At 34.1% G+C, this 115,343-nt stretch carries 96 protein-coding genes and 4 tRNA genes (1 of these 100 running past the window's edge); 59 read left to right on the top strand and 41 right to left on the bottom strand.

What is annotated here, in order from left to right:
- The 7 genes from JOD96_RS10525 to JOD96_RS10495 form a co-directional block, all read right to left on the bottom strand.
- Positions 1–152, bottom strand: partial view of a TonB-dependent receptor gene (locus JOD96_RS10525; protein ID WP_209564227.1) — the 5' end (the start) only. The gene continues 2,395 nt to the left of window position 1, outside the view; only the first 152 of its 2,547 coding nucleotides appear in the window; its start codon is at positions 150–152; its stop codon lies beyond the left edge, outside the window.
- Positions 153–405: 253 nt separating this feature from the next.
- Positions 406–819, bottom strand: coding sequence for an RrF2 family transcriptional regulator (locus JOD96_RS10520; protein ID WP_209564226.1), 414 nt, complete (start codon positions 817–819; stop codon positions 406–408).
- A gap of 70 nt (positions 820–889) precedes the next feature.
- A complete protein-coding gene (locus JOD96_RS10515) occupies positions 890–1,732 on the bottom strand; it encodes a TPM domain-containing protein (RefSeq protein WP_209564225.1) in 843 nt (280 codons plus the stop codon).
- Between the two features lie 3 nt (positions 1,733–1,735).
- A complete protein-coding gene (locus JOD96_RS10510; protein WP_209564224.1) occupies positions 1,736–2,173 on the bottom strand; it encodes a TPM domain-containing protein in 438 nt (145 codons plus the stop codon).
- A gap of 61 nt (positions 2,174–2,234) precedes the next feature.
- Positions 2,235–2,825, bottom strand: a complete 591-nt coding sequence (locus JOD96_RS10505) for a LemA family protein (protein WP_209564223.1) — start codon at positions 2,823–2,825, stop codon at positions 2,235–2,237.
- Positions 2,826–2,868: 43 nt separating this feature from the next.
- Positions 2,869–3,201, bottom strand: a complete 333-nt coding sequence (locus JOD96_RS10500) for a MerR family transcriptional regulator (RefSeq protein ID WP_209564222.1) — start codon at positions 3,199–3,201, stop codon at positions 2,869–2,871.
- Positions 3,202–3,249: 48 nt separating this feature from the next.
- Positions 3,250–4,227, bottom strand: a complete 978-nt coding sequence (locus tag JOD96_RS10495; RefSeq protein ID WP_209564221.1) for a M23 family metallopeptidase — start codon at positions 4,225–4,227, stop codon at positions 3,250–3,252.
- A 249-nt stretch (positions 4,228–4,476) separates the two neighbouring features.
- Here JOD96_RS10495 and alaS point away from each other — a divergent pair, with 249 nt between their 5' ends.
- Positions 4,477–7,113, top strand: coding sequence for an alanine--tRNA ligase (gene alaS, locus JOD96_RS10490; protein WP_209564220.1), 2,637 nt, complete (start codon positions 4,477–4,479; stop codon positions 7,111–7,113).
- A gap of 167 nt (positions 7,114–7,280) precedes the next feature.
- On the top strand, positions 7,281–8,003 hold the full coding sequence (locus JOD96_RS10485; RefSeq protein WP_209564219.1) for a hypothetical protein: 723 nt from the start codon (positions 7,281–7,283) through the stop codon (positions 8,001–8,003).
- Between the two features lie 118 nt (positions 8,004–8,121).
- Here the strand turns inward: JOD96_RS10485 and JOD96_RS10480 are convergent, their stop codons facing one another.
- Positions 8,122–9,867 (bottom strand): ABC transporter ATP-binding protein, encoded by a 1,746-nt coding sequence (locus JOD96_RS10480; RefSeq protein ID WP_209564218.1) that lies wholly within the window; start codon positions 9,865–9,867, stop codon positions 8,122–8,124.
- Positions 9,868–10,242: 375 nt separating this feature from the next.
- Between JOD96_RS10480 and JOD96_RS10475 the strand changes: the two genes are divergently transcribed.
- The 6 genes from JOD96_RS10475 to JOD96_RS10450 all read left to right on the top strand — a co-directional run bounded on the left by JOD96_RS10475 (position 10,243) and on the right by JOD96_RS10450 (position 21,372).
- A complete protein-coding gene (locus JOD96_RS10475) occupies positions 10,243–10,989 on the top strand; it encodes a hypothetical protein (RefSeq protein WP_209564217.1) in 747 nt (248 codons plus the stop codon).
- Between the two features lie 174 nt (positions 10,990–11,163).
- On the top strand, positions 11,164–11,973 hold the full coding sequence (locus JOD96_RS10470) for a hypothetical protein (RefSeq protein ID WP_209564216.1): 810 nt from the start codon (positions 11,164–11,166) through the stop codon (positions 11,971–11,973).
- Positions 11,974–12,065: 92 nt separating this feature from the next.
- Positions 12,066–13,022, top strand: a complete 957-nt coding sequence (locus JOD96_RS10465) for a GSCFA domain-containing protein (RefSeq protein WP_209564215.1) — start codon at positions 12,066–12,068, stop codon at positions 13,020–13,022.
- 167 nt (positions 13,023–13,189) lie between these two features.
- A complete protein-coding gene (locus tag JOD96_RS10460; protein WP_209564214.1) occupies positions 13,190–18,313 on the top strand; it encodes a translocation/assembly module TamB in 5,124 nt (1,707 codons plus the stop codon).
- Positions 18,297–20,612 carry a BamA/TamA family outer membrane protein gene (locus JOD96_RS10455; RefSeq protein WP_209564370.1) on the top strand — a complete coding sequence of 772 codons (2,316 nt, stop codon included), beginning with the start codon at positions 18,297–18,299 and terminating at the stop codon, positions 20,610–20,612. Before JOD96_RS10460 ends, JOD96_RS10455 begins: the two co-directional genes overlap by 17 nt.
- A gap of 133 nt (positions 20,613–20,745) precedes the next feature.
- Positions 20,746–21,372, top strand: coding sequence for a DUF4230 domain-containing protein (locus tag JOD96_RS10450; RefSeq protein ID WP_209564213.1), 627 nt, complete (start codon positions 20,746–20,748; stop codon positions 21,370–21,372).
- A gap of 167 nt (positions 21,373–21,539) precedes the next feature.
- Here JOD96_RS10450 and JOD96_RS10445 read toward each other — a convergent pair whose 3' ends face one another.
- From JOD96_RS10445 to JOD96_RS10435, 3 genes are all read right to left on the bottom strand, one after another.
- On the bottom strand, positions 21,540–23,306 hold the full coding sequence (locus JOD96_RS10445; RefSeq protein WP_209564212.1) for an aromatic amino acid hydroxylase: 1,767 nt from the start codon (positions 23,304–23,306) through the stop codon (positions 21,540–21,542).
- Positions 23,307–23,432: 126 nt separating this feature from the next.
- On the bottom strand, positions 23,433–23,879 hold the full coding sequence (locus tag JOD96_RS10440; RefSeq protein WP_209564211.1) for a hypothetical protein: 447 nt from the start codon (positions 23,877–23,879) through the stop codon (positions 23,433–23,435).
- Positions 23,880–23,967: 88 nt separating this feature from the next.
- On the bottom strand, positions 23,968–24,381 hold the full coding sequence (locus tag JOD96_RS10435; protein ID WP_209564210.1) for a group III truncated hemoglobin: 414 nt from the start codon (positions 24,379–24,381) through the stop codon (positions 23,968–23,970).
- Positions 24,382–24,764: 383 nt separating this feature from the next.
- Between JOD96_RS10435 and JOD96_RS10430 the strand changes: the two genes are divergently transcribed.
- Positions 24,765–26,918, top strand: a complete 2,154-nt coding sequence (locus JOD96_RS10430) for an RICIN domain-containing protein (protein WP_209564209.1) — start codon at positions 24,765–24,767, stop codon at positions 26,916–26,918.
- Positions 26,919–26,999: 81 nt separating this feature from the next.
- Here the strand turns inward: JOD96_RS10430 and ilvA are convergent, their stop codons facing one another.
- The 4 genes from ilvA to JOD96_RS10410 all read right to left on the bottom strand — a co-directional run bounded on the left by ilvA (position 27,000) and on the right by JOD96_RS10410 (position 31,784).
- The gene (gene ilvA, locus JOD96_RS10425) at positions 27,000–28,244 is read right to left on the bottom strand and encodes a threonine ammonia-lyase IlvA (protein ID WP_209564208.1); all 1,245 of its coding nucleotides are present in this window, start codon (positions 28,242–28,244) and stop codon (positions 27,000–27,002) included.
- A gap of 241 nt (positions 28,245–28,485) precedes the next feature.
- A complete protein-coding gene (locus tag JOD96_RS10420) occupies positions 28,486–29,022 on the bottom strand; it encodes a DUF4136 domain-containing protein (RefSeq protein WP_209564207.1) in 537 nt (178 codons plus the stop codon).
- 142 nt (positions 29,023–29,164) lie between these two features.
- Positions 29,165–31,141 carry a urocanate hydratase gene (locus JOD96_RS10415; RefSeq protein WP_209564206.1) on the bottom strand — a complete coding sequence of 659 codons (1,977 nt, stop codon included), beginning with the start codon at positions 31,139–31,141 and terminating at the stop codon, positions 29,165–29,167.
- A 460-nt stretch (positions 31,142–31,601) separates the two neighbouring features.
- Positions 31,602–31,784 (bottom strand): DUF5522 domain-containing protein, encoded by a 183-nt coding sequence (locus JOD96_RS10410; protein ID WP_209564205.1) that lies wholly within the window; start codon positions 31,782–31,784, stop codon positions 31,602–31,604.
- A 113-nt stretch (positions 31,785–31,897) separates the two neighbouring features.
- Here JOD96_RS10410 and JOD96_RS10405 point away from each other — a divergent pair, with 113 nt between their 5' ends.
- Genes JOD96_RS10405 through hemL form a run of 5 tightly spaced genes read left to right on the top strand, consistent with a single transcriptional unit; the run spans position 31,898 to position 35,621 of the window.
- Positions 31,898–32,233, top strand: a complete 336-nt coding sequence (locus JOD96_RS10405) for a hypothetical protein (RefSeq protein WP_209564204.1) — start codon at positions 31,898–31,900, stop codon at positions 32,231–32,233.
- An 8-nt stretch (positions 32,234–32,241) separates the two neighbouring features.
- Complete coding sequence (locus JOD96_RS10400; RefSeq protein ID WP_245188389.1) at positions 32,242–33,135, top strand: 1-aminocyclopropane-1-carboxylate deaminase/D-cysteine desulfhydrase; 894 nt, start codon at positions 32,242–32,244, stop codon at positions 33,133–33,135.
- Positions 33,132–34,025 (top strand): glucosaminidase domain-containing protein, encoded by an 894-nt coding sequence (locus JOD96_RS10395; RefSeq protein ID WP_209564203.1) that lies wholly within the window; start codon positions 33,132–33,134, stop codon positions 34,023–34,025. Before JOD96_RS10400 ends, JOD96_RS10395 begins: the two co-directional genes overlap by 4 nt.
- 19 nt (positions 34,026–34,044) lie before the next feature.
- Entirely contained in the window at positions 34,045–34,296 is a 252-nt protein-coding gene (locus JOD96_RS10390) for a hypothetical protein (RefSeq protein WP_209564202.1), read from the top strand.
- A gap of 38 nt (positions 34,297–34,334) precedes the next feature.
- Positions 34,335–35,621: a glutamate-1-semialdehyde 2,1-aminomutase gene (gene hemL, locus JOD96_RS10385; protein ID WP_209564201.1), complete on the top strand. Its 1,287-nt coding sequence runs from the start codon at positions 34,335–34,337 to the stop codon at positions 35,619–35,621.
- 43 nt (positions 35,622–35,664) lie between these two features.
- On the opposite strand, the gene JOD96_RS22440 is transcribed toward hemL, so the two are convergent.
- Positions 35,665–36,402 carry a hypothetical protein gene (locus JOD96_RS22440; RefSeq protein ID WP_245188388.1) on the bottom strand — a complete coding sequence of 246 codons (738 nt, stop codon included), beginning with the start codon at positions 36,400–36,402 and terminating at the stop codon, positions 35,665–35,667.
- Positions 36,403–36,558: 156 nt separating this feature from the next.
- The gene (locus tag JOD96_RS10375) at positions 36,559–37,002 is read right to left on the bottom strand and encodes a hypothetical protein (protein ID WP_209564200.1); all 444 of its coding nucleotides are present in this window, start codon (positions 37,000–37,002) and stop codon (positions 36,559–36,561) included.
- A 335-nt stretch (positions 37,003–37,337) separates the two neighbouring features.
- Here JOD96_RS10375 and JOD96_RS10370 point away from each other — a divergent pair, with 335 nt between their 5' ends.
- The 3 genes from JOD96_RS10370 (at position 37,338) to JOD96_RS10360 (ending at position 40,535) form a co-directional block, all read left to right on the top strand.
- Complete coding sequence (locus JOD96_RS10370; protein WP_209564199.1) at positions 37,338–38,807, top strand: MFS transporter; 1,470 nt, start codon at positions 37,338–37,340, stop codon at positions 38,805–38,807.
- Between the two features lie 36 nt (positions 38,808–38,843).
- The gene (locus JOD96_RS10365) at positions 38,844–39,860 is read left to right on the top strand and encodes a 2-hydroxyacid dehydrogenase (protein ID WP_209564198.1); all 1,017 of its coding nucleotides are present in this window, start codon (positions 38,844–38,846) and stop codon (positions 39,858–39,860) included.
- A gap of 63 nt (positions 39,861–39,923) precedes the next feature.
- Positions 39,924–40,535 carry a hypothetical protein gene (locus tag JOD96_RS10360; protein WP_209564197.1) on the top strand — a complete coding sequence of 204 codons (612 nt, stop codon included), beginning with the start codon at positions 39,924–39,926 and terminating at the stop codon, positions 40,533–40,535.
- Between the two features lie 46 nt (positions 40,536–40,581).
- On the opposite strand, the gene JOD96_RS10355 is transcribed toward JOD96_RS10360, so the two are convergent.
- From JOD96_RS10355 to lysS, 3 genes are all read right to left on the bottom strand, one after another.
- Complete coding sequence (locus tag JOD96_RS10355) at positions 40,582–40,887, bottom strand: type II toxin-antitoxin system RelE/ParE family toxin (RefSeq protein WP_209564196.1); 306 nt, start codon at positions 40,885–40,887, stop codon at positions 40,582–40,584.
- On the bottom strand, positions 40,872–41,105 hold the full coding sequence (locus JOD96_RS10350) for a hypothetical protein (protein ID WP_209564195.1): 234 nt from the start codon (positions 41,103–41,105) through the stop codon (positions 40,872–40,874). Before JOD96_RS10350 ends, JOD96_RS10355 begins: the two co-directional genes overlap by 16 nt.
- Positions 41,106–41,198: 93 nt before the next feature.
- The gene (gene lysS, locus JOD96_RS10345) at positions 41,199–42,902 is read right to left on the bottom strand and encodes a lysine--tRNA ligase (RefSeq protein WP_209564194.1); all 1,704 of its coding nucleotides are present in this window, start codon (positions 42,900–42,902) and stop codon (positions 41,199–41,201) included.
- 406 nt (positions 42,903–43,308) lie between these two features.
- On the opposite strand from lysS, the gene JOD96_RS10340 reads away from it, so the two are divergent.
- From JOD96_RS10340 to JOD96_RS10295, 10 genes are all read left to right on the top strand, one after another.
- Complete coding sequence (locus tag JOD96_RS10340) at positions 43,309–44,034, top strand: hypothetical protein (protein ID WP_209564193.1); 726 nt, start codon at positions 43,309–43,311, stop codon at positions 44,032–44,034.
- Between the two features lie 105 nt (positions 44,035–44,139).
- Entirely contained in the window at positions 44,140–44,895 is a 756-nt protein-coding gene (locus tag JOD96_RS10335) for a hypothetical protein (RefSeq protein ID WP_245188387.1), read from the top strand.
- A 5-nt stretch (positions 44,896–44,900) separates the two neighbouring features.
- Positions 44,901–45,605, top strand: coding sequence for a lipoyl(octanoyl) transferase LipB (gene lipB / locus JOD96_RS10330; RefSeq protein WP_209564192.1), 705 nt, complete (start codon positions 44,901–44,903; stop codon positions 45,603–45,605).
- A 21-nt stretch (positions 45,606–45,626) separates the two neighbouring features.
- Positions 45,627–46,442 carry an AraC family transcriptional regulator gene (locus JOD96_RS10325; protein ID WP_209564191.1) on the top strand — a complete coding sequence of 272 codons (816 nt, stop codon included), beginning with the start codon at positions 45,627–45,629 and terminating at the stop codon, positions 46,440–46,442.
- A 33-nt stretch (positions 46,443–46,475) separates the two neighbouring features.
- Positions 46,476–47,375 carry a helix-turn-helix domain-containing protein gene (locus tag JOD96_RS10320; RefSeq protein ID WP_209564190.1) on the top strand — a complete coding sequence of 300 codons (900 nt, stop codon included), beginning with the start codon at positions 46,476–46,478 and terminating at the stop codon, positions 47,373–47,375.
- 86 nt (positions 47,376–47,461) lie between these two features.
- Positions 47,462–48,301 carry an SDR family NAD(P)-dependent oxidoreductase gene (locus tag JOD96_RS10315; protein WP_209564189.1) on the top strand — a complete coding sequence of 280 codons (840 nt, stop codon included), beginning with the start codon at positions 47,462–47,464 and terminating at the stop codon, positions 48,299–48,301.
- Between the two features lie 139 nt (positions 48,302–48,440).
- Complete coding sequence (locus tag JOD96_RS10310) at positions 48,441–49,028, top strand: NAD(P)H-dependent oxidoreductase (RefSeq protein WP_209564188.1); 588 nt, start codon at positions 48,441–48,443, stop codon at positions 49,026–49,028.
- 85 nt (positions 49,029–49,113) lie between these two features.
- Positions 49,114–49,689 carry a Crp/Fnr family transcriptional regulator gene (locus JOD96_RS10305; protein WP_209564187.1) on the top strand — a complete coding sequence of 192 codons (576 nt, stop codon included), beginning with the start codon at positions 49,114–49,116 and terminating at the stop codon, positions 49,687–49,689.
- 64 nt (positions 49,690–49,753) lie between these two features.
- Positions 49,754–50,494, top strand: a complete 741-nt coding sequence (locus JOD96_RS10300; protein ID WP_209564186.1) for an SDR family oxidoreductase — start codon at positions 49,754–49,756, stop codon at positions 50,492–50,494.
- A 165-nt stretch (positions 50,495–50,659) separates the two neighbouring features.
- The gene (locus JOD96_RS10295) at positions 50,660–51,511 is read left to right on the top strand and encodes a nuclear transport factor 2 family protein (RefSeq protein ID WP_209564185.1); all 852 of its coding nucleotides are present in this window, start codon (positions 50,660–50,662) and stop codon (positions 51,509–51,511) included.
- A 93-nt stretch (positions 51,512–51,604) separates the two neighbouring features.
- Here the strand turns inward: JOD96_RS10295 and JOD96_RS10290 are convergent, their stop codons facing one another.
- Entirely contained in the window at positions 51,605–52,270 is a 666-nt protein-coding gene (locus JOD96_RS10290; protein ID WP_209564184.1) for a ribonuclease HII, read from the bottom strand.
- A gap of 170 nt (positions 52,271–52,440) precedes the next feature.
- Between JOD96_RS10290 and JOD96_RS10285 the strand changes: the two genes are divergently transcribed.
- From JOD96_RS10285 to JOD96_RS10265, 5 genes are all read left to right on the top strand, one after another.
- On the top strand, positions 52,441–54,408 hold the full coding sequence (locus JOD96_RS10285) for a putative porin (protein ID WP_209564183.1): 1,968 nt from the start codon (positions 52,441–52,443) through the stop codon (positions 54,406–54,408).
- Positions 54,409–54,456: 48 nt separating this feature from the next.
- Positions 54,457–55,818 (top strand): pyridoxal-phosphate dependent enzyme, encoded by a 1,362-nt coding sequence (locus tag JOD96_RS10280; protein ID WP_209564182.1) that lies wholly within the window; start codon positions 54,457–54,459, stop codon positions 55,816–55,818.
- An 80-nt stretch (positions 55,819–55,898) separates the two neighbouring features.
- Positions 55,899–56,381 carry a 3'-5' exonuclease gene (locus JOD96_RS10275; RefSeq protein ID WP_209564181.1) on the top strand — a complete coding sequence of 161 codons (483 nt, stop codon included), beginning with the start codon at positions 55,899–55,901 and terminating at the stop codon, positions 56,379–56,381.
- Positions 56,382–56,459: 78 nt separating this feature from the next.
- On the top strand, positions 56,460–57,746 hold the full coding sequence (locus JOD96_RS10270; protein ID WP_209564180.1) for a DUF2851 family protein: 1,287 nt from the start codon (positions 56,460–56,462) through the stop codon (positions 57,744–57,746).
- Positions 57,747–57,834: 88 nt separating this feature from the next.
- Positions 57,835–58,062: a PspC family transcriptional regulator gene (locus tag JOD96_RS10265; RefSeq protein WP_035659873.1), complete on the top strand. Its 228-nt coding sequence runs from the start codon at positions 57,835–57,837 to the stop codon at positions 58,060–58,062.
- A gap of 50 nt (positions 58,063–58,112) precedes the next feature.
- On the opposite strand, the gene JOD96_RS10260 is transcribed toward JOD96_RS10265, so the two are convergent.
- Positions 58,113–59,573, bottom strand: coding sequence for an APC family permease (locus JOD96_RS10260; protein ID WP_209564179.1), 1,461 nt, complete (start codon positions 59,571–59,573; stop codon positions 58,113–58,115).
- A 256-nt stretch (positions 59,574–59,829) separates the two neighbouring features.
- Here JOD96_RS10260 and JOD96_RS10255 point away from each other — a divergent pair, with 256 nt between their 5' ends.
- The 19 genes from JOD96_RS10255 to JOD96_RS10165 all read left to right on the top strand — a co-directional run bounded on the left by JOD96_RS10255 (position 59,830) and on the right by JOD96_RS10165 (position 77,421).
- Positions 59,830–60,732 carry a ComEA family DNA-binding protein gene (locus tag JOD96_RS10255; protein ID WP_209564178.1) on the top strand — a complete coding sequence of 301 codons (903 nt, stop codon included), beginning with the start codon at positions 59,830–59,832 and terminating at the stop codon, positions 60,730–60,732.
- Positions 60,733–60,747: 15 nt separating this feature from the next.
- Positions 60,748–61,890 (top strand): acyl-CoA dehydrogenase family protein, encoded by a 1,143-nt coding sequence (locus JOD96_RS10250; protein ID WP_209564177.1) that lies wholly within the window; start codon positions 60,748–60,750, stop codon positions 61,888–61,890.
- A gap of 167 nt (positions 61,891–62,057) precedes the next feature.
- Positions 62,058–62,252: a 30S ribosomal protein S21 gene (gene rpsU / locus JOD96_RS10245; protein WP_110348657.1), complete on the top strand. Its 195-nt coding sequence runs from the start codon at positions 62,058–62,060 to the stop codon at positions 62,250–62,252.
- 157 nt (positions 62,253–62,409) lie between these two features.
- Positions 62,410–63,303 (top strand): tyrosine-type recombinase/integrase, encoded by an 894-nt coding sequence (locus JOD96_RS10240; protein ID WP_209564176.1) that lies wholly within the window; start codon positions 62,410–62,412, stop codon positions 63,301–63,303.
- A gap of 34 nt (positions 63,304–63,337) precedes the next feature.
- Positions 63,338–63,640 carry a ribosome hibernation-promoting factor, HPF/YfiA family gene (gene hpf, locus JOD96_RS10235; RefSeq protein ID WP_042564006.1) on the top strand — a complete coding sequence of 101 codons (303 nt, stop codon included), beginning with the start codon at positions 63,338–63,340 and terminating at the stop codon, positions 63,638–63,640.
- A 91-nt stretch (positions 63,641–63,731) separates the two neighbouring features.
- Positions 63,732–63,805 (top strand) — tRNA-Thr (locus JOD96_RS10230).
- 53 nt (positions 63,806–63,858) lie between these two features.
- A tRNA-Tyr gene (locus JOD96_RS10225) sits at positions 63,859–63,939 on the top strand.
- 90 nt (positions 63,940–64,029) lie between these two features.
- Positions 64,030–64,101: transfer RNA gene (locus JOD96_RS10220), tRNA-Thr, on the top strand.
- A gap of 55 nt (positions 64,102–64,156) precedes the next feature.
- Positions 64,157–65,344, top strand: coding sequence for an elongation factor Tu (gene tuf, locus JOD96_RS10215; protein WP_209564175.1), 1,188 nt, complete (start codon positions 64,157–64,159; stop codon positions 65,342–65,344).
- 61 nt (positions 65,345–65,405) lie between these two features.
- A tRNA-Trp gene (locus JOD96_RS10210) sits at positions 65,406–65,476 on the top strand.
- Between the two features lie 18 nt (positions 65,477–65,494).
- Entirely contained in the window at positions 65,495–65,692 is a 198-nt protein-coding gene (gene secE, locus JOD96_RS10205; protein WP_041517377.1) for a preprotein translocase subunit SecE, read from the top strand.
- Positions 65,693–65,702: 10 nt separating this feature from the next.
- A complete protein-coding gene (gene nusG / locus JOD96_RS10200) occupies positions 65,703–66,254 on the top strand; it encodes a transcription termination/antitermination protein NusG (RefSeq protein ID WP_209564174.1) in 552 nt (183 codons plus the stop codon).
- A gap of 67 nt (positions 66,255–66,321) precedes the next feature.
- On the top strand, positions 66,322–66,759 hold the full coding sequence (gene rplK / locus JOD96_RS10195; RefSeq protein WP_026713295.1) for a 50S ribosomal protein L11: 438 nt from the start codon (positions 66,322–66,324) through the stop codon (positions 66,757–66,759).
- Between the two features lie 13 nt (positions 66,760–66,772).
- Complete coding sequence (gene rplA / locus JOD96_RS10190; protein WP_035619180.1) at positions 66,773–67,462, top strand: 50S ribosomal protein L1; 690 nt, start codon at positions 66,773–66,775, stop codon at positions 67,460–67,462.
- Positions 67,463–67,484: 22 nt separating this feature from the next.
- Positions 67,485–67,985, top strand: coding sequence for a 50S ribosomal protein L10 (gene rplJ, locus JOD96_RS10185; RefSeq protein WP_209564173.1), 501 nt, complete (start codon positions 67,485–67,487; stop codon positions 67,983–67,985).
- An 87-nt stretch (positions 67,986–68,072) separates the two neighbouring features.
- Complete coding sequence (gene rplL / locus JOD96_RS10180) at positions 68,073–68,444, top strand: 50S ribosomal protein L7/L12 (protein WP_007807437.1); 372 nt, start codon at positions 68,073–68,075, stop codon at positions 68,442–68,444.
- Positions 68,445–68,709: 265 nt separating this feature from the next.
- The gene (gene rpoB / locus JOD96_RS10175; RefSeq protein WP_209564172.1) at positions 68,710–72,522 is read left to right on the top strand and encodes a DNA-directed RNA polymerase subunit beta; all 3,813 of its coding nucleotides are present in this window, start codon (positions 68,710–68,712) and stop codon (positions 72,520–72,522) included.
- A 269-nt stretch (positions 72,523–72,791) separates the two neighbouring features.
- Positions 72,792–77,099 (top strand): DNA-directed RNA polymerase subunit beta', encoded by a 4,308-nt coding sequence (gene rpoC, locus JOD96_RS10170; protein ID WP_209564171.1) that lies wholly within the window; start codon positions 72,792–72,794, stop codon positions 77,097–77,099.
- Positions 77,100–77,109: 10 nt separating this feature from the next.
- Positions 77,110–77,421 (top strand): DUF3467 domain-containing protein, encoded by a 312-nt coding sequence (locus tag JOD96_RS10165; protein WP_155102783.1) that lies wholly within the window; start codon positions 77,110–77,112, stop codon positions 77,419–77,421.
- A 244-nt stretch (positions 77,422–77,665) separates the two neighbouring features.
- On the opposite strand, the gene JOD96_RS10160 is transcribed toward JOD96_RS10165, so the two are convergent.
- Both JOD96_RS10160 and JOD96_RS10155 read right to left on the bottom strand, forming a co-directional pair.
- Positions 77,666–79,258: a peptide chain release factor 3 gene (locus JOD96_RS10160; RefSeq protein WP_116751454.1), complete on the bottom strand. Its 1,593-nt coding sequence runs from the start codon at positions 79,256–79,258 to the stop codon at positions 77,666–77,668.
- Positions 79,259–79,405: 147 nt separating this feature from the next.
- Entirely contained in the window at positions 79,406–80,845 is a 1,440-nt protein-coding gene (locus JOD96_RS10155; RefSeq protein WP_209564170.1) for an alpha-amylase, read from the bottom strand.
- 522 nt (positions 80,846–81,367) lie between these two features.
- Between JOD96_RS10155 and JOD96_RS10150 the strand changes: the two genes are divergently transcribed.
- Positions 81,368–82,798 (top strand): peptidylprolyl isomerase, encoded by a 1,431-nt coding sequence (locus JOD96_RS10150; RefSeq protein WP_209564169.1) that lies wholly within the window; start codon positions 81,368–81,370, stop codon positions 82,796–82,798.
- Between the two features lie 77 nt (positions 82,799–82,875).
- The gene (locus tag JOD96_RS10145) at positions 82,876–83,829 is read left to right on the top strand and encodes an AAA family ATPase (protein ID WP_209564168.1); all 954 of its coding nucleotides are present in this window, start codon (positions 82,876–82,878) and stop codon (positions 83,827–83,829) included.
- A 57-nt stretch (positions 83,830–83,886) separates the two neighbouring features.
- Here JOD96_RS10145 and xrtN read toward each other — a convergent pair whose 3' ends face one another.
- Entirely contained in the window at positions 83,887–85,119 is a 1,233-nt protein-coding gene (gene xrtN / locus JOD96_RS10140; protein WP_209564167.1) for an exosortase N, read from the bottom strand.
- Entirely contained in the window at positions 85,116–87,599 is a 2,484-nt protein-coding gene (locus JOD96_RS10135) for an XrtN system VIT domain-containing protein (RefSeq protein ID WP_209564166.1), read from the bottom strand. Before JOD96_RS10135 ends, xrtN begins: the two co-directional genes overlap by 4 nt.
- Before the next feature lie 430 nt (positions 87,600–88,029).
- On the opposite strand from JOD96_RS10135, the gene JOD96_RS10130 reads away from it, so the two are divergent.
- From JOD96_RS10130 to JOD96_RS10120, 3 genes are all read left to right on the top strand, one after another.
- Positions 88,030–90,801, top strand: coding sequence for a bifunctional aconitate hydratase 2/2-methylisocitrate dehydratase (locus JOD96_RS10130; RefSeq protein ID WP_209564165.1), 2,772 nt, complete (start codon positions 88,030–88,032; stop codon positions 90,799–90,801).
- A 122-nt stretch (positions 90,802–90,923) separates the two neighbouring features.
- Positions 90,924–93,188 (top strand): aconitate hydratase, encoded by a 2,265-nt coding sequence (locus tag JOD96_RS10125; protein WP_209564164.1) that lies wholly within the window; start codon positions 90,924–90,926, stop codon positions 93,186–93,188.
- A 356-nt stretch (positions 93,189–93,544) separates the two neighbouring features.
- Positions 93,545–94,987, top strand: coding sequence for a C40 family peptidase (locus tag JOD96_RS10120; RefSeq protein ID WP_209564163.1), 1,443 nt, complete (start codon positions 93,545–93,547; stop codon positions 94,985–94,987).
- A gap of 16 nt (positions 94,988–95,003) precedes the next feature.
- Here the strand turns inward: JOD96_RS10120 and JOD96_RS10115 are convergent, their stop codons facing one another.
- On the bottom strand, positions 95,004–95,231 hold the full coding sequence (locus JOD96_RS10115) for a hypothetical protein (RefSeq protein WP_209564162.1): 228 nt from the start codon (positions 95,229–95,231) through the stop codon (positions 95,004–95,006).
- Between the two features lie 300 nt (positions 95,232–95,531).
- Between JOD96_RS10115 and JOD96_RS10110 the strand changes: the two genes are divergently transcribed.
- The gene (locus JOD96_RS10110; protein ID WP_209564161.1) at positions 95,532–96,950 is read left to right on the top strand and encodes an APC family permease; all 1,419 of its coding nucleotides are present in this window, start codon (positions 95,532–95,534) and stop codon (positions 96,948–96,950) included.
- Positions 96,951–97,058: 108 nt separating this feature from the next.
- Here the strand turns inward: JOD96_RS10110 and JOD96_RS10105 are convergent, their stop codons facing one another.
- From JOD96_RS10105 to JOD96_RS10090, 4 genes are all read right to left on the bottom strand, one after another.
- Positions 97,059–97,520 (bottom strand): DUF1810 domain-containing protein, encoded by a 462-nt coding sequence (locus JOD96_RS10105; RefSeq protein WP_209564160.1) that lies wholly within the window; start codon positions 97,518–97,520, stop codon positions 97,059–97,061.
- A 159-nt stretch (positions 97,521–97,679) separates the two neighbouring features.
- Positions 97,680–98,309, bottom strand: coding sequence for an alpha-ketoglutarate-dependent dioxygenase AlkB family protein (locus JOD96_RS10100; RefSeq protein WP_209564159.1), 630 nt, complete (start codon positions 98,307–98,309; stop codon positions 97,680–97,682).
- Positions 98,310–98,420: 111 nt separating this feature from the next.
- The gene (locus JOD96_RS10095; protein WP_209564158.1) at positions 98,421–99,680 is read right to left on the bottom strand and encodes a Y-family DNA polymerase; all 1,260 of its coding nucleotides are present in this window, start codon (positions 99,678–99,680) and stop codon (positions 98,421–98,423) included.
- Between the two features lie 33 nt (positions 99,681–99,713).
- Entirely contained in the window at positions 99,714–100,163 is a 450-nt protein-coding gene (locus JOD96_RS10090) for a LexA family protein (protein ID WP_209564157.1), read from the bottom strand.
- Positions 100,164–100,258: 95 nt separating this feature from the next.
- Here JOD96_RS10090 and JOD96_RS10085 point away from each other — a divergent pair, with 95 nt between their 5' ends.
- On the top strand, positions 100,259–101,035 hold the full coding sequence (locus JOD96_RS10085; protein ID WP_209564156.1) for an XRE family transcriptional regulator: 777 nt from the start codon (positions 100,259–100,261) through the stop codon (positions 101,033–101,035).
- A 280-nt stretch (positions 101,036–101,315) separates the two neighbouring features.
- Here JOD96_RS10085 and JOD96_RS10080 read toward each other — a convergent pair whose 3' ends face one another.
- The 10 genes from JOD96_RS10080 to JOD96_RS10035 form a co-directional block, all read right to left on the bottom strand.
- On the bottom strand, positions 101,316–101,552 hold the full coding sequence (locus tag JOD96_RS10080; protein ID WP_209564155.1) for a hypothetical protein: 237 nt from the start codon (positions 101,550–101,552) through the stop codon (positions 101,316–101,318).
- Positions 101,553–101,609: 57 nt separating this feature from the next.
- On the bottom strand, positions 101,610–103,328 hold the full coding sequence (locus JOD96_RS10075; RefSeq protein WP_209564154.1) for an ATP-binding protein: 1,719 nt from the start codon (positions 103,326–103,328) through the stop codon (positions 101,610–101,612).
- An 87-nt stretch (positions 103,329–103,415) separates the two neighbouring features.
- Entirely contained in the window at positions 103,416–104,543 is a 1,128-nt protein-coding gene (locus JOD96_RS10070) for a sensor protein KdpD (RefSeq protein ID WP_209564153.1), read from the bottom strand.
- A 216-nt stretch (positions 104,544–104,759) separates the two neighbouring features.
- Positions 104,760–105,836, bottom strand: coding sequence for a porin (locus tag JOD96_RS10065; protein ID WP_209564152.1), 1,077 nt, complete (start codon positions 105,834–105,836; stop codon positions 104,760–104,762).
- A gap of 510 nt (positions 105,837–106,346) precedes the next feature.
- Positions 106,347–106,937, bottom strand: a complete 591-nt coding sequence (locus JOD96_RS10060) for a K(+)-transporting ATPase subunit C (RefSeq protein WP_209564151.1) — start codon at positions 106,935–106,937, stop codon at positions 106,347–106,349.
- A gap of 178 nt (positions 106,938–107,115) precedes the next feature.
- The gene (gene kdpB / locus JOD96_RS10055) at positions 107,116–109,149 is read right to left on the bottom strand and encodes a potassium-transporting ATPase subunit KdpB (RefSeq protein ID WP_209564150.1); all 2,034 of its coding nucleotides are present in this window, start codon (positions 109,147–109,149) and stop codon (positions 107,116–107,118) included.
- 153 nt (positions 109,150–109,302) lie between these two features.
- A complete protein-coding gene (gene kdpA / locus JOD96_RS10050; RefSeq protein ID WP_209564149.1) occupies positions 109,303–111,024 on the bottom strand; it encodes a potassium-transporting ATPase subunit KdpA in 1,722 nt (573 codons plus the stop codon).
- A gap of 31 nt (positions 111,025–111,055) precedes the next feature.
- Complete coding sequence (gene kdpF / locus JOD96_RS10045; RefSeq protein ID WP_073489533.1) at positions 111,056–111,133, bottom strand: K(+)-transporting ATPase subunit F; 78 nt, start codon at positions 111,131–111,133, stop codon at positions 111,056–111,058.
- A gap of 169 nt (positions 111,134–111,302) precedes the next feature.
- On the bottom strand, positions 111,303–111,584 hold the full coding sequence (locus JOD96_RS10040; protein ID WP_209564148.1) for a hypothetical protein: 282 nt from the start codon (positions 111,582–111,584) through the stop codon (positions 111,303–111,305).
- Between the two features lie 397 nt (positions 111,585–111,981).
- The gene (locus JOD96_RS10035) at positions 111,982–113,325 is read right to left on the bottom strand and encodes a sigma-54-dependent transcriptional regulator (RefSeq protein WP_209564147.1); all 1,344 of its coding nucleotides are present in this window, start codon (positions 113,323–113,325) and stop codon (positions 111,982–111,984) included.
- A 266-nt stretch (positions 113,326–113,591) separates the two neighbouring features.
- On the opposite strand from JOD96_RS10035, the gene JOD96_RS10030 reads away from it, so the two are divergent.
- The gene (locus tag JOD96_RS10030; RefSeq protein WP_209564146.1) at positions 113,592–114,596 is read left to right on the top strand and encodes an LLM class flavin-dependent oxidoreductase; all 1,005 of its coding nucleotides are present in this window, start codon (positions 113,592–113,594) and stop codon (positions 114,594–114,596) included.
- The last annotated feature ends 747 nt before the right edge of the window (positions 114,597–115,343 follow it).

Below are 115,343 nucleotides of genomic sequence, written 5' to 3'. Positions count from 1 at the left end.
GTACTGTAAGTAGTACCTTTTATTACAACATTTGCTGCTATCAAAGGTGTATTTTCATTTGTTGTAACTACACCTTCTATGTTTTGTGCAAATGAGATTGAGAAGGTTAAAAAGAATAGTATTGTTAATATATTTTTTATAGATGTTTTCATTTTTATATTAAGTATATGTGATTAGTAGAATTTAAATTAAAAATTTTTTTACCTACACATGCTACACATTATAAATGAAAAATGGTTTGCAGTTTTTAAACCGCTATTTTGATTTCTTTGCAAAAAATTTTCTAATACACCTGATGGATTAAAATGTACTTTCATGGATTAAAAATTTGTAATGGTTTGTTAATTATTTTTTGCAAACATACACAAATTCTATCGATTTACTAGGGATTAAGAAAATATTTTTTTATTTGTTTACCAGTGAAGCAATAGTAATGCCTTCCATGGCATTCAAAGTTTTGTCTCTGATTAACATCAAACCGTGTCGCAGACTGCATTCAGACTCGGTTTTGCAATCAGAACATGGCTCGTAAAAGTTTAACGAAGCACAAGGTAAAAGCGCAATTGCACCGTCAAATAAACGATGAATTTCGGCCAAAGTAATGTCATTTTTAGATTTTATCAGATAGTATCCACCAAATTTCCCCTGCTTACTGCTCACAAAACGGCCACGTTTTAGATCCAATAAAATTTGCTCTAGAAACTTTTTAGGTATATTGGCACCATCAGCAATTTCTATAGTTTTAGAAATGTGATTTTCGTCTTGTTCAGCTAAATAAAGTAAGGCCTTAAGGGCGTATTTTGCTTTATGTGATAACATCTATTTTAATTATGAATTATAAATTATGAATTTTAAAAGTGAGAACAGTCACTGAAAACTGCGACTTGTTTTACCAGCCTCCACTAGAACCTCCTCCAGAGAATCCGCCGCCGCCAAAACCACCGCCGAAGCCTCCGCCTCCGCCTCCAAAACCACCTCCCGATGATCCTCCGCCGAAACCGCCAAATCCACCGCTGCTTCTGCCAAGACTGCTTAGAAGAATTACATCCATCAGGCTTGGACCACCACCGCTATTATTGCCTGAATTTCCTCCACCGCCTCGTTTATTTCGAGATAGTAAAATTAAAACAATTACAACAATTATGATAAAAGGTAATATCGGAAAATTATTTCCTTTAGCTTTATTTTGTTTTCTTTCTCCTTTGAATTTTCCTTTAAAAACATCAATTATGGCATCGGTTCCTTTGTCAAGGCCATTGTAAAAACTTCCTGCTTTGAATTCAGGAATGATAATATTCCTAATTATTGTACCGCCAATTCCGGCTGTTAATCGATCTTCAACACCATATCCGGGATTAATGGCAATTTTCTTTTCGGCTTTAGCCAATAAGATAATAACACCATTATCATCTTGCTTAGTTCCTCCAATTCCCCAGGTTTGTCCCCATTTTGTAGCTAATTGACTAACATCTTCCCCTTTTAAACTTTCAATTGTAATAACTACAATCTGAGTTGTGGTAGAATCTGAGTAACGAATTAGTTTTTCTTCTAATTGTGATTTTTCAGAAGCACTTAAAACATTGGCATAATCATAAACAGAAGTCTGAAAACTTGGTTTCTCGGGAATAGTAAACTGAGCAAAAATACTATTTGTGATAAAAAAGACGATAGACAAAAGTGTAAACTGAAAAATTCTTTTGGAATTTGATATTTTATTTTTGGAATTTTTCATCATTTAACCTTTTGAAATTTCGTTTGTTAATTCGTTTGTATCACCTTCAGACCACGGAAAGTTCTTTTTTAATTGTTCGCCGGCGTTCAAAATACCATCAACAATACCTTGTTTAAAATTTCCGGCCTTAAATTGTTCCACCATTTTATCTTTGGTACAATCCCAAAAATCATCTGCTACAACATCGTTTATGCCTTTGTCGCCACAAATTGCAAAGTTTTTATCTTCTATGGCAAAATAAAATAAAACCCCGTTCTGAAGTTGGGTTTCATCCATCCTTAATTCATGAAAAACTTCTAAAGCCCTGTCAAAAGGGTCTTTAGAAGTTGTTTTTTCTATATGTACTCTAATTTCGCCAGAAGTATTTTCTTCAGCCATACGAATAGCTTCAACAATTTCCTGCTCTTCTTCTTTGGATAAAAAATCTTCTACTTTTGACATTTGAAATTATTTTAGTCCCGATAGCTATCGGGATAGTTGTTATTTTAGATTAAATTCTTTTTTAGAATTTTACTTCAACCGGTTTATCAGCACCTGTAGAAGCTTCAAAATATGGCTTTTCTTTAAGTCCATACATTCCGGCAAGTATATTTCTTGGAAAAGTATTTATGTTATTGTTGTAAGGTTTAACGGCTTCATTAAAACGAGTTCTGGCAGTTAAAATTTGATTTTCAGTGCTGGCCAATTCATCCTGTAATTTCATGAAGCTAGCGTCAGCTTTTAGATTTGGATATTGCTCAACACTTACCAATAATTTAGATAAAGAAGAAGAAACTCCTGATTGTGCTGAATTAAATGCAGCTAATTGTTCTGGAGTAACATTTGTTGGGTCAATCGTTATTCCTGTGGCTTTAGCACGAGCTTCAATTACAGCTGTTAAAGTGCTTTTTTCATGTGCAGCATATCCTTTTACAGTACTAACTAAATTAGGAATAAGATCATTTCTCCTCTGATAAGCAGTGTTGACATTTCCCCAGCTTTCTTTCACATTTTGGTCAAGTGTTACTGCAGTGTTATAAATCCCACTTGCCCAGCTGTATAATCCAATAACAATTACAGCTACAACTCCAAGAATTATTAATCCTTTCTTCATGTTTGTTTTAATTTAAGTTTATTTCTAGTTTTTGATATTATTGTTATAATTCGTTTTTGATTTCGTTTAATTCTGCTTTTATGGATTCTAATTTACGTATTATTTCGAATTTATCTAATGTTTTCTTTTGTCCTTCTTTTAGATGTATTTTTGCTCCTTCAAGTGTAAAACCACGCTCTTTGACCAAATGATAAATTAATTGCAAATTGGTAATATCTTCGGGAGTAAACATTCTGTTGCCTTTCGCATTCTTTTTTGGTTTCAGGATGTCAAATTCGCTGTCCCAAAAACGTATTAAAGATGCATTGACATTAAAAGCTTTGGCAACTTCACCAATGCTGAAATATCTTTTATCTTTAGAAAGCTCAATATGCATGATTTTTATTTTTCTATATTTATTTCAAACTTACTACTTTTTACACGATTAATCTAATGACTGGTTTTCCAGGTTAGCCATTTGTGCAATAGCCACATATTCTACCGCCGAAATATTTCCGTAATAAAAATTCAACGGATTCACTACTTTCCCATCCTTATGTACCTCATAATGACAATGAGGGCCTTCAGATCTTCCTGTGCTGCCAACATATCCAATAACATCACCCCGTTTGACATGTTGTCCGGGTCTGCAGTTGTATTTGCTCAAATGGGCATACAAACTCTCATATCCAAAACCATGCCTGATGACTACATGATTTCCAAAACCTGACGCTGTATTGTCAGCCCTTGCCACAACACCGTCGCCGGTAGCGTATACAGGAGATCCCGTATTAGCTGTAAAATCCATTCCGTTATGCATTTTTCGCACTTTCGTGAAAGGGTCAATACGATATCCAAAACCTGACGCAATACGCTTTAAATTTTCATTTCGCACTGGCTGAATGGCAGGAATTGCTAATAATAAATTTCCTTTTAACTTGGCCAGCTTCAATATTTCATCTAACGATTTTGACTGGATAGCCAATTGTTTAGAAAGTTTATCAATTCGTTTTGTTGTATTCAGTACCAACTGTGTATTATTATAACCTTCCAGATCCTTGTATCTTTTCACGTCCTTAAAACCAGATTTACGTATCGAATCCGGAATTTCCGTTTTATTAAAATATACTCTGTAAATATTATTGTCCCTGTCTTCTATTGCTTCTGCCACATCATTGATCTGGTCCATTTTTTTGTTCAGAATAGCATATTGCAATTTCAGGTTCTCAATTTCCCTGGCTTGTAAACGATCTTTTGGCGTTTTAAAATAGGGTGTATTAATTAAAAGCACAAAAATTAAAAAGCCAAACAGAGCTGAAGCCAGTAAAAACAACATGGCGTAACCAATTTTAATCCTTTTTTTGGTTTTTATTTTCGTATACGCCAGATTTTCTGAGTCGTAATAATATTTTACTTTCGCCATATTTTAAAATACCCTATTTTTGCAGCTTGTAAAACAAGTTAGTCGAACAAATTTAATAAATGTTTCAGTTGTTCAAGGCTTTTTTTCAAGAATAAAACAATTAGATAATTGAGTCAGTTAGATAATTAGATAATGTATTAATTGGGTAGTTTATTGTTTTAAACTATGAATTTTATTTTTAAATTATCAAATTGGCACATTTTCAAATTATCTAATTGACATATTATCAAATTGGAACATTAATAAAATATGAAATCACAAGACGTACGTAAACAATTTCTAGACTTTTTTAAAAGCAATGGACACTTAATTGTTCCTTCTGCTCCAATCGTTCTTAAGGACGATCCAACTCTTATGTTCAACAACTCGGGAATGGCCCAGTTTAAAGAATATTTTTTAGGAAACGGAACACCAAAAAGCCCGAGAATAGCCGATACGCAAAAATGTCTTCGTGTTTCAGGAAAACATAACGATCTTGAAGATGTAGGTTTTGATACTTATCATCATACCATGTTTGAAATGTTAGGAAACTGGTCTTTTGGAGATTATTTCAAAAAAGAAGCAATCAACTGGGCTTGGCAGCTTTTGACAGAAGTCTATAAAATTCCAAAGGAAAATCTGTATGTTTCTGTTTTTGAAGGAAGCAAAGAAGATAACGTCCCTTTTGATCAGGAAGCCTGGGATATCTGGAAAACATTAATCGATGAAGACCGAATTATACTTGGAAATAAAAAAGATAATTTTTGGGAAATGGGAGATCAGGGACCATGCGGACCTTGTTCTGAAATTCACGTTGATTTACGTCCGGAATCTGAAAAAGCACAAGTTTCTGGTAAAAGTTTAGTAAACAATGATCACCCTCAGGTAGTTGAAATCTGGAATAATGTATTCATGGAATTCAACCGTAAAGCTGACGGATCATTAGAAAAACTTCCTGCCCAACACGTAGATACCGGAATGGGATTTGAGCGTTTGTGTATGGCTTTGCAGGGAAAAACATCAAATTATGATACTGATGTTTTTACACCGCTTATCGAAAAAGTAGAGCAAATTACAGGTTTAAAATATACATCTGATGAAGTAAAAAACATCAGTGAAGAGCAAAATAAAACAAACATCGCCATTCGTGTTGTTGTAGATCACGTGCGTGCGGTTGCTTTTGCAATTGCAGACGGACAGTTGCCATCAAACACCGGAGCGGGTTATGTAATTCGTAGAATTTTGCGTCGTGCTATTCGTTACGGATTTACCTTCTTAAATACAAAAGAACCATTTATCAATAAATTGGTAGAAGTTCTGGCAAATCAAATGGGAGAGTTTTTCCCGGAAATCAAATCACAACAACAATTGGTTACCAATGTAATTCGTGAAGAAGAAGCTTCTTTCTTAAGAACTTTAGACCAGGGATTACAATTGCTGGAAAATGTGGTAGCAGAAACTTCAGGAAAAGAAGTATCCGGCGCTAAGGTTTTTGAATTGTACGATACATTTGGTTTCCCGAAAGATTTGACAGCCCTTATTCTAAAAGAAAAAGGTTTTTCATATAAGGAAGAAGAGTTTGAAGTTGAATTACAAAAACAAAAAACACGTTCCCGTGCAGCTTCTGAAGTTTCTACAGAAGACTGGAATGTTTTGATCCCCGGGAATGTAGAAACATTTGTGGGTTACGATCAAACAGAAAACGAAGTAAAAATTACCAGAATTCGTAAAGTTGATTCTAAGAAAGATGGAATTCTATACCAAATTGTTTTAGACAATACACCATTTTATCCGGAAGGAGGAGGACAGGTTGGCGACAAAGGAACGCTTGTTTCTGCAAACGAAACAATTGAAATCATTGATACCAAGAAAGAAAACAACTTAATTTTGCATTTTGCAAAACAACTTCCTGAGAATGTAGAAGCAGGTTTTGTGGCAAAAGTAAATACAGATTTAAGAACATCAACTTCAAAAAATCACTCCGCTACCCACTTAATGCATTTGGCTTTGAGAAGTATTTTAGGAACGCATGTGGAGCAAAAAGGATCATTGGTAAATCCAAATTATCTGCGTTTTGACTTCTCACATTTCAGCAAAGTTTCTGATGAAGAGATTAAACAGGTTGAAGCTTCTGTAAACGCTCAGATTGAAGCGCAATTGCAATTGGTTGAACATAGAAATATTCCGATTCAGGAAGCGTTAGACAAAGGTGCAATGGCTTTATTTGGCGAAAAATACGGTGATAACGTCCGTATGATTGAATTTGGAGAAAGTAAAGAATTATGTGGTGGTATTCACGTAAAGAACACAGCAGATATCTGGCACTTCAAAATTATTTCTGAAGGTGCTGTTGCGGCTGGAATTCGTCGTATTGAAGCGATCACGGGCGATGCAGTGAAAAACTTCTATCTAAACCAGGAAAATACATTGGCAGAGATAAAAGAAACACTTAAAAATCCACAGGATATTTTAAAATCTGTTGCTTCTTTGCAGGATGATAATGCTAAATTGAAGAAACAAATTGAGCAATTGCTAAAAGAAAAAGTAGGGGCTTTAAAATCAGAACTGGAGAAAGATTTTCAGGAAGTAAACGGTGTAAATTTCCTTGCCAAACAAGTAGATTTGAGCATGGCTTCTACAAAAGATTTAGCTTCGGCATTAGGAAGTTCAAAACCAGATTCGTTTGTGTTTTTAGCTTCTGTAGAAGAGGGACAGCCGAATATTCATTGTTATATCGCTAAAGAATTGGTTGCTTCTAAAAGTCTAAATGCAAATGCAGTAATCAAAGAATTAGGAAAATATATTGAAGGAAATGGAGGAGGGCAGCCTTTCTTCGCTTCCGGAAAAGGTAAAAATGCTGATGGGATTAAAGAAGCTTTATCTAAAGCAATTGAGTTTTTGAAGTAATTTTTAAAAAATAATAATACGAAAGCCCGAATAATTTATTTAATAATTATTCGGGCTTTTAATTGTAAAATGAGGATAGGTTTTTAAGTTTGGTTTTCCTTTATTTGTAGGATTGTTAAATAAATTAAATTTATCAAATGAAAAACTTTTTATGCCTTCTAAGTGCTTTGTCGCTTATTTTGACTTCATGTTCGAGTACAGAAATTGATCCTACAGTAGAAGAAAACGTGCTTTTGCCTAAAATAGAAAAATATACATATGCATCCAATCCTTCAGAAAACAGCACTGTTACATATAGTTATGATGGCAATAAAATAACTAGCTTAACTTACGATAGTGGAGAGGAGGTGGTATTTACTTATACTGGTAACTTAATTACAAAAGCAGTTTATGAAGAAACTTATGAAGGTAAAGTACACACAAATACTACAACTTTTACATATGAAAACAATAAATTACAATCTACTCTGAAAGTTGATTCTGAAAACTCTCTTAGCAAAAAAAAGACTTACACTTATAATGCAAATGGGACAATTTCGACAGTTACAACTCTAATTGAACCTGTGACTGAGGAAGAAACACAGGATTCGTCAAGCATTCTTACATTAGATGCTAATGGAAATATAGTTAAAGCAGAATTTGATGATTTAACTGAGATAGTTGAATATGATACTAAAAATAATCCTTTCAAAAGTATAGTAGGATATACATTATTACTTGACTCTGAGATTTTTGATAAAGAGGTAAACTCGTTTAATAATATGACAAAAATAACTGAAAAGACAGGAGATGTCATAGAAGGAACGACAACTTATACAAACACTTACAATAGTGATAACTATTTAATCAAATCGGTAAGTGGAGATGAAACATTCGAGTATACCTATTAAATAGTGAGGTTTAAAAACAAAGTCCCCTTTCAGAAATGAAAAGGGGACTTTGTTTTACAGAATTAAGGTAAAAATCTCAGTACCTTAGAATCTCAGCATCTTAGAACCTTAAATAAAATTACTTACGCTCCCCAATCTGCTGGCGCCACATCGCATAATATAAACCTCTTTCAACAATCAAATCTTCATGTTTTCCCTGCTCAATGATTTTTCCTTGTTCCAGAACAAAAATTCTGTCAGCATGCATAACAGTAGACAATCTGTGAGCGATTAAAACAGTGATTCTGTTTTTGTCTGAAATATTTCTGATCGTAGCATTAATTTCTTCCTCGGTAATAGAATCCAAAGCAGAAGTTGCTTCATCAAAAATCAATAAATTCGGATTTCTTAAAATAGCACGAGCGATTGATAAACGTTGTTTTTCACCACCAGAAACTTTAATTCCGCCTTCACCAATTGTGGTGTTTAAGCCATCTTCAGCACGTATTAAGAGTTTTTCACAACTGGCTCTTTTCAGGGCATCGTACAAATCTTCGTCGGTTGCATTTGGTTTTACAAACAATAAATTTTCACGAATTGTTCCTGAGAACAACTGTGCATCCTGAGTTACAAATCCCAATTGTTTTCTTAAATCGAGTAAGTCAATATCGGTTGAATCAATATCATTATAAAAAACCTGTCCTTCTGCAGGAGTATACAACCCAACTAAAAGTTTTACTAATGTTGTTTTTCCGGAACCTGACGGTCCCACAAAAGCAACGGTTTGACCTTGTTTGATTTCAAAATTAATATTTTCGACAGCCTTATATTTTGCTGTTTTATGCTGAAAACTTACATTCGAAAAAAGCAATGACTGAATTGCTCCAACATGTTTGGGTGTCGTAGGGCGAAATTCTTTTGGAGCGTTTAATAAAACTCTGAAGTTTTCCATTGAAACTTTAGTCTCATTAAGTGCAATAATAAAATTCCCTAATTCCTGCAAAGGTCCAAAAATGAAAAAAGTAAAGAATACCATCGTCAACAAATCACCTACAATGATTTTTCCGCCAAAGAGAAAGTAGTATAAAGTAAAAACCACGCAGGTTCTTAAAAAGTGAACAGTTGTTCCTTGTATAAAACTTAAACTTCTGATAAAACGGATTTTTTCCAGTTCAAGATGAAGAATTCTAAACGTATTAAGATTTAAACGCTTTTCTTCCTGATAGGTTAAACCAAGACTTTTTACAAGTTCGATATTTCTTAAACTTTCTGTTGTAGAACCTGCCAGCGCATTGGTTTGATTTACAATTTTTTTAGAAACAATCTTGATCTTTTTGCCCAAATAGGAACTAACCAAAGCAATAATAGGAGCGGTGATTAAAAATATAATAGAAATACGATAATCAATTCTCGAAACATACAGAATTACAAAAACGAACCCGATAATAGTCTGAAAAATCAAGGAAATCGAAAGCGTAATTAGTTTCTCAGAATCAGAACGCACTTTTGTCAGTTTGCTTAATGTTTCACCGCTTCGCTGATCCTCAAATTCGGCATAAGGTAAATCGAGGGATTTTTTGATTCCGTCTGTATACATTTGTGCCCCCGTTCTTTGTATCACTACATTGGTAAAATAATCCTGAAAGTTTTTAGTAATTCTGGAAATCATGGCAGCACCAAGAGAGAGTCCTAGCCAGAAAGATAAAGATTTGATAAAACCAATTTCATTTCCCTTATACTTCGCAAGTCCAACCCCGCAATCCTGCATTAATTTACCGGTAATAATAGAGTCTGATAAGCTGAAACAGATGTTTATTGTGGCCATAATCAAAGCAAAAAACAACAGCAGTTTATGTTTGATTATATAAGAATATAATAATTTCATAGTATGATTTAAAATTTTAGAGAATGCAAAAGTAATGAATAGATCGATGTACTAAGGTTGATGCAGCATATTAAAAAGCTAAATTTTTGTAAATAATTTTAAAAATAGATTTGGTAACTGTAGAATGTAAATTCAAAAAGAAAGAATAATTCTGTTAATTCAATTATGGTTTTTCAACTTTTAAAAATTGCTTAAGAGTATAAGTGTAAAACTTACAGTCTTGTTTTTAAGATAGTTAAGACAAAATATTGTAATACACAAATACGGAATGTGTTATAGAGGTATTTTAGTGTTAAAAAATGTTAATTTTTATAACATTCCTTTTAACTCAATCTATTATATTTACTGTTAAGAACTAATAAAAACTACCTGTAAATGAAAAAAATTTTATGCCTTTTTGGAGCCTTGTCTCTATTGTTAACATCTTGCTCAAGCAATGATGACTCTGATAATAATACTGATGCAGATACTGTATTATTGAAAAAAACTATTACAACAGACTCTGAAGGTGATGCTGTTACATCAATTTATACCTATGATGGAAATAAGATTGTAAGTATAATAGATGATTCAGGAGATGTAAATGAATATTACACCTATACAGGAAATTTAATCACCAAATTAGAATACAGATTCCCTGATGGATCAATTGACCAGGTTAATACATACACATATAATGCAGAAGGAAAATTAGTAACTTTCGTAAGAGTTAAACCAGAAAGTAATTATGGTCACAAAGAAGAATATATCTATAATGCAGATGGTACAGTTACAGCCAAATCTTATGGTGGAGATAATGAATCTCAAACTGATCCGGGAACTGTCATTACGATTAAATTTGTAAATGGAGAAGTTACCGAAATCATAAGCCCGGACGCTAGTTGGGAAGAACATGTATATACTTATGATACTAAAAATAACCCAATGAAAAATGTAATTGGAATGGATAAAATTGCTTTTATTGATGGAGAAGGTAACGGTGTGAAATTTAATATTTTGACAGACACATCAGAAGGTGATTTGTGGACAAATAGCACTTTTACTTATAATGATAATGGCTATCCTACTAAAGAAGTAGATACAGGAACAGATAGTTTGGGGAATACGGAGTTTTTTTACTAGAAATACTTAGAATATTAAAAAATGCCAGATGCGACAAACATCTGGCATTTTTGTTTAAAGACTATAAACTAATTTGTTAAGCAAAAGATGTCTTATTTTGACAGAAAGAAAACTTATTGTTGTATAATTTTAGATGGGTTAGTTTCGCTACAATTATAAACCTATCAATTTATTATGAAAAAATTTTTATCTCTTTTAGGAGCATTGGCATTACTAGTTTCTTGTTCGACAACCGATAATGATAACGATTCTGATAATGGGAATAAGATAACCCTCCCAAAAAAAGTACAAAACACCAATCCGGATCATCCAGAAGAAAATTCAACTTCTGTTATAACTTATAATGGAAAAAAGATTGTGTCTGTAACTGAGAACGAGGAGGAGAGAACAGACTATATTTATGAAGGAAATCTTGTTGTGAAAACAATCACTTATGATATCACTTACAATAGAAATGATAAAAAAAGTGAGAAATCGTATACCTACACCGACGGAAAACTTTCATCTTCCATTTCTGTAAATAATTTTACTTCCGAATATCCATTTGGAGAACACCAAACCAGATCAGTTTATAGTTATAATGCTGATGGTACAATCAAAAAGGAAACCTACAGTACCAATGCAACGACTGGAGAAGAGCAGAAAAATGACTTATATGAAATTCTAACGTATCAAAATGGAAATTTGATTAAGGTAGTTGAAAAAAGCATTTCTTCTGATCGCGTGCGCACCAGTGATTATGAGTATGATGGAAAAGATAGCCCATATAAATATATTTTAGGTTTGAATTTGCTGCTTGATGAAGAGTTTGATACCAATAATCTTATTAAGCATACTTATTCTGTTTCAGGAACAGATTCTGAAGAAACTGGTCCATTTATTTATAGCATAGAATATGAATACAATGAAAGTGGGTATCCTGTCAAACAAACCTATCATAATCAAGACGGTACAGTTGGAGCGATAAATGAGTATTTCTACTAAAAATATAAATTACTTAAAAAACCCAAATACAAATACGTATTTGGGTTTTTTCGTTTAAGAAAATAAACGAAATTTGTGTAAAACACAAAGCAATGCAATTTAGAACCCAGGTCCCAATTTCAAAAAGTAAAAATCCGATAGATTATAATACTAAAATTGTTTCCTTAGGATCTTGTTTTGCCGAAAATATGGGAGATAAATTTGACTATTTTAAATTCCAAAATAATACAAATCCATTCGGAATAATATTCAATCCAGTTTCGATTGAGAAATTAATTAAAAGAGTTCTGGAGCAGGAACTCTTTACCGAAAAAGATATTTTTTTTCACAACGAACGCTGGCATTGTTTTGATGTGCATTCTGATTGGAGTAATTCGAATAAAGAAGAATTCCTCGAAAATTTAAATCAGATTACTAGAGCGACTTTTGAAAAATTAAAAGAAGCAACACACATCATTATTACCTACGGAACTTCCTGGATATACAGAAGTATAGAAAGAAATGCAATTGTAGCCAATTGCCACAAAATTCCTCAAAAGCAATTTTCAAAAGAATTGTTATCAGTTAATGAAATCCAAAAAAGTATTGAAAATACAATCAATTTGATTCAGGTTTTAAACCCAGCTGTAAATTTTATTTTTACCATTTCGCCTGTGCGTCATACAAAAGATGGTTTTACCGAAAATCAGGTCAGCAAATCGCATTTGTTTTCCGGACTTCATCCAAATCTAAAATCAGAAGCCTACAATCAAAAATTAGAATATTTTCCCTCCTACGAAATCGTCATGGACGAACTTCGTGATTATCGTTTTTACAAAGAAGATATGCTGCATCCTAATCAAATTGCTGTAGATTATATCTGGGAACTATTTAGCGAAAGCAGTATCTCTCAGGATGCCTTTTCAGTTATGAATGAAATTGAGGAAATCCAAAAAGGATTACATCATCGCAGCTTTAATCCGGAATCAGAACAACATCAAAAATTCTTGTCCAGACTACATGAGAAAATCAGATTATTACAAAATAAATATCCTCAGATTCAATTCTAAAAAAGTAATTTTGTATTAAAATAAAGTAAGTAAAAACTTATTATTTATTAAAATTTTAGAATAAATGATTGGAATTATGTAAATAGTTGAAGTATATTTTTTACAATTTTGTAAATTGTATATGCCATATTTTACATTAATAATTTATTAAAACGTTTTGTTAACGTATGAATAAAAAAACCACTCATTTACTTAAAAAAACATTACGTGTACTGCTTTGGTGTGTGGTTTCTGTAGTAGCACTTTTACTTCTTATTACCATTTTAATTCAGGTCCCGGCCATCCAGAATTTTGCTAAGGATAAGGCGATAACGTATCTTCATAATAAGATAAAAACCAAAGTTGCACTAGACAAAATCCTGATTAAATTTCCTAAAGATGTAGTTCTTGAAGGTTTCTATTTTGAAGATCAAAAAAAAGATACTCTGTTGGCAGGTAAACGGTTAGTAGTTGATATAGATTTGTTTAAACTGGTGAGCAGTGAATTAGAAATAAATTCAGTTTCATTAGAAAATACAAAAGCCAATATTTCAAGAAACAAAAAAGGTGATTTTAACTTTGACTACATTATAAAAGCATTCGAATCAAAAGAACCAAAAAAACCGGATCCGGACAGTAAACCTTTCAAAATATCGGTTGTAAAAGTTAATCTTGATAATATCAAATTCAATTTTAAAGATGATTATTCTAAAAATGATATTCGTGTAAACCTTACTCATTTTGATACCAGGTTTAAAGAATTTGATCTGGATAAAATGAATTTTAATATTCCGAATATTGATCTGAGAGGATTGAAACTGGTTTTGAATCAGGATGTTGTCGAAAAAATTGCAGAAGTTTCTGTGAAAACAGTAGATACGATTTCAAAACGCCCGGATTTCAGATTAAAACTCGGTACTATCGCTTTGTCAAAAATTGATATTTCATATGATAATAAAGATTCAAAATTAGACTCAGGAATACGTTTGGGAAATCTTAATCTGGAAGTAAACGAGGTTGATTTGAACAAACAGCTTTTGGATTTTGAAAATTTTGAAGTTAAAAATCTGAGAGGAAACCTGCGTCTGGGTTCTAAAGATAAGCAAATTCAGGCGCCAAGTCTCGACTCAACAGCCATAAAACAGTCAGGCTGGAAAGTAAAACTAAATGACGTCGACCTGCAGGATATCGCATTTAAATTTGATGATATGCAATCTAAGCCTGTACTTAAAGGAATAGATTACAAACATCTTGATTTACATAAATTCAATTTTAAGGCCGAAAAATTATATTATGGAAATGATACGATTTCCGGAAATATAAAAGCCTTAACGGTAAATGATAAAAGCGGTTTACAGATCCAGTCGCTAAAAACAAATTTTTTCTACGGCCCTAAAAATGCATATTTGAATGATTTATATTTAAGAACGCCACAAACCCTGCTTAAGGATCAAATTAAAGCAGGTTATCCTTCGATTGCATCACTCTCAAAAAATATCGGAGAACTTGCCATAGATGCCAATTTAAACCAGTCTAAGGTAGGATTTAAGGATATTATACTATTTGTACCAAACCTGCAAAATCAAAATCCGTTTAAAAGTAATCCAAATGCCATTTTATACCTCAATACGCGACTAAATGGAAAGGTTAAAGATCTGAATATCTCGAAATTTGAAATGAGCGGTATAGGTTCGACAAGAGTTTCCCTTTCGGGGAAAATAAAAGGGCTTCCTGATGCTCAAAAATCGTATTATGATTTAGCCATTAAAAACCTTTCGAGTACATCAAAAGACATAAACTCGTTTATTCCGACCGGAACAATTCCGAAAAATATTCAATTGCCATCGCAAATAAACCTGAAAGGAAAATTTAAAGGCTCAATTAAAAATTTCAAAACCAATTTAGCACTCAACAGCAGTTTTGGAAATGCTACGGTTGACGGAATGTTTGATCAACGCGTTAAAAAAAGGGAAGTATATGACGCAAAAGTTTCTCTTACTGATTTTAATTTAGGAAAATTAATTAAAAATGATTCAATCGGAAAAATTTCGCTTAAAGCAAAAGTAAAAGGAAAAGGATTAGACCCAAAAACAGCAGACGCAGCAGTTGATGGGCTGGTACAAAAAGCCGTTTTTAATAGATACACATATAGGAATTTAGCTCTAAAAGGAAATATAGAAAACGGATCTTTTGCTGTAAAATCGGGAATGAAAGACCCAAATCTTAATTTTGATCTTACAGCAAGCGGCGACACCAAAGAGAAATATCCAACTGTAAAATTAAAACTGAACCTGGATATTGCCGATCTTGAAAAACTGAATCTTCACGCGGGCCCAATGAAATTGCGTGGTAATGTAGATGCAGATATTGCAAATAGTAACCCTGATTTCCTGAATGGAAAAGTCTTTTTGTCAAACATACAGATTTTGCAAAAAGAAGAACCAATTGTTTTAGACTCCATCAGAGTTTTGGCTTTTGCTGATAAAGACAGTAACAATATCAAAATTTCGTCTCAGTTTTTGAAAGCCGAAGTAACAGGAAAATATAAGCTGACGACTTTAACGGCATCAATAAAAAAATCAATCTCTAAGTATATTGATCTTCGTACTCCTAAAGTTAATAATGAGTCAGATGAGCAGCGATTGTCATTTATGCTAAAAGTGGATAATGATCCTGTGCTTTTTAAATTATTGCCAAAATTAACAGGTTTAGAGCCTTTTACGATTACAGGAAAATATAATAACAAAACAGATTCGCTGCAGGTACAAGGGACAATTCCGAGAATCGTGTACGCCAATAATACAATTGCAGACGGGAAAATTAATATTGAAGCAAAAGAAAATGCTTTAGAGTATCGGGTTTCTGTAGCCACTATCGAAAGCGGTTCCCTAAAAATTCCGTTTACGAGTTTGTCTGGGCAGGTGCAAAATAATATATTGACTTATGCACTTGAAGTTCAGGATGCAAAAGAAAAACAACAATATTATGTAGCAGGAAATTTAACGAATGAGAATGCTAAAAATATTTTTAAAATTGACGCAGAAAGTTTCGTTCTTAATTATGAAAAATGGACAATTGATCCTGAAAATGCTGTAGAATTTGGAGATAAAAGATTATATATCAATAAATTTTTTCTTTCTAATGCAGGAAATGAGTTAAAAATTCAATCGAAAGGAAATGAAAATAATGCGCCGCTGCAGGTAGATTTTGTCAATTTTAATATTGAGACCATTTTGAATATTGTCAAAAAAGACAAATTATTAATGCAGGGACTTATAAATGGTTCTGCGTTGGTAGAAAACGTTATGACAAAACCAACTTTTACCTCAGATCTAAAAATCGATGATTTTGCTTTTAAAGGCGAAAAAGTAGGTGATCTGGACATTAAAGTAGATAATAAAACCAATAATACGCTTGCCGCAAATGTACAATTAACCGACGAAGGAAACGACTTAAAACTTACGGGAGATTACAAACTCGATGCGGGAACTTTTGATTTTGATTTAGCTGTAAATAAACTGAATATCAAAAGTATACAAGGGTTTAGCATGGACAATATTACAGAAGGAAGCGGTTATCTGTCTGGAGATTTAAAAGTAACAGGAAATACAACAGCACCACAGATTAATGGCGACCTGAACTTTAATGATGCAGCTTTCAGGGTTACAAAGCTTAATTCTTATTTTAAGATAAAGAAAGAAAAAATCACTTTTAATAATGGCAGCATCTCGTTTGACAAATTTTCTGTGTTAGACGAAAATGATAATGAATTGTTTGTAGACGGAAATATTCAGTCAACTGATTTTACAGATTTTAATTTTGATTTGGTGGTTCAGGCAAATGATTTTAGGGCCATAAATTCTAAAGCAAAAGATAATGATTTGTTTTATGGAGATCTGTTTTTGGATACAAAGTTAAATGTTAAAGGAAATCTGGACAGCCCGGTTGTTGATGGTACAATCAAAATTAATAAAGAGACAAAATTCTCAGTAGTCTTACCACAATCAGATCCTTCAATCGCTGACAGAGAAGGAATTGTTGAATTTGTCAACGAAGACAATATGTACCTGAAGCAAACTGTTGAGATGAAAAACCAATTGAATCAGTCGGAGTTGAAAGGTATGGATGTGAATGTGGGAATCACAATCGATAAAGAGGCAGAACTGAATCTTATTATTGATAAAGGAAATGGGGATTACCTGCAATTGAAAGGTGAAGCAGAACTTGTAGGAGGAATTGACCAGTCTGGAAAAACAACCTTGACAGGGAAATACGAGTTCAACGAAGGGGCTTATCAAATGAACTTTAACGGAATTAAAAGAAAGTTTGAGCTTCAGAAAGGAAGTTTTATTACCTGGAACGGTGAGCCGACAATGGCAAACGTAAACATTACAGCAATTTATAAAGTTGAAGCAGCGCCAATTGACTTATTGGGAACACAGCTTTCTGCAGAAAGTTCGACTATTAGAAATACCTATAAACAAAGACTTCCTTTTGAGACTTTGTTAAAAATGAAAGGAGAATTATTGAAACCGGAAATTTCGTTTGGAATCAATTTGCCAGAAGGAAATTACAACGTGTCATCTAATGTGGTAGAAGTTACTCAGACGAAACTAAAGCAGTTAGAGCAAGATCCGGCAGAACTCAATAAACAGGTTTTTGCACTTTTATTATTAGGAAGATTTGTTGGAGAAAATCCATTCTCAAGCGAGAGTGGCGGTACAACTGCAGAATCTCTTGCCAGACAAAGTGTGAGCAAAATCCTTTCGCAGCAATTGAATAATCTGGCTGGTCAGCTGGTAACCGGTTTTGAATTGAATTTTGATTTGGATTCTACTGAAGACTATACCACAGGTACAATGGAAAACAGAACCGACCTGAATGTTGAAGTTTCTAAAAGATTGCTTGACGACAGACTAAAAGTTACCGTTGGAAGCAGTTTTGGAGTAGAAGGGCAGGAACGTGCCAATGAGGAAAGCACCAACATTGCCGGAGACGTCGCGCTGGATTATCAGCTTACAAAAGATGGACGTTATATGGTCAGAGCTTACAGAAAAAACCAATATCAGGTAGCTGTTGAAGGTCAGGTGGTAGAAACCGGTGTTGCCTTTGTTATCACGATGAGTTATAATAAATTCAGAGAACTTTTTCATCGCACAGAAGAAGAAAGAGAATTGATAAGAGAAGAAAAACTTCGCAAAGAAAAAAGAAAACAAAAAGAAAAAGAGAAAAAAGAAGCTGAGGAAAAAGAAGCTGAAGAAAAAGAAAACCAACCTGAAAATGAAATTCAAGGAAATGAGCAAAAAACATAATCATATAGAAAACCAATATGTAAAGTATTTTGTAATGCTGTCCTTATTTTTTGCTTTTGGATGCAGTAATACTAAATATCTTCCTGAAGGTGATTTACTCTACACAGGAGGTTCTGTAAAGGTAAAGGATTCTGTCATTAAAAAGAAAGACAGAAAAGCACTTGAAGCAGAGATGAAAGACTTGTTAAGACCGAAACCTAATAAACAAATCCTTGGGCTGCGGCCTAAATTATGGATTTATAATATTGCCGGTGAACCCAAAAAAGAAAAAGGTTTTAGGTATTGGCTGCGAAACAAAGTAGGTGAAGAACCTGTACTTTTCAGCAAAGTCGATTTGGATTATAACGCATCTGTATTACGAAATTTTGCAGAAAACCGCGGGTATTTTAAAACTCGTGTGAGTGCAGATTCTACAGTGAGAAACAAGAGAGTTACGGCAGAATATACTGTAACACCAAAAAAACAATACATCATAAAAAGCGTTACTTTTCCTGACGATTCTCTGGCAATATCAAGAATTATAGCAAGGTCACACAGAAGAAGTTTGCTAAAAGTAGGAAAACCATATGATCTTGATATTATAAAAGCCGAAAGAGAAAGAATTGATGCGAGACTAAAAGAGAAAGGATACTTTTATTTTAATCCCGATTATATTCTGGCCAAAGTTGACAGCAGTAAAGGAGACCATGAAGTTAATATCAGACTGGTTATAAAAGACGAAGCACCGGTAAAAGCTCTTACGGCATATAAAATCGATAAAATATTTGTTTACCCAAATTATTCCTTGTCAAATGACAGCGTCGTTTATAGAAAAAAAGACATCAAACAATATCATGATTTTACGATCATAGATACCGCAGATACCTTTAATCCCAGAATTTTTGACCGTACAATTTATTTTAAAAAAGGAGATTTATACAACAGAAAAGACCACAACCTGACATTAAACAGATTTGTAAACCTCGGAACATTTAGTTTTGTAAAGAATGAATTTAGGCCATCAGACAGTATACCAAAAACCTTAGACTCGTATTATTACTTAACTCTTTTGCCAAAAAAGTTTATACGAGTTGAGGTCTTGGGAAAAACCAATTCAGCAAGTTACACAGGTTCTGAAATTAATGTGAACTGGAATAACAGAAACTTTTTCAGAGGCGCAGAATTGTTTACCGTATCTGTTTTTGGCGGAGCCGATTTTCAATTGGGCGGCGCCAATAAAGGAAAAAATATTTATAAACTCGGAGCAGAAACCAGTCTGACGTGGCCGAGATTTATATCGCCATTTGGTATAAAAGGAAGCAGTGAATTTGTGCCCAGAACCAAAGCGACTTTACGTTACGAATACCAAAAAAGAACGCAGTTGTATGCTTTAAATTCTTTTAATGGGTCTTTTGGTTATTTATGGAAAGAAAACATCAGAAAAGAACATCAGTTAAATGTTATTGATATTACCTATGTAAGTCCAAATCATGTGACTCCTGAATATCTGGAGGATATTAAACAAGATCCGGCATTAGAAAAAGTAATCGAAAAACAATTGATATTTGGGCCAACGTACAATTATACGTATACCAATACCATGCAAAAGCGAAGAAAAAACACCATATATTTTAATGGAGAATTAGACCTTGCAGGAAACATAACAGGTTTAGTGACAGGAGCCAATATTAAGAAAAATGATACGATAAAAATATTTGATGTACCATTTAGCCAATATGTCAAGGTCAAAACCGATTTCAGGCATTATTTAAAATTAGGAAAAGAAAGCGAGCTGGCAAGCAGAATAATCGTTGGGGCCGGATTTGCGTATGGAAATTCCAGCACGCTGCCAACCTCCAAACAATTTGTAGTCGGCGGTACCAATAGTATTCGTGCTTTTAGAGCAAGATCTCTAGGGCCTGGAAGTTACGTTCCCGAAATGACCACCACTAATTATATACCAGACCAGTCTGCAGATTTAAAATTGGAATTTAATACCGAATACCGCGCTAAACTTTTTAGTGTTGTACGTGGCGCTGTATTTTTTGATGCAGGAAATATCTGGCTGTTAAACGCAGACCCTAATAAACCGGGAGCAGAAATATCTAAGGACTTTATGAAACAGCTGGCGGTTGGTGCTGGAGTAGGTTTACGTTTTGATTTATCATTTTTGGTCTTAAGAACCGACCTGGCGATTCCGCTTAGAAATCCGGCACTTCCTGATGGGCAAAGATGGGTAATAGACCAAATAGATTTTGGAAGCAGAGCATGGAGAAAGGACAATTTAATTTTGAACATCGCTATCGGATACCCATTCTAGTTTTGTTTTTTTTTACGATTACATGAATTTTTTGATTTGCGAAATTAATCAATAACACAAAGTTGAGATTAACGAAAATTCGTGGCGGAAAAAACTAAAAAAAGAAGTAAATTGGCCTAAATATTTTACAGGAATGCAGAACTTAATCAAAAGAATTATAGGGGTCGGTGTTATTGTTTTACTAATTGTTCTCGCTTTTAAATACTGCGAATTCAAAAAAGATGACGACTCAATTGATTATAATACCAACTTAATTCAACAGCAGATTTTGAACGTTGGAAAATTGGTAGTAACCGAAGGGAATTTCTCTGAAGTGATAACCTATAAGAATCAGCAGAAATATTTAATGGACATGATTTCTTTTGAAAAGAAAGCGCTGATTGTTGTAAATGCAAATGTTACTGTTGCCTACGATCTGCATCAAATGAAATACGATATTGATGAAAAAAATAAAACGATAACGATTTTAAATATTCCAAAAGAAGAAATAAAAATCAATCCTGATATTCAGTTTTATGATGTTGAGCAAAGTAAACTAAATCCGTTTACAGGAGATGATTACAATAAAATCAACAAATCGGTAAAAGCCAATCTGGCAAAAAAAATCGAAAAATCCTCCCTTAAAACAAATGCCCAAAACAGATTAATAAGTGAATTGTCTAAGATTTTGATTCTGACAAATTCAATGGGCTGGAAATTACAATACAAGGGAAAAACAATAGAATCTGATACCGATTTTAATGAAGATTTAAAGTTGTGATTTTTTTGAGGTTCAGAGATTCAAAGGTATTGAGTTCGTTCGTAGTTTTGTCATCCTGAGGAACGAAGGATCACAGAATATCCGTGCAGAAATTCGCTTCTTTGTCGAATTACATGTGTGATCCTTCGTTCCTCAGGATGGCAAAAGCAGTAAAAAAACTTTGTATCTTAGTGCCTTTGTGGCAAAGAGTTATCAAAAATCAAATCTAATCCTCCAGAAATCAGATGTGATACTTCGGGACGTTTTTCTTTCATTTTATCCAAATAAACAAGAACTTCCTGAAGCAACTGTTTTTCATTAGAATCTTTTAAAAGTTCAGCAATTTCAACAGCCAGTAACCAGTCATTAGAATGATTTTTTTGTAGTTTTTCAAATATAGTTGTAAGCTCTGTTTTAGAATCTTTATTATTTCTGATGTCTCTGACTTTTGCATACAAAGATTCCAAATCATCACGTTCCTCAAAATGTTTTGCCTTTATGGTTGTAGTAGTCGGAACAATATTAATCAAATCAAAACTATTCACATCAGCCGGACCCGAAAAAGCAGAAACTACTTTTTTACCAATTGCCATATCGTAATTTCCCCAGTCTGGCTGAAACAAAATTGTTTCGCCATGCGTAACGGTGCAATTTCTAAAACTAATCAGGATAATTTCTCCGTGTAAATTTCTAGAACCTGTAATGATTTCACCTTCAACAATAATGTTACCCTCAAACTCCAGTTTTACAGTTTCATTTTCAACAATGCTGTAAGCCTGCAAATCTTTTGGGCTCATGTCTTCGATCGCTAAATTGAACCCCTTTAGTTTTCCAATCGGGCTTCCAAACCCATGAGGATGTGTCAAAGTTCCGTGACCGACTAATTCTTTTTCGCGGTAAGAAAGAGCCGTTTTTCCGGTTGTCTGAATGTAAACGGGTTTTCCTTCTTCTTCAATAACATTTGTAAATACACCTGAAATTTGTAAACCAGTACTCAATTCAATTGTTCCTAAAGCATTCGATTGAATTAGTTTTTTAATCCCCGAAAGGCCTCCGGTTCTTAAAGCCATTTTATTGGCAAATTCTTCTAAAATCAAACTTAAATACGAAAAAGTTGGCGTAACATACAATTGAGGCTGCAATTGTGTGATGTCAAAATTCTGGTTTGCAGCCGAGATATCATAAGGGATTTTCTTTACATTATCTGTCATGCACCAGGCACTCTCTCCAATAGAAGAAAGCAATCCTGCTCCGTAAATTTTTGGATCTTCAACCGTTCCGATTAAGCCATATTCAACTGTCCACCAATGCAGGTTTCTAATTTGTGCCATTTCAGAAAGTTCACCCATATCATTTTGTAAATCGGCGACCGCTTTTTCGGCTTCATTGATTTTTTCCTGTGGCGTATCTTCAGCTTCCTTTAAAATAGAAAGCAGACGAATCGCCTCGTACATTTGATAATCCTTGTGCGAAGAAATCGCTTTACAGCCAATTTCGCCAAAACGCCTCAAATATTCAGCATATTCCGGGTTTGCAATAATAGGAGCGTGGCCGGCACCTTCGTGAATAATATCTGGCGCAGGCGTATATTCAATATGTTCTAATTGTCTGATGTCTGAGGCAATAACCAAAACATTATAAGCCTGAAACTCCATAAATGCATTTGGCGGAATAAACCCGTCAACGGCAACAGCAGCCCAGCCAATTTCAGTCAGAATTCGGTTCATGCCGTACATACTCGGAATAGAATCAATTTCAATTCCGGTTTTCTTTAATCCATCCAGATAAGAATGATGAGCAACTTTAGATAAATAATCAACATTTTTACGCATCACATATCGCCAAACCGCTTGATTAATAGGTGTGTAATCGCTATAATCCTGAGGTTTAATAAATTGCTTTAAATGTTTTGGCAATCGGTCTAATAACGGATTTGTTTCAATATTTGAATTCATTTCGAAAACGTTGTAGATTAAAATGTAAAATTACGAATTTATGAGCCTGTATTTTATCATTCATCACAATATTTTTATCTGAAAGTATATTTTATTGCGTTTTTATAGATTTTGCTCCAAAGGAAATTAACAATCATTATTATTGTAATTAACCTTATCCATTGTCTCCTCGTATTTTTTAATATCTTTTGCATTCATTGGAACTTCTTTCAATTCTACCTTCAATTGTTTTTTAGTATCAGGGCTGATCCATAAACCGGTAAAAGTATTTCCTGTTTTAGATAACATTAAAACACCGCTAAAACCATGTTCTACTAATATAAACTGGTTTTCTTTTTTGGTGTTTTGAGTAATGTCAAGCTGAATCCAGTTATTCGATTTATTGTATCGATACATTGCTGTGTACATTAAATCGGCTGTACATTGGTTTTCTTCTGTTTTTATATAAACAGTAACGGGTGTTTTTCCGTCAACAGTTCCTTTATATAAATTTGAAATGGGAGCTTGTGATTGGGCATTTAAGTGGTTTAAAAAAGACAGGCAGATTAAGAAAGACAAGATTATTTTCTTCATAATTAATTATTGATCAGTTTATGGTATTTTTTGCTTTTAGCTAATCAAATTTATTTAATTAAACGAGAAAACAGTTGTGCCTGGTCAATTATTTTTTAAGATTACCGATTTGATTTTTTAATTCATTTTCAGCATTTCTGAAATACTCAATTTTATGGCTAAACATAAACGCCATATTGGTTGCCCGCATTTTGGCTTCTTCGGTAACAGGACCTTCAAATTGAGAATCAATAGTAGTATTAAAAATACTGATCCAACGGTCAAAGTGCGTTTTGTCAACTGGCAATTGCTTATGTGGCGGAAAAGGAGTTCCCGAATAGGCACGTACATCAAATAAAATGGTCTGCCAAAAATTGTACATTTTTTGCAAATGTGGTTCCCAGCGATCCTGTAATTTATCATTAAAAATCGGACCAATAAGATCGTCTTTTCTCACGTTTTCATAAAAACTGTTTACCATTTGTTTTATGTCTTCTATAGTAGAAATGTCCCTGATTGCCATTTTTTCAAGTATATAATTGAATTACAAAAATACAATATAACCGAAGTTTTACTTTCTGATATTTATCATTTAACAACAATTTTTAATTTGTAATCTGTCTTAAATACATGACATAAACAATAAGTCTTAATAAAATTCAGGTGTGGAAGTAGTTTTGTGAATTTATTTACTTTTAATTAATAGTGTTTTTATGTTAATGATTTGATTATTAGCTATTTAATTTTTTATACGATAAGTTTTTGTAAGGTTTTATATCTTTTTTGATGTGTTTTTGTAAAGGTATTAAAATATGATATTGATTAAAATTAACATAATTTTGAGTGTAATTAATAAAATTAATCTTAAAAAATGACAAATATTTAATTTTTAAAAACTTGAAAACTATGCACAAAACTACCCAAACAACCACACAAAAAAACAATTTAATTATAATGACACAAGTCTTTATAATGCTGCTTTTTGCTATAACAGTAAAAGCTCAAACCGTAACGCCTTGGATAACAACCGGAGACCAGACCAAATTACTGCAGCAGCAATCTACTGTAAATTTTGGTACAAATTCAGGAACCAATCCTGCAACAGTTACTATTAACCCTTCTACAACATATCAGACAATGGATGGGTTTGGTTATACACTTACTGAAGGAAGCTGTGAAGTAATAAGCGGAATGGCTGCAACGCAGCAAAATCAATTATTGAATGATTTATATAACCCTACTACTGGTTTAAATGCCAGTGTGGTACGTATAAGTATAGGAGCTTCTGATTTAAGCAGTTCTTCTTATAGTTATAACGAGACTTCCGGAGACACCAATATGAATAATTTTAGTCTTAACGGACCTGATTTGACTTATTTAATTCCCATTATCAAAAAGATAAAACTGATTAATCCTAATATCAAAATACTGGCAACACCATGGTCAGCACCACGCTGGATGAAAACCAACAATTCATGGATTGGAGGTTCTCTGCAAACACAATATTATGCGGCTTATGCAAAATACTTTGTAAAATATTTTGATGCCATGCAGGCGCAAGGAATTTCAATTTGGGGAATCACACCGCAAAACGAACCAGAAAATCCGCATAATGAGCCAAGTATGCTCATGAATTCTACAGAGCAAAAAAATTTCATTAATAATCAGCTTGGCCCTCAAATGGCAGCAGCCGGTTATGGCAATATCAAGATCATTGCTTTTGATCATAACTGCGACAATACAGCGTATCCGATTGATGTTTTAAATAACAGCGGTTATGTTGATGGAGCAGCGTTTCATTTGTATTTAGGAAATATTTCAGCTATGTCAACGGTACGCAATGCAACAAATAAAAATGTTTATTTCACAGAGCAATATACAGGCTCTGGCGGAAGTTTTAGCGGAGACTTTGGCTGGCACATGCAAAACGTTGTTATTGGCAGTACAAATAACTGGTCAAAAACAGTCCTGGAATGGAATGCTGCAAATAACTCGAGTTTAGGGCCACGTACTCCTGGCGGGTGCAGTACCTGCTTAGGTGCAATTACAGTTAATAATAGTACTACTTATACTAAAAATGTAGCTTATTATATCATTGGACAAATTTCAAAATTTGTAAAACCCGGAGCCGTACGTATTGCCTCTTCGAGCACAAGTGGAAGTATTTTTTCAGTTGGGTTTAAAAATCCGGATGGTTCAATTGCTCTTGTGGTTTACAATTCTGGCGGTTCATCAAATACAATCAAGGTCGTTTCCGGTTCATCAGCATTCAATTATGCCGTTCCTGCATCATCAGCAGTAACATTCAATTGGGGAGCTGGAACACCACCTGTTACAGGTCTTCCGGGTTATTATAATATAATCTCAAGAAATAGCAATAAAGGATTGGATGTTGCAGATAATTCAACCACAAGCGGAAGCAGAATTCAGCAGTATGATATAACCAATGGAGGAGGAAATAACCAGCGCTGGAAATTTGTTTCTGATGGAAACGGAAATTATTATATCATCGTAAAATCAACAGGAATGTATTTGGCAGTAGAAAATAACGGAACCGGTGATGGATTAAAAGTACAGCAAAAAACTTTTTCAGCTTCAAATGAATTCAAATGGACCGTTACGAGTTTGGGAGGAGGCTATTATAAGATCATTAATGTAAATAGCGGAAAATCATTGGATGTAGAAAATGTTTCAACGGCTAATGGTGCAAATATACAGGTTTGGACTTATACAGGTAATTTAAATCAGCAGTGGCAATTGGTACAGGTAGAATCTACTGCAAAAAATGCTGTATCAAAAACATTAGAAGGCGAGGATCAAAATGGAATGGCAGTTTTTATAAATAAAACAAATGATTATTTAAAAATTGATACTAACCATGAAGGTGATGGAGAAGTTGAGATCTATTCACTAACAGGACAAAGTGTATTAAAACGAACAGTACATTTTACAAAAGGAAACCAGTCTGAAATCGAAATTTCAAGATTGCCAAAAGGACTTTATATAGTGAATATCAAAGATGATAAAGGAACTTATTCTAAAAAAGTGCTCAAACAATAAATCAAATGTATAATTAGTTAGTAATTTATTTGATTTTAAAAGGCTGTCTGGACTATCAGACAGCCTTTTTTGGTGTTGTGTTTACCCAATGAGCTGCGTAAACAAATCCTGATTATCATTTAGGTATTGAAACTCAAAACCATTTTGGGTCATATTCAGTTTGATTGACATAATATCGTCCTTATTTTTCAATTCTAAGCCAACGACCACCGAACCGACCTCGCGATTGTTCTTCTTATGAAACTGAAAATAGGTAATGTCATCATCAGGGCCTAAAATATTGTTTACAAATTCTTTTAATGCACCGGGACGTTGTGGAAACTGAATCATAAAGTAATGCATTAAACCTTCGTAAAGTAACGAACGTTCTTTTATCTCAGCAGTCCTTTCGATATCATTATTACTGCCGCTGACGATGCAAACCACATTCTTGCCTTTTATTTTTTCTTTATAAAAATCTAAGGCTGCAATTGTCAATGCTCCGGCTGGTTCTACAACCATCGCTTCTTCATTATATAAACGTAAAATTGTTGTGCAGACTTTTCCTTCCGGCACCAGAATTATATCTTCAAGGGTTTGTTTGCAGATTTCAAAAGTTATATCGCCGACTTGTTTAACAGCCGCTCCATCAACAAACTTGTTAATGGTTTTTAGTGGAGTATTTTTATTTTCGTCAATTGAAGTTTTCATCGAAGGGGCTCCCTTTGGTTCGACCCCGATTATTTTGGTATTAGGACTAAGTTGCTTAAAAACTTCAGATAATCCGGAGGCCAGACCACCGCCGCCAATCGGAACGAAAACATAATCTATAGGTTCTTTGTAAGTTTCCAAAATTTCTAAACCAACGGTTCCCTGGCCGGCAATAACTTTTATATCATCAAAAGGATGAATAAACGTTTTATGATTTTTAATGGCATCTGCTGTTGCCGAGGCATAAGCATCGTCAAAAGTGTCACCAGTCAAAACAATTTCAACAAAAGATTTTCCAAATAGCTGAACTTGTTTTACCTTTTGTTTCGGAGTGGTTTTAGGCATATAAATTTTACCGTTTATATGCAGTAAATTGCAGGAATAAGCCACTCCCTGAGCGTGATTTCCGGCACTTGCACAAACAATTCCGTTTGCTTTTTCTTTTTCAGTTAAGGAAGAAATTTTGTTATAAGCTCCTCTTATTTTATAGGATCTGACAATTTGCAAGTCTTCTCTTTTCAAAAGAATATTGGCTTGAAATTCATCAGAAAGATTGAGATTTTGAGTAAGCGGAGTAGCGGCAACTACGGTTTCCAGATGTTTTTTTGCGGCGAGTACTTCATTAAATAATTCCATAATAGTTGTTTTTTATTTTTGCCAAAGGAATTTTTAAATCTGTGAAAGTCCTTTAATCTGTGGCAAAACTTAATTTTTAAAATAAAAAAACCTCCCGTTTTGGGAGGTTTCATAATTATATTTCACTTATTTATATAACACCTCGCCATCATTGCTCAATTGCAATAATGCTGATAATAGCGATAATAATGTTATTAAAGTTCGTCATTTTGTTTCATGTTGAAAAACAAATGTAATTAAATTATTTTTTTACAGGCGGATATTGAGCTAAAATTTTAGATACAAACTCGTTAACCTTTTCGTCTTTTTTATCGACATTTTTGGTCAGGTTTCCAATTCCTTCACCTTGCCAGATCATTTCTTTCTTTTTAGCATCGATTAGATCAATATACAAAGTTCCTTCGGTAGAAGTAGAAACAGAAGTCTGATTTCCGTACATCATATAAGGATTCCAACCCCAGCCCCAGCCGTATCCCCAGCCAGCGCTAAATTGGTTTACGTTTACCTGCTCTCTCGATTTGGTAAAAATATTTACCAATAAATCAGGATTTTCACTTTTGGTAAAACCCTTTGCCTGCATTTGTTCATCTATCGCACGCAGAATACGTCTCTTGTCCAAATCAGAAATTTCAACCTTATCAATTCCGGACTTAAAAAAAGCATAAGTCTTATAAGGCGCAAAATCTACATTTTTATCGTAATCAGAATATACACTAACCGTACTGCATGAGGCAAGTATTAAAAGCAAAAAGACAGGAATTAATTTGAATGTTTTCATATTTTTATAATTTAATGTTCTTTTTTTAATTAGTTATCCTAAAAGCAATTTTATTTGTCTGTCAGGCAGAGCGAAGTCGAAGCCTATTCGTTTCTATAAGCCTTTGACTTCGCTCAGGATGACATTTTGTTTTTTAAACCTCTTAAAGAAGACTTTCGTCAACTGTATTGGGTAAAGTTACTTTTAATAACGGCTGAATCTCCATTGCGCGTTTTATAGCAAAAACTGCACCTTCATTTCTAGCCCAGCTTCTTCTTGAAATACCGTTGTTAACATCCCAGAAAAGCATTGATGCTAAACGATTTGAAGCCTCTTTAGAACCATCAAGAACCATACCAAATCCACCGTTTATAACCTCTCCCCAGCCAACTCCGCCGCCATTATGAATTGATACCCAGGTTGCTCCCCTAAAACTATCTCCTATCACGTTCTGGATTGCCATGTCTGCCGTAAAACGAGATCCGTCGTAAATGTTAGAAGTTTCTCTGTAAGGCGAATCTGTTCCTGAAACGTCGTGGTGATCGCGCCCTAAAACAACTGCGCCAATTTCACCTTTGGCAATTGCCTGATTAAAAGCTTCTGCAATTTTAATTCTTCCTTCTGCATCTGCATAAAGAATTCTGGCTTGAGAGCCTACAACCAATTTATTTTCCTGCGCGCCTTTGATCCATTTAATGTTATCCTGCATTTGCTGCTGAATTTCATTTGGAGCCGTTTTAGACATTTCTTCTAAAACCTGACTGGCAATCAAATCTGTTTTTTGCAAATCTTCTGGTTTTCCGGATGTACAAACCCATCTGAAAGGGCCGAAACCGTAATCAAAACACATTGGGCCCATAATATCCTGAACATAACTCGGATATTTAAAATCGATATTATTTTCTGCCATTACATCAGCTCCGGCACGGGAAGCTTCTAATAAAAAGGCATTTCCGTAATCAAAAAAGTAAGTTCCTTTAGCAGTATGTTTATTGATTGCAGCAGCATGTCGGCGCAATGATTCCTGAACTTTTTCTTTGAATAATTCCGGATTATTCGCCATCATTTCATTCGCATCTTCAAAGGAAATTCCAACAGGATAATAACCTCCAGCCCAGGGATTATGAAGAGAAGTCTGGTCTGAACCTAAATCGATTTTAATGTTTTCTTTATCAAAACATTCCCAAACATCAACAACATTTCCTAAATACGCAATCGAGACCACTTCTTTATTGGCTTTCGCCGAATGGACTCTCTTAACCAATTCATCCGTTGAAGTTACGATTTCATTAATCCATCCCTGCTCGTGACGAATTTTGGTAATTTTCGGATTCACTTCGGCGCAGACAGTAATACAGCCTGCAATATTTCCGGCTTTTGGCTGTGCACCAGACATTCCGCCAAGACCTGACGTTACAAAAAGATTTCCTTCAGGATTTAGTTTTATTTTTCTGAAACCATTCAAAACCGTAATCGTAGTTCCATGTACAATTCCCTGAGGGCCAATATACATATAACTTCCTGCTGTCATCTGTCCGTATTGCGAAACACCCAAAGCATTCATTTTTTCCCAATCGTCCGGTTTGGAGTAATTTGGGATCACCATTCCGTTTGTAACCACAACTCTTGGTGCTTCCTTATGCGAAGGAAATAATCCCATAGGATGTCCTGAATACATTGTTAAAGTCTGCTCATCTGTCATTTCAGATAAATACTGCATTGTCAATAAATATTGCGCCCAGTTCTGAAAAACAGCTCCATTTCCGCCATACGTAATTAATTCATGCGGATGCTGCGCCACGGCATAATCAAGATTATTCTGAATCATGTGCATAATCGCTTTTGCCTGCAATGATTTTCCGGGATATTCATCAATTGGACGTGCATACATTCTATAATCCGGACGAAAACGGTACATATATATACGACCGTATTTTTCTAATTCTTCTGAAAATTCAGTGATTAATTCGGCGTGATGTTGAGGTTCAAAATAACGTAATGCATTTTTTAAAGCCAGTTTTTTTTCTTCTGCCGAAAGAATTTCTTTTCGCTTTGGCGCATGGTTGATAGCTAAATCGTATTTTGCCTTTGGAGGTAATATAGATGGAATACCTTGTTGTATTTGTTCTTTAAAAGTCATTTTTTAAGGTGCTAAGGTGCTGAGATCCTAAGTTTCTAAAGTTTTATTTTAAAATGAAAAATCAGCAACCGATTATTTTATGTTTAATTATGACGCTCCGCCGGAGCTAAAATTCTGATCGATAATTTGTTTCTATAAATATATCAATCCAAACGGATTTCTTTTCAAGCCTTGGAAAGACGTTACATTTTATAGAAAATAAATGTATGCGTTGCAAAAGCTCCATCGGAGTGAAATATATATAATATAAGTTCAATCTGAAATAATTATCTAATTACCAAATTGACACATTTTCTAATTTTAAAAAAGCTAAGGATAACGGATATCCGACCTGTGATAGGATTTGTGGATTGTAATCCTAAATTTTCGAAGCAGAATATCCATATATAATTTTAGTTTTTAGACTTAAGATTTTTGAATTATCTAATTGGCACATTTTCAAATTGACACATTAAAAAATCTAATTAGACTTCCTGATTTGTCCTGTTTTTTTATCAAACCCATACGGACAATGACGACAGCCGCTTTTGCAGCAATAACCGCGTTTTAAGTGGTGTTTTTCCGTAAAGCATTTATAACCTTCGGGAGTGTAATAAAAATCTTCCCCTTCGATTAATTTATTTTCATTACTTTGCTCTTTCATAAATCTGCTTCGGTCGTGTTTTTATTTCTTTAAAAATCAAAAATAAATAATTGATTGTGATTTTAATGAAATTCAATAATTTTATATCTACAAATTTATAAATTTTACAGCCAATGTTTCTGATTGTTGCTAAATATTTAATTCCAAAAGGATATCGTGGAATGACTGTTTTTCCGTTTGTAGTCTTAAAATATGATTTTGACAAAGCAAACCAGGTGTTTGTTAATCACGAAAGAATACATTTAAAACAACAAATTGAACTTTTGATAATTCCGTTTTTTGTCTGGTATTTTCTCGAATATTTATTTCGTTTAGCTCAATACAAAAATAAAGATTTGGCATACCGGAATATTAGTTTTGAACGAGAAGCTTATGCAAAAGAAACTGACTTAAATTATTTGAAAAAACGATCATTTTTTCAGTTTATGGATTACATCAAATTAAAATAAACACAATTTTGAACCAACAAATCCCTATCAATTTTCAGCATTCTATTTCGTTGACAATAAAGCGTGAAGATTTAAATCATCCGTTTATTTCAGGTAATAAACTGAGGAAATTAAAATACAATTTACTTCAGGCGAAAGCCGAAAACAAAGAAACGTTACTAACTTTTGGAGGTGCCTTTTCCAATCATATTGCTGCAGTCGCTTATGCGGGAAAAGAGCAGGGTTTTAAGACCGTCGGAATTATAAGAGGCGATGAACTCTTTGATAAAACAGAAGAAAATCCAACTTTAAGATTTGCTCAGGAAAATGGAATGAAATTTGAATTTGTTTCGCGGGAAGATTACCGTTTGAAAAGCGAAAACCAGTTTATAGAAAAATTGAAAAAGAAGTTTGGGGATTTCTATTTAATACCCGAAGGCGGAACAAATGAACTGGCTGTAAAAGGCTGCGAAGAGATTTTGACAGAAGAAGGTTCTGTTTTTGATTACGTTTGCTGTGCAGTAGGAACGGGCGGAACGATTTCGGGATTAATAAATAGTGCATTGCCAAATCAGAAAATTTTAGGGTTTCCGGCGTTAAAAGGTGACTTTTTAACCGATGAAATTCGTATTTTTGCAAAAAAAGATAACTGGAATTTAATTTCTGACTATCATTTTGGAGGCTATGGCAAGGTAAATTTAGAATTAATCGAATTTATCAATACTTTTTTTGAAAAAACAAAAGTTCCTTTAGATCCAATTTATACAGGAAAGATGGTTTTTGGCGTTATAGATTTAATAAACAAAAATTATTTTCCCGCACATTCAAAAATTTTACTCATTCACACCGGCGGATTGCAGGGAATTGATGGAATGAATATAAAATTGAAGCAGAAAAAATTACCAATACTCAAAAAACAATGATTAAAAGAATTGCATTACTTGCCGTAGTATTAGCTTTAGCAAGCTGCTCATCCAGTAAGCCTGCGATCGCGACGACTAAAAAAGCGGCAGCAGTTCAAACCAGAACAGCTTCGACAAAAAGAAATACTCCTGCCAAACCAATTGCTAAAAATTATCCTTCTACAAATAATACAACCGAGGTTATTCAATCAACCTCAAAAACAGTTGTAACCAGTGATTTAATTAATAATTATGTGTTGCAGTATAAAGATATTGCAATGGTAAATATGCAGAAATATGGCATTCCTGCAAGTATTATTCTGGCACAGGGAATTCTGGAATCTGGTGCAGGAAGAGGAGATTTGGCAATTGAAGCCAATAATCATTTTGGTATAAAATGCCATAGGGACTGGCTGGGCGAAAGCGTTCGTCATGATGATGATTCGTCTCAGGAATGTTTTAGAAAATATCCCGAAGCAGCTGAATCGTACAGGGATCACGCGCTGTTTCTGGTTGGTAAAAAAAGATACGCCACATTATTTACTTACGAAAAAGACGATTACAAAGCCTGGTCAAAAGGCTTGCGTGCTGCGGGTTATGCAACAGATCCAAATTATCCGGATAAATTAATCAGTTATATTGAACGTTATAATCTGCACCAATACGATTGTCTGGTAACTGGAAAAAATTATACGCCAATTAATAAATCAAACCCTGTTAGAAGTTCATCTGCTGTTGCAAATACAAAATCAAATTCAGAATCAAATGATCCTAATTTGTATGAAGTTCAAAAAGGAGATACCTTGTATTCTATCTCAAAGAAGTTCAATTTATTGGTTGATGAGTTAAAACAAAAAAATAATCTTTTGGATAATGCAATTTCAATAGGACAAAAACTGCGGGTTAAATAGTTTTCAGTTGGATAATTTTATGAAGAAAAAAGTTTTTATTGTAATTTCTATTTCAGCGATAGTTTTAATTATTAGACTTTTTTGTGGTGTGTATAATCATGATGAGTTTGCAGAAAGATATTTTTTCATAAAACATAGGCCAATTTGGAAATGGGAATTTTATTCGCCAATTGGGATGTCTGATACGAAAATAGAAGAACTTTCAAAAGAAAAACAAATCGAACAAGAATATTTCAATGAGTTTGTTTTAGATCAAGGTTTAAGTCAATAAATTAAATCTAACTCGAAACTCTAAAATCTAAAATTATAATGATCTATAAAAGAAGTAGTCAGCTTTTTGCTGAAGCAGAAAAAGTAATTCCGGGAGGAGTAAATTCACCAGTTAGAGCGTTTAAAGCGGTTGGCGGAACTCCGATTTTTGTAAAAAGTGCTAAAGGCGCTTATTTATATGATGAAGATGGAAATAAATTAATTGATTATATCAACTCATGGGGGCCAATGGTTTTGGGACATGCTTACCAGCCGGTTGTTGATGCTGTCATTGAAAAAGCAAAACTGGGGACTTCATTTGGTATGCCAACAGAATTAGAAACCGAAATTGCAGCTTTGGCTGTTTCTATGGTGCCGAATATTGATAAAATACGATTTGTAAATTCGGGTACAGAAGCTTGTATGAGTGCGGTTCGCCTGGCACGCGGATTTACAAAAAGAGATAAAATAATTAAATTTGCAGGCTGTTATCACGGTCATTCTGATTCATTCCTGATTCAGGCAGGTAGTGGCGCCGTTACTTTTGGTTCTCCAAATAGTCCTGGGGTTACAGAAGGAACAGCAAAAGATACTTTGTTGGCAAAATACAATGATTTAGAGAATGTAAAAACTTTAGTCGAAGCCAATAAAGGTGAAATTGCAGCTATTATTATAGAAGCTGTTGCAGGAAATATGGGCTGTATTCCGCCTCAAAAAGGTTTCTTAGAAGGTTTAAGAGAGTTGTGCACAGCAAACGGAATTTTATTAATTTTTGATGAGGTAATGACCGGTTTCCGTTTGGCCCGCGGAGGGGTTCAGGAATTGTATAATATTAATGCTGATATTGTAACTTTCGGAAAAGTAATTGGAGGAGGACTTCCTGTAGGTGCATTTGCGGCCCGCGAAGAAATCATGAATTACCTTGCACCGCTTGGTCCTGTTTATCAGGCAGGAACATTGTCTGGAAATCCATTAGCAATGGCGGCAGGATTGGCGATGCTGAAAGCTCTTGATAATGACAGCCAAATTTTTACACGTTTAGAAGAAAAAACAGCTTATTTAGAAGCTGGAATTGACAGGGTTTTAAAAGAAAATAACGTAGTTTTTACGATTAATAGAGTAGGATCGATGATTTCTGTTCATTTTGATGCCAATCCCGTTGTTGATTTCCAGACTGCCGCAAAAGGAGATAACGAAACGTTTAAAAAATTCTTTCACGGTTTGTTGCAGGAAGGTATTTACATAGCGCCATCTGCTTATGAAACCTGGTTTATTACAGATGCTTTGACATATGAAGATTTAGATTTTACCATTAATGCGATCGACAAAGTTTCGAAAACATTTTAAATAACAAAAAAGAGGCTTTAAAGCCTCTTTTTTTTGATCTCAATTACATTTTATCTTTTCGGTGATCTTTCATTTTATCTTTGTGCTCTTTTTGAATAGCTGTCCATTTTTTATATTGATCGGCATTCAAAATAGTTTTCATTTTTGCATCTGCAGTTTTATGATTTTCTTTCATCTGTTTTCTCATGGCTTCTCTTTCTGCATCAGTAGGCTTTGCGTCCCCTCTGCTTTTTTTAAGCATTGCCATTTTTGTACTTCTTTCAGATAAAAGATCACCAACTTGCTTTTGCTGATCGGCATTTAAACTTAACTCAGTTGTTAATTTTTGCAAATGCGCCTGATCACGTTCTTGTGGTGTTTTAAAATCACCTTTATGATGATTTTTTCCTTTATGATCTTTATAGTCTTTTTTCAATGCGGTCCATTTTGTGTATTGATCAGCATTTAAAATAGCTTTCATTTTAGCATCGTTAGCTGCTTTTTCAGTTTCCATTTGTTTTTTAAAAGCTTCTCTTTCCGCGTCGGTAGGCTTTGTTTTACTGTCTTTTCGGGCATTTCTGAATTTTTCTGCTTTAGCACTTCTTTCTGCGAAAAGCTGTTTTACCTGTTCCTGCTGCTTAGTATCTAAACTCAAATCAGCAGTTAATTTTTGCAAACGCTTTTCATTACGCTGTTCCGGAGTTAATTTTTCTCTTTGATCACGTTCGGGTTTCTGATTGATGTCTTGTGCAAAACTTACTATTCCAACGAACAATAAAGCCGCGATAAATAATTTTTTCATAATTCGTTTTTTTTAAAGGTTTTATGCTGGTTAGACTTCAAAGAGTTTGCTAAGTTTAATGTGTTTGTCAGGTTTATCTTTTATTTAACAGAAAGTATTAATAAAAAATTAAAAATAAAGAGCAATAAAAAAGAGGCTTAATGGCCTCTCTTATAATTAGTTGTTTTCTTTTTTGTAATCTTTGGCTTTGTCTTTCATTTTTTCTCTTTTCTGTTCCTGCAATGTTTTCCATTTGGTGTATTGGTCGGCTTTTAGAATTGTTTTCATTTTAGCATCATTTGCCGCCACTTCATCTTCCATTTGTTTTTTAAAAGCAGCTTTTTCTTCAACCGTAGGTTTTTCATTATTCTCTTTTTTTGCTTTTCGTGCTTCTTTAAAACTTTCTGCTTTTGCGCTTCTTTCTGCAAGTAATTGTTTTACCTGAGCCTGTTGATTGGCGTCTAAACTTAATTCAGTCGTTAATTTCTGCAATTGTTTTTCGTTACGCTGTTCCGGAGTCAGTCTCTCTTTATGTTCGCGTTCCGGTTTTTGATCCATGTTGTCTTGTGCAAAACTTGTTACTCCTGCGAATAACAGAGCTGCGATAAATAATTTTTTCATGATTTGTTTTTTTTAAGGTTATGACAATTAGACTTTACCAAATTCAATTGGTTTAATCCGGATAAGAAATTTTTGTTATTTAATAAATTGAAAATCAGCTGTTAGTATGACGTTTTTTATTACAACGTCAATTAAAATGAATTTGGTATAAAAGAAGGGGCTAAATGAATGGGTATGTTGAAAATGTAAATCAAATAATTATAAATATTTAATTATGAGTACTTTAGTTGTAATATTTTTTTAACTTTAAATAATAATTGCATTTTTACTTAAAAGCAATTTTATGGTTTCCTGATTAAGTAATAGATTCTAAAAATAATTTAATACTACATTCTATGGCAAATCTTTCGCAATCTCACAGAATTCTTTTTCTAAATACTTTGGCTTTTGCAATTTGTTTTGCATGTTGGACACTGAATGGAGTTTTGGTTACTTTTCTGGTCGATAAGGAAATTTTTAACTGGAGTGTAGTGCAGATTGGGTGGCTTTTGGGAATTCCTGTGCTTACCGGATCAATCATGAGATTACCTATGGGAATCTTAACCGATAAATTCGGAGGAAGAATTGTGCATTCTGCTTTATTGATCCTGGCTTCGATACCTTTGTTTTTATTACCTTTCGCAACTTCCTTTACTGTTTTTGCTATTTTGAGTTTTTTATTCGGAATGGTAGGAACGAGTTTTGCTGTCGGGGTAGCGTCGACATCGGTTTGGTATCCAAAAGAATGGCAGGGCAGGGCTTTAGGAATATTCGGAATGGGAACTGCCGGAGCTTCCATAACACCATTTTTAGCACCATCATTGCTGAGTAAGTTTTCAGAAAGTGATCCGTTGAATGGCTGGAAATGGCTTCCGGTTATTTATGGTGCTGCTTTGCTGTTAATGGGAATTGTATTTCTGATTTTTGCTAAAAACAAAAAAATCGAGGCGCAGTCTAAAACCGTCAAACAATTAATACAACCCTTAAAAAGCATTCGTGTCTGGCGTTTTGGAACCTATTATTTTCTGGTATTCGGATCCTTTGTAACCTTTTCACAATGGCTGTTGCCGAATTTTATGAATGTATATCATACTTCATTAATTCTGGGCGGAATTTTTACTTCATGTTTCAGTCTTCCGGCTGGTGTTGTCCGTGCTTTTGGAGGTTTCTTATCAGATAAATTTGGTGCACGAAAAGTGATGTATTGGGTATTGAGTTCATCAGTCGTGCTGAGTTTTTTATTATTATTTCCAAAAATGGACATTACCACTTCAGGCAGTGGTTTATTGGCAAGTAAAGCCGGAACAGTTACAGCAGTTGCTCCGGATAAAATTACGATTGAAGGAAAAGAATATGCTATAAATCAGGAAGATAAATCTTCTGTACAAAACCCTTTTTTTCCGTCAAAAAAAACCTGGCAGGAAGTTGTTGTGACCCAAAACCAAAAAGTACAGAAAAAAGAACTGCTTGCAGAAGGAATTACTCAGATTCATTTTGAAGCCAATATGTGGGTTTATTTAGTTCTAGTTATTTTAATTGGTATATCATGGGGAATTGGTTCGGCTGCGGTATTCAAGCATATTCCTGATTATTTCCCAAATGAAGTTGGTGTAATTGGCGGAATGGTTGGCCTGCTAGGAGGTTTAGGAGGTTTCTTCGGGCCTATTATTTTCGGATATTTGTTAGCATTTACCGGTTTCTGGACAAGTTCCTGGTTTTTTATTCTCGCATTGTCACTTACTTGTTTAATCTGGATGCATCGTGTTATTGTGAAAATGACAAAAGAAAAATTACCTGAAATATCGAAAGATATGGATCGTAAATAAAATAACAATTCAATATAAAATAAATATTTTCAATCTATGAACTCCATTTCCAATACTGGTAAAATTGCCTTTTTTTCGACACAGCCTTACGATAAAATATTCTTTAATAAATACAATGATTTTGATTTCGAATTGGATTTTTTCGAAACACAGCTTAATCCCCAAACCGTAACCCTGATTCAGGATTGTGCAATTGTTTGTGTATTTGTCAACGACATTATCAATGAAACAGTAATTAAACAACTAGCAGAAAAGAATGTCAGCATTATTGCACTTCGCTGTGCGGGTTTTAACAATGTCGATTTGGAGGCAGCAAAAAAATACAATATAAAAGTCTGTCGTGTTCCGGCTTATTCCCCTCAGGCAGTTGCAGAACATGCCATGGCAATGATTCTTACTTTGAACAGAAAAACGCATAAGGCCTATAACAGGGTTCGGGAACAAAATTTCTCTTTAAACGGATTATTAGGATTTGATTTATTCGGAAAAACAATTGGAATCATCGGAACTGGAAATATTGGAAAAGCTTTTGCTAAAATTGCTTTAGGTTTTGGCTGTAAGGTTTTAGCCTATGATATTGTTACAAATGATGAAATGATAAAAGACGGCGTTTCTTTTGTAACGTTAGAAGAAATCTTTAAGTCTGCAGAAATAATTTCACTTCACTGTCCGTTAAACGATCAGACAAAACATATCATCAACGAAACATCCATTTCCTTTATGAAAGATAATGTTATGATTATCAATACAAGCCGCGGCGGATTAATTGAAACGGCTTGTGTAATTGAAGGTTTAAAACAAGGTAAAATTGGATATTTGGGAATCGATGTTTATGAGCAGGAAGAAAAGCTGTTTTTTAGAGATCTTTCCGAAAATATTATTCAGGACGATAATATCCAGCGCTTAATGAGTTTTCCGAATGTTTTGGTAACAGCGCATCAGGCGTTCTTTACCAACGAAGCCCTGACGCAAATTGCTTTGGTCACTTTTAATAATATAAAATCATTGCTGACAGAAAATGATATAGAAAACAAAGCTGCATTATTGGTTTAGAAAAATCTGGTTTTTGGTTTTTATTATATGTAAATTTAAGTGACAAATTAAAAATTCGAAATCATGAAAAGTAAAATAACAATAGCAATAACCATTCTGATATTATATTCCTGTCAAAATAAAAGTGATCAAAATAAAGGGAAATCAAACAATATCATCAAAACAATTGCTGAGGATACATTATCTAAAACAGTCGCAGGAACAGCAAATTTAAGCAATGCACCTGTTAAGGATCGCAAAGCAGTGAAGTTGATTCAAAAGCAATTAAAGGTTTTACTAAAGAAAGATTTACCGGCAATGAGCAAAGAAGACCGATACTTTTACTATGAAGCTTTTGATTTAAACAACGATAAGAAGAACGAATACTTTGTAGGTTTCTCTAACTCGTATTTCTGCGGAAGCGGTGGATGCTCCGGTTATATTTTAAACAACGACGGAAGTTTAATTAATTCATTTACCGTAACCGATTTTCCTATTCATATAACTACATCAACGACTGAAAATTTTTATGATTTAATAATCAAAAGCGGAGGAAACCTGCATCAAATAAAAATGAAAAACGGAAAATACCCATCAAATCCATCTGTTCAGGAAAAATGGAAAGGTGATGTTCCGAAAGAAAGTACTAAAGTTTTGGATATTCAGGGAAAGAAATTGGAGAAGTATTCGTTTTAAAAGATAAACCTCGACAGGGTTTAAATCTGTCGGAGTTGTTATATCATTACCTCCTTAGTATTTTAGAAAGTATTTCTGGATTTTGCCTATTATCCCAAAATGCTATGACAATTAATTCTTTTGTAGTTATTCTATAAAATATATTATAATGCCCTAATGTGGAGGTTCTAATATCTGGAAAGGCAGTTTTAATATAAATTTCAGGATTGTTCGCTAGAAACTTAACTCTTTGTGTTATTTCCGTAACTAACTTTCTTGAATAAGTTTTTGATTTATTCCTTTTATTCCAATAATTCAGTATTTTTCTTCTTTGATTTACAGCTGTATTAGTCCAAGTTATTCTGACAGCCATTCCAAATCTTCTTTATCTAAATCTTCTTGAGAAATAACTCTTCCATACTTTATATCTTCTTCACTTTCTCTCAGCATATCCAATTCATATTGTTCAAATTGATAAACCTCTGAAGTGTCTGCATTTTTTAGAAGATTTCTAATTTTCTCTAACAGGCTAACATCTTCAACATTTTTTAGTTTATCAAATATTTCTAATTTTATTTCTAAAGTACCCATAATACACAGTTTTCATTAATCAAAGTTATGTAAATAAAACGAAAAACCCGATAAGTTATAAACCTATCGGGTTGTATTTATAATAAAATAAAATTACTGCACCAATTCCACAAATTTGAACTCACCTTCAACAGCCACTTTAGTCAAACCGTGTTTAGATAAATTTTTCATAGACGCATCCCATTTTTTACCGCTTAAATTTGCAGTAATTTTTAATTGCTGAAGATCCATTTTATTCTCATTTCCTTTCAGTAAATCAACGATAAATTTCTCTTCATCAGACAATTCAATCTGAGCTTGTTTTTTCTCCGGGCGCATTTGCGGGAACAATAAAACTTCTTGAATAGAGGCATTGTTTGTCAAGTACATAATCAAACGGTCCATTCCAATTCCCATTCCAGAAGTTGGCGGCATACCATATTCCAAAGCTCTTAAGAAATCTTCATCGATAATTCCGTTTGCTTCATCATCACCTTTTTCAGACAAACGCATTTGGTCTTCAAAACGCTCACGCTGATCAATCGGGTCATTCAGTTCAGAATATGCATTTGCGATTTCCTTACCACAAACCATCAATTCAAAACGCTCTGTAAGTTCAGGATTATCGCGGTGCTCTTTACAAAGAGGCGACATTTCTTTAGGATAATCAGTAATAAAAGTTGGCTGGATATAATTTCCTTCACATTTAGCTCCAAAAATTTCATCGATCAATTTTCCTTTACCCATCGTTTTATCCACCTCAATTCCCATTCCTCTGGCAGCTTCATACAATTCCTCTTCGCTTTTTCCGGAAATATCAAAACCAGTAAAATGTTTGATAGAATCTGTCATCGTAACACGAGCATAAGGCGCTTTAAAATTGATTTTGTGCTCACCAAAAGTAACTTCACTTGTTCCGTTTACGGCAATCGCACAATGCTCAAGCAAACCTTCTGCAAATTCCATCATCCAGTTGTAGTCTTTGTAGGCTACATATATTTCCATAGCGGTAAATTCAGGATTATGCGTTCTGTCCATACCTTCATTTCTAAAGTTTTTAGAGAACTCATAAACACCTTCAAAACCACCAACAATCAATCTTTTCAAATACAATTCGTTTGCAATACGCATGTAAAGCGGAATATCAAGCGAATTATGATGCGTTGTAAAAGGACGCGCCGCAGCACCACCCGGAATAGGCTGTAAAACCGGAGTTTCAACCTCAAGATATCCTGCATCGTTAAAATAACCACGCATAGCGCTAAACAGCTTTGTACGTTTGATAAAGTTTTCTTTAACTTGCGGATTTACCGTTAAATCTACATAACGCATTCTGTAACGCAATTCAGGATCATTAAAAGCATCGTGTACATTTCCTTCTTCATCAACTTTTGGCAATGGCAGCGGGCGCAATGTTTTACTCAAAAAAGTAAAACCACTCACTCGAATACATTTTGCACCAACTTGTGTGGTAAACAATTCTCCCTCAATACCAATAAAATCTCCTAAATCGGTTAATTTTTTAAAAACCTGATTGTATAGCGTTTTATCATCACCTTCACACAAAACATCACGATTAACGTACAATTGTATACGGCCTTCGCTATCCTGCAATTCAGCAAAACAAGCTTTACCCTGATCACGAACGCTCATTAGACGTCCCGCAACGATAACCTTCTTACCTTCTTCAAAAGACTCCTTTATTTGCTTAGAAGTATGATTTACAGGAAAAAGATTAGCAGGATAAGGATTGATTCCTAAGTTGCGTAAGTTTTGAAGTTTTTCTCTTCGAATGATTTCTTGTTCAGATAAGGCCATTATATACTGTTTTTTAAGTGCGCAAAGATAAAGAAAAGAATGTAGATTTCAGAATGCAGATTTTAGATTTTTTCAAGACCATTTGTCACGCTCCCGAAGCTTCGGGACACTATATCTTTTTTGTCTCGTTCTCCAAACGAGACAAAAAAGGATACCTCTTCTATCGGGGCTATGTTAGAGGTTTTAGTTTTTAAAAGAAGTTATAGATGGGGATGTTGACACAATCTTTGTCATCCTGGGGAACGAAGAACACACGCGAAACTCCGCATGCAAAATCGCCAATTTTTGTCGAGCTTCTAAGTGATCCTTCGTTCCCCAGGATGACAAGATTATGTGCAAAAAATATTTCTGTAAGAAAATTAAAGAAAACCTAAGTATCTTAGCAACTCAGAACCCTTCTCAAAAAATGAAATTCATAAAAGCCTTTTTACTTCTGTTTTTAGTTTCAAGCTGTCAGGTAACAGAAACCATTACAATAAACGCAGACGGAAGCGGAACTATTGAAGCTGTTGAACTTCGTGAAGAGAATAGCTACATGCAATTGGCCGGAGATCAGTATTCCAGAGAAGATGTGTTTCAGGATACAACTTATATATTTAAAGATTACATTAAAAAATACAACGAAACATTTTTAAAATACCAATTAGCAGAACAGCAGTTGTTTGAAAAATATCAAAATGTAAAAGTTCAAATCAAAAAGAGTTCTTTTGAAAAGGAATTCAGAACGGTATTTAATCAAAATTTCAATACAGTTTCTGAAATCGCTGATTTGTATAAAACGGAAGATTATGCTGATGATATCAGAAACAATTATGCTTTAACGGCTGAAAATCATTATTATAAAATTGAATACAATTTTAAGGAAAAAGTTTTTAGACGATTAGTTTCAATTACAAATCCGATAGAGTTTCAAAATGCAAAAGACTGGTTTGCAAATATGGATCCTAAATATAAATCTTTAAAATTGACACAAACCTATACATTACGCTATCATTTTCCGGGAAAAATCAAATCCGTTTCAAATGAAAAAGCAATTCTTAGTTCTGATAAAAAATCATTAATCTTAGAATTTCAGCTTTCAGAATGTTTGCAAAATCCTGAAATGACGAGTTTGGAAGTGGTTTTAGAATAAAATCGGAATATAAAAAGAGATCTGTAGTCAATCGACAAACCTGCAATAAAAACTCAAAGTCTTAAAAATAAAATACTCTTCGTATCTTTGATAAAAAATAAAACCATGATAAAATTATATAAATTACTTAGTTTTTCTTTTTTATTGGCAGCGCTTACAAGCTGCACTTTCACAGAAAACATTTATATCAACGATAATGGCACCGGAAAATTTTCTGTAGACATGGATGGTTCTTCTTTAATGGCAATGGCCGGCGACCAGATAGGAGATCAAATGGGAGCTGCTGCCAAAAAGGATATGGATTCGACTTTTACTTTCAAGCAATTATTTGAAGAGAAAAAGGATAGTATTGCAAAGCTTTCTCCTGAATCTCAAAAAGAGCTCAAAAAGATAGAAAACTTCGTAGTTCACACCAAAATGAGTGCTGAAAAAAAAGAGTTTGTAATGAACCTTTCTACAGATTTTAAAAATGTAAACGAATTACAGGATATATTACAAACCCTGAGCACTTTTCAAAAATTAGAAAGTGGCGGTAAAAGTAATCCTTTCGGAAGTAATTTTGGCAACAATAACAGTAAACTGAGTTATACATATAACGGAAAGAAATTTGCACGTACGGCAGTAATCGACCAGCAAAAACTGGCAGAAAAAGCCAAAGACACTGCGCCGGATATGTCTAAAATGATTTTTGCATCGTCAAATTATGTTATAAAATATCATTTTCCAAAAAAAATAAAAAAAGTTTCTAATCCAAATGCTTTATTTAGCGAGGATAGAAAAACAGTTACAATTCAATACCCTTTTACGGATTATATGGAGAATCCTGACAAACTTAACTTTGATGTGGAGTTTGAAAAATAATTAAAATGAATAAAACAATTCAACTTCAAGATTTAGGAAGTAAAGATTATAAATCGACCTGGGAATATCAGGAAGAACTTTTTAAAGACATTGTCGATTTAAAAATAAAAAACAGAAGAGAAGAACTTGATCTGCCAACGCCAAATTACTTGCTTTTTGTAGAACATCCACATGTGTATACTTTGGGAAAAAGCGGTGATTTAGAGAATCTTCTTTTAAACGAAAAACAATTGGAAGCTAAAGGAGCAACCTTTTATAAAATCAATCGTGGCGGAGATATTACGTATCACGGACCCGGTCAGATTGTTGGTTATCCGATTTTGGACTTAGAAAATTTCTTTACCGATATTCATAAATACCTGCGTTTTCTGGAAGAGTCTATTATCCTGACTTTGGCAGAATATGGCTTGAAATGTGGGCGCAGCGAAGGCGAAACAGGCGTTTGGCTGGATGTCGGAACTCCGTTTGCCCGAAAGATTTGTGCACTAGGTGTGCGTGCTTCACGCTGGGTAACCATGCACGGATTTGCGCTAAATGTAAATGTAGATTTAGGCTACTTTGATAATATTATTCCGTGCGGAATTCGTGGAAAAGGAGTTACTTCCTTAAACGTAGAACTTGGTGTAGAAAAAGTAGATGAAGAAGAAGTAAAGTCTAAAATCTTAAAACATCTGACTGAATTGTTTGAAACAGAATTTGTTTCGAAATAATGCATTATAAATAGAAATAGAATGAAAAATTCTGAAGAAAATAACAATTACAGAATTGCTGTTCCTTCAGAATTTGAATCTGTTTTTTCGCATTTCTATTTTGCCGAAAATAAAACAGATCTTGCAATTACAAAAACTTTATTGCCAAGCTTTCAGACGATTTTGATTTTTACTTTTGGAGCAAAAGCCTATTTAAAATCACAAAACAATACTGTTCTTGAAGCAGAAAAATGTCTTGTTTTAGGACCGATAAAACAAGCTTTTGATTATACGTTAGAACCCGGTTCAGAAATTCTTGTGGCAAATTTTAAAGAAGATGCCTTCTATCGCTTTTTTGGGAATGCCCTTTTGATACATTCACTGCCCGTTCATCCTGATGCTTTAATAGCCGAAAATTGTTTTCATGCATTGTGGGAAGAATTAAAAATGATCCCGGATGCCAGACAACGCGTATCTGTTATATTAGACTTTTGCAGGCCCTATTTGAGGGAACAAAATGCAATTACCACACTTTTGGCCGATTTTAAAAATGAGTCTCTGAACCCCATCAAGGCCATTGCCTCACAAACCAACCAGACTGAACGAAATATTCAGCTCAATCAAAAAAAGTTTTTTGGTTACACTATAAAAGAAGTTACCAGATATGAGCGTTTTTTAAAAGTGATTGAACAGATTCAGCAAAATATTCAGAAAAAACAAAAAACAGACTGGCTGCAAATTGTAGAAGAATGTGGGTATTATGACCAGAGTCAGCTTATTCATGATTTTAAATATTATATGAATTTGTCCCCAACCAAATTCCTCAAATTTCAACAAGAAATTTGCAGCGCTAAATAAATAGAGTTTGTTTGAATTTTGTAACTTTGTGACATGGAGAAAACAGAAACTATAGAAGATTTTTACCGTTCCAAGCTCAATTTTATGCCCGATAATCTTAAAAAAGAAATCGGTCATTTTAATATATTTAAGCTGGATGATTTTGTGGGCTGCAATGCAAAACCTATTCCGTACAGCCGTAAAGATTATTTTAAGATCAGTTTGATTATCGGTAAAAACAGAGTACACTACGCTGACAAAATTGTTGAGATCGAAGAGCAGGCTTTACTCTTTGCAAATCCTCAAATTCCGTATAACTGGGAACAGCTGGAAGAACATCAGACCGGTTTTTTCTGTGTGTTTACCGAGGCATTTTTTCATCAGTTTGGGAATTTAAAAGAATACCCGGTTTTTAAGCCAAACGGAAATTTTATCTTTGCTGTAAATAAAGAGCAAACAGAAAAAATAAAGCTGATTTACAAACAGATGATAGAAGAAATTAACTCTGATTATGCCTATAAATATGATGTTTTGCGTAACCTGGTTTTTGAATTAATTCATAGTGCAATGAAAATGCAGCCCGCAAATCTTTCTGTAAATCAGCATTCAAATGCTTCGAGCAGAATTTCCTCCTTGTTCCTGGAATTACTGGAAAGACAATTTCCGATAGAGAATTCAAGACAGCGTTTTACCTTGCGTTCGGCAGCAGATTTTGCCAATCAATTAACCATTCATGTCAATCATTTAAACAGGGCTTTAAAAGAAACTACTCAAAAAACAACTTCAGAAGTAATTGCAGAACGTCTTTTGCAGGAAGCCAAAATACTTCTAAAACATACCGACTGGAATATCTCTGAAATTGCTTATAGTTTGGGATTTGAAGAGCCAACACACTTTAATAATTTTTTCAAAAAAAATATTCAGCTTACTCCGAGACAATTCAGAACTGTTTGAATTTTGTAATTAAACGTTTGAATTTCGTTATCACGGGCCTTTACTTCTGACCTAATTTTGCCTTGTAATTAAAACAATAATAAATTATGGAAACTAAAAAAGTATGGTTTGTAACAGGAGCTTCAAAAGGTCTGGGGTTAATCCTGGTTCAGAAATTATTAGCAAATGGTTACAGAGTTGCGGCAACATCAAGAGACATAAATGCACTGACTAAAGAAGTTGGCGTAACATCAGATCAATTTTTGCCGTTAGAAGTAGATCTTGTAACCGAAAGCAGTGTTAAGGATGCGGTTGCCAAAACAATTAACCATTTTAAAACAATTGACGTTGTAGTAAACAATGCCGGTTATGGACAGGTGGGCACACTTGAAGAACTTTCTGATGAAGAGTCAAGACGCAATTTTGATATAAATGTGTTTGGTTTATTAAATGTCATTCGTAACACAATGCCAGAGTTTAGAGCCAATAAATCAGGTCATTTTTTTAATATTTCTTCTATTGGAGGATATCACGGCGGTTTTCCGGGCTGGGGAATTTATTGTTCAACTAAATTTGCTGTAGCAGGTCTTACAGAAGGTTTAAGGGCAGAAGCAAAAGCATTTGATGTCAATGTAACTTTGGTTTATCCGGGTTATTTCAGAACCAGTTTTTTAACAGGAGATTCTATGGGATTGCCAAAAAATCCGATTGCAGATTATGAAGAAGCGCGTCAGTCAGTAATAGCGCATCAGAATGAAATTAACGGTAATCAGCCCGGAGATCCGGAAAAAGCTGTTGATGCCTTAATTCAAATCAGCAATGAAAAAAATCCACCATTGCATTTATTCTTAGGAGAAGATGCCTATAATATGGCAAATGTAAAAATTAAGGAAGTTGAAGCTGATTTAGAAAAATGGAAATCAGTAACAATAGCAACTGCTTTTTAATTCAAACTAAAATTTTCAAAAAATTCCTGATCATTTGGTCAGGAATTTTTGTTTTAGAGAATCACAGATTTCGTTTTCTTACAATTTTGCCCGAGACTGGCATTTTACATTTGTCATGTTAATCTTTAAAACTTAAAACATGAAAAATTTAATCATTTATGCACATCCAAATTCAGGTAGTTTAAATCATTTTTTCAAACAAACTATTCTGGAAACCCTTCAGGAGTCCGGAGAAGAAATTGAAGTTCGTGATTTGTACGAAATTAATTTTAACCCTGTTCTCTCTTTGAATGATATGAATGGGCAACGAATGGGAAAGGTGGCGCCGGAAATACAGACAGAACAGGATTTTATTACCTGGGCAGACCGAATAATTTTTGTCTATCCGATTTGGTGGACCGGAATGCCTGCCATAATGAAAGGATATATCGACAGGGTTTTTAGCTACGGATTTGCTTACCGTTATGATAGTGGAGTTCAAAAAGGATTGTTGACCGGCAAAAAGACTATAATTGTAAATTCTCACGGAAAATCAAATGCAGAATATGAAGCATCGGGAATGGATAAGGCTTTGGCACTGACTTCTGATACCGGTATTTTTACTTATTGTGGCTTAGACATCCAGGCTCATTATTATTTTGATAAAGCAGATCGTGCTTCTGATGAAAATATAGAAGAATGGAAAAATCAGATTCAGATCGCTTTTGCCGCAGTTTACGAAAGCTGAATCTTTGTTATTGATGTAAAGGTCAAAAAGTGTATTTTTATTCGTAATTAAAAAAGAATATTACTACTTGATATTTATACGATAGATGGAATTTACAGATCGAAAATCAATCTTAAAGTGTTTGGCCCTTCCAGAAAAGGAACTCGAGGAATTGCTTGATATTTCGTCACATAAAAAAATCAACAAAGGAAGCTGTTTTATTACTGCAGGACACATACCCCGAAAGATGGCTTTTGTTGTCAAAGGGTTATTTAGATATGTTTATGTTCATGAAAATGGCAATGAATTTACTAAAAGTATTATTACTGAAAATAATTTTATCAGTTCTTACTCAGCTATGATTCATAATAGTACTTCTTATTTTTCTATTGAAGCTCTGGAAGAAGCTGAAATTTTAGAAATTGATTATCAATGCTGGTTGGAAGTAAAGGAAAAGAATCCTTTTTGGAATATTTTTTTGCTCAAAATCCTTGAAAAAGCTTTTTGCATAAAAGAAAAGAGAGAAAGAGAATTGCTTCTTTTGGATGCTGAAAAAAGATACAATTTATTTATTACCGAATTTCCAAATTTAGAAAATCGAATTTCACAGCAAATCGTGGCTTCATATTTAGGAATTCAGCCAGAGTCGCTTAGCCGGTTGCGAAGAAAATATAAAACTTAACATAGGTCAATGTATGGCCATCGTACAGCTATTATTTTTGAAACATAATTTAAAATTAAAAGTTATGGAAATTTCAAATAGTACTGTTGTTGTTACAGGAGGAAGCTCTGGTATTGGACTGGAAATGTGCAAACAGCTGATCGAAACAAAAAACAAAGTCATAGCCTGTTCGCGTTCTTTAGATAAGCTCGCTTTGGCAAAAAAATTACTGCCGGATTTGATTATTTATCAATGCGATATTTCGCAAGAGCCCGAATGTGTTTCTTTTGTAGAATGGATAAGAAAAAATTATCCAGAAACGAATGTTCTAATCAATAATGCTGCAATTGTAAGCAATACTCATTTTACTGAAGATGAAATGATCCTGGAAAAAATGAATGATGAGATAGAGACAAATTTAATTGCACCAATCCGTTTGATAAAACTATTATATCCGATATTAATTAAAAGCTGTAATTCTAAGATTATAAATATTACGACAGGATTAATTTACGTACCGAGAACAATTTATACATTTTATAATGCAACAAAATCGGGCTTGCACTCCTTTACACAAGTTCTGCGCGATCAGCTTAAAAATGAAGAAATTCAAATAATTGAAGTGATGTTTCCTGCAGTCGATACTCCATGGCATAAAGGCAATCCTCCCAAGATCGCAATAACACCGGAAAGAGCTGTTTCTGAAATGCTAAAAAAAAATGCCGATGGTAAGACAGAGATAAGAATTGCTAAAGTAAAACTGTTGTATCTGATTTCCAGAATAGCCCCTAAGTTTGCTTTGAAAAAAATAAATAATATAAGTTAAGATCTTATTGTTTTTATTCAATCCGGAGATAAAGATGTTTCTTAAAATGCTAAGATTTTCAATTGAACCACAAATTATAAAAAAGCTGTTATTTTCTAATGTTTTTATGGTAAATTTGGTTTTATACTTTAATAAAAATCTTAACTAAATCTAATTTAGCAGCTTATGAAAAAAATCTACTTTATCTGCTTCCTTTTTGTGCTTAATAATCTTGTGGCTCAAAAGAAGGATAAATTATATCCGATTTCGGTTTATGAAAAAGTATGGCAGGAACGTAATAGTGACACAAGATTAAAACTGATAAAAACAATTTGGTTAGAAGACAGTACCTTCGAAGATCCTTCTGCGTCAATAAAAGGATCATCAGCATTTAATAATGTTATAAATGAGTTTTACAAAAAAAATCCGAATGCTGTACTTACTTCAGGTCCAAAAGTCGTTAAAGATAATTATGTAAGCTGGGACTGGAAAATTTTTGATGCAAACAATAAACTGATTATGACAGGCCGCGATTTTGCCAGATTAAATGGTAAAGGGCAGGTGGCAAAAATTATAGGTTTTTGGAATTCTGAAGTTGTACAGCCGGAAGTGGATACTTTGAAAAATCTTGAAGCTGATAATTTTAAAGTAGTTGCACAATATTTTGAATGCCTGTTTAAAACCAGAGATTTTACAAAAATGGCAACTTTGATTGAGGATGGGGCGATTTATAACCAGGCGGAAGGATTGCCTTACGGCGGAACTTATGTGGGGTTTAATGAATGGACAAAAATGTATGCAAAATCGGCGGAGTTTTTTGAACTGCAAATAGAAAAAGAGCCTGTTTATTTTAGCGATGCTACCAAAAATGAAGTAATTATATATTTTACCATAAACTGCAAGGCAAAAAAATCAGGCAAAAACCTTTTGATGCCAATTTCTGAACATTTTGATTTAAAAAACGGAAAGATTACTGCCATTCGTCCATTTTATTTTGATACGAAACAATTTGCAGAATTCTTAAAAAGCAGGAAGTAATAAGTCAAATTGGTTTCTCACCTGATTTTGGATATAAATTCAATTTCGTTCTGTATAAGTACAAAAAAGACTTATCGTTGGATAAGTCTTTTTTTATTGGCAGAAATCAAGTTCCAGTTGCTCAGGCAAGAGCCTAAAACTCATTCGGTGATATTTTGTAGTTCCAAATTCTCTAATCGCTTCGCGGTGTTCCCTCGTTGGATACCCTTTATTTTGTTTCCAGTTATACATCGGGAATTCTTCATGAATACGGTCCATATATTCATCACGATATGTTTTTGCCAGAACAGAAGCTGCGGCAATACTTAAAAATTTCGAATCCCCTTTTATGATACTTTGGTTGGGAATTGATTTTAATAATTCTATTTCAGTTATAGAAAATTGTTTTCCAAAAGAATTTTTCATTCCCAGTTTTGCATTCAGGGCACGATTACCGTCCACGATAATAAATTCGGGTTTGTGATGTAATTTTAAGATGCATTCCTGCATTCCCTTCATAGAAGCGTTGAGAATATTGATTTCGTCAATTTCTTCTGCATGCAAGTGCGTCACAGAAAAACAGACAGCATGCTGTTCTATAATAGGTTTTAGCTCCTCCCTTATTTTTTCAGACAATTGTTTACTGTCATTTAATATTTCATTATTAAAATCAGGAGGCAAAATTACTGCCGCAGCCGTAACAGGACCTGCTAAACAACCACGTCCGGCTTCATCAGTACCCGTTTCTAAATGATATCCGGAAAAATTTAACTGGAGCATTCTTCTTGAATTTAAAAAAGCAAATATTATAAAATTTTCTGTAAAAACCTTCGTTTCATACTATTTACTATTACAATAGTATAAATTGTAGTGTTTTTTTATTTATACGTTTTTATCTTTTACCTTTGCTCAACAAATTTTTGCCGAATAACTATATATAAAGCTATCAAATGAGAATATTCTTTTTTCTATATCTATTAGTCGTACCAACATTATTATTTTCTCAGGAAAAAAATACGTCTAAAAACAATTTGGATATGAATACAAAATATTCAAGTATTACCGATACCTTAAAAAAGAAAAAAGCTAAAATTGCTACTATAGATCAATACCAGATCATTACTCTGGAGCATGACACAACCTATGTTGATACATCTTTGACCATAAAAAGTGCTTACAGACAAAACTACCTGAGAAAAGACAATTTTGGACTTCTGCCTTTCTCTAATATCGGACAAACCTATAATACATTACAATATAGCCTGACTGATTATTCTCCTTATCCTGAAATTGGATTTAAGGGAAAACACTTTAATTTTTTAGAAGCAAACCAGATTCAGTATTATTCAGTAGCAACTCCCTTAACAGAGCTCTTTTTCAATTCAACAATTAACAAAGGGCAGAATGTAGACTCTTTTATTACATTAAATACCTCAAAAAATCTTAATTTTTCTTTGGCATACAGAGGTTTACGATCAGAAGGTGATTATATAAACCAGCTGACCAGTACAGGGAATTTTAGGATGACAACCAGCTATTTTACAACTGACAGAAGATATATTCTAAATGCACATTATACTTATCAGGATATCCTGAATGAAGAAAATGGAGGAATAACAACGCCTGAGGATTTCGAAAGCGGAGACAAGAATTTTGCCAATCGTCAGCGATTGCAAGTATATTTAACTGATGCTGAATCTTTTTTAAAAGGAAGACGTTTGTTTTTTGATCATGGTTTCAGAGTAAATCCAAAAGAAGGAAGCAATAATTTGTACGTAACTCACCAGTTCAACTACGAAAATAAATTTTATGAATACAATCAGCCAACTGTAACTTCTATAGCTGACAATACTACAATTCTGAGATTTGGAGAATCGTATGTTACCAGTGGCATTAAGGATCAGACCCGTTTTGAAAAACTATACAATAAAGCAGGTCTTGCTTACGAAAATATACTTTTAGGTAAATTTAATTTTTTTATTGACGATTACAGATCAAATTATAAATACAACCGTATTATATTGGGTGACGAAGGCGTTAGGATACCTGATAATTTGTTCCTGCAGATTAACAACGTAGGAGGGCAGTACGAGTATCAAAAAAATAAATGGAATGGTCGTTTTTTGTATACCAGATCAATTACAAACCAGTCCCTGTCAGATTTAGACGCAAAATTGAGATATGACTTAAATGATAAAATCAAATTCGACTTTAGATACAGAAACATTAATAAGCTGCCAAATAACAACTATAACCTATATCAAAGCAGCTTCTTAAAATACAACTGGTATAATAATTTTAAGAATGAAAAAATAAACACCCTTAGCGCAAATGTTTTTACGCCATGGTTAAATGCTGAGGTTCAGTACACTGTTTTAAAAGATCATCTTTATTTTGCAGATGTTTCTAATCCGGCAGAAAAAGATACCCTTACTCAGATTATAAATCCTGCACAATACGGGAAAGTGATAAATTATTTATCTGTAAAAGCAAGCCGTGAATTTAGATTCGGACGTTTTGCCTTAGATAACACACTTTTATACCAGAAAGTAGATCAGTCAGATTTAATTTTAAATGTTCCTGATTTCGTTACAAGAAATACCTTTTATTATTCAGGATACTTTTTTAAGAAAGCATTATATATACAGACGGGAATTACTTTTAACTATTTTACAGAATATTATGGTAATGACTATAACCCGGTTATTGGAGAGTTTTTTGTTCAGAATGAGAAGAAAATCGGAAACTATGCCAACTTTGATTTTTTTGTGAATGCAAGAATTCGCCAGACAAGATTTTATTTAAAAGCAGAACATTTTAATGCTGCTTTTTCAGGAAACAACTATTACTCAGCTCCTAATAATCCGTATCGTGATTTTGTTATCCGATTTGGTTTAGTTTGGAATTTCTTCCAATAGTCTAGGTACTGTTTCAGTTTTAAAAACCAAATATTAAATTTAAATACAATGGACTTTTCAAAAAATATTTTAGAAACAATTGGTAATACGCCATTGGTGAAGCTCAATAAAGTTGTTGCTGAAATTGATGCACTGGTATTAGCAAAAGTCGAAACTTTTAATCCGGGAAATTCTGTAAAAGACAGAATGGCCGTAAAGATGATTGATGATGCAGAAGCAGATGGCCGCCTTAAACCCGGAGGAACTATCATTGAAGGTACTTCTGGAAATACAGGAATGGGATTGGCACTTGTTGCAATTGTAAGAGGGTACAAATTAATTTGTGTAATCTCTGATAAACAATCAAAAGAAAAAATGGATATCCTTCGTGCCGTAGGCGCAAAGGTAGTGGTTTGCCCAACAGATGTTGAACCAACAGATCCAAGATCATATTATTCAGTTTCAAAACGTTTGGCCGAAGAAACACCAAATTCATGGTATGTAAACCAATATGATAATATGTCAAATTCTTTGGCACATTATGAGCAGACCGGACCGGAAATCTGGAAACAGACAGATGGAAAAATCACACATTTTGTAGTTGGAGTAGGAACAGGAGGAACAATTTCCGGAGTTGGAAAATACCTGAAGGAGAAAAATCCAAACATCAAAATTTGGGGAATTGATACATACGGTTCAGTTTTTAAAAAATACCATGAAACGGGAATTTTTGATGAAAATGAAATTTACTCTTATATCACAGAAGGAATTGGAGAGGATATTTTGCCTAAAAATGTTGATTTTTCTTTGATTGACGGATTTACAAAAGTAACAGATAAAGATGCAGCTGTTTACACCAGAAAAATTGCATTGGAAGAGGCTATTTTTGTGGGAAATTCTGCCGGGGCCTGTATAAAAGGATTGTTGCAGCTTAAAGAGCACTTTAAACCCGATGATGTGGTTGTTGTACTTTTTCACGATTCAGGAAGCCGTTATGTAGGTAAAATGTTTAATGACGACTGGATGCGTGAACGCGGATTTTTAGAAGAAAACGTCACAAAAGCAGAAGATGTTATAAAAGATCATATTGATAAAGAATTAATTGTTGTTCGTACAGAAGAACTGGTTTCGCACGCAATTGAGCGAATGCGTAAATATAAAATTTCGCAAATCCCTGTGGTAGATATTAATGGATTTGTGGGTTCTGTTGATGAAACAGACTTGTTTAGAAGTTATGTAGCAGATAAAAATGTTGCCGAAAAACCAATTAAGGAAGTAATGGGAAAACCTTTTCCTATTGTTAAAATGGGAACTCCGATAGAAGAAGTTTCAAAATTATTTACAAAAGAAAATGATGCTGTTTTAATTGAGCTCGAAAATGGTAATCACCATATTATCACTAAATATGATATTATTGGATCTATAAAATAAGATTACGTTTAAATAAACCTTTTAATCCATAAATCTAATTAAAAGTTAGGTTTATGGATTTTTTTAGCTTCTCATAAAATATGAATTTTATTGCCATAGATTTCGAAACTGCAACAGCTTATCATCCCTGCTCAGTTGGAATTGTCACTGTAGAAAACGGAATGATAGTAGATGAGTTTGTGAGTTTGATCAAACCGCCCAACAATGAATACAATCCTTTTACAATTCGTGTACACGGAATTTATCCCAGAGATACTGTAAATGCAAAATCTTTTTTGCAGGTCTATCCAGAAATTGAGAAAAGACTAAGAAATAAAGTTATTGTAGCACATAATGAAAGTTTTGACCGCAATGTTCTTATTAAATCAATGGCGTTACATGGCTTGCAATACGAAGATTTAAATATTGCCCCTAAATGGGAATGCACGGTTAAAATTTATAAAGCAAGAGGGCTAAAACCTACTAAATTAAGTGATTGCTGCCGTGAAATGAATATTCAGTTAAACCATCATGAAGCACTTTCTGATGCACGTGCCTGCGCAAAATTATATATGTTGAAATAATTCCAGATATATTTTGTAAGATTAATATTATTTTATTTATTTTTAAGTTTTTATGAATTAATATATAAAGGCCTAAAAATGAAAGAAGATTTTCTTCATTATATCTGGAAGTTCAGGAAGTTTGAAACGTTGAACCTGAAAACTACTCAGGATGAATCGCTCACAATTATTAAAGTCGGTGAATATTTAGAACTTTCGGGTCCTGATTTCTTTAATGCACAAATTATTATAGGAAATCAAAAATGGGCTGGGAATGTCGAAATTCATTTAAAATCATCTGATTGGTATCTGCACGGTCATGAAAAAGATCCTGCCTATGAAAATGTGATTTTGCACGTCGTTTGGGAGCACGATACAGAGATATTTAGAGAAGATAATACTGAAATACCTGTTTTGGTTTTGAAAGATTATATTTCTTCTGAAACAATAAATAGCTATTATTCATTAGTAAGCCCTAAGTCCTGGATTTCATGCGAAAAGGAAATTTCCCGAATAGACAGTTTTGTTTTTGGGAATTGGCAGGAACGTTTGTTTTTTGAACGCTTAGAGCGCAAATCAAAATTTGTATATGATTTGCTCGAAGAAACAAATCAGGATTGGGAAGCAGTTTTATTTTGCTTGCTTGCGAAAAACTTTGGCTTAAATACAAATGGAAATACTTTTCTGCAAATAGCAAGATCAATTCCATTCTCTTTTATAAGAAAGGAAAGTTTTGAAATCGAAAATCTGGAAGCATTACTTTTTGGAACTTCAGGATTATTAGATGCCGATAAACAAGATGTTTATTTTAACGATTTAAAATTCAGGTATTTTTATCTGCTCAATAAATATCAGTTAGAAAAAGTGTATATAAATCCGCTTCAGTTTTTTAAACATCGCCCTGATAATTTTCCCACAATCAGACTCTCACAATTAGCAGCCTTATATAGCAGCCATCAGAATTTATTCTCCAAAATAATTACGTTAAAATCGGTTAAAGAAGTTTATGAATTATTAAACGTGTCTGCAAGTCTGTACTGGAGCAACCATTATCAGTTTGATAAAGAAAGCCCAAAAAAAGCAAAAGCATTATCAAAAGCATTTATAGATTTGATTATTTTAAATACAATTATTCCGATTCAGTTTGCTTACTCAGAAAGAATGGGAGAATCAGTTTTTGAAGATCTGATTGCTTTTATGAAAGAAGTTACTCCTGAGAAAAATTCGATAATAGAAAAATTCGATTCATTTGGAGTTGTATCTAAAAATGCATTTCAAACCCAGTCCTTATTACAGCTTAAAAATGAATTCTGTAATCTGAAAGGATGTTTAAAATGCGCAATAGGAATGGAATTACTCAAAAATGATTACTCATCTATGAATTAGAAATAAAAAAATAGCAGAAGTAGATAATTAGATAATTTGTATTTTTGTCATCTTGAGTAAAATAGGAAATCTAAAATCTAAAATCAACATGTCAGCTATTATAAAACTTAAATTCTTTTTCGAAAAATATGGTTTTCACGTATCTTCCAGATTAGCTGATAAGCTGGGAATGCGGGTAACTAGTGTGAGATTGTTTTTTATCTACATTTCCTTTGTGACTGTAGGTCTGGGGTTTGGTGTCTATTTGACACTGGCATTTTGGATCCGGTTAAAAGATTTAATAAGAGCAAAAAGAACTTCGGTTTTTGATTTATAAAAAAAACTCCAAATTTTCATTTGGAGTTTTTTATGAAATAACACAATTTTTTATTCAATATTGTTAAGCTTTGATCTTTTCTTACTATAGCAAAAATAAACCAAAATACCAATTGCTAACCATCCAAGTGACAGTAATTGAGCATCGTGGCTTAAATTAATCATTAAATAAGTGTTGATAGCAATACCTAAAACTGCAATAACAGGCAATGCTGGAACCTTAAATGTTCTTGTTAAATGAGGCTGTTTTACTCTTAAAATCCAAACCGCAATACAAACCATTGTAAAGGCGAACAAAGTTCCAAAACTGGTCATGTCAGCTAATTTATTGATTGGTGTAAAAGCAGCAACTGTAGCAATAATACCACCCAAAATAATTAAATTCGTTTTTGGAGTTCCCGAAAGAGGATTTACTTTAGAAAATACAGCAGGAATTAATCCATCTTTAGACATCCCAAGGAAAATTCTTGATTGGCCCATAATCATTACCATTAGTACAGAAACTAAACCAACAGTAGCAGCAATAGTAATAATTAATCCTGCCCATCCTTGTCCGGCAATATCAAATGCATAAGCAACAGGAGCCTTAATAGCATCAGGATATTTACCAAGCGGATTAAAATCTTTATAGTTCATCATTCCGGTTAACACTAAAGAAACAAGAATGTATAATGTAGTACAGATTAACAATGAAGCAATAATGGCAAACGGAACATCTTTTTTAGGATTAACAGCTTCTCCGGCTTGAGTAGAAACTGCATCAAAACCAACATAAGCAAAGAAAATAGCGGCAGCACCAGATACGATACCAGCTATACCGTAAGCATTATGAGTAGTTTCTTTTTCAACTATTTTAGTCGCCTCTGGAATAAATGGAGTCCAGTTAGCAGTATCAATAAAGAAAAGACCAGCAATAATTACAAATATTACAGCAGAAACTTTAAGGACTACGATAAAATTGTTTGCTTTTGCTGCACTTTTTGTTCCTTTAATAAGTAAAGAAATAACCAAAAGAACAATTAAAAAAGCAGGTAGGTTCATAGAAAAACCTTCTCCAGAATAACTAGCAGGATCAGTTGTAAGCCAGTCAGGCAAATGTATATGAAACATTTTGAGTAATTTATTAAAATAACCCGACCAGGAAACAGCCACTGTCATGGATCCCATTGCATATTCAAGAATAAGTCCCCAACCAATTATCCAGGCAAAAATTTCTCCAATAGTACCATAAGCATAAGCGTAAGCAGAGCCCTCAACAGGTAAAATAGAAGCAAACTCAGAATAACAGAGAGCTGCAAAAACACAGGCAATACCTGCGATAATAAAGGAAACCGCCAAGGCAGGACCCGCATGGTAATATGCTCCGGTACCGGTAAGAACAAAAATTCCTCCACCTATAATGGCACCAACACCAATTGCAGTAAGGCTCCACTTTCCTAAAACCCTTTTTAAATCACTTTTTTTCATATCAGCTTCAAAAGCCGATATTGGTTTAACTCTCATTATTGACATATATAATATAGGTTTGTTGTTATTAAGCTCCAAATGTATCGTTTTTTATAAAAAATAAAAACAATTATATAATTTTAAGTTATAAAATATTTAATGTTTGTATAATATGTACTAAAAATATTGTTTAATCACGAATTGCGATAATTGATTTCTATTTCTTTTGAAAAAAAACAGGAACAATGTTAAATAAAATTTTATAAATATTTTCCTATAAAATTAATATTATTTTTGACTTTATTAATAGCAATTAAATTAAATGACCTTCAAAACAATAACATCCTATTTTAAGTTTACAAATCATCAGCGTAAGGGAATCATTTTCCTTTTTGGCCTGATTATAATACTCCAAATCCTTTATTACTATGTAAATTTTTCTTCTCCTGACAAATTTTCCCCGGAAAAACAAGAATGGCTTGCCCTGCAAACTGAAATTAATTCTTTAAAAAAAGCAAAATATAAAAACAAACCACAAGTCTATTTATTCAATCCCAATTTTATCACAGATTATAAAGGATATAAATTAGGAATGTCAATAGAGGAAATAGACAGATTAATGGCTTTTAGAAAAGAAAATAAATATGTAAACTCTCCAGAAGAATTCCAGCAGGTTACAAAAATTTCAGATTCATTATTAAAAGTTATTTCCCCTCTTTTTAAATTTCCTGACTGGATTAAGAATAAAAAAGAATTTGCAGATAATAATAGTAGCAGAGAATATAAAAAATACCCTGAAAAGACATTTACCAAAAAAGATAAACCGGTACTGATAGATATAAATCAGGCAACACAGGAAGATCTGGTTAAAATTTATGGTGTTGGTGAAGCTATATCATTGCGCATATTGAGGCAAAAAGAAATTCTGGGAGGTTTTGTGTCAATGGATCAGCTAAATGAAGTTTGGGGACTTTCGCCAGAAGTCTTATTTGAACTGAATAATCATTTTAAGATTTATACGCTGCCAAACTTTAAAAAAATTGCAATAAATGATATCTCACTAAAAGAATTAGCTCAATTTCCTTATTTTAAATACACATTAGCAAAACAAATCATTACTTATCGAAGTATGAATGGAGATTTTAAAAATATTGAGGATTTAGCAAAAATTAAAGGTTTTCCTGTTGAAAAAGCAAAAATAATTAGTTTATATTTGGAGTTCTAAAAATAACCGACTACAATGAATTTTGATTATAACGAAACACAATCGATGATTGCACAATCGATTAAAGAATTTGCAGAAAAAAATATCCGACCAAACATAATGGAGTGGGATGAAGCCCAGACTTTCCCAGTGCCCTTGTTTAAAAAATTAGGGGAAATGGGGTTTATGGGTGTCTTAGTACCGGAAGAATACGGGGGAAGTGGTTTGGGATACCATGAATATATTACTGTTGTAGAAGAAATCTCAAAAGTTGACCCTTCAATTGGACTATCAGTTGCGGCTCATAATTCATTATGTACTAACCATATTTTAACTTTTGGAAATGAAGAGCAAAAAAGAAAATGGCTTCCAAAATTGGCAAGTGCTGAATACATTGGTGCTTGGGGTTTAACGGAGCATAATACGGGTTCTGATGCGGGTGGAATGAATACTACGGCTGTTAAGGATGGTGATTCCTGGGTTGTAAATGGTGCAAAAAACTTTATAACACATGCCATTTCTGGTGATATTGCTGTAGTAATAGTTCGAACCGGAGAAAAAGGAGATTCAAAAGGGATGACCACATTTGTGTTTGAAAAAGGAATGCCGGGATTTACATCAGGAAAAAAAGAAAATAAATTGGGAATGCGCGCCAGCGAAACTGCAGAGTTAGTTTTTGATAATTGTCGCGTTCCTGATGCAAATAGATTAGGAGAAGTTGGACAAGGTTTTGTGCAAGCAATGAAAATACTAGATGGAGGAAGAATTTCTATCGGTGCTTTATCGCTGGGAATTTCAAAAGGAGCTTATGAAGCCGCATTGAAATATTCAAAAGAAAGACATCAATTTGGTCAGCCAATTGGTAGTTTTCAGGCGATATCATTTAAGTTAGCAGATATGGCAACTGAAATAGAAGCTTCAGAATTATTATTGCATAAAGCAGCTTATTTAAAAGAGCAGCATAAGCCAGTTACCACAAGCGGTGCAATGGCAAAAATGTATGCATCTGAGGTTTGTGTTAAAGTAGCCAATGAAGCTGTTCAGATTCATGGAGGTTACGGTTATACAAAAGATTTTCCTGTTGAGAAATTTTACCGTGATTCAAAATTATGTACCATTGGGGAAGGAACAACAGAAATTCAAAAACTAGTTATTTCCAGAAATTTAATGAAAGAATAAAGAATAAGGAATAAAGCTTAATTAAGTGTTATCTAAATGATTAAGTTAAAATCTATTCTCTTTTTCTATATTCTATGGTTCTAAAAAAAAAATAATCCAAAAATTCATCGTCATATTCAAAAATAATATTTACTTTTGCACCCTTAACGAGAGGAGGTGTCTATATTATGTTAATTATACCAATTAAAGACGGAGAAAATATCGATAGAGCATTAAAGCGCTATAAAAGAAAATTTGATAAAACAGGAACTGTTCGTCAACTAAGAGCACGTACTGCTTTTATTAAGCCTTCTGTTGTCAAAAGAGCTCAAATTCAAAAAGCTGCTTACATTCAAAACTTGAGAGATAGTTTAGAAAGTTAGTATTTAGCTTTACTAAATAATTACCGTTAGTCATCAAAAAATTATAACTTTGATGCTAACGGTTTTTTTATGCATAATTCTGAAGTTTTGTATAGATTAAATTATTTTTAGGTACAGGTTAAATAGGAGATGAGATATTGTATAATGTAAACTTAATATGAAGACAAATAAAGAAGCGTTTAGTGATTATCTTTTGTTGGAGAAAAAATATTCTCCACATACCGTCACTGCTTATTTGAATGATATTGTTTTTTTTGAATTATTTAATAAGTCTCGTTTTGAACAGGAAAATATCGAACAGGTAAATTATAGTCAAATTAGAAGTTGGATTGTTTCTTTGGTGGATCAGAATATTTCTAATGTTTCTGTCAATAGAAAAATGGCTTCATTGAAGGCTTATTATAAATTTCTGTTAAAAACAAAACAAATTGAGTTGAATCCAATGCTGAAACATAAGGCTTTAAAAACGCCAAAAATAGTTCAGATTCCATTTTCTGAAAAAGAACTGACGGAATTAATGGAAGAAGTAAGTGATCCGGTTGGTTTTGAGGAAATAAGAGATAAGTTAATTGTTGAAATGTTTTATGCTACCGGGATACGAAGAGCAGAATTGATAAATCTGAAAATTAATAATGTTGATCTGTCTTCAAATGTAATTAAGGTTTTAGGGAAAAGAAATAAAGAACGAATTATTCCTGTTTTGCCGGTACTGCTGAGGCAATTTAATTCTTATTTAAATGAAAGGGCGATTGTTGATAATATAGTTGATGGGGAATATTTTTTTATTTCAAAAAAAGGGTTAAAATTGAGCGAATCTTTTGTGTATCGATTAATTAATTCATACTTTAGTAGGGTCTCTGAAAAGGTAAAAAAAAGTCCTCATGTCCTTCGACATACTTTTGCGACTCACTTATTAAATAACGGAGCAGATTTAAATTCAGTTAAAGAGTTATTAGGACATTCTAGTTTGGCATCTACGCAAGTTTATACTCATAATAGTTTAGCAGAGCTTAAAAAAGTGTATAGTGATGCGCATCCACGGAATAAATAATAGTTCTGAAATGTTAAACCCTAAAATTTATATTATGAAGGTAGATGTTCATGCGGTTAACTTCACTGTTGACAGAAAGTTGGTAGACTTTATTCAGGAAAGAATGGATAAATTAGAAAAGTACTACGATCGTGTTGTATCGGCAGATGTTTTTTTAAAAGTTGAAAGAACAAGTGATAAGGAGAATAAGGCGGTAGAGATTAAGATTAATGTTCCTGGGGATGAATTTTTGGTTAAAAAACAATGCAAAACATTCGAGGAGGCAGTAGAGCTTTCGGCAGAATCTTTAGAACGTTTGCTGGTAAAAAGGAAAGAAAAAATAAGAGCACACATATAATTGAAAATTTTTTTCAAAAAATGTTTTGATACAAAGATAAAATAGCTACATTTGCAGTCCGTTAGAAATAGCGGACTTTTTTATTGATATTGCCAGCGTAGCTCAGTTGGCTAGAGCAGCTGATTTGTAATCAGCAGGTCGTGGGTTCGAGTCCCTCCGCCGGCTCTAAATATTTCAAATACGATTTGAAATTGTTCATGCAATTATTGATAAAAAAAGGGGAGATACTCAAGCGGCCAACGAGGGCAGACTGTAAATCTGCTGTGTGAACTTCGCAGGTTCGAATCCTGCTCTCCCCACAAAAAAAAAAGAAGTTAAGATTTCGGATTGTAGGTTTTGGATTTGTAAAATCTGAATCTAAATTCAAGAATCTAAAATCAGAACTCTCTGCCGACTTAGCTCAGGGGTAGAGTGCTTCCTTGGTAAGGAAGAGGTCACGGGTTCAATTCCCGTAGTTGGCTCAAGTAAGTAGGAAATTGAAAATTAATATATAACTAAGATTAAAAATTAAGTAAAATGGCAAAGGAGAATTTTAATCGTTCCAAACCGCACTTAAACATAGGTACAATTGGACACGTGGATCACGGAAAAACTACATTAACTGCAGCAATTACAAAAGTATTGTCTGATGCTGGTTACTGTCAAGCAAAATCGTTTGATCAAATCGATAACGCTCCAGAGGAGAAAGAAAGAGGTATTACTATTAATACATCACACGTAGAGTATGAAACAGCTAACCGTCACTACGCTCACGTTGACTGTCCAGGTCACGCGGATTACGTAAAGAACATGGTTACTGGTGCTGCTCAAATGGATGGAGCTATCTTAGTAGTTGCTGCTACAGATGGTCCAATGCCACAAACTCGTGAGCACATCCTTTTAGGTCGTCAGGTTGGTATTCCAAGAATCGTTGTTTTTATGAACAAAGTGGATATGGTTGATGATGCTGAATTGTTAGAGCTTGTTGAAATGGAAATTAGAGATTTATTATCTTTCTACGAATATGATGGAGATAATGGTCCGGTTGTTCAAGGTTCTGCTTTAGGAGGATTGAATAATGATCCTGCTTGGGTACCAAAAATCATTGAATTAATGGCAGCTGTTGATGCTTGGATCGAAGAGCCAGTGCGTGACGTAGCTAAACCATTCTTGATGCCGGTTGAAGATGTATTTACAATTACTGGTCGTGGAACTGTTGCTACAGGTCGTATCGAAACAGGTATTGCTAATACAGGAGATCCAGTTGAAATCATTGGTATGGGAGCTGATAAATTAACTTCTACTATTACAGGAGTTGAGATGTTCCGTAAAATCCTTGATAGAGGTGAAGCTGGAGATAACGTAGGTTTATTGTTAAGAGGTATTGATAAAGAATCTATCAAAAGAGGAATGGTTATCATTAAGCCAGGATCAGTAAAACCACACGCTACTTTCAAAGCTGAGGTTTATATCTTGAAAAAAGAAGAAGGTGGACGTCATACTCCATTCCACAATAACTACCGTCCACAGTTCTACGTACGTACAACTGACGTAACAGGAGTTATTACTTTACCAGAAGGAGTAGAGATGGTAATGCCAGGAGATAACTTGACTATCAATGTTGCTTTATTAAGCCCAATCGCAATGAGCGTAGGTTTACGTTTTGCTATCCGTGAAGGTGGTAGAACAGTAGGAGCAGGTCAGGTGACTGAAATCATAGGATAATCCTATAAAAAACTATAAAAAGCCAGTTGATTTTCTTAACTGAAATCACTGGCTTTTAATTACGGGCGTAGTTCAAGGGTAGAATAGCGGTCTCCAAAACCGTTGATGGGGGTTCGAATCCCTCCGCCCGTGCAATAAAAAATTTATCAAATGACAAAAGTTACTAATTATTTATCAGAGGCTTTCGAAGAGTTAAAGTCAAATGTTACTTGGCCAGCTTGGGCTGAAGTTCAGAAATTGACAATTGTTGTGGCTGTATTTTCAGTTCTATTTGCTTTGGCTACATGGGGAGTAGATGAATTTTTTGCAAAAGCTTTAGCTGGATTTTTTAACTGGTTAAAAGGATAATTTTTTTGTGATGGCAGATAATAATGTGAAAAAATGGTATGTAGTTAGAGCTGTAAGCGGACAAGAAAATAAAGTCAAAGCTTACATCGAAACTGAGATTGCCAGATTAGGTATGGGTGATTATGTTTCCCAAGTTCTAGTGCCTACAGAAAAAGTAGTTACTGTAAAAGAAGGGAAAAAAATGTCTAAGGATAAGGTTTATTTCCCTGGATATGTTATGATCGAAGCTAACTTAGTTGGTGAGATACCTCATATTATTAAATCTATTACAAGTGTAATTGGTTTTTTAGGAGAAATCAAAGGAGGAGAACCTGTTCCATTGAGAATTTCTGAGGTAAATCGCATGCTAGGAAAAGTAGATGAACTGGCTGTAAATACTGATACTCGTGCAATTCCGTTTAACCTGGGTGAGACTGTTAAGGTAATTGATGGACCATTTAATGGATTTAATGGTACGGTTGAAAAAATCAATGAAGAAAAGCGTAAACTAGAAGTTATGGTTAAGATTTTCGGAAGAAAAACACCATTGGAATTAAGTTTTATGCAAGTTGAAAAAGTATAATTTTTTGTTACATATATAATATCCATTGTAATCGCTTCCATTGATTGCAGTGTTAAATTTTTTAAAAATGGCTAAAGAAATTAGTAAGGTAGTTAAACTACAAGTTAAGGGAGGTGCTGCGAATCCGTCGCCACCGGTTGGACCTGCTTTAGGAGCTGCTGGGGTTAATATCATGGAGTTCTGTAAGCAATTTAATGCTAGAACTCAGGATAAACCTGGCAAAATTTGTCCAGTGCAAATCACTGTGTACAAAGACAAATCATTTGATTTTGTTGTTAAGACTCCTCCAGCAGCAGTTCAGTTAATGGAAGCTGCAAAGCTAAAATCTGGTTCTGGTGAGCCTAATCGTAAAAAAGTAGCTAGTGTTACTTGGGAACAAATTAGAGCTATTGCTGAAGACAAAATGCCTGACTTAAATGCTTTTACAGTAGAAAAAGCAATGAGTATGGTTGCTGGAACAGCTAGATCTATGGGTATAACTGTATCAGGAGATGCTCCTTTTTAATTAAGAAAAAGACATGGCAAAATTAACAAAAAAGCAAAAAGAGGCTGCTTCAAAAATTGAAAAGAACAAATTATACTCTCTAAAAGATGCTGCGGCATTATTGAAAGTTGTTGCTTCTGCAAAATTTGATGAGTCTGTTGATATCGCAGTTCGTTTGGGTGTAGATCCAAGAAAAGCGAATCAAATGGTTAGAGGTGTGGTTACATTACCTCACGGAACAGGAAAAGACGTTAAAGTATTAGCATTGGTTACTCCAGATAAAGAAGCGGAAGCTAAAGAAGCTGGGGCTGATTATGTTGGTCTTGACGATTACTTACAAAAAATTAAAGATGGTTGGACAGATGTTGATGTTATCATCACTATGCCGGCTGTTATGGGTAAATTAGGTCCATTAGGTCGTATTTTAGGACCTAGAGGTTTAATGCCAAACCCTAAAACAGGTACTGTAACTATGGATGTTGCAAAAGCTGTTCAAGAGGTTAAAGCTGGTAAAATTGACTTTAAAGTTGATAAAACTGGTATCGTTCATGCAGGGATTGGTAAAGTTTCTTTTGGAGCTGAACAAATTGTTGACAACGCACACGAAATTATTCAAACATTAATAAAACTTAAACCAACTGCTGCTAAAGGTACATACATCAAAGGTATTCACCTTACAAGCACTATGAGTCCTGCTATTGCATTAGACCCAAAAGCAGTATAATTGGTAGTTAATAATTTTTAGTATGACTAGAGAAGAAAAATCAATCGCGATTGAAGATTTAACTGCACAGTTAGCTGGTACAAACATTATTTATGTAGCAGATATTTCTGGACTTAATGCAGAAACAACTTCAAGCTTAAGAAGAGCTTGTTTTAAAGCTGGTATCAAATTAGAAGTTGTTAAAAATACTTTGCTTGCAAAAGCAATGGAAGCTTCTGATAATAATTATGGTGAATTACCTTCAGTATTGAAAGGAAATACATCAATCTTTATTTCTGATGTAGCTAATGCTCCTGGAAAAATTATCAAAGATTTCCGTAAGAAATCTGATAAGCCAATTTTAAAAGGTGCTTATATTAATTCTGAGATATATATTGGAGACAATCAATTAGATGCATTAGCAACTATTAAATCTAAAGAAGAACTTCTTGGAGAAATCATTGGATTGTTACAATCACCAGCTCAAAGAATTATTTCTGCTCTTCAAAACAAATTCGCTGGCGAAGAGTCAGAAGAAGCATAATATAAAAGACGAGTGTCTTTTGTGTTATTAAATTCGCACACACAAATAAATTATAATTTTTACAAATCATTTTAAACGATAGAAAAAATGGCAGATTTGAAACAATTCGCAGAACAATTAGTTAACCTAACAGTTAAAGAAGTTAACGAATTAGCAACAATATTAAAAGATGAGTATGGTATCGAGCCTGCTGCTGCAGCTGTAGTAGTTGCTGCTGGTGGTGGAGAAGGTGCTGCTGAAGAAGCACAAACTGAATTTACAGTTGTATTAAAAGAAGCTGGTGCTTCTAAATTAGCAGTTGTAAAATTAGTAAAAGAACTTACAGGTTTAGGTTTGAAAGAAGCTAAAGATGTAGTTGACGGTGCTCCAAGTAACGTTAAAGAAGGTGTTTCTAAAGAAGAGGCTGAAGGTCTTAAAAAATCATTAGAAGAAGCTGGAGCTGTTGTTGAGTTAAAATAACAAAACACAGTTTAGAACTAGGTTTAGACCTTGGATGGGATCATCCAAGGGTCTAAACCATTTTTCGTATAATAAAATATATCAAGTTTTATTATCAAATAGTTTAAAATACGAAAAAGTTTTTGATCAATACGAAGAAAAAAAATAGCACTTACTTTTACAGTTTATTTTTAAAGATGTATTGATTATAATAAGAAAGTATAGATTAAACAATGTGTTTTTACACAAAAAAATTACTTTTTTTTAATCAAAATTTTGTCCATTGATGATAACAAATCAGACTGAAAGATTGAATTTTGCCTCTACAAAAAATATTCCTGACTATCCAGATTTTCTAGACGTTCAGGTTAAATCTTTTAAAGATTTCTTTCAATTAGAAACGAAATCTGACGAAAGAGGCAACGAAGGGTTATACAACACCTTCATGGAAAACTTTCCAATCACAGATACAAGAAACAACTTTGTATTGGAGTTCCTAGATTATTTTGTTGATCCGCCACGTTATACAATTCAAGAATGTATAGAGAGAGGTCTTACTTATAGTGTGCCTTTAAAAGCTAGGTTAAAACTATACTGTACAGATCCAGAACACGAAGATTTTGAAACAATTGTACAAGATGTTTATCTTGGAACAATACCTTATATGACTCCAAGTGGTACTTTTGTTATCAATGGTGCCGAGCGTGTAGTAGTATCACAATTACACCGTTCTCCTGGGGTTTTCTTTGGACAGTCATTCCACGCAAATGGAACTAAACTTTATTCTGCAAGAGTAATTCCTTTTAAAGGATCTTGGATAGAATTTTCTACAGATATCAATAGTGTTATGTACGCTTATATCGATAGAAAGAAAAAATTACCTGTTACAACTTTATTCCGTGCAATTGGTTTTGAAAGAGATAAGGATATCCTTGAAATTTTCGACCTTGCTGAAGAAATTAAAGTTTCTAAAACTGGTATTAAGAAATATATTGGAAGAAGACTTGCTGCTCGTGTATTGAACACTTGGCACGAGGATTTTGTTGATGAAGATACCGGAGAGGTAGTTTCTATCGAACGTAACGAAATCATCCTTGATAGAGATACTATTATCGACAAAGATAATGTTGAAGAAATCATCGATTCTAACGTTAAATCTATTTTGTTGCACAAAGAGGATAATAATCAGGCAGATTATGCTATTATTCACAATACATTACAAAAAGATCCAACAAACTCTGAAAAAGAAGCTGTAGAGCACATTTACCGTCAGTTGCGTAACGCTGAACCGCCTGATGAAGAAACTGCTCGTGGTATTATAGATAAATTGTTCTTCTCAGATCAACGTTATAACTTAGGTGAAGTTGGTCGTTACAGAATGAACAAAAAGCTTAATCTGGATATTCCAATGGAAAAGCAAGTGCTTACCAAAGAGGATATCATTACTATTGTAAAATATTTGATCGAATTGATCAACTCTAAAGCAGAGATTGATGATATTGATCACTTATCAAACCGTCGTGTTAGAACAGTTGGAGAACAATTGTCTCAACAATTCGGTGTAGGTTTAGCACGTATGGCCAGAACTATTCGTGAGAGAATGAACGTTAGAGATAACGAGGTGTTTACACCAATCGATTTGATTAATGCTAAAACATTATCATCGGTTATCAACTCTTTCTTTGGTACGAACCAGTTGTCTCAATTTATGGATCAAACGAATCCGTTAGCTGAGATTACACACAAAAGAAGACTTTCTGCACTTGGACCTGGTGGACTTTCGAGAGAAAGAGCTGGTTTTGAGGTTCGTGACGTTCACTATACACACTATGGTCGTTTATGTCCGATTGAAACTCCTGAGGGACCAAACATTGGTTTGATTTCGTCTCTTGGTGTTTATGCAAAAGTAAACGGAATGGGTTTCATTGAAACTCCATACCGTAAAGTAACTAATGGTGTAGTTGATTTAGAAAGTACTCCAATTTACTTAAGTGCAGAAGAAGAAGAAGGAAAAATGATTGCTCAGGCAAACATTGAAATGGATGCTACAGGTAAAATTACAGCAAGCAATGTAATTGCTCGTGAGGAAGGTGACTTCCCGGTTGTTGAACCATCTGTGGTACATTATACAGACGTTGCTCCTAACCAGATCGCTTCGATTTCGGCTTCATTGATTCCATTCCTGGAACATGATGATGCGAACCGTGCGTTGATGGGATCAAATATGATGCGTCAGGCGGTTCCTTTGATCCGTCCGGAAGCGCCAATTGTTGGTACAGGGCTAGAGCGTCAGGTAGCTTCAGATTCAAGAGTATTAATCAATGCTGAAGGGCATGGTACTGTTGAATACGTTGATGCTAACATCATTACTATTAAATACGACCGTACTGAAGATGAAAGAATGGTTAGTTTTGATGCTGATGAGAAAACGTATAACTTAATTAAATTCAGAAAAACCAATCAAGGTACAAGTATTAACCTGAAGCCAATCGTAAGAAAAGGTGACAGAGTTATTCCTGGGCAAGTATTGTCTGAAGGTTATGCTACTCAAAATGGTGAATTAGCTTTAGGTAGAAACTTAAAAGTTGCGTTCATGCCATGGAAAGGGTACAACTTCGAGGATGCGATTGTAATTTCTGAAAAAGTAGTTCGCGATGATATTTTTACTTCTATCCACGTTGATGATTATTCATTAGAGGTTAGAGATACTAAGTTAGGAAATGAAGAGTTAACAAACGATATTCCTAACGTTTCAGAAGAAGCTACTAAAGATTTAGATGAAAACGGTATGATCAGAATTGGAGCAGAGGTTAAACCTGGCGACATTTTGATCGGAAAAATTACACCAAAAGGAGAATCAGATCCTACTCCTGAAGAGAAATTGCTTCGTGCAATCTTTGGGGATAAAGCAGGAGATGTAAAAGATGCTTCATTAAAAGCTTCTCCATCTTTACATGGTGTAGTTCTTGACAAAAAATTATTTGCAAGAGCCGTAAAAGATAAACGTAAACGTACTCAGGATAAAGATGCTTTAGGCGCTTTGGAAATGGAATTCGAAACTAAATTTGTTGAATTAAAAGACAGATTGGTTGAAAAATTATTCCTGATCGTTAACGGAAAAACATCTCAGGGTGTAATGAATGATTTGGGTGAAGAGGTTTTACCAAAAGGTAAAAAATATACTCAAAAAATGCTTTACGCAGTAGAAGATTTTGCTCACTTAAGCAAAGGTCAATGGGTTGCTGATGATGCTACAAATAAAATGGTTAATGATTTGATTCATAACTATAAAATTAAGCTGAACGACTTACAAGGATCTTTAAGAAGAGAAAAATTTACTATTACAGTTGGAGATGAATTACCATCTGGAATATTGAAATTAGCTAAGATTTATATTGCTAAAAAACGTAAACTGAAAGTAGGGGATAAAATGGCAGGGCGTCACGGTAACAAAGGTATTGTTGCAAGAATCGTTCGTCATGAAGATATGCCTTTCCTTGAAGACGGAACACCAGTAGATATCGTATTGAATCCACTTGGGGTACCTTCACGTATGAACATTGGTCAGATTTATGAAACTGTTCTTGGTTGGGCTGGACAAAATTTAGGTAGAAAATTTGCTACTCCAATTTTTGACGGTGCTTCTTTAGATCAAATTAATGAATTAACTGATGAGGCTGGAGTACCACGTTTTGGACACACTTATCTTTATGATGGTGGAACTGGAGAACGTTTTGCACAAAAAGCGACTGTGGGTGTAATTTACATGCTTAAATTAGGACACATGGTTGATGATAAGATGCACGCACGTTCTATCGGACCATACTCATTGATTACGCAGCAGCCACTTGGAGGTAAAGCTCAATTTGGAGGTCAGCGTTTTGGAGAGATGGAGGTTTGGGCACTTGAGGCTTATGGAGCATCAAGTACTTTACGTGAAATCTTGACTGTTAAGTCTGATGACGTTATTGGTAGAGCGAAAACTTACGAAGCTATCGTTAAGGGAGAAACTATGCCAGAACCAGGTTTACCAGAATCATTCAATGTATTAATGCACGAATTGAAAGGTCTAGGTTTAGATCTTCGTTTGGAAGAATAAATAAAATTTTCAGTAACAGTCTCAGTATTCAGTTAACACTGAAAGCTGAGGCTGAAGCTGTTTATTGAAGTAAAGTTTTTAGGATTTATACCCGTAACCCGTTCCGATTTTTTATTTAAACCAAAAAAGTTTTATAATTAGCACTTCAAAAATAAGTTTTGAAGTTTAGAGAAGTAATCCGTGGTAGCGACTTAGTGATTTGACCTTTTAAAGGGAAATTATAAGTTAAAATCAATTTTTTAATTGCAGATAAATCAATAGTAAAAACTATGATGAATAATAGAAATAATAAAGATAAGAATCCGGTAAAAAGATTTAACAAAATCTCTATTGGATTAGCTTCACCAGAATCTATCTTGAAAGAATCAAGAGGAGAGGTGTTGAAACCTGAAACAATTAACTACAGAACTCACAAACCAGAGCGTGACGGACTTTTCTGCGAAAGAATCTTCGGACCTGTTAAGGATTTTGAATGTGCTTGTGGTAAATATAAAAGAATTCGTTACAAAGGTATCATCTGTGACCGTTGTGGTGTTGAAGTTACAGAGAAAAAAGTACGTCGTGACAGAGTAGGACACATCAACCTTGTTGTGCCTATTGCTCACATCTGGTATTTCCGTTCTCTTCCAAACAAAATTGGTTATATCCTTGGTCTTCCATCTAAGAAATTAGATATGATCATTTATTACGAAAGATACGTAGTAATTCAGGCTGGTATTGCTAAAAATGCAGATGGAGAATCATTACAAAGATTAGATTTCTTAACAGAAGAAGAATATTTGAATATTTTAGATACTCTTCCGCAAGAAAACCAATATTTAGATGATATGGATCCTAATAAATTTGTTGCCAAAATGGGAGCAGAGTGTATTATGGATTTATTGGCTCGTATTGATTTAGATGCTTTATCTTATGAATTAAGACACAGCGCTAACAACGAAACATCTAAACAACGTAAAACTGAAGCTTTAAAAAGATTACAAGTTGTTGAGTCTTTCCGTGAGTCTAACTTAAACCGCGAAAATCGTCCTGAGTGGATGATTATGAAAGTGGTTCCTGTTATTCCACCAGAATTACGTCCGCTTGTGCCACTTGATGGAGGTCGTTTTGCAACTTCAGATTTAAATGACCTATACCGTCGTGTAATCATCCGTAACAACCGTTTAAAAAGATTAATGGAGATTAAAGCTCCTGAAGTTATCTTGAGAAACGAAAAACGTATGTTGCAGGAATCTGTAGATTCATTATTTGATAACACTCGTAAAGCTTCTGCTGTTAAAACAGAATCTAACAGACCATTAAAATCATTATCTGATTCCTTAAAAGGTAAGCAAGGACGTTTCCGTCAAAACTTACTTGGTAAACGTGTGGATTATTCTGCTCGTTCGGTAATTGTTGTTGGTCCTGAATTGAAATTATTCGAATGCGGATTGCCAAAAGATATGGCATCTGAATTATACAAACCTTTCGTAATCCGTAAATTGATTGAAAGAGGTATTGTTAAAACAGTAAAATCTGCTAAGAAAATCATAGACAAAAAAGAGCCAGTAGTTTGGGATATCCTTGAAAATGTAATTAAAGGTCACCCGGTATTACTTAACCGTGCTCCTACATTACACAGACTTGGTATTCAGGCTTTCCAGCCAAAATTAATTGAAGGAAAAGCAATCCAGTTGCACCCATTAGTATGTACGGCTTTCAACGCCGATTTTGATGGGGATCAGATGGCAGTTCACTTACCATTAGGACCAGAGGCTATTTTAGAGGCACAATTATTAATGTTGGCTTCTCACAATATTCTTAACCCTGCAAATGGTGCTCCAATTACTGTACCTTCTCAGGATATGGTCTTGGGTCTATATTATATGACCAAAGAGCGTATCTCTACACCAGAACATGTAATTTTAGGTCAGGACTTAACTTTCTATTCTGCTGAAGAAGTAAACATTGCATTAAACGAAGGAAGATTAGAATTGAATGCTCGTGTGAAAATTAGAGCAAAAGATTTTAATGAAGCTGGAGAATTAGTGTATAAAATTATCCAAACAACTGCAGGACGTGTGTTATTTAACGAAGTAGTACCAGAAGCAGCCGGATATATCAATGATGTATTGACTAAGAAAAACCTTAGAGATATTATCGGACACATTTTAAGTGTGACTGATGTACCTACAACGGCAGCTTTCTTGGATAATATGAAAGATATGGGTTATAAATTCGCATTTAGAGGAGGTTTATCTTTCTCTCTTGGTGATATTAGAATTCCAGAACAAAAAACAAAATTAATTGCAGATGCCAGAGAGCAAGTTGAAGGTATTTCTGTGAATTATAACATGGGTCTTATTACCAATAACGAGCGTTACAACCAGGTTATTGACGTATGGACTTCAGCAAATGCACAGTTAACAGAATTAGCAATGAAAAATATTAGAGAAGACCAACAAGGTTTCAACTCTGTATATATGATGCTTGATTCTGGGGCGAGGGGTTCTAAGGAACAGATTCGTCAGTTAACAGGTATGCGTGGTTTGATGGCTAAGCCTAAAAAATCTACTGCTGGTGGTGGAGAAATTATTGAAAACCCGATTCTTTCTAACTTTAAGGAAGGTCTTTCGATCCTTGAGTACTTCATTTCTACTCACGGTGCTCGTAAAGGTCTTGCGGATACGGCTCTTAAAACGGCCGATGCCGGATACTTAACAAGAAGGCTTCATGACGTTTCGCAAGATGTTATTGTTAACATCGAAGATTGTGGAACTTTAAGAGGTGTTGAAGTTTCTGCTTTGAAGAAAAATGAGGAAATCGTTGAATCATTAGGAGAAAGAATTTTAGGACGTGTTGCATTGCAAGATGTTATAAATCCACTTACTAATGAAGTAATGGTTCAATCTGGTCAACAAATTACTGAAGCAATCATGAGAACTATCGAAGCTTCTCCGATTGAGAGAGTAGAGGTTAGATCTCCATTAACTTGTGAAGCTTTAAAAGGTATTTGTGCTAAATGTTACGGTAGAAACTTAGCTACCGGAAAAATGACACAAAGAGGTGAAGCTGTCGGAGTTATTGCAGCTCAGTCTATTGGAGAGCCAGGTACACAGTTGACACTTCGTACGTTCCACGTTGGAGGGGTTGCAGGAGGTATTTCTGAAGAATCTAGTATTGTTACAAGATTCAACGGTAGACTTGAGATTGAAGATTTAAAAACTGTTAAAGGTGAGGACAGCGAAGGTAATGCGGTTGATATCGTAGTATCACGTTCAACTGAATTAAAATTAGTTGACGAGAAAACTGGAATCGTTTTAAACACACACAATATTCCTTACGGATCTAGTATTTTCGTTAAGGATGGTGAGTCAGTTACTAAAGGGTCTGTGATCTGTAAGTGGGATCCATATAATGGTGTAATTGTTTCTGAATTTACTGGTAAAATTGCTTACGAGGATTTAGAACAAGGACAATCATTCATGGTTGAAATTGATGAGCAAACAGGTTTCCAGGAAAAAGTAATTTCTGAGGCTAGAAACAAAAAATTAATTCCAACTTTATTGGTTTACGGTAAAGAAGGTGAATTGATTCGTTCGTATAACTTACCAGTAGGAGCCCACCTTATGGTTGAGAACGGTGAGAAAATTAAAGCAGGTAAAGTATTAGTAAAAATTCCACGTCGTTCTTCTAAAGCAGGCGATATCACGGGAGGTTTACCAAGAATTACTGAGTTGCTTGAGGCTCGTAACCCTTCAAACCCAGCAGTTGTTTCTGAAATTGATGGTGTTGTTTCTTTTGGAAAAATCAAAAGAGGTAACCGTGAGATTGTTATCGAATCTAAATTTGGTGAGATTAAAAAGTATTTAGTTAAACTTTCTAGTCAAATCTTAGTTCAGGAAAATGACTTCGTAAGAGCAGGAGTACCATTGTCTGACGGTGCAATTACACCAGATGATATCTTGAGAATTCAAGGACCGGCTGCTGTTCAACAGTATTTGGTAAATGAAATTCAGGAGGTATACCGTCTACAAGGGGTAAAAATTAACGATAAGCACTTTGAGGTAGTTATTCGTCAAATGATGCGTAAAGTTAGAGTTCAGGATCCGGGAGATACATTGTTCTTAGAAGATCAATTAATTCACACTAAAGATTTCATCGTTCAGAACGATAAATTATATGGTATGAAAGTAGTTGAAGATGCTGGAGATTCAGCTGTATTAAAACCAGGTCAGATCATTACACCTCGTGATTTACGTGATGAAAATTCATTATTGAAACGAAATGATAAAAATCTTGTTGTTGCAAGAGACGTAATTACTGCAACTGCAACGCCAGTTCTACAAGGTATTACAAGAGCTTCGCTACAAACTAAATCATTCATCTCTGCGGCTTCCTTCCAGGAAACAACAAAAGTACTTAACGAAGCTGCTGTAGCTGGTAAAGTAGATGATTTAGAAGGATTGAAAGAAAATGTAATTGTTGGACACAGAATTCCTGCGGGAACTGGTATGAGAGAGTACGATAATACAATCGTAGGTTCTAAAGACGATTACAATGAAATGATGGCTAATAAAGAAGAATACATTTATTAATTAGGAAATTATGAGTAATCCGAAACAACAACAAGAGCAAATTAATATTGAGTTAGACGAAACTGTCGCAGAAGGAATTTATTCTAATCTTGCGATCATTAATCACTCTTCATCAGAGTTTGTTTTAGATTTTGTAAGCATTATGCCGGGTATTCCTAAAGCCAAGGTAAAGTCAAGAATTGTCTTGACACCACAACATGCTAAAAGATTATTGAAGGCGATAGGTGAAAATATTCATCGATTTGAAGCAGCCCACGGCGAAATCAAAGAAACTGAACAAGCACCAATACCACTTAATTTTGGTCCTGCGGGACAAGCATAATTACTAAAGCCCCTTTTTTAAGGGGCTTTTTTTGTAAATATATAAGATGCCGTTTGTCTGATTTTATTTCAGTTCGTCGACTATTTTTTATTAATGAATTCTATTAGTCTAATTTAGCAGCGCAATATCAAAAGAATTAATTTTAGAATATAATGACTTAGTAAGGTTGATTAATTCACATTAAAAATAAAAAAGCGCTAATGAAAATTAGCGCTTTTTTTATGAAATATTTTATGTATAGATATTAATCAAATTCTGAAGTAAAATATAATTTCACACTCGGATATTTACTCTGAGTCATTTGAATTGTAAAGTCAGAATCTGCTAAAAATACTAATTGACCATATTTGTCATGTGCCAGGAATTTTTGTTTGATTCGTTTAAATTCTTTAAACTCTTCATTTTTTGCATCATCCGGTTTTACCCAGCAAGCTTTATGAACAGGGAAGTTTTCGTAAGTACATTTTGCGCCATACTCATGTTCTAAACGATATTGTATGACCTCATATTGAAGTGCTCCAACAGTTCCGATAACTTTACGATTATTCAACTCTAGAGTAAACAATTGCGCTACACCTTCATCCATCAACTGATCTACTCCTTTTTCTAATTGCTTAGCTTTCATTGGATCAGCATTGTTGATGTATCTAAAATGTTCTGGCGAGAAGCTCGGAATTCCTTTAAAACTCATTACTTCGCCCTCAGTCAAAGTATCTCCAATTTTAAAGTTTCCAGTATCATGAAGACCAACAATATCTCCAGGATAAGAAATGTCAACAATTTCTTTCTTCTCTGCGAAAAACGCATTCGGACTTGAGAATTTTAAATTTTTCTTCTGACGAACGTGATAATAAGGTTTGTTTCTTTCAAAAGTTCCAGAAACAATTTTTATAAAAGCTAAACGATCACGATGTTTTGGATCCATATTAGCGTGGATTTTAAAAACAAAACCGGACATTTTTTCTTCAGCAGGGTCAACTAAACGAGTTTCGGAATCTTTTGGTCTTGGCGAAGGTGCAATTGCAACAAAGCAATCTAACAACTCACGAACTCCAAAATTATTCAAAGCCGAACCAAAAAATACGGGCTGAATTTTTCCATCTAAATAATCCTGACGCTCAAATTTTGGATAGACTTCATCAATTAATTCTAATTCTTCACGAAGTTTTTCAGCAGCTTTTTGACCAACAATTTTATCCAGTTCAGGATTGTTTTGAACATCAGAAAAAGCGATAGTTTCTTCAATGTTTTTACGGCTGTCTCCGCTAAACAGGTTAATGTTTTCTTCCCATAAATTATAAATTCCCTGAAAATCGTAACCCATTCCAATTGGGAAACTTAGTGGAGTAACTTTTAGACCCAGTTTTTGCTCTACTTCGTCCATAAGGTCAAAAGCATCCTTTCCTTCACGGTCTAATTTGTTGATGAAAACAATCATAGGAATGTTTCGCATTCTACAAACGGCAACCAGTTTTTCAGTCTGTTCCTCAACCCCTTTTGCAACGTCAATAACAACAATTACACTATCAACGGCAGTTAAAGTTCTGAATGTATCTTCGGCAAAATCCTTGTGTCCAGGTGTATCAAGAATATTGATTTTTTTGTCTTTATAATTAAAAGCAAGTACAGAAGTCGAAACCGAAATACCTCTTTGGCGTTCAATTTCCATAAAGTCACTCGTCGCTCCTTTTTTAATCTTATTATTCTTTACAGCTCCGGCTTCCTGAATAGCACCTCCAAATAATAGCAATTTTTCAGTTAAAGTTGTTTTACCGGCATCGGGATGCGATATAATTCCAAATGTTCTTCTGCGTTGTATTTCTTTTAAAAAGCTCATATTTTTGTATAAATAGGTTTGCAAAAGTACTATTAATTAATGCTTAATAAAAATATTAACTTCTTAAATTAAAGACTCCCATTTATAATAGTAATATCAAATAAAAAAGGCCGCCCTTTTTAAGGCAGCCTTAGCCATTTTTTTAAATTACTGATTAATTGACCAAACTGAATATCCTTTTGGAGGGCATTGTATTTTTACCCATTTATCTGCCTGAGTAGTAGGATACCAGGTTGAATTTCCTGTAAAGTCCTTAATTTGAGTGCTAGCCCAATTTGTCTGAACCCATCTTTCCTGCCAAACATCAGAGTTATTAATGTAAACTACTAATCCTGGATTTCCATTATACCCGTTTCTTCTTGCTACATATTCATCGTTATCAGAATATAAAATAGAAGTTGTTCCGGTGGCTTTATTATTATGAATCCAGATTAGGTTATTTAATTTGTTTTTATCTAACCATTCTTCATAATCCCTGTAGAAAATTGTTGGATAACCTTCGTGGGTTAATATATAGGAATAGGCAAGCATTTTGCTCCAAATTTCATCTGTATCATGATTAGTTACAAAAGTTACAGCTTTGTACGGATTTCTTTTCCACATCATATCATCATTCAAAAGCGCAAGATTATTTCCATCAAAAGCGTCATTCATTTTGTAGTAACAAGCAAAATCAAAAACAGAACTGTTTGCATTGTTTGCCCACCATTCTAATGTGTTTACATTTGAGTCCCAATATTCTCCAATAGAGAATCCGCCAACATTAGCGTTCCATGCATTGACAACCCATGGCCCAAAACCTTTAACGTAATCAAATCTCCAGCCATCAAATTTCATGGTGTTTTTATAATATTTACCAACACCATCGGTTCTTAGCCAGAGCCAGTCCTGCACGTTTGGCGCAGCGTGACATAAATCAGGAAATCCTCCAAAGGCTCCTTCATCATTATTGCCGTAACTGTTTTTGTAAAAATCATTATAAGTACGCTTAAATTTTCCTGAAGCAATCCCTGTAAAATTCGTCCATGTGTTAGTACCTGTAAATGGATTCGCTTCTGATTGGCCTCCGCTGTTATGATTGATTACAATATCAGCATATACTTTCATATTTTGAGCATGTGTATTTGTAATCAGAGTTACCAATTCGGTTTTTGAACCAAATCTTGTTTCAATACTTCCATTTTGGTTGTAATCTCCAAAATCGAAATAATCTGTCGGATCATAACCCATCGAAAATGCTCCGTTTTGTGCTTTTGATGCAGGAGGGAGCCAAATAGAGCCAATTCCCGCATTACCCCATGCAGTCACTTTACTGCTTACAGTATTCCACCATGTCCCGCCGGCCGGTACGTCCCAATAAAAAGCCTGCATCATAACGCCGCCTCCGGGATTATCAACATATTTTCCAGTAGCAGATGATTTTGTATCCCCGGTACTAAATGGCTTCCCATCATGGTGCGTAACATTTATGATTTTAAATTGTTGACTTTCAGCTTTTGTGTCATTTTTTGTTATTTCATCCTGTGCACAGGAAAAAAATGCTGTAATGGCTAAAATGGAAAAAAAATTTGCAATTGGTTTTTTCATAATAAAGACTTGGTTAAGGTTAGATAAGTAAAGTTGTAATAATCAATAAATCGATATTAGAACAGATATATTCTTAATTTTAATATCTTAAAAAATAAAAATTACTCAACTAAAGTATATAAATTTTAAACATATCTTATTTATAAGAAAATATTTATCTAACGAAAACGTTGTAGTGTTGAAAAGTTTTTTTTATTTATATGATTGATAGAGTTTTAGATTCTTTTTAGTAAGAAGTTGAATGATACATTTTATGATATTCTTTTAGAGGTTCTGAATGTTTTTTTAAACTGGAACAAAACTTTACTTTGTTGTATTTAAAAACTATCATATAATTTTTTGTTAATAGTATAGTCGATAGTTGTATTATGTAATTGAATTGTTATTTTTGTGAGTTATAAGTAAAAAGAAACCAAGTGTTATTTTTAGGATTCATAAAAAATGAATACAGAGATTAGAGTAGTGTTTGGTTTTTAAAGAATTCTAAAGCAAGATTTTTACATTCAAATTAAATTTAAAATAATGTTATTAAAAAAATTACAGCTAAAAACAATTGATTACAGATTAGGGTTAACAATGTGTTTTTTACTTTTTTTCAACTCTCTTATTTCTGCCCAAGAAATAATTCCGGATGTTGTAGCTGAAAAACCAGTTGAAGCACCATCAGGGCAAAGGCAAAAAATTGATGGTATTATTGCTACAGTTGGAGATTATATTGTTTTAGATTCAGACATTGATAAAGGATTTTTAGAAATAACTGCACAAGGTGGTTCTGTAAAAGATATTTCAAGATGCCAAATGCTGGGTAAGCTTTTAGAAGATAAATTGTATGCACACCAGGCGATTCAGGATAGTATCATTGTAAGTGACGCCGAAGTTAGAAGCATGATGGAAGAGCGTTTGAATTATATGACGCAACAGGTTGGAGACATTAATAAAGTAGTAGCATATTATAAGAAAAACTCTGTAGAAGAGTTTAAAACTTATTTCGCAGATATCTTAAAAGAGCAAAAATTAGCATCAGAAATGCAAAAGAAAATTGTGGATGCTGTAGAAATTACACCAGAAGAGGTTCGTAATTTCTTCAAAAAAATACCAAAAGAAGAATTGCCGACTTTTGGAGCCGAAATGGAAGTTGCACAAATTGTTGTTGAGCCAAAAGTTTCTGCAGAAGATAAACAAAAAGTAAAAGATAGATTAAGTGCTATAAGAAAAGATGTTCTTGAAGGTTCAAGTTTTGCAACAAAAGCAGTATTGTATTCTCAGGACCCGGGATCTTCTCCAAATGGAGGTTATTATAAAATGACCAGAAAAACGCCTTTTGTAAAAGAATTCAAAGATGTAGCGTTTAGTTTGCAGGAAGGTGAAATTTCTGAGCCGTTTGAAACTAATTTTGGTTTCCATATTATTATGGTGGATAAGATAAAAGGACAGGAAGTAGAATTAAGACACATTTTAATTGCTCCTGTAGTATCTGAAACCGCTTTGAAAGATGCTAAAGAAAGAATTACGAATATCAGAAATAAGATAATAAACAAAGAAATCACATTTGCAGAGGCTGCAAGAACAGAATCTGATGAAAAAGAAACGAGAACAAACGGAGGAACTTTAGTAAATCCAAATACTCAGGATACTCGTTTTGAATTAACAAAAATGGATCCTACCTTATATAGTCAGGTTTCAAATTTAAAAGATAATGAAATTTCTCAACCACTTTTGAATACAGACGAAAAAGGTAAGAAGACATATAAATTAATTACTGTAACCAACAGAATTGAATCTCATACAGCTGATTATGGTAAGGATTATACTAAAATTAAGGAATTAGCATTAAAAGAAAAACAAATCAACGCTATAGCAAAATGGTTTGATACGAAAATTAAAGACACTTATATTAAAGTTATAGGAGAATATAGAGATTGTGCCTTTACTAATAACTGGTTGAAAAAATAATTTTTATTAAATAAATAAAAAGAGTTAGTTTTATGATTTCATAGACCTAACTCTTTTTAATTTTAAAATATATTTAAATGTCTGACGTAACGGCAATTCATAATTTAGTTCAAAAAAGAAATGAATTAAAAATCGAAATAGCAAAAATTATTGTAGGTCAGGATGAAGTTGTTGATCAAATCCTGATCTGTATTTTCTCTGGCGGACATGCACTATTAATAGGTGTGCCAGGATTAGCAAAAACTTTATTGATTAATACCTTGTCGCAGGCACTGGGGCTGGATTTTAAAAGAATTCAGTTTACCCCTGATTTAATGCCTTCTGATATTTTAGGAAGTGAAATATTAGATGAAAACAGAAAATTTAAGTTTATAAAAGGACCTGTTTTTTCTAATATAATTTTGGCAGATGAGATTAACAGAACGCCACCAAAAACTCAGGCCGCTTTGCTTGAAGCTATGCAGGAACGCTCTGTGACCATTGCAGGTGAAAACCATAAATTAGATTTACCTTATTTTGTTCTGGCAACCCAAAATCCAATCGAACAAGAAGGAACTTATCCATTGCCGGAGGCGCAACTAGACCGTTTTATGTTTGCCATAAAATTAGAGTACCCTAGTTTTGAAGAAGAAGTGCAAGTTGTAAAACGTACCACATCTGATGTTAAGACAAATATTAATCCGTTATTTTCTGCACAGGAAATTATTGATTTTCAACATTTAATCCGTAGAATTCCTGTAGCTGACAACGTTATTGAATATGCTGTAACACTAGTTAGTAAAACAAGGCCGGATAATGCCTTGACAAATGATTTTGTGAAAAATTATTTAGATTGGGGAGCAGGACCAAGAGCTTCACAGAATTTAATTTTGGCAGCAAAAGCGCATGCAGCTTTTAACGGTAAATTTTCTCCGGATATAGAAGATGTAAAGGCTGTCGCAACCGGAATTTTGAGACACAGAATTATCAAGAATTACAAAGCTGATGCTGATGGAATTACTGAAGAAAAAATTATTCAGAAGCTGATGTAAAATATATTAAGTTGTAAAGCCGGAAAGATTTTTAAAATCTTTCCGGCTTTTTTATTTCTATATCCTGATCGTTTCATTAATTAAACGAACCGATTTGTTATAAAACAATTTTATTAACAACACATCTGTCAGAGAAGTGTATTTTTTGTTATCGCATTCGTACCACCAAAAAGAAAGATAATGAATGTTGTTTTTCTCCATTTTAACCTGCCATATTTTTTCGTTATTTGTTTTTATTTGTTTTGATTCGGTTATAGTGTAGCCGTCTCCAGTCCAGCAAATTAGGGGCTTGTGGATAGGCGTTTTAATATAAATAAGTTTTTTAGGAGTGGAGATTTTAAAAACTTCTTCGTCAACCCAGTTTCCTTGCTCAATAGGATATTTAGGATTCAAATTTTTTAAGATATCATAGTTTTGATCTGTTTTGATTTTTAAACTAGTTACAAATAATAATCCTACAGCTATTAAAGCTGGAAATAGTGAGGCATAACTGTTTTTGTAAACAAGTTCTTTTTTTTCAGGCTTAAAAAAGCGAATTAAAAGCAACATCGGAATAATCTGGTAAAAAACAAAACAAAGGATTCCGATACTGTGATGCAATATGTTTTCTTCTGTACAGTTGAATAATATTAAAGTTATGATTCTGAAAAAATTAGAGACAATATTGAGCACAATTATAATAAAACAAAAAAGAATAATTTGCTTAATGTTAAAATAAGCCTGCTGTCTTCTTTCTTCTAAAGTCAATAAAAATGCACCGCTGAGTAATCCTGTTTTAAACAGCGAAAGTCCCATACATGCTGTATCTACCGTGATTTTTGAATTATTGATGTAGAAATTTACGCCTTCGATTTTATCTATCGTAATAAAAAATTTTAAAGCTAAATAACTGGTATAACACAATGTTTGTTTTATCTCAGTAGTTAAATAATTAAAAAAGGTATTAAAAAGTGATGAAAAAAGTATGATGCAAAAAAAAGCAATAAATGAAAATTTTCCGATAAAATTATAGTATACCAAACACGTAAATACAGCCAAAGCCAAGAAATGCAGTGATTTTGTATGCAGGCGAAAACTTATAAACTCTAGTATGAAAATTAGTCCAAATAGTGGATAGTTTAAATTAAAATTAGTTTTTCTGCCTCCAATAGTAAATAATGCGATTGAGAATAAAATCCCAAAAAAATTAGTGTCAAAGCCATTTATAAGAATGCTGTAATTGAACAATAATAATAAGATAGTGATTGCGATAAATAGATTTTTCTTATGCTGTACTATAAAACGTTTCATTGACTTATCTGTTTTTTACTTTTTCTGTAATAAAAGAATATAGTGTATGCAATAAAAATTAATGCCCATTCATGCGGTTCAGGAACAGCACCATCATTATTTATAGAGGCATTTGCTAAAGTGTCTACATTTTTTTCAATTCCATTTTTTTTGTAATCCTCGTCAGTTTCAAGAACAATTAAAGAGGAAATAGGCGTAACGATATTGGCATCTTTGGCAAGCGTTACATATTTGTTAGCGGCTAAAGTATCTTCTTGAATTTTAACCTGTTCTTCAAGTACTTTTCCAAAAGCATACATTCTGTAAATATGATTTGAGCCAGTACTTTTAGAAATATTGTCTTTCGAATTTTCCTGAATAGAAATTTGTGCCGATTCGATATTGACTAGATTTTCGGCTGTTTTAAAAGTTATAAAATGATTTTCTTTTACCATTTTTAAACTATTGCTTAAAGTTGTCTGGTAATACTCCACATATTTTTGTTCTTTTACAGTTTGCCAGAAAGGATTAATTTCTGCGGAGATATTTATAACTTTTAAATTTTGCGTCTTAGTTTTGGCTCGTATTTTCTTTAGGTAATCAGATTCTTCAAGTTCTTCAAAATTGGCGGAGAATGTTCCGCATTTAGTAATGATTAAACTGTTTTTTGTAATTTTATAAAGTGGCAATAAGGAATAGTGTAAATTTTTAAATTCATATTGAAGATCTTTGTAATTTTCTTTATTGATTTCCTTTTTTTCTTTGTCCCTATAAACATAAAATTGTTTTCCTCTTAAGTCTAAAAAAGATTTAATTTCTGAAATTGTCCAGTTACTGTTAAGGTCTAAAATAATTTCAGAAGCTTTAAACGGTACATTTGTTTTTTGAATGTCTTTTACCTCATATATTTTATCCTTCCAGACAAAAGAATTCTCATGCAGTGTTTTATTTAAAGCTATAACTGCCTCCCAGCTGTCAAGTCCAGTTGATTCGTTAATGTAAGCGTTATTTTTTAAATCAAAATCTTTACTGGTTTGGACTTTGGCATTGCCTGTTAACTGAATCCTTGAAACAGTTGCAGCATTTGAAATATTAGGGCCTTTTATAGAAATGCTTTGATATTTCATTTCATTGTCTTCAACTTTTAGCGGTGTTGTGAAACCACATTTAAAGGTGCGTGGTGTTTCATAATTGACAGGAAAAACCCTTACGACAACTTTATTTCCTTCTTTCCATTGCAGTAATGAAGGGTCACGGTTTTCAACTCCAACAATTTGTTTGTAAGCAAATTGTGCTTTTTCTTTTGTTGTTAAAACTCCTTTTCGCTCAATGCCATTTACCCATAATGAAAGTGATGTAGCGACAGATCCTTCTGGTAACTGAAAAGAATAAATAGCTTCCCTGTCTTGCCAGGTGTCTTTTTCGCAGGCAATATTCATGGTAATTTCTGTATAAGCTAATCTTGATTCAGGATATAATTTTACATCTTCCTTAATGTTTTTGGTAAACAAATCTTCACCACTCCATAATTGTTCTTCGGTTTCCAGACGTGTGTTAAAATTTGATTTCAAAATATTTATTCGATCATCGTTAGTTAAATTAAGATCTTTACAAAATAAGTAAGCTATCGTTATAAACGGGTTGTGGATTTTTGTTTGATTAAATTGTTCGCTACCAAATGAATTTAAATCTCTAAAACTGAAAAAATTTTCAGGGCCTTTATAAACAATATCTTTTTTTAATAAAATTTCATTAAAAAAATTAGGCTCCAGATTTTGAGAAATTTTTATATAATTAGGTAAGTCATCATTATAGTCGAAAGAAGTAATTATTTCGCTTTTAATTATTTTTTCACTCTCAATATTCAGTCGTATTATAAAAGCGGCTAAACTAATGATAACTATTAGAAATCCGAAAGCAAATGAATTGAAATACTTTTTGTTTTCCCGAAAAGATTTAGTGATGCTTAGTAAATGAATAATTGAAATAACTAGTGGTACTAATCCGTAGAATCCTATCCCTAGAAGTATAATTGCGAGAATTGAAAATGGAATAATGGGTAAAAGATATATGGTGTAATATAATATAACCGTATAAGAAACTCCATTTACAAAAAATAACGCAAGGGTAATATAGTTTTCTTTTAATTCTTTATAGATAAAAAAATTTGTGATGCAAAAAAGCAAGGTTGCCATATAAATCCAAACAGGTAAATCTTCAAAAATAGAAATAGAAGTATTAAGACAGAAACAGCCTATCAGCCAGTTTAGTAAAAGGAAAGGAAGCAGATGAATGTATTTTTGTCTTTTTCTGAGGATAAGAAAAGATAATACAGTACCAAATATGAATTCAATTATTAAAGATAATGTTGCTAATGGAGCAGCAGCTTCATTTGCTAATACAATGACAAGAATAAGCATAGTAATAATACTAACTATTGTACTGATAACAACTCCTGTTTGTTCAAAATAAGTATTTGCATTTTGTAATTTGTAATTCATAGTATTGTGTTTTTAAAAGAACTTTGAAATACAAAGTTAAAATAAAAATTGAATTACCAATTTTTTAAGGTATTTTTTTAGTCAATATTTTAAAATAAAAAAGGAATTATTAAAAACAGGATTTTATGTCAACAAACTTCAACTATAACGTTGTAAATCTTAATTTAGAACTATTCTTCGTTAAAACATAGGTAAAATCCTGCTTAGTTTGCAACATTTAATTCCGACTTTGTTAAAGAAAAGATTTTAAAATACCAATAATTCATTTATTTAATTTAAAATTGATATTTTGGCAAAAAAATACATTCAAAATCGTTTTTTAATAATAATAATTTTTGAAAAGACGGCATCCATTATATTTTTTTTAGTTCTCGGCATTAATTATTAAATTTGCGAACAAAAAAATAAAATACCTAGAAATACCTCTACTATGAACATTTATAAGGATTACATCCAAGAAATTGAAGAAAGAAAAGGTCAAGGGCTTCACCCGAAACCAATTGATGGTGCTGAATTATTAAGCGATATCATTGAACAAATTAAAGATTTGAATAATGAATACAGAGAAGATTCTCTTAAGTTCTTTATTTATAATGTTGTACCGGGAACGACGAGCGCAGCTGGTCTGAAAGCTAAATTTCTAAAAGAAATCATTCTTGGTGAATCCGTAGTAAAAGAAATAACACCTGCTTTTGCTTTTGAGTTACTATCACACATGAAAGGTGGGCCTTCGATTGAGGTGTTACTTGATCTGGCGCTTGGTAATGATGCTGCTATTGCAAAAGAAGCTGCAAATGTTCTAAAAACACAAGTTTACCTTTATGAGGCAGATACGGATCGTTTAAAAGAAGCATTTAAAAATGAAAACCCAATTGCCAGAGAAATTCTTGAAAGTTATGCAAAGGCAGAGTTTTTTACTTCATTGCCAGAAGTAGCAGAAGAAATTAAAGTAGTGACTTATATCGCTGGTGAAGGAGATATTTCTACAGATTTATTATCTCCGGGTAACCAGGCTCACTCTCGTTCTGATCGTGAACTTCATGGGAAATGTATGATAACTCCGCAGGCACAAGACGAAATCAAGATGCTGCAGGCTCAGTATCCTGATGCAAGTGTGATGTTGATTGCAGAGAAAGGTACAATGGGTGTAGGTTCGTCAAGAATGTCAGGTGTAAATAACGTGGCACTTTGGACAGGTAAACAAGCAAGTCCGTATGTTCCATTTATTAATATTGCTCCAATTGTTGCAGGAACAAATGGTATTTCTCCAATTTTCCTAACAACTGTTGATGTTACTGGTGGAATTGGTTTAGATCTTAAAAACTGGGTAAAAAAGCTTGATGCAGATGGAAATGTTATTCGTAATGAGAATAATGAACCTATTTTGGAAGAAGCATATTCTGTTGCTACCGGAACTGTATTAACAATAAATACAAAAACGAAGAAGCTTTATAATGGAGATAAAGAGTTAATAGATATTTCAAAGGCATTCACACCTCAAAAAATGGAATTCATTAAAGCCGGAGGGTCATATGCAATTGTATTTGGTAAAAAACTTCAAACATTAGCAGCGAAAGTTCTTGATATTGAAGCTCCTCTTGTATTTGCTCCGTCAAAAGAGATTTCTATCGAAGGACAAGGTCTTACAGCAGTAGAAAAAATCTTTAACAGAAATGCTGTTGGTATCACTCAGGGTAAAGTACTACATGCTGGCTCAGATGTTCGTGTAGAAGTTAACATCGTAGGTTCACAAGATACTACCGGTCTTATGACTGCTCAGGAATTAGAATCTATGGCTGCTACAGTAATTTCGCCAATTGTGGATGGTGCTTATCAATCTGGTTGCCATACAGCTTCGGTTTGGGATAAAAAAGCGCAGGCAAATATTCCAAAATTGATGAAATTTATGAATGATTTCGGTTTAATCACAGCTCGTGACCCGAAAGGCGTTTATCATTCAATGACTGACGTAATTCATAAAGTGCTTAACGATATTACAATCGATGAGTGGGCGATCATCATTGGTGGTGACTCTCATACAAGAATGTCAAAAGGTGTTGCTTTTGGTGCTGACTCAGGAACAGTTGCTCTTGCACTTGCTACTGGTGAAGCTTCAATGCCAATTCCGGAATCTGTAAAGGTGACGTTTATTGGAGAGATGAAAGATTATATGGACTTCCGTGATGTAGTTCATTCTACACAATCTCAAATGCTTAAGAAATTTGGTGGTGAAAACGTATTCCAGGGTAGAATTATTGAAGTTCATCTTGGGACTCTTACCGCAGACCAGGCATTTACATTTACAGACTGGACTGCAGAAATGAAAGCAAAAGCTTCTATCTGTATTTCTGAAGATGATACTTTGATTGAATCACTGGAGATTGCAAAAGGCAGAATTCAGATTATGATCGACAAAGGAATGGACAATCATAAACAAGTTCTTCAGGGATTGATTAATAAAGCAGACAAGAGAATTTCGGAAATTAAATCAGCTGAAAAACCAGCTTTAACTCCAGATGCAAATGCTAAATATTATGCTGAAGTAGTTGTTGATCTTGATCAGATTATAGAGCCAATGATTGCAGATCCAGATGTGAATAACGCTGATGTTTCTAAAAGATATACGCATGATACTATACGACCTTTGTCTTTTTATGGAGGAGAGAAAAAAGTAGATCTTGGATTTATCGGTTCTTGTATGGTTCACAAAGGAGATATGAAAATCCTTGCTCAAATGCTTAAAAATATAGAAAATTTGCATGGTAAAGTTGAGTTCAAGGCACCGCTTGTGGTAGCACCTCCAACTTATAACATTGTAGATGAGCTTAAAGCAGAAGGTGACTGGGAAGTTTTACAAAAATATTCTGGTTTTGAATTTGACGACAATGCGCCTAAAGGTGCTGCACGTACTGAATACGAAAAAATGTTGTATCTAGAGCGTCCGGGATGTAATCTTTGTATGGGTAACCAGGAAAAAGCGGCAAAAGGAGATACTGTAATGGCGACTTCTACACGTCTTTTCCAGGGAAGAGTAGTAGAAGATACTGAAGGTAAAAAAGGAGAATCATTGCTTTCTTCTACGCCAGTAGTAGTTTTGTCTACAATTTTGGGTAGAACTCCTACGTTAGATGAATATACAGCTGCGGTAGAGGGTATTAGTTTAACCAGATTTGCACCTTCTCATAAATTGTTAGTAATGTAATTACATGATTATTCAAATATTAGAAAAGCCCGAGTATAAACTCGGGCTTTTTCTTTTCTGGCTACTCTATTTTTTGTACCTTGTCGTGTTAAAAATAAAAACAAAACAAACAATTATAACTTATGGCTTTTGATATTGAAATGATAAAAAAAGTGTATGAGAACATGCCTGGTCGTGTTGATAAAGCACGCGAGATTGTTGGTCGTCCACTTACTTTAACGGAGAAAATTTTATACAATCACCTTTGGGATGGAAATCCAACAAAGGCGTTTGGAAGAGGAGTTGATTATGTAGATTTTGCACCAGACCGTGTTGCTTGTCAAGATGCAACAGCTCAAATGGCATTATTGCAATTTATGCATGCCGGAAAGAAAACAGTTGCTGTTCCTACAACAGTTCACTGTGATCACTTAATTCAGGCAAAAGTAGATGCAGTAACCGATTTGGCAAGGGCAAAAACACAAAGTAACGAAGTTTTCGATTTCTTATCGTCAGTTTCTAATAAATATGGAATAGGTTTCTGGAAACCAGGAGCCGGAATTATTCACCAGGTAGTACTTGAAAATTATGCTTTCCCGGGCGGAATGATGATTGGTACCGATTCTCACACTGTAAATGCAGGTGGTTTAGGTATGGTCGCTATTGGGGTTGGTGGAGCAGATGCTGTAGACGTTATGTCTGGTATGGCATGGGAACTAAAGTTTCCGAAATTAATCGGAGTAAAATTAACTGGTAAATTATCAGGATGGACTGCTCCTAAAGATGTTATCCTGAAAGTTGCCGGTATTCTTACTGTAAAAGGTGGTACTGGAGCTATTGTAGAATATTTTGGCGAAGGTGCAACTGCTATGTCATGTACAGGTAAAGGTACTATTTGTAACATGGGAGCAGAAATCGGAGCAACAACTTCGACTTTTGGTTATGATGATTCTATGAGTCGTTACCTGCGTTCTACAAACAGAGCTGATGTTGCTGATGCAGCAGATAAAGTAGCTTCATACTTAACCGGAGACCCGGAAGTTTATGCTAATCCGGAACAATATTTTGATCAGGTTATCGAAATCAATTTAACTGAGTTAGAGCCACATTTAAATGGTCCTTTTACTCCCGATTTAGCTACTCCAATTTCTAAAATGAAAGAAGCTGCAATCAAAAACAACTGGCCATTACAAATTCAGGTTGGTTTAATTGGTTCTTGTACGAACTCTTCTTACGAAGATATTTCGCGTGCCGCTTCTTTAGCAAAACAAGTTGCAGATAAAAATTTAAAAACTAAATCACAGTTTACAATTACGCCTGGTTCAGAAGTAGTTCGTTCTACAATTGAAAGAGATGGTTTTATCGAAACTTTCCATAAAATTGGTGCAACGGTATTTGCTAATGCCTGCGGACCTTGTATTGGTATGTGGGACAGAGAAGGAGCAGAGAAAGAAGAAAGAAATACGATTGTTCACTCTTTTAACCGTAACTTCTCAAAACGTGCCGATGGGAATCCAAACACTTTGGCTTTTGTAGGCTCTCCGGAATTGGTAACGGCCTTGGCTATTGCTGGTGATTTAGGTTTTAATCCATTAACAGATAAATTAATCAACGAAGATGGAGAAGAAGTAATGCTTGATGCCCCAACAGGAGATGAGCTTCCGTCTAAAGGTTTCTATGCCGAAGACCCTGGATTTCAGGCTCCGGCTGCAGACGGCTCCGAAGTTCAGGTTGTTGTTAATCCAGCTTCAGAACGTTTACAATTGTTAGCTCCGTTTGATGCATGGGATGGTAAAAATATAACTGGTGCAAAATTGCTGATCAAAGCTTTTGGAAAATGTACAACAGACCATATTTCTATGGCAGGACCATGGTTGCGTTTCCGCGGACATTTAGATAATATTTCTAACAACATGTTGATTGGTGCAGTAAATGCATTCAATCAAAAAACAAATTCAGTCAAAAATCAATTAACCGGAGATTATGATGCAGTTCCTGCAGTAGCCCGTGCTTACAAAGCAGCCGGAGTTCCTTCTGTTGTTATAGGAGATCACAACTATGGAGAAGGCTCATCTCGTGAACATGCTGCTATGGAACCACGTTTCTTAGGGGTTAAAGCAGTGTTGGTAAAATCTTTCGCTCGTATTCATGAAACAAACCTTAAAAAACAAGGTCTCCTTGGTTTAACTTTTGCTAATGAAGCAGATTATGATAAAATTCAGGAAGACGATACTATTAACTTTATTGACTTAACAGAGTTCGCTCCTGGAAAACCATTAACGTTAGAGTTCGTTCATGCAGATGGTACAAAAGATATTATTTTTGCTAACCATACTTACAACGCAGGACAAATAGGCTGGTTCGTTGCAGGTTCAGCATTAAACCTGATTGCTGCCGGAAAAGCTTAATCTTTAGCACTCCCTTATATTTTAAACGCTCTGTGAAAACAGGGCGTTTTTTTATTACAAAGGGAAAGAAAAGACAGACATAAAGCAATCTTTTCACAATATTTACACATTATAATTCGTTTTATTCAAAAATATAATTCCTCGGATAAAAAGCATGTTTTCAAAGTATTGAGGCAACTTCGATGTATTAGGCTGTTAATTCGAACTAAATTAGATGTTAAAAAACGTGCAAATTCTACTTTAAAAATTTAAATTCGCTTTTTACATAATATATTTTGACTTCTCTAAGTTATATAATTTAGGTTTAAAGTTATATTATTTAAACTTAAAGAAGTATTCATTAAACTTTAATAGGTATGATTTTTAGATTAATTATAGTAGTGTTTTTATTTAGTGTAAGTGTTTTTTCTCAGGAGAAATTCATCAAACATAAAATTTCAAAGGGAGAAAACCTTACTGTAATTGCTAAAAAATATGGTATAAAAGCGAAAGATATCAAAGATGCTAATCCGGATGCTCCAAAAGTCTTAAAACTGAATTCAATTTTATTAATTCCGGGTACAAATAAAAAAGCTACTACAACAAAAACAGAAACAGCTGCAAATATAACCTCGCCAGCAAATTCAAATTCAGGTTTGCACGAAGTAATTGAAAAAGAAACACTGTGGGCGATCTCAAAAAAATATAATGTTTCAGTTGAAGACTTAAAGAAAGCCAACCCTCTTTTAGAGACAGAAGACTTGAAAATAGGACAGAAAATTACTATTCCTTCTTTTAATAATACTCTAGCCTCTGCAGATAAAGCATTAGATGACCTTAAAATCGTAGACGTAGTTGATTATGTAGTTGAGGTAAAACCAAAGGAAACAAAGTACTTAATTGCAAAAAAATACGGGATAACAGTTGCAGAATTAGAGCGCCAAAATCCGTTTATTAAAAGAAAATTACCAGTAGGATATGTTTTAAACATTAAAACTTCTAAAGGTAGGGTAAGCCCGGAAATAAAACAGATGGATGTTACAAAAACTCCCATTGTAGAAAAAGCAGTTGTTACTTCAGATAATTCTATTAAAACTACTGAAATAAAACCAGAAACCGAATTGGCAAAAACTACTGAAATTGTTGTTGAGGTACAGCCAAAAGAAACAAAATATGCTATTGCAAAAAGATACGGAATTACAGTAGCAGAACTGGAAAGACAAAATCCTTTTATAAAGGGGAAATTGCCGGTAGGTTATGTTTTGAAAATTAATACATCAGGCGAAAGAGGAGTTTCTGCAGACGGACAAACAACGGCTCCTGAATTGGAAAACAGCACATCAGCTTCAACTCAGGTTGCTTATAACTCAGGAATTAAAAAAGATTCATCCAGTATACATTCTCCATTTAGAGTTAGCAATCATTCAGAGCTAGTCGAACAATTGATCGTAAACGCAACCGAAAATATTGGAACCCGTTACAGATCTGGCGGAACCACAAAAGCAGGTTTTGATTGTTCTGGCCTAATGATTTGTACCTTTAATAATTTTGATATTAAATTGCCAAGAAGTTCTATCGAGCAATCAAGGGTAGGTACTAAAGTAGATTCTAATGAAGCTCAGAAAGGTGATTTAATTTTCTTTAAAACAAACGGTAGACGCCAAATCAATCATGTTGGAATGGTGGTAGATGTAGCCGACGGAGAAATTAAATTTGTACATTCTTCGACGCACGGCGGTGTTATGATTTCTTCAACCAAAGAACCTTATTATCAAAGAGCCTTTTCTCAGGTCAATCGTGTTTTAGATCAGATTAATTAAGATTTGATCATTTGTACTAATTTATTTTCTCAGCGTATTTCTTTTTAATATTTGTACTGATATATGTACTAAGCCCTTTTCCTTTTAGCGCTAGTTTTTTCATACGTTCTACATGTGAATTGCCCGGAATTTCATAATTGTACAAATAACTTCCATCGTTTTTAAATTGAACAATGATAAAATCTGAACCAATTTCATAGGATTCAACACCTGAATCTCCTTTTAGATTTCTATATTTTTCCATTTTAAGTCAATAGTTGGATAATTATTTAATTATCAGATGTAACTTACTGAAATATAATAATTTTATCGAAAACAATTATAAATTGTTATATAAAATACTGTTCTCATGAAAACGAAAATTGCATGAGGGATAGAGGCGGTATCCTTTTGCCAGCGGAGCAAGGTAAAAGATATAGCCGAAAGCCCGACCCGAAGGGACATGCCCAAAATAATGTGGAAATCTAAAATCCCGAATGTAAAATCTAAAATTTCAGAAAAAAGTATATCTTTAACCAACCCTAAAACCAAAAAAAACAAAATAATGCAAGACGACAACCAAGAACAAGAACATTTTAAAAGAGAACTCGGATTACTAGACGGAACCATGCTTGTTGTAGGTTCTATGATTGGCTCGGGAATATTTATCGTAAGTGCCGATATTGCCAGACAGGTAGGATCTGCCGGATGGCTCACGCTAATATGGCTTATATCAGGTTTGATTACAATTATTGCTGCTGTTAGTTACGGAGAATTAAGTGCAATGTTTCCAAAAGCAGGGGGACAGTATGTGTATCTAAAAGAAGCTTACAATAAACTGATTGCCTTTTTGTATGGCTGGAGTTTTTTTGCTGTAATACAAACCGGAACAATTGCCGCTGTCGGTGTGGCTTTTTCTAAGTTTGCAGCTTATCTTTATGAACCTTTCAGTGATGAGAATATATTGTTTGAAACGGGGTTCTTTAAACTCAATGCAGCTCAGATTGTTTCAATTTTTACAATTATTTTGCTAACATACATTAATAGCCGTGGAGTAAAAAACGGAAAAATTCTACAGACTATTCTAACGATTATTAAGATATTATCATTGCTTGGCTTAATTGTTTTTGGCTTAACGCTTGCTGCAAAAGCATCAATCTGGGATGCTAACTGGGCAGATGCATGGACACCGCGTGCATATAATCCTCAGGAGGGATCATGGCTGCCTATTGGTGGAACAGCATTAATTACTGGTATTTCTGCTGCGATGGTAGGATCTTTATTTTCTAGTGATGCCTGGAATGGGGTAACATTTATAGCTGGCGAAATTAAAAATCCAAAACGTAATGTTGGTTTCAGTTTGTTTTTGGGAACTTTTATTGTTACAATTATTTATGTATTAACAAATTTAATGTACCTGGCAGTTATTCCTTTTGACGAAATAGCAACTGCAAAATCAGATCGTGTAGCTGTTGTGGCTTCACAATATATTTTTGGCAATAGCGGTGCATTGATTATTGCAATCATGATTATGATTTCGACTTTTGCGTGTAATAATGGATTAATTATGGCTGGAGCCAGAGTATACTATACAATGGCAAATGATGGTTTATTTTTTAAAAAAGCTGCGGTATTAAACAAGTTTAGTGTTCCTGAATGGGCACTTTGGGCACAGTGTTTTTGGGCTTCTGCCTTATGTTTGACAGGCAAATATGGAGATTTGTTAGACTTTGTCATCATCATCGTTTTGATTTTTTACATTCTTACCATTTATGGAATTTTTATTTTAAGAAAAAAGATGCCTGATGTAGAAAGACCGTACAAAGCTTTTGGATATCCATTTTTACCAATGCTCTACATTATAGTAGCAACCGCAATTTGTATTTCATTGCTATTTACAAAATTTTCGACCTGTGGTTGGGGGGTTTTGATTATGTTAGCCGGAATACCGGTTTATTATCTAACAAAACCTAAAGAATCTTAAAAAGTCATTAAGACTTATAATGAAATCCTTATAAAGAAAAAACGTCTTGCTATGCAAGACGTTTTTTTTTGAAAAATTATTATTTTACTGTAAAAAGCTTAATGCAAATTAGATCTCCGTTTGCTGCAACGCCGGATGTATCATTTCGTTTATTATTGACAAAGTAAGCGTATCAAATTTTCCGGAGAAAAAAGTATCCAATACCTCCTGAAAAACTGGATCTGTATTATTTGTTAAGCTAAAAAGTGTCATGCATGACTGTAATTTAAGTGCATCCAGATCACCAAATATCGCTTCAGCCGATTTCATTTTAAAATCTAAAAGAACTTTGGAAACTTCTATGAGATGTTTTCCAAGAACCGGGTGCGCAAGAAATTCTTCGCTTTGCTGAAGATTTTCTATGGCATACAATTTAGACATTTCACTTTTACCTAATCCTTTTATCTGAGGAAAAATAAACCACATCCAATGGGTTTCTTTTTTACCCTTTTTTAGTTCAGTAAGAGCTGTAAGATAGAGTTTGTTTTGTGCCTCTAAAAAACGGGTTAAATCATTGTTTAATTTTGCCATTGGGTAAAATATTATTGGAAAAAAGTTGAAAAATACTAAAAAAGATAAGTGTTGCCTAATATAAATTGATAAGAAGCGATTATTTTATTTTGTACGCTTGATTTTGAGGTTTTTTCTGACGTGAAACCCATCTCTCATTGTGTTTAAATATATTTTACATTATTCTGTTTTCCTGTCTGTTCTTCTAAAAGTTAAATTTATTCTTGGTAATACATCTCGCGCAGTTTTTGGAACCTGATGCTGCCAAAAGCTATTTGTTGTTCCGGCCATTAACAAAAAAGATCCATGATGCAGCGGAATTTCAACCTGTGCTACATCTTTTCTAAATTTATGGCGAAGTCTGAATATTCTTGTATCTCCAAAAGTTACTGACGCAATTATAGGATCTTTACCTGTATTGTTTTCTTTGTCGCTATGCCATCCCACACCATCTTTTCCGTTTCGGTACAAATTCAGCAGCAGACTATTAAAATCCAGCTGCGTTTCTTTTTCTACACGGCTCCTGATAGTGAGAAGATCATAAGTCCAGTCCGGACCATTTGGATCTGCACCGACATTATTTTTATCTTCATACCAGGCAATCATTCTGGGAGCAGTAACAGTCTTGTCAAAAATTTCCATTTGATATCCCCTCCATTTAGTCTGATGAAGTAGTTTTTCATAAAAATGATCAGATTCTTCTTTAGTAAAGAAATTATCTATCAAAATAAGTTCTGTATCAGGCAGGTCAAATATTTTTTTTCCTCCTGAACCTGTGGTAAATAATTCAGTGTCGTTAAATAGTGTCATAACTTTGTTTTTTAGGTTTGTTATAGCGGTATATTTGGATAATCTGATTTAATAGTTTGATTTAATGATGTACAGGAATTTTAATTTTATAATTTTTAATGAAATGAGTGATCAGACCTTAACAATGATCACATCTTTCAGGCAAGTAGAAAATTTTGGCGATAGCCTGTCCTGTCGCATTTTCCATTGTCGGCCTAAAGACTGTACTCCGAATTTAATTTTATTCTCACCATAACATTGATTCATTTTGTCAATAACACTCATTAAAGGCTGATGTTTTGGATTTGAGGTTTTGAACAAATTGAGTTGTGTTTCATTATTTGATGTTAAACCCATTACAATTACTCCTGCTTTTTTATAACGATATCCTGCTTTGAAAATGGTGTTAAAACCTTTTTGTGCCGCCTTGTTAAGTTCAATGGTCGAATTGGTCGGAAAATCAGTTGTAATTGTAATACTTCTCGAATATTGAGAGTTCTCACCACCCAAAAAATCAGTCTGAATAAAAACCGTAATCATGTTACAATGACAGTTCTGACTGCGCAATTTCTCTGCACAAGAAGCTGTGAATGTGCTGATACGTTCTGAAATTTGTTCAAATGAAGTATACCTTCTTTCAAATGATCTCGTAGTAGCAATCATTTTTCGGCCTTTTGCTTCTTCTAAATCTAATGTTGGTTTTCCTTCCAGATCATGTTTTAACCTAAGTCCGACAACGGCCATCTCTTTTCGCACCCAGGCATCCGGAAGTTGTGTGAATTGATAAGCAGTGGTAACGTTTTTTGACTTGAGTCGTTTAGCATGTTTTCTCCCGATTCCCCATACATCCTCTATTTTTGTCCATTTTAAAGCTTTAATTCTTTTTTCTTCTGAGTCAATTAAATAAACATTTTGCGTACGATCGGCAAATTTTCGCGCAATTTTATTGGCCATTTTTGCCAAAGCTTTGGTAGGTGCAATACCAATACTTACAGGAATTCCGGTTCCCTGTGTTATTTCTTTTCGCATTTTTAGCCCAAGTGCGTTTAGATCAAATAACTCATAACCCGAAAATTTCAGGAAAGCTTCATCAATGCTGTAAATTTCAATTTCTGTTGTATACGCCCGAAGCATGTTCATTACCCGATTGCTCATATCGCCATACAGCGGATAATTAGAAGAATAAACAAAAATGTTTTTCTCTTTAAAAACAGCTTCATACTTAAAAGCAGGAATAGCCATTGGTATGCCCAAAGCTTTCGCCTCATCAGAACGCGAAATAACACAACCATCATTATTAGAGAGGATAACTATAGGTTTCCCTCTTAATTTTGGCTCAAATACCCTTTGGCATGAAGCATAAAAATTGTTACAATCGACTAAAGCAAACATTTCTAAACTATTATTTATCCTAATTTTTTTATTTTAAAAAGACTTTATACTGTGAATCACAATTCCCCAAATCATGAAATTATTTTCGGAAGTTACTTTTATAGGTTCATAATCTTCATTTTCGGCTATAAGCCAAACAATATCTTTTTCTATTTTAATTCGTTTTACAGTAAATTCGCCATCAATCTGGCAGACAGCAATTTTATTGTTTTGGGGCTCGAGACTTTTATCAATGATAAGTAAATCACCATCAGTAATACCTACATTTTTCATAGAATGACCTTTAACCCTGGCAAAATAAGTTGTGTCTTTGTGTTTAATAAATTCTCTGTTGAGGTCAATTGTCAACTCGATAAAATCATCTGCTGGCGAAGGAAAACCTGCACTTATGCCTACATCAAAGAAAGGCAGCTCAATTTTGGAACTATTATCCGGAATATAAAATTCCAGTGTTTTTACTCTATTTAGATTTATCAATTTCATAATCACTCAGATGGCATTTTTAAACAAGACAAAATTAGCACAGACAATAACATTTTTTTGTATATTTGCTGTTCCAAATTATAACAAATTAATCTATGTCTTTATTTTCAGATAATATTAGAGCACTAAGGGTTAAGCATAAAATATCACAAGAGAAATTAGCTGGAAACCTTAAAATTACCCGAGGAAGGTACGTTAAGTACGAAGACGGAACTTCAGAAGCACCGTATGATATTTTAAAGCAGATTGCTTTATATTTTCATATGAGTATCGACTTATTGTTATCGGTCGATATACGCAAAATAGATGTGGAAAATTTAATAAAATTAGAAGGTAACCGACTCATCCTGCCGATACAAGTTGATCGATTCGGCGAAAATTTTATAGAAATTGTAAGTCAAAAAGCAAAAGCGGGCTACTTAAACGGCTATGCCGATCCTGAATATATTGAGAGTTTACAGCAGGTTTCGCTTCCGTTTTTAGGACCTGGCAAGCATCGAGGTTTTCCCGTAGAAGGTGATTCAATGCCGCCACACGAAGACGGTTCCATTATTATTGGCCGTTATGTGGAAAGTTTAGGTCAGGTTATGGATGGCAAAACTTATATCCTGATTACCAAAAATGAAGGTATGGTTTATAAACGTCTCAATAAAAACAAAAAGAATGCTTTAGTTCTGGAATCAGATAATCGTTTTTATCCAAATTATGAAGTAAAAGCTTCAGACATTTTAGAAATCTGGGAATACGAATGTAACATTGGCCGAAGCGACAAACGTCATGAATTGTCTGAATCTCAATCGATGAAAGAATTGCTTTTGGAAGTGAAAAGAGAGGTGATGGAAATTAAGAATAATACGTTAGGGACGAGTTAAGTTATTTGATCTTTCTGTTTTCTGTATTTTGTCTATTATCCCAAAAAGATAATATTTCGATTTGATCTCCATTGATTTCATAAAAAATCAAATAAACTTTCATTAGGATAACACGAGTGATTTTATTAGAAGTAAGTCTTCCGATAAATTCATTGTTGAAAGAGTCTCTAACAAATCTTCAACTTTTCAAGAATTTTTAAACTATAATGTGAATTCTCATTTCTAACAACATAGAATTCAAGAACATTGTAAAATTCAAGTTTGGCTAGTTCAGACCAAATTATTTCTTTTTTAGCCATTCTTTCATTTCTGAGATTACATCTTCGTTTTTATGGAATTTGCCATCTTTTATTTGATTTCGGCTCTTTGAAATAGAAGGTTGTTGCTCAAGATTTAATTCATATAAAGCTTGTTCAGAGGAATCAAGAATAGTTTGAAGAGCTTTTAAAAAAATCATATCCTTTGAATCTCTAATTCTTGAAATTAAATTTTCTTTTATTTGCGCTGTCATATCCATATCGATTCATTTTAATATTCAAAATTAAAGATTTATTTCCAAAATAGTATAAAAAAATTAAACCTTCAACGAAAACCAAAACGTACTTCCCAATCCTAAATTACTTTCAACCCCAACATTTCCATTCTGGGCTTCAATAAATTCTTTGCTGATCGCCAAACCCAATCCGGTTCCGGATTTTTGACTTCCGGGAACCTGGAAATATTTGTCGAAAACTTTGTCTTTGTATCTAGCGTCAATTCCTTTTCCGGTGTCGATAACCTGAAATACAATCTGATTGTTTTCTTTTTTTAATTGAATGACAATCGTGCTTTTTTCAGAAGAATATCGAATTGCATTCGACAAATAATTAATCAAAACCCAGCCTGTTTTTTCGCTGTCGGCTTTTACGTCCTGAAGATTTTCATCAGCATGAATAACCAATTGAATTTGCTTTTGATCTGCCTGAACTTTTACGGCTTCAACGGCGTAATTTACAATTTCGTGCGGATTGCTTTTTTCGATATTCAGCTGAATATTTCCGGTTTCTAATTGTGATAAATTTAGCAATTCGCCTGTAATTTTCAATAAACGCTGACTGTCATCTTTTATACTTTCGACCAATTGTTTCTGGTCGTCGTTCATGTCGCCGGTTTTGGCATTTTCAAGCAATTGTAAACTCAGTTTTATAGATGCAATTGGCGTTTTTAACTCGTGTGAAACGGTGGCAATAAAATTGGTTTTGGCAAAATCCAGTTCCTTAAACAGTGTAATATTTCTCAGAATAATAACGTCGCCAATATTGATTTCTTTTTCTTCGCCTGTTGGAATTATGGTAATGTTCAGAATTTCCTTTTCAAAATAGCTTTCTTTGCCGTGTGCATAAATTTTTAGCGGTTGTTTTTTAGGAGAATCAGTATCATTTTTTACAATCAAGGAACGAATCAAATCATTAGAATGGGCTAGGGCAGAAGCCGATTTTCCGATAACATCTTCCAATTTTAAACCGATAATTTTCAGTGCTTCATCGTTTACAAACAGAATAATGCCGTCGTTATCCAAACCAATAATAGGATCATTCATATTATTGATAAGCGTTTCTAATCGTTTCTTTTCGAAAAACAACTTATACAAATTACTGTCGCTGTATTCCTGAAGTTTCTGCGCCATCGTATTAAACGATTTGGCCAAATCGCCATATTCGTTATGATTGGTAAAATGTACGCGCTCTGAATAATTTTTGTTGGCAATTTCTTTAATACTCTCAGTTAATTCCTTAATCGGATTGGCAATATTATTTGGCAGATTCACCAATAAGTTAAAAGCAATCAAAAAGCATAAACTGCCCACAATCGCAATCCATAAATTGGCATTTTCGGCCGTATGTTTGGCAATATCACTTTTCTGTTTTATGGCATCCAGATTCAGTTTCATAATCGCAAAAATGTCTTGCCTGATTTGTGCTTTTATACTTTCATCAGAACTGTTTTTTTCTAAAAGTAAAAAATCATTTTCAAGTTTGGCTGTTGCTTCTTTTTCGCCGGGCTCGGTAACATTTTGCGTCTGTTTTTCAAGATATTCCTTGAAAACAGAAATCTTATTATCGGGACTTTTCTTAATTTCATCCAAAGACAAAATCATATTTCGCGAATATTCCAGCGTATTATAATTCGCTTTCAGAATATTCTCTGTGTCTGCTTTTATCAAAAAAACAGAATAACCACTTACTAACGAAAGTATAATGATCATTAAAAATAATAAGCCAACACCCAGATTCAATTTGGTTTTAATTCTCATATTTTTGTTTTTTGGTAAAATGTGAGTTGTGAGATCTAAAATGGGTTTCCCTAAAACATCTAACATTTTACATAAATCATTTTACACTTAAGATAAAATAACAAGATCCACATTCGATAAAGACAGGCGATTTAACAAACGTCTGAAAATTGTTGTAGACAAAATTACTTTAAATAAATTCAAATGCGGTTTTCCGATGCAGACAGTTGTAATTTGTTTTTCTTCAACAGCCATCAAAATCGCATCGGCAATATTTTTATGTTCAATTTTAATTACTTCGGCACCCAGTTGTACGGCCAGTTTAAAGTTATTAATTAAATGCCTTTGTTTGTCTAAGGCAATTTTGGTACTGCTTTCTTTTGGCGTTTCAACATACAAAACATACCACGCTCCATTATAATAACTCGCTAATCGTGCCGTTTTTCGAATCACAATTTTTGCCGTTTTATCGTTACTGCTAATACAAGCCAATAATTTTTCGTGTTTTAAAGCATTAATTTGAGGTACTTCATTTTCAACTTTTCGAACCACCTGGCTCGCTACTTCTTTCAAAGCCAATTCACGCAATTGCAGAATTTGTTCCGATTTAAAAAAGTTAGTCAAGGCGGTCTGAATTTTGTCAGCCGTATAAATTTTTCCTTCTTTCAAACGTGCAATCAAATCTTCAGACGTCAAATCGATATTAACCACTTCATCTGCCAAACGTAAAACATTATCCGGAATTCGTTCCTGAACATCAATTCCTGTAATGCGCTTCACGTCTTCATTTAAACTTTCAATATGCTGAATATTAACTGCCGAAATCACATTAATTCCCGCTTCCAGAATCTCTAAAACATCCTGCCAGCGTTTTTCATTTTTGCTTCCTTCAACGTTTGTATGCGCCAATTCATCAACAATCACTACTTCAGGCCGAAGGTTTATAATAGCCTGTACATCGAGTTCTTCGAGCTGTTTTCCTTTGTAGAAAATAGTTCGCCTCGGAATCACACGCAAACCAGCTAAAAGCTCATGCGTTTCCTTCCGCATATGTGTTTCGATGTAACCAATTTTTACGTCAATTCCGTTTTTCAACAACGAATGCGCTTCCTGAAGCATCCGATAAGTTTTTCCCACACCTGCGCTCATCCCAATGTAGACTTTAAACTTTCCTTTCCGTGATTTCTGAATTAAATCGAGAAAGTGTTGTGCGTTATTTTTTTCTTTCTGTTCCATATGGTTTTGCCACGAAGGCACTAAGTCGCAAAGTTTTTATTTTTTTAGCCACAGATTTCACAGATTAAAAGGATTTTTTTTAGCCACGAATTACACAAATTTTCACAAATTTTTATTTGATATAATTCGTGGAAATTTGTGTAATTCGTGGCGAATAAATCAACATAAAGAGATATAGAAATCCTTTTAATCTGTGAAATCTGTGGCAAAATAATTTTAAAAAGAAATCGCCAGCGAAGTCGTCACAAACGTATTCGTATCCGTTGAGAGATTATCTTTTGTAAATATTTCATCTTTACTCGAAAGATTTCTGGCTTCAATTCTAAACATTACATTATCAGTAACTAGATAATCAAAGTTAGCCGAAAATCCGTAAGTTTTAAAACCGTTTTCAGTTTCTGTTGCGATAATTACACCTTTTTCATCGCTATAATATTCTCCACGCATTGCTATCTGAATCTTATCAATTGGTTTGTATTGCAGAATTAAAACAGGCGAAAACCAAGTGTCGTATTTGTTACTACTTTTAGCCGATTGTTGCGAACCAACATCAACACCAGCCGTAATATTTGTTTTGTCTGTTACTTTAAATTGCCCGTAAAAGTTATTGAAATAACGCCATTTTTTGTCGATATCAGGCTGTTCATTTCCAACATACGTACTCCAGTTCAAAACCACTTTATCAGTTGGTTTATACGTAATTTGCGTTCCAAATGCAGGCGTATGGTTTCCGTCAATTTTCTGAATTCGCTGCCAGCCGTTCAAATACATTCCGGCCAAATACCATGCGCCAGATTCAGAGGTGTAACCAATTTTAACTCCCGCTTCATAATAAGGAGAATTCTCAGCCAGAATACTTCGGGTTAAGGTCTGGCAATCTTTTCCAATTGCACTTTCAAAACCAATATGCGCTGGCATAATTCCCGCATCAACCCACAAATTATGACTTTGCGAAATCTTGACACCAACATTGGCTTCATAAACATTTTTCAGTAAATCCTGCTCCGCCGACATATTATATTGCGCATACGTTCCGGCCATCAAAGCAAAATTTCCCCGAATATTATCTTTCGAATAATTCACTTTTGCCATACCCAAATTCAGATTCACTTCGTTGCTTCGGTTATAATTATAAAAAAATCCCGGGCGTGTATGATTCTCCGGTTTCCCAAAATCATAACTATAATAAGTTTCTAAATATCCTGAGAACGTCAACGGACTTTTTGATTCTTCTTGCGCCTGTAAATTGCTAAAACCAAATGCGATTAAAGCAGTAAGTATTATTTTTTTCATTTTGTTTGTCATTGCGAGGAACGAAGCACTCGAGCGCCAGCGAACTGAGCGTAAGCTAATCTCATCCTCATTATTTATTTAGATTTTTTTGGGTAAAAAAGGCGTATTAATTTTATTAGTAGGTTTTTAAGGAGCTGTTTCCCGCTATCCGTTTCAATCTTTTCCTTTTTAAAGAAAAAAGAAAAAGGATTTCCACTACTATCGGGGCTAGGGCATTCAGGGTAAAAGGAAGTTTTTTTTCCTGCAATCCCGAAGCTTCGGGACAAAACCTGTTAGGTATTATTTAAGTTTCAGTTTTCTATTCCAATTCTCGCTTCAGTTTGTCATCCTGAGGAACGAAGGATCACACCAGAAAATCGACAAAGATTGGCAACTCTGTTTGCGGAATTTCGTTTGTGATCCTTCGTTCCTCAGGATGACAAACAGAGTGGTTACTCTATGATTACTGGTTGATGTAGATTATCATACCTAACAGGTTTCCAAAACCTGTTAGGAGAAAAACTGAGAACCTTAGCGACTCAGTTCCGAAGCTTCGGGATCAGAACCTTTTTTAGAAAGTTCATCCAGCGCCACATTCAATTCCAAAACATTAACCGTTTCAGGACCAACAACAGCCGTATTAATTTTAGATTCAACCAAAGCCTTTACTTTAGATTCAGTTAATTTTCGTTCTTGAGCAATACGTTTTACCTGAATCAAAGCCCCTTGCGGAGAAATATTCGGATCCAATCCACTTCCTGAAGCCGTTACCATATCTGACGGAATCTCAGATTTTTTTAAGTAAGGATGAACGACTAAAAACGTATCAATTCTTTTTTGAACCAAAGCTAAATAATCAGCATTGCTTGGTCCTTTATTGCTTCCGGCACTTCCTGCAGCATTATAATCTACAGCCGAAGGTCTTCCCCAGAAATAATTTGGCTTATCGAATTTCTGACCAATTTTTTGGTAGCCCACGACTTTCCCATTAACCAAAATAGTTTCTCCTTTTCCCTGATTCGGAGCAAATTGTGCAATTCCATAAATTGCAAGAGGGTAAATAAGTGCAAACAAGATTAAAGTAAGCAGTGTCAATTTTAATAGTGAGAATATATTTTTCATTTTTTGAGGTTCTAAGGTTCTGAGATGCTAAGGTTCTAAGTTTTTTTTTCTTTGAAGCTACTAATCAAAGTCCGTGTTTTTAATTTGAGTTCTTTTTTAAAGTTCTAAGAGACTAAGGTTCTGAGGGACTAAGAAGAAAATCTTAGAACCTTAGCATCTCAGAACCTTAGAACCTTTTTTACATAAATAAAGCAACAAGTAAATCAATCAATTTAATCCCGATAAATGGAATAATCAATCCGCCTAAAGCGTAGATCAACAAGTTTCTTTTAAGAATTGCACTTGCTCCAATAGGTTTATAATCAACGCCTCTCAGCGCAAGCGGAATCAAAATCGGAATGATAATCGCGTTAAAAATAACCGCTGATAAAATCGCGCTCTCAGGACTATGCAAATGCATAATATTTAAACCTTGGAGCGCAGGAATCGCAGTAATAAAAAGAGCAGGAACAATGGCAAAATATTTCGCAACGTCATTTGCAATAGAAAAAGTAGTTAAAGTTCCACGAGTCATTAAAAGCTGTTTTCCAATTTCGATAATTTCGATTAATTTCGTTGGATCATTATCAAGATCGACCATGTTTCCTGCTTCTTTGGCAGCCTGAGTTCCGCTGTTCATCGCGACACCCACGTTTGCTTGTGCAAGGGCAGGAGCGTCATTAGTTCCGTCGCCCATCATGGCAACCAATTTTCCTAAGTTTTGCTCATTTTTAATGTAGTTCATTTTGTCCTCAGGTTTCGCTTCGGCAATAAAATCATCAACACCGGCAGCTTCTGCAATAAACTTGGCCGTAAGTGGATTATCTCCCGTAACCATCACAGTTTTTACACCCATTTTTCGCAATCGGTCAAAACGTTCTTTCATTCCGGTTTTAATAATATCCTGCAATTCGATAACACCCTGAACCTGATTGTTTTTTATCACCACCAATGGCGTTCCTCCGTTAGTAGAAATATCAATTACTTTTTGAGCTGTATCTTCAGGGAAATTATTTCCTGCCTGAACAGCAATGTTTTTTGCCGCATCCTGAGCACCTTTTCGAATATTGGTACCGTCTTTTAAAATAACTCCGGAAGTTCTGGTTTCTGCGGTAAATTTGATTAAAGTAGCACCTTCAATTGATAATTTATTGGCAGTTTCGGCTCCCGCCAATTCCACAATACTCTTTCCTTCCGGAGTGTCATCTGCCAGTGAACTTAACACAGCAGATTTTATAAAATCTTCTTCTGAAACGCCTTTTGAAGGATAAAAATTGGTTGCTTTCCTATTTCCTATTGTGATGGTTCCGGTTTTATCCAAAAGCAAGACATCAATATCTCCGGCAGTTTCTACCGCTTTACCAGATTTTGTAATTACGTTGGCACGCAGTGCTCTGTCCATTCCCGCAATCCCAATTGCAGAAAGCAAACCGCCAATTGTAGTTGGAATCAAACAAACAAACAACGCAATAAAAGCGGCAATCGTTATAGGTGCATTCGCATAATCTGCAAAAGGTTTTAGGGTAACACAAACAATCACGAAGATTAAGGTAAAGGCCGCTAACAAAATTGTCAAAGCAATTTCGTTTGGCGTTTTCTGACGGCTGGCACCTTCAACCAAAGCAATCATTTTATCCAGGAAACTTTCTCCAGGTTCTGAGGTTACGATTACTTTTATTTTATCAGACAGTACTTTTGTTCCTCCGGTAACGGAAGATTTATCACCGCCGGCTTCGCGAATTACAGGAGCACTTTCGCCAGTAATAGCACTTTCGTCAATAGTAGCCAAGCCTTCGATAATTTCTCCGTCAGTTGCAATTAAATCTCCCGATTCGCAAACGAAAATATCTCCTTTTTTCAATTCAGATGAACTGATATTTTTGATTTCTCCGTTAGGTAAAATCTGTCTGGCCGGAGTTTCTTCACGTGTTTTTCTTAAACTGTCGGCTTGCGCTTTTCCTCTGGCTTCAGCAATAGCTTCCGCAAAATTGGCAAACAAAAGCGTTGCAAGTAAAATCAAAAACACAATTAAATTATAAGTAAAACTGCCCTGATCTGTTGCTCCCATTAATATGGAAATACAAACGGCAAACATAATCGCAGTTCCTATTTCTACGGTAAACATTACCGGATTTTTGATCATCAGTTTTGGATTCAGCTTCACAAAAGACTGCGCTAAGGCTTCTTTGACCTGTTTGCTTTCAAACAATGATGTTGATTTATTAGTTGTCATTTTCTTGTAAAAAGTTAAATGTTATTTGTTAAATGTTATGCGTTGGAAAACAAATAGATGATAAAAACATAGCCAGCGGTTTCAACCGCTAGCGCAACGCATATTACAATCTGTGCCCCCGTGGTTGAAACCACGGGCTATGTTTGTTGGGCACTATTTTAGTGTAAAATATTCTGCCAATGGACCTAAAGCCAACGCCGGAAAGAATGATAAGGCAGCAATAATTGCGATTACAGCAAAAACCATAACTCCAAAAATAGAAGTGTCCGTTTTTAAAGTTCCGGCACTTTCAGGAATGTATTTTTTGTTTGCCAGTAATCCTGCGATTGCCAATGGCCCAATAATCGGAATGAAGCGGCTTAGTAACAATACAATTCCTGTAGTAATATTCCAAAACGGATTATTATCTCCCAGACCTTCAAAACCAGAACCGTTGTTAGCAGCACTCGAAGTATATTCATATAACATTTCAGAAAATCCGTGATTTCCAGGATTATTTAACCAGCCCGTAGCATTTCCGCTAAACCAATAACCCATTGCCGTGTCATTTGCAGCAAAATAAGAAGCTAAAGCTGTTCCGGCTAATATTAATAAAGGATGAAGAATGGCAATAAAAGCGGCAATCTTAACTTCTCGCGCTTCGATTTTTTTACCTAAAAATTCTGGTGTTCGACCCACCATTAAACCCGAAATAAATACAGCCAGAATGATGAAAATATAAAAGTTCAGGATTCCAACGCCGCAACCTCCGTAAAAGGCGTTGACCATCATCGCAAGTAATTCCATCGCTCCTGATATCGGCATAGAACTATCGTGCATACTGTTTACAGAACCGGTAGAAATTACAGTTGTAGCAATACTCCAGAATCCTGAGATGGCGGGGCCAAAACGAACTTCTTTTCCTTCCATTGCTCCCGTTGTTTGCGCTATTCCCATTTTTTCGATAGCAGGATTTCCGTTAAGCTCACTTGAAATCGTTGGAATCACTAAGAGTAAAAAACCAACCGTCATTACACCAAAAATGATGTAAGAGAATTTTCTTTTGTTGAGGTAAAATCCAAGTGCAAAAATCATCGCAAACGGTACAATTAATTGCGCCCAAAGTTCAACCGCATTAGTAAAATAAGTTGGATTTTCTAATGGATGTGCTGAGTTGGCTCCAAAAAATCCACCCCCATTTGTACCAATATGTTTAATAGCAATAAAAGCTGCAGCCGGTCCGCGTGAAACTTGTACTGAATCGCCTTGTAAAGTTGTAATGGTATCCTTTCCTTCAAACGTCATAGGAGTTCCGCTAAATAATAGAGCAACTGCTACAATTGTAGAAAGAGGTAGTAATATACGAGTACAGCTTTTAATGAAATAGTTATAGAAGTTTCCTAGCTTATCGGTAGTTCTTTCTTTCATTGCATTAAAAATCATTGCAGCAGCGGCCATTCCGACACCAGCAGAAACAAATTGCAAAAACATTAAAACCATCTGTGACAAATACGAAATTCCGCTTTCGCCAGAATAGTGCTGTAAATTACAGTTTACTACAAATGAAATAGCCGTATTAAATGCCAAATCTGGCGTCATGGATGGATTGTTGTCGGGATTTAAAAATAAAGATCCCTGAAAAAGCAAAACAAAAAAGCAGAGAAAGAACCACACCATATTTACACTCAAGAGTGCTTTTAAGTGCTGTTTCCAGTTCATTTCTTCAGCAGGATTAATTCCGCTGATTTTAAAAATAAATTTTTCAATTGGATTGAAAATCGGATCAAGTAATGTTTTGTCTCCCAGAAAAACTTTAGCAATATATTTCCCTAAAGGAATTGCTAAAACAATGGTGAGGAGAAAAATACCTATGATACCTAATAATTCTGTGTTCATATATTGAATTTTAGATTGTTGATTTTAGATTTTAGAATTTTTCAGGTTTGATTAATACATAAACCAAATACACGAAAACGGCGATTGAAACAATAAATAGTGCTGTCATGATTTAGATTTTTTCAAAGAATTCAACAGATTTAAAACAAATCGCAAACAACACAACGGCCAATGCGAGTAAAAGAAAAGTGATCATATGATTTATTTTAGATTTTAGTCCCGAGGCTTCGGGATAGATTTTAGATTGTCATGCGATTAAACAATTAACCGATTGAGCTTTATACGCCCGAAGTATTAACTTGTTTGATATATTCCGCTTTAAGCGTTTGAGGGAAAAGATGTGAAATGTTGCAGTGACGCACTTCCATAAAAGAAGAAACAGAGAAAATGTACACGTTTGAAATGGCATTTTTAGTTTCGATACTTCCGGAAATAAATAAGCGTTCTGCAAGTGCCAGACATTTTTTTGCACGCACGATATTTCCAGAAATTATAGATTTTTTGGTGATCTCGGCAAAGCGTTCGGCTTGTTTGTAGATTGAGGTTACTTGAGTTTTCATGAGAATGAATTTTTTGTTCTTTCTCCTTATGCCAAAATATGTTCCGAAAAAGTTGGGGTGTAGCTAAAGTGTTGTCAATAAAAGGAATGTAGTTTCGTGCCAAAAATTAAGCATAAAAAAAGCCTATCAAAATGATAAGCTTTTATTGAAATGATAAGGTTATTTAACTTTGGCATTTAAGTCCCAGCGGGACGATATGTTTATAGAAATTACAACGTTCGTTAAAAACCCCATCGGGGTGGTATGTTAAATTATAAGGAAATATTAAGATGTCGCTCCGATGGAGCTTTGACTTAAAAACCGATTACATTCTTCTATAAACATCTTGCTCCGCTGGACCTTTAAAATAGGAATTTGGAATTTATCCCTGTAGCTGTCTGGATTGGAATTTAATTTATTATTGAATTCCGTACTCTTCCAACTTTCGATACAACGTCGCAATTGCAATTTCTAATAATCTTGCCGTTTCAGCCTTATTGCCTTTGGTATAATTTAAAACTTTCTGAATATGCAGTTTTTCAATACTCTGCATCGAAAAAGCCGACATCGATTTTGTTGCTTTTTCAGGTTGATGCTGCATTTCATAAGGCAGCACATCCGAAGTTAAAGTATTCCCATTACTCAGAATAACCGATCTTTCGATAATATTTTTAAGCTCACGGATATTTCCCGGCCAGGAATAATTTTCTAGTTTCTGCAGAAAATCATCTGAAATAGCTAAAGTTTTTTTATTCGTTTTTTCAGAAAATTGCTTAACAAAATGCTGTGTAATTTGCGCAATATCTTTTACTCTTTCGCGCAAAGGAGGTAATTTTATTTCAAAAATATTCAAACGAAAATATAAGTCAGAACGAAAACGGTGTTCATCACTTTCTGTTTTTAAATCTCTATTTGTTGCAGCAATTAATCTGAAATTTGATTTTTTTGGAGTGGTGTCGCCAACCATAATATATTCACTGGTTTCTAAAACACGTAATAATTTGGCTTGAAGTTCGATTGGCATTTCACCAATTTCATCCAGAAATAATGTGCCACCATTCGCTTCTTCAATAAAACCTTTTTTATCTTTCAAAGCTCCTGTAAAAGCCCCTTGTTTATGACCAAAAAGTTCGCTTTCTAAAATTTCTTTGCTGAAAGTACTACAGTTCAAAGCCACAAAAGATTTGCCAACACGATTACTGTTTTCATGAATTGCCTGTGCAAAAACCTCTTTTCCGGTTCCGGTCTCTCCAGTAAGTAAGACAGTCGAATCGGTTTTGGCGACTTTTTTGGCAAGATCAATAATCTGTTCAATTCCCTTAGATTTTCCAATAATAGTATTAAAAGAATATTTGTCGTTGATACGTTTTTCGAGTTGCTGAACTTTTTTCTGCAATTGCACTTTTTCTACAGCTTTATAAAGAAGCGGAATAATTTTATCATTATCATCTCCTTTTACGATATAATCAAAAGCGCCATTTTTCATCGCCTGAACACCATCCGGAATATTTCCGAAAGCAGTTAACAAAACAACTTCAACGAAAGGGAAACTTCCTTTTATGTTTTGAAGAAAATCGACTCCGTTTCCATCAGGTAATTTTACATCACACAGAACAACATCAATTTCGGTTTGCTCCAGTTTTTTAAAACCCGATTTTAAATCTTTCGCCTCAAAAACTTCAAATCCTTCAGATTTTATAATTCTTGCCAGCAGACTTCTAAGTTTTTCTTCGTCGTCTATAATTAAAATTTTGTGCGTCATTTGAGGAAAGGCTAAAATCGAAAGTTGTTTTTAAAATACAAATTTAGACTTAAAATTAGTTATCTTTTTATTTCATGTGAAATTGTTGATTCAAATAATTTCTGTTGTTGTTTGAGTAGGAAGATGAAACTGATATAGAAGCAATTCCTAAAATCTTATATTAAATTACATAATACTTGTATCTACAAATATTATAATTCTATTAACATTAGAAAACAAAACGTATCCATATAAATGAGTTAATTTTGTAGACTAGCATTTTTTATATGAAAAACCCAATTTCAATCTCATTATTAGACCTCGCTATCATCACTCAGGATAGCAATGCCACAGAAACATTTCAAAAAACAAAAGACATAGCGCAATTAGCAGATAATTTAGGATACAAACGATTTTGGCTTGCCGAGCATCACAATATGGCACACGTGGCCAGTACGGCAACAGTTGTTTTGATTGGTTATGTGGCAAGTCAGACAAAAAACATTCGCGTAGGTTCTGGCGGAATCATGCTTCCGAACCATTCTCCTTTAGTAGTTGCCGAACAATTCGGAACTTTAGAAACACTTTACCCCAACCGAATTGATTTAGGATTAGGAAGAGCGCCGGGAACAGATCAGCCAACCGCCGAAGCAATCCGAAAAGACTTTTTTGATCAGGCACAGCGTTTTCCGCAAAATGTGAGTAAACTCCAAGAGTATTTTTCAGCCGAAAACGCAACAGGAAAAGTACGTGCATTCCCAGCCGAAGGTTTAAAAGTTCCAATTTGGATCCTGGGATCAAGTATGGACAGCGCAGCTTTAGCAGCAGCTTACGGATTACCTTATGCTTTTGCCGGACACTTTGCACCAAAACTAATGATTCAGGCATTTGAGTTTTATCGCGAAAATTTTCAGCCTTCAGAATATTTAGACCAACCCAAAACAATGGCTTGTGTCAATATAATTGCTGCAGACACAAACGAAGAAGCAGAGCTATTATCTACCAGTTTGTATCAAATGTTTCTTAACTTAATTAGAAACGACCGCAAAGGATTACAGCCGCCAGTTTCGTCGTTAGATGATATTATGAATGAAGCAGAACGTTTCCACGTAAATCAGATGACAGCTGGAACCTTTACAGGAAACAAAGAACAATTAATAACCGATTTAAAAAAGTTCATTGATTACGCAAGAATAGACGAACTTATGGTTACAAGCCCAATCTTTGATCATCAGGCAAAACTAAAAAGCATTCAAATTACAAAAGAAGCAATAGATAGTATCAACAACTAAGTATACATCTTAGAGAGTGTTTTTTTATACTATATTATATAAGAGTAAATCCCGACCGTTTCAAAACAGTCGGGATTATTTGTTTTAAGGTAACCCACCAATTCCATTCACATCCTAACAGGTTTCCAAAACCTGTTAGGTTTATTTTTTACACATATATATAAAGGAGAAAAAAAAACTATCAGGCTGAGCAAAGCGAACATTACTATTTATTGAAACCTGAAACCTGAAACCTGAAACCTGAAACCTGAAACCTGAAACCTGAAACCTGAAACCTGAAACCTGAAACCTGAAACCTGAAACCTGAAACCTCTAATTTAATCAGGAGCTAATCCCGCTATCCGTTCCAATCTTTTGTGTCTCGTTAAAGAAACGAGACACAAAAGGATTTCCACTACTATCGGGGCTAGGGGAGCTGTTTTCAGAAGAAGATAATCCGTTTTGAGGAAGAAAAAGTGAGGCTTTGCGACTTCGCGACTTTGCGAGAACCAAACACAATCAAGGAAAATCCAGCTTTGTGTCGCTTTGAAAAACAAGTAAAGCCGAATAAAAAGGGAAAAAGCAAACTTTGCGTCCTGGTGCCTTTGTGGCAAAAAGCACGGCGAACAGGCAAAACCAGCCATAATTTCAAAATACTCAAAAAAACTTTTCATTATAAAAACCATCAGACCAGTAACTTATAAAAAAGATTGAAATTATATAATAAAAACCCTTGTAAATGTAAATAAAGGTGCTACTTTTGCACCC

The organism is Flavobacterium sp. 1355, from assembly GCF_017833415.1.
GTDB lineage: Bacteria > Bacteroidota > Bacteroidia > Flavobacteriales > Flavobacteriaceae > Flavobacterium.
Note: the sequence above shows the minus strand (reverse complement) of the source record. Positions and strands in the feature narration are given on the sequence as shown.

Coding starts and splice junctions, on each gene's coding strand:
- JOD96_RS10265 (WP_035659873.1), top strand. CDS start 57,835: ATGTCAGCTATTATAAAACTTAAATTCTTTTTCGAAAAATATGGTTTT.
- JOD96_RS10100 (WP_209564159.1), bottom strand. CDS start 98,309: ATGACACTATTTAACGACACTGAATTATTTACCACAGGTTCAGGAGGA.
- JOD96_RS10095 (WP_209564158.1), bottom strand. CDS start 99,680: ATGTTTGCTTTAGTCGATTGTAACAATTTTTATGCTTCATGCCAAAGG.
- lysS (WP_209564194.1), bottom strand. CDS start 42,902: ATGGCCTTATCTGAACAAGAAATCATTCGAAGAGAAAAACTTCAAAAC.
- JOD96_RS10075 (WP_209564154.1), bottom strand. CDS start 103,328: ATGAGAATTAAAACCAAATTGAATCTGGGTGTTGGCTTATTATTTTTA.
- JOD96_RS10125 (WP_209564164.1), top strand. CDS start 90,924: ATGGCTTTTGATATTGAAATGATAAAAAAAGTGTATGAGAACATGCCT.
- alaS (WP_209564220.1), top strand. CDS start 4,477: ATGAAATCACAAGACGTACGTAAACAATTTCTAGACTTTTTTAAAAGC.
- JOD96_RS10440 (WP_209564211.1), bottom strand. CDS start 23,879: ATGAAGAAAATAATCTTGTCTTTCTTAATCTGCCTGTCTTTTTTAAAC.
- JOD96_RS10105 (WP_209564160.1), bottom strand. CDS start 97,520: ATGGCAAAATTAAACAATGATTTAACCCGTTTTTTAGAGGCACAAAAC.
- JOD96_RS10165 (WP_155102783.1), top strand. CDS start 77,110: ATGAGTAATCCGAAACAACAACAAGAGCAAATTAATATTGAGTTAGAC.
- JOD96_RS10315 (WP_209564189.1), top strand. CDS start 47,462: ATGGAAACTAAAAAAGTATGGTTTGTAACAGGAGCTTCAAAAGGTCTG.
- JOD96_RS10415 (WP_209564206.1), bottom strand. CDS start 31,141: ATGACTTTTAAAGAACAAATACAACAAGGTATTCCATCTATATTACCT.
- JOD96_RS10500 (WP_209564222.1), bottom strand. CDS start 3,201: ATGCATATTGAGCTTTCTAAAGATAAAAGATATTTCAGCATTGGTGAA.
- JOD96_RS10480 (WP_209564218.1), bottom strand. CDS start 9,867: ATGAAATTATTATATTCTTATATAATCAAACATAAACTGCTGTTGTTT.
- JOD96_RS10285 (WP_209564183.1), top strand. CDS start 52,441: ATGAGAATATTCTTTTTTCTATATCTATTAGTCGTACCAACATTATTA.
- JOD96_RS10300 (WP_209564186.1), top strand. CDS start 49,754: ATGGAAATTTCAAATAGTACTGTTGTTGTTACAGGAGGAAGCTCTGGT.
- JOD96_RS10475 (WP_209564217.1), top strand. CDS start 10,243: ATGAAAAAAATTTTATGCCTTTTTGGAGCCTTGTCTCTATTGTTAACA.
- JOD96_RS10365 (WP_209564198.1), top strand. CDS start 38,844: ATGAACTCCATTTCCAATACTGGTAAAATTGCCTTTTTTTCGACACAG.
- JOD96_RS10325 (WP_209564191.1), top strand. CDS start 45,627: ATGAAAAATTCTGAAGAAAATAACAATTACAGAATTGCTGTTCCTTCA.
- xrtN (WP_209564167.1), bottom strand. CDS start 85,119: ATGAAACGTTTTATAGTACAGCATAAGAAAAATCTATTTATCGCAATC.
- JOD96_RS10085 (WP_209564156.1), top strand. CDS start 100,259: ATGTCTTTATTTTCAGATAATATTAGAGCACTAAGGGTTAAGCATAAA.
- JOD96_RS10070 (WP_209564153.1), bottom strand. CDS start 104,543: ATGGAACAGAAAGAAAAAAATAACGCACAACACTTTCTCGATTTAATT.
- JOD96_RS10435 (WP_209564210.1), bottom strand. CDS start 24,381: ATGGCAATCAGGGACATTTCTACTATAGAAGACATAAAACAAATGGTA.
- JOD96_RS10290 (WP_209564184.1), bottom strand. CDS start 52,270: ATGCTCCAGTTAAATTTTTCCGGATATCATTTAGAAACGGGTACTGAT.
- JOD96_RS10030 (WP_209564146.1), top strand. CDS start 113,592: ATGAAAAACCCAATTTCAATCTCATTATTAGACCTCGCTATCATCACT.
- JOD96_RS10505 (WP_209564223.1), bottom strand. CDS start 2,825: ATGAAGAAAGGATTAATAATTCTTGGAGTTGTAGCTGTAATTGTTATT.
- rplK (WP_026713295.1), top strand. CDS start 66,322: ATGGCTAAAGAAATTAGTAAGGTAGTTAAACTACAAGTTAAGGGAGGT.
- JOD96_RS10340 (WP_209564193.1), top strand. CDS start 43,309: ATGAAATTCATAAAAGCCTTTTTACTTCTGTTTTTAGTTTCAAGCTGT.
- JOD96_RS10260 (WP_209564179.1), bottom strand. CDS start 59,573: ATGTCAATAATGAGAGTTAAACCAATATCGGCTTTTGAAGCTGATATG.
- JOD96_RS10375 (WP_209564200.1), bottom strand. CDS start 37,002: ATGAAAAAATTATTTATCGCAGCTCTGTTATTCGCAGGAGTAACAAGT.
- JOD96_RS10255 (WP_209564178.1), top strand. CDS start 59,830: ATGACCTTCAAAACAATAACATCCTATTTTAAGTTTACAAATCATCAG.
- JOD96_RS10310 (WP_209564188.1), top strand. CDS start 48,441: ATGAAAAATTTAATCATTTATGCACATCCAAATTCAGGTAGTTTAAAT.
- kdpA (WP_209564149.1), bottom strand. CDS start 111,024: ATGAACACAGAATTATTAGGTATCATAGGTATTTTTCTCCTCACCATT.
- JOD96_RS10405 (WP_209564204.1), top strand. CDS start 31,898: ATGTTTCTGATTGTTGCTAAATATTTAATTCCAAAAGGATATCGTGGA.
- JOD96_RS10410 (WP_209564205.1), bottom strand. CDS start 31,784: ATGAAAGAGCAAAGTAATGAAAATAAATTAATCGAAGGGGAAGATTTT.
- JOD96_RS10360 (WP_209564197.1), top strand. CDS start 39,924: ATGAAAAGTAAAATAACAATAGCAATAACCATTCTGATATTATATTCC.
- JOD96_RS10470 (WP_209564216.1), top strand. CDS start 11,164: ATGAAAAAATTTTTATCTCTTTTAGGAGCATTGGCATTACTAGTTTCT.
- JOD96_RS10320 (WP_209564190.1), top strand. CDS start 46,476: ATGGAGAAAACAGAAACTATAGAAGATTTTTACCGTTCCAAGCTCAAT.
- JOD96_RS10240 (WP_209564176.1), top strand. CDS start 62,410: ATGAAGACAAATAAAGAAGCGTTTAGTGATTATCTTTTGTTGGAGAAA.
- JOD96_RS10135 (WP_209564166.1), bottom strand. CDS start 87,599: ATGAATTACAAATTACAAAATGCAAATACTTATTTTGAACAAACAGGA.
- JOD96_RS10080 (WP_209564155.1), bottom strand. CDS start 101,552: ATGGATATGACAGCGCAAATAAAAGAAAATTTAATTTCAAGAATTAGA.
- JOD96_RS10275 (WP_209564181.1), top strand. CDS start 55,899: ATGAATTTTATTGCCATAGATTTCGAAACTGCAACAGCTTATCATCCC.
- JOD96_RS10160 (WP_116751454.1), bottom strand. CDS start 79,258: ATGAGCTTTTTAAAAGAAATACAACGCAGAAGAACATTTGGAATTATA.
- JOD96_RS10520 (WP_209564226.1), bottom strand. CDS start 819: ATGTTATCACATAAAGCAAAATACGCCCTTAAGGCCTTACTTTATTTA.
- JOD96_RS10510 (WP_209564224.1), bottom strand. CDS start 2,173: ATGTCAAAAGTAGAAGATTTTTTATCCAAAGAAGAAGAGCAGGAAATT.
- JOD96_RS10065 (WP_209564152.1), bottom strand. CDS start 105,836: ATGAAAAAAATAATACTTACTGCTTTAATCGCATTTGGTTTTAGCAAT.
- JOD96_RS10145 (WP_209564168.1), top strand. CDS start 82,876: ATGTCTGACGTAACGGCAATTCATAATTTAGTTCAAAAAAGAAATGAA.
- lipB (WP_209564192.1), top strand. CDS start 44,901: ATGAATAAAACAATTCAACTTCAAGATTTAGGAAGTAAAGATTATAAA.
- JOD96_RS10305 (WP_209564187.1), top strand. CDS start 49,114: ATGGAATTTACAGATCGAAAATCAATCTTAAAGTGTTTGGCCCTTCCA.
- JOD96_RS10250 (WP_209564177.1), top strand. CDS start 60,748: ATGAATTTTGATTATAACGAAACACAATCGATGATTGCACAATCGATT.
- rplJ (WP_209564173.1), top strand. CDS start 67,485: ATGACTAGAGAAGAAAAATCAATCGCGATTGAAGATTTAACTGCACAG.
- JOD96_RS10150 (WP_209564169.1), top strand. CDS start 81,368: ATGTTATTAAAAAAATTACAGCTAAAAACAATTGATTACAGATTAGGG.
- JOD96_RS10035 (WP_209564147.1), bottom strand. CDS start 113,325: ATGACGCACAAAATTTTAATTATAGACGACGAAGAAAAACTTAGAAGT.
- JOD96_RS10335 (WP_245188387.1), top strand. CDS start 44,140: ATGATAAAATTATATAAATTACTTAGTTTTTCTTTTTTATTGGCAGCG.
- JOD96_RS10495 (WP_209564221.1), bottom strand. CDS start 4,227: ATGGCGAAAGTAAAATATTATTACGACTCAGAAAATCTGGCGTATACG.
- hpf (WP_042564006.1), top strand. CDS start 63,338: ATGAAGGTAGATGTTCATGCGGTTAACTTCACTGTTGACAGAAAGTTG.
- JOD96_RS10060 (WP_209564151.1), bottom strand. CDS start 106,937: ATGAAAAATATATTCTCACTATTAAAATTGACACTGCTTACTTTAATC.
- JOD96_RS10390 (WP_209564202.1), top strand. CDS start 34,045: ATGAAGAAAAAAGTTTTTATTGTAATTTCTATTTCAGCGATAGTTTTA.
- JOD96_RS10460 (WP_209564214.1), top strand. CDS start 13,190: ATGAATAAAAAAACCACTCATTTACTTAAAAAAACATTACGTGTACTG.
- JOD96_RS10450 (WP_209564213.1), top strand. CDS start 20,746: ATGCAGAACTTAATCAAAAGAATTATAGGGGTCGGTGTTATTGTTTTA.
- nusG (WP_209564174.1), top strand. CDS start 65,703: ATGGCAGATAATAATGTGAAAAAATGGTATGTAGTTAGAGCTGTAAGC.
- rpoB (WP_209564172.1), top strand. CDS start 68,710: ATGATAACAAATCAGACTGAAAGATTGAATTTTGCCTCTACAAAAAAT.
- JOD96_RS10090 (WP_209564157.1), bottom strand. CDS start 100,163: ATGAAATTGATAAATCTAAATAGAGTAAAAACACTGGAATTTTATATT.
- JOD96_RS10110 (WP_209564161.1), top strand. CDS start 95,532: ATGCAAGACGACAACCAAGAACAAGAACATTTTAAAAGAGAACTCGGA.
- kdpF (WP_073489533.1), bottom strand. CDS start 111,133: ATGACAGCACTATTTATTGTTTCAATCGCCGTTTTCGTGTATTTGGTT.
- JOD96_RS22440 (WP_245188388.1), bottom strand. CDS start 36,402: ATGAAAAAATTATTTATCGCGGCTTTATTGTTCGTTGGAATAGTAAGT.
- JOD96_RS10270 (WP_209564180.1), top strand. CDS start 56,460: ATGAAAGAAGATTTTCTTCATTATATCTGGAAGTTCAGGAAGTTTGAA.
- JOD96_RS10420 (WP_209564207.1), bottom strand. CDS start 29,022: ATGAAAACATTCAAATTAATTCCTGTCTTTTTGCTTTTAATACTTGCC.
- secE (WP_041517377.1), top strand. CDS start 65,495: ATGACAAAAGTTACTAATTATTTATCAGAGGCTTTCGAAGAGTTAAAG.
- JOD96_RS10295 (WP_209564185.1), top strand. CDS start 50,660: ATGAAAAAAATCTACTTTATCTGCTTCCTTTTTGTGCTTAATAATCTT.
- JOD96_RS10445 (WP_209564212.1), bottom strand. CDS start 23,306: ATGAATTCAAATATTGAAACAAATCCGTTATTAGACCGATTGCCAAAA.
- rpoC (WP_209564171.1), top strand. CDS start 72,792: ATGATGAATAATAGAAATAATAAAGATAAGAATCCGGTAAAAAGATTT.
- JOD96_RS10115 (WP_209564162.1), bottom strand. CDS start 95,231: ATGGAAAAATATAGAAATCTAAAAGGAGATTCAGGTGTTGAATCCTAT.
- rplA (WP_035619180.1), top strand. CDS start 66,773: ATGGCAAAATTAACAAAAAAGCAAAAAGAGGCTGCTTCAAAAATTGAA.
- JOD96_RS10280 (WP_209564182.1), top strand. CDS start 54,457: ATGGACTTTTCAAAAAATATTTTAGAAACAATTGGTAATACGCCATTG.
- JOD96_RS10370 (WP_209564199.1), top strand. CDS start 37,338: ATGGCAAATCTTTCGCAATCTCACAGAATTCTTTTTCTAAATACTTTG.
- JOD96_RS10465 (WP_209564215.1), top strand. CDS start 12,066: ATGCAATTTAGAACCCAGGTCCCAATTTCAAAAAGTAAAAATCCGATA.
- JOD96_RS10350 (WP_209564195.1), bottom strand. CDS start 41,105: ATGGGTACTTTAGAAATAAAATTAGAAATATTTGATAAACTAAAAAAT.
- hemL (WP_209564201.1), top strand. CDS start 34,335: ATGATCTATAAAAGAAGTAGTCAGCTTTTTGCTGAAGCAGAAAAAGTA.
- JOD96_RS10430 (WP_209564209.1), top strand. CDS start 24,765: ATGCACAAAACTACCCAAACAACCACACAAAAAAACAATTTAATTATA.
- JOD96_RS10120 (WP_209564163.1), top strand. CDS start 93,545: ATGATTTTTAGATTAATTATAGTAGTGTTTTTATTTAGTGTAAGTGTT.
- kdpB (WP_209564150.1), bottom strand. CDS start 109,149: ATGACAACTAATAAATCAACATCATTGTTTGAAAGCAAACAGGTCAAA.
- JOD96_RS10395 (WP_209564203.1), top strand. CDS start 33,132: ATGATTAAAAGAATTGCATTACTTGCCGTAGTATTAGCTTTAGCAAGC.
- JOD96_RS10515 (WP_209564225.1), bottom strand. CDS start 1,732: ATGAAAAATTCCAAAAATAAAATATCAAATTCCAAAAGAATTTTTCAG.
- JOD96_RS10455 (WP_209564370.1), top strand. CDS start 18,297: ATGAGCAAAAAACATAATCATATAGAAAACCAATATGTAAAGTATTTT.
- JOD96_RS10155 (WP_209564170.1), bottom strand. CDS start 80,845: ATGAAAAAACCAATTGCAAATTTTTTTTCCATTTTAGCCATTACAGCA.
- JOD96_RS10130 (WP_209564165.1), top strand. CDS start 88,030: ATGAACATTTATAAGGATTACATCCAAGAAATTGAAGAAAGAAAAGGT.
- ilvA (WP_209564208.1), bottom strand. CDS start 28,244: ATGGAATTATTTAATGAAGTACTCGCCGCAAAAAAACATCTGGAAACC.
- rpsU (WP_110348657.1), top strand. CDS start 62,058: ATGTTAATTATACCAATTAAAGACGGAGAAAATATCGATAGAGCATTA.
- rplL (WP_007807437.1), top strand. CDS start 68,073: ATGGCAGATTTGAAACAATTCGCAGAACAATTAGTTAACCTAACAGTT.
- JOD96_RS10355 (WP_209564196.1), bottom strand. CDS start 40,887: ATGGCTGTCAGAATAACTTGGACTAATACAGCTGTAAATCAAAGAAGA.
- JOD96_RS10040 (WP_209564148.1), bottom strand. CDS start 111,584: ATGAAAACTCAAGTAACCTCAATCTACAAACAAGCCGAACGCTTTGCC.
- tuf (WP_209564175.1), top strand. CDS start 64,157: ATGGCAAAGGAGAATTTTAATCGTTCCAAACCGCACTTAAACATAGGT.